General features: G+C 59.9%; 97 protein-coding genes, 1 tRNA gene, 2 rRNA genes, 14 pseudogenes and 1 riboswitch (2 of these 115 cut by a window edge). Of the genes and pseudogenes, 86 read left to right on the forward strand and 28 right to left on the reverse strand.

Annotated elements, in window-relative coordinates:
* The 4 genes from DBIPINDM_RS22285 to DBIPINDM_RS43330 form a co-directional block, all read left to right on the forward strand.
* Positions 1–1,666: ribosomal RNA gene (locus DBIPINDM_RS22285) — 23S ribosomal RNA — on the forward strand; it begins 1,137 nt to the left of the window's first position.
* 280 nt (positions 1,667–1,946) lie between these two features.
* A 5S ribosomal RNA gene (gene rrf / locus DBIPINDM_RS22290) occupies positions 1,947–2,061 on the forward strand.
* Between the two features lie 217 nt (positions 2,062–2,278).
* A tRNA-Met gene (locus DBIPINDM_RS22295) sits at positions 2,279–2,355 on the forward strand.
* A 256-nt stretch (positions 2,356–2,611) separates the two neighbouring features.
* Positions 2,612–2,860, forward strand: a complete 249-nt coding sequence (locus DBIPINDM_RS43330) for a hypothetical protein (RefSeq protein ID WP_318036887.1) — start codon at positions 2,612–2,614, stop codon at positions 2,858–2,860.
* Between the two features lie 84 nt (positions 2,861–2,944).
* On the opposite strand, the pseudogene DBIPINDM_RS43335 reads toward DBIPINDM_RS43330, so the two are convergent.
* Positions 2,945–3,970: pseudogene (locus DBIPINDM_RS43335) on the reverse strand (recombinase family protein); the annotation flags it as partial.
* A gap of 556 nt (positions 3,971–4,526) precedes the next feature.
* On the opposite strand from DBIPINDM_RS43335, the gene DBIPINDM_RS22305 reads away from it, so the two are divergent.
* Genes DBIPINDM_RS22305 through DBIPINDM_RS22330 form a run of 6 tightly spaced genes read left to right on the forward strand, consistent with a single transcriptional unit; the run spans position 4,527 to position 9,020 of the window.
* Positions 4,527–4,829: a hypothetical protein gene (locus DBIPINDM_RS22305; RefSeq protein WP_258581263.1), complete on the forward strand. Its 303-nt coding sequence runs from the start codon at positions 4,527–4,529 to the stop codon at positions 4,827–4,829.
* The gene (locus DBIPINDM_RS22310; RefSeq protein ID WP_258581264.1) at positions 4,826–5,257 is read left to right on the forward strand and encodes a PIN domain-containing protein; all 432 of its coding nucleotides are present in this window, start codon (positions 4,826–4,828) and stop codon (positions 5,255–5,257) included. Before DBIPINDM_RS22305 ends, DBIPINDM_RS22310 begins: the two co-directional genes overlap by 4 nt.
* A 36-nt stretch (positions 5,258–5,293) precedes the next feature.
* On the forward strand, positions 5,294–6,082 hold the full coding sequence (locus DBIPINDM_RS22315; protein WP_258581265.1) for a DUF5131 family protein: 789 nt from the start codon (positions 5,294–5,296) through the stop codon (positions 6,080–6,082).
* A gap of 25 nt (positions 6,083–6,107) precedes the next feature.
* Complete coding sequence (locus DBIPINDM_RS22320; RefSeq protein ID WP_258581266.1) at positions 6,108–7,373, forward strand: three-Cys-motif partner protein TcmP; 1,266 nt, start codon at positions 6,108–6,110, stop codon at positions 7,371–7,373.
* Entirely contained in the window at positions 7,370–8,314 is a 945-nt protein-coding gene (locus DBIPINDM_RS22325) for a restriction endonuclease (protein ID WP_258581267.1), read from the forward strand. The genes DBIPINDM_RS22320 and DBIPINDM_RS22325 overlap by 4 nt, the downstream gene beginning before the upstream one ends.
* A 43-nt stretch (positions 8,315–8,357) precedes the next feature.
* Complete coding sequence (locus DBIPINDM_RS22330; RefSeq protein WP_258581268.1) at positions 8,358–9,020, forward strand: hypothetical protein; 663 nt, start codon at positions 8,358–8,360, stop codon at positions 9,018–9,020.
* Here the strand turns inward: DBIPINDM_RS22330 and DBIPINDM_RS22335 are convergent.
* From DBIPINDM_RS22335 to DBIPINDM_RS22360, 6 genes are all read right to left on the reverse strand, one after another.
* Positions 8,981–10,051: a hypothetical protein gene (locus DBIPINDM_RS22335; RefSeq protein ID WP_258581269.1), complete on the reverse strand. Its 1,071-nt coding sequence runs from the start codon at positions 10,049–10,051 to the stop codon at positions 8,981–8,983. The genes DBIPINDM_RS22330 and DBIPINDM_RS22335 overlap by 40 nt on opposite strands.
* Positions 10,052–10,053: 2 nt before the next feature.
* The gene (locus DBIPINDM_RS22340; RefSeq protein WP_258581270.1) at positions 10,054–10,833 is read right to left on the reverse strand and encodes a hypothetical protein; all 780 of its coding nucleotides are present in this window, start codon (positions 10,831–10,833) and stop codon (positions 10,054–10,056) included.
* An 18-nt stretch (positions 10,834–10,851) separates the two neighbouring features.
* Positions 10,852–11,487, reverse strand: coding sequence for a hypothetical protein (locus tag DBIPINDM_RS22345; protein ID WP_258581271.1), 636 nt, complete (start codon positions 11,485–11,487; stop codon positions 10,852–10,854).
* 122 nt (positions 11,488–11,609) lie between these two features.
* Complete coding sequence (locus DBIPINDM_RS22350) at positions 11,610–12,920, reverse strand: hypothetical protein (protein ID WP_258581272.1); 1,311 nt, start codon at positions 12,918–12,920, stop codon at positions 11,610–11,612.
* Positions 12,921–13,052: 132 nt separating this feature from the next.
* The gene (locus DBIPINDM_RS22355) at positions 13,053–14,321 is read right to left on the reverse strand and encodes an ATP-dependent helicase (RefSeq protein WP_258581273.1); all 1,269 of its coding nucleotides are present in this window, start codon (positions 14,319–14,321) and stop codon (positions 13,053–13,055) included.
* Entirely contained in the window at positions 14,318–16,132 is a 1,815-nt protein-coding gene (locus tag DBIPINDM_RS22360) for an ATP-dependent nuclease (RefSeq protein ID WP_258581274.1), read from the reverse strand. Before DBIPINDM_RS22360 ends, DBIPINDM_RS22355 begins: the two co-directional genes overlap by 4 nt.
* 338 nt (positions 16,133–16,470) lie before the next feature.
* Between DBIPINDM_RS22360 and DBIPINDM_RS22365 the strand changes: the two genes are divergently transcribed.
* From DBIPINDM_RS22365 to DBIPINDM_RS22380, 4 genes are all read left to right on the forward strand, one after another.
* Positions 16,471–16,713, forward strand: a complete 243-nt coding sequence (locus DBIPINDM_RS22365) for a hypothetical protein (protein ID WP_258581275.1) — start codon at positions 16,471–16,473, stop codon at positions 16,711–16,713.
* Positions 16,714–16,891: 178 nt separating this feature from the next.
* Positions 16,892–17,530: a DUF3800 domain-containing protein gene (locus tag DBIPINDM_RS22370; RefSeq protein ID WP_258581276.1), complete on the forward strand. Its 639-nt coding sequence runs from the start codon at positions 16,892–16,894 to the stop codon at positions 17,528–17,530.
* A gap of 458 nt (positions 17,531–17,988) precedes the next feature.
* Positions 17,989–20,058, forward strand: a complete 2,070-nt coding sequence (locus tag DBIPINDM_RS22375; protein ID WP_258589311.1) for a ParB/RepB/Spo0J family partition protein — start codon at positions 17,989–17,991, stop codon at positions 20,056–20,058.
* A 378-nt stretch (positions 20,059–20,436) separates the two neighbouring features.
* Positions 20,437–20,871, forward strand: a complete 435-nt coding sequence (locus DBIPINDM_RS22380; RefSeq protein ID WP_258581277.1) for a hypothetical protein — start codon at positions 20,437–20,439, stop codon at positions 20,869–20,871.
* A 25-nt stretch (positions 20,872–20,896) separates the two neighbouring features.
* On the opposite strand, the gene DBIPINDM_RS22385 is transcribed toward DBIPINDM_RS22380, so the two are convergent.
* Complete coding sequence (locus DBIPINDM_RS22385) at positions 20,897–21,199, reverse strand: DNA -binding domain-containing protein (RefSeq protein ID WP_258589312.1); 303 nt, start codon at positions 21,197–21,199, stop codon at positions 20,897–20,899.
* An 811-nt stretch (positions 21,200–22,010) separates the two neighbouring features.
* On the opposite strand from DBIPINDM_RS22385, the gene DBIPINDM_RS22390 reads away from it, so the two are divergent.
* The 6 genes from DBIPINDM_RS22390 (at position 22,011) to DBIPINDM_RS22415 (ending at position 28,874) form a co-directional block, all read left to right on the forward strand.
* Entirely contained in the window at positions 22,011–22,331 is a 321-nt protein-coding gene (locus DBIPINDM_RS22390) for a DUF736 domain-containing protein (RefSeq protein ID WP_258581278.1), read from the forward strand.
* Between the two features lie 586 nt (positions 22,332–22,917).
* Positions 22,918–23,238: a hypothetical protein gene (locus DBIPINDM_RS22395; protein ID WP_258581279.1), complete on the forward strand. Its 321-nt coding sequence runs from the start codon at positions 22,918–22,920 to the stop codon at positions 23,236–23,238.
* On the forward strand, positions 23,235–26,354 hold the full coding sequence (locus DBIPINDM_RS22400) for a hypothetical protein (RefSeq protein ID WP_258581280.1): 3,120 nt from the start codon (positions 23,235–23,237) through the stop codon (positions 26,352–26,354). Before DBIPINDM_RS22395 ends, DBIPINDM_RS22400 begins: the two co-directional genes overlap by 4 nt.
* Positions 26,355–26,512: 158 nt before the next feature.
* A complete protein-coding gene (locus DBIPINDM_RS22405; RefSeq protein ID WP_258581281.1) occupies positions 26,513–27,160 on the forward strand; it encodes a hypothetical protein in 648 nt (215 codons plus the stop codon).
* On the forward strand, positions 27,157–28,449 hold the full coding sequence (locus DBIPINDM_RS22410) for a hypothetical protein (protein ID WP_258581282.1): 1,293 nt from the start codon (positions 27,157–27,159) through the stop codon (positions 28,447–28,449). The genes DBIPINDM_RS22405 and DBIPINDM_RS22410 overlap by 4 nt, the downstream gene beginning before the upstream one ends.
* Complete coding sequence (locus DBIPINDM_RS22415) at positions 28,449–28,874, forward strand: ASCH domain-containing protein (protein WP_258581283.1); 426 nt, start codon at positions 28,449–28,451, stop codon at positions 28,872–28,874. The genes DBIPINDM_RS22410 and DBIPINDM_RS22415 overlap by 1 nt, the downstream gene beginning before the upstream one ends.
* A 131-nt stretch (positions 28,875–29,005) precedes the next feature.
* Here DBIPINDM_RS22415 and DBIPINDM_RS22420 read toward each other — a convergent pair whose 3' ends face one another.
* Positions 29,006–29,662: an abortive infection system antitoxin AbiGi family protein gene (locus tag DBIPINDM_RS22420; RefSeq protein WP_258581284.1), complete on the reverse strand. Its 657-nt coding sequence runs from the start codon at positions 29,660–29,662 to the stop codon at positions 29,006–29,008.
* A gap of 265 nt (positions 29,663–29,927) precedes the next feature.
* Here DBIPINDM_RS22420 and DBIPINDM_RS22425 point away from each other — a divergent pair, with 265 nt between their 5' ends.
* Positions 29,928–30,770, forward strand: a complete 843-nt coding sequence (locus tag DBIPINDM_RS22425) for a DUF932 domain-containing protein (RefSeq protein WP_258581285.1) — start codon at positions 29,928–29,930, stop codon at positions 30,768–30,770.
* Positions 30,771–30,948: 178 nt separating this feature from the next.
* On the opposite strand, the gene DBIPINDM_RS22430 is transcribed toward DBIPINDM_RS22425, so the two are convergent.
* Positions 30,949–31,185, reverse strand: coding sequence for a helix-turn-helix domain-containing protein (locus tag DBIPINDM_RS22430; protein ID WP_258581286.1), 237 nt, complete (start codon positions 31,183–31,185; stop codon positions 30,949–30,951).
* Between the two features lie 209 nt (positions 31,186–31,394).
* On the opposite strand from DBIPINDM_RS22430, the gene DBIPINDM_RS22435 reads away from it, so the two are divergent.
* From DBIPINDM_RS22435 to DBIPINDM_RS22510, 16 genes are all read left to right on the forward strand, one after another.
* Positions 31,395–31,658, forward strand: a complete 264-nt coding sequence (locus tag DBIPINDM_RS22435) for a DUF2285 domain-containing protein (protein WP_258581287.1) — start codon at positions 31,395–31,397, stop codon at positions 31,656–31,658.
* A gap of 154 nt (positions 31,659–31,812) precedes the next feature.
* Positions 31,813–32,028: a transcriptional regulator domain-containing protein gene (locus tag DBIPINDM_RS22440; protein ID WP_258581288.1), complete on the forward strand. Its 216-nt coding sequence runs from the start codon at positions 31,813–31,815 to the stop codon at positions 32,026–32,028.
* Complete coding sequence (locus tag DBIPINDM_RS22445) at positions 31,970–32,599, forward strand: DUF2285 domain-containing protein (RefSeq protein WP_258581289.1); 630 nt, start codon at positions 31,970–31,972, stop codon at positions 32,597–32,599. The genes DBIPINDM_RS22440 and DBIPINDM_RS22445 overlap by 59 nt, the downstream gene beginning before the upstream one ends.
* A 213-nt stretch (positions 32,600–32,812) precedes the next feature.
* A complete protein-coding gene (locus tag DBIPINDM_RS22450; protein ID WP_258581290.1) occupies positions 32,813–33,097 on the forward strand; it encodes a helix-turn-helix transcriptional regulator in 285 nt (94 codons plus the stop codon).
* 9 nt (positions 33,098–33,106) lie between these two features.
* On the forward strand, positions 33,107–34,279 hold the full coding sequence (locus tag DBIPINDM_RS22455) for a replication initiator protein A (RefSeq protein WP_258581291.1): 1,173 nt from the start codon (positions 33,107–33,109) through the stop codon (positions 34,277–34,279).
* Complete coding sequence (gene parA, locus DBIPINDM_RS22460) at positions 34,276–34,914, forward strand: ParA family partition ATPase (RefSeq protein WP_258581292.1); 639 nt, start codon at positions 34,276–34,278, stop codon at positions 34,912–34,914. Before DBIPINDM_RS22455 ends, parA begins: the two co-directional genes overlap by 4 nt.
* Positions 34,911–35,153 carry a hypothetical protein gene (locus DBIPINDM_RS22465; protein WP_258581293.1) on the forward strand — a complete coding sequence of 81 codons (243 nt, stop codon included), beginning with the start codon at positions 34,911–34,913 and terminating at the stop codon, positions 35,151–35,153. Before parA ends, DBIPINDM_RS22465 begins: the two co-directional genes overlap by 4 nt.
* Positions 35,150–35,671 (forward strand): DUF2840 domain-containing protein, encoded by a 522-nt coding sequence (locus DBIPINDM_RS22470; RefSeq protein ID WP_258581294.1) that lies wholly within the window; start codon positions 35,150–35,152, stop codon positions 35,669–35,671. The genes DBIPINDM_RS22465 and DBIPINDM_RS22470 overlap by 4 nt, the downstream gene beginning before the upstream one ends.
* A complete protein-coding gene (locus DBIPINDM_RS22475) occupies positions 35,668–36,213 on the forward strand; it encodes a S26 family signal peptidase (protein WP_258581295.1) in 546 nt (181 codons plus the stop codon). Before DBIPINDM_RS22470 ends, DBIPINDM_RS22475 begins: the two co-directional genes overlap by 4 nt.
* Positions 36,214–36,282: 69 nt before the next feature.
* A complete protein-coding gene (locus tag DBIPINDM_RS22480; RefSeq protein WP_258581296.1) occupies positions 36,283–36,630 on the forward strand; it encodes a DUF736 domain-containing protein in 348 nt (115 codons plus the stop codon).
* 181 nt (positions 36,631–36,811) lie between these two features.
* Positions 36,812–37,564 carry a lytic transglycosylase domain-containing protein gene (locus tag DBIPINDM_RS22485; protein ID WP_416361701.1) on the forward strand — a complete coding sequence of 251 codons (753 nt, stop codon included), beginning with the start codon at positions 36,812–36,814 and terminating at the stop codon, positions 37,562–37,564.
* Positions 37,561–37,935, forward strand: coding sequence for a hypothetical protein (locus DBIPINDM_RS22490; RefSeq protein WP_258581298.1), 375 nt, complete (start codon positions 37,561–37,563; stop codon positions 37,933–37,935). The genes DBIPINDM_RS22485 and DBIPINDM_RS22490 overlap by 4 nt, the downstream gene beginning before the upstream one ends.
* Positions 37,919–39,658: a relaxase/mobilization nuclease domain-containing protein gene (locus DBIPINDM_RS22495; RefSeq protein ID WP_258581299.1), complete on the forward strand. Its 1,740-nt coding sequence runs from the start codon at positions 37,919–37,921 to the stop codon at positions 39,656–39,658. The genes DBIPINDM_RS22490 and DBIPINDM_RS22495 overlap by 17 nt, the downstream gene beginning before the upstream one ends.
* Positions 39,659–39,698: 40 nt before the next feature.
* Complete coding sequence (locus DBIPINDM_RS22500; protein ID WP_258581300.1) at positions 39,699–41,684, forward strand: conjugal transfer protein TraG; 1,986 nt, start codon at positions 39,699–39,701, stop codon at positions 41,682–41,684.
* Positions 41,685–41,691: 7 nt separating this feature from the next.
* Positions 41,692–42,138: a CopG family transcriptional regulator gene (locus DBIPINDM_RS22505; protein WP_258589313.1), complete on the forward strand. Its 447-nt coding sequence runs from the start codon at positions 41,692–41,694 to the stop codon at positions 42,136–42,138.
* A gap of 196 nt (positions 42,139–42,334) precedes the next feature.
* Complete coding sequence (locus tag DBIPINDM_RS22510; RefSeq protein ID WP_258581301.1) at positions 42,335–43,981, forward strand: DUF4403 family protein; 1,647 nt, start codon at positions 42,335–42,337, stop codon at positions 43,979–43,981.
* 20 nt (positions 43,982–44,001) lie between these two features.
* On the opposite strand, the gene DBIPINDM_RS22515 is transcribed toward DBIPINDM_RS22510, so the two are convergent.
* A complete protein-coding gene (locus DBIPINDM_RS22515; RefSeq protein WP_258581302.1) occupies positions 44,002–44,475 on the reverse strand; it encodes a hypothetical protein in 474 nt (157 codons plus the stop codon).
* Positions 44,476–45,021: 546 nt separating this feature from the next.
* On the opposite strand from DBIPINDM_RS22515, the gene trbB reads away from it, so the two are divergent.
* The 11 genes from trbB to DBIPINDM_RS22570 are packed head-to-tail and all read left to right on the forward strand — an operon-like array spanning position 45,022 to position 54,662.
* Entirely contained in the window at positions 45,022–45,972 is a 951-nt protein-coding gene (gene trbB / locus DBIPINDM_RS22520) for a P-type conjugative transfer ATPase TrbB (protein ID WP_258581303.1), read from the forward strand.
* Entirely contained in the window at positions 45,969–46,301 is a 333-nt protein-coding gene (locus tag DBIPINDM_RS22525; protein WP_258581304.1) for a TrbC/VirB2 family protein, read from the forward strand. Before trbB ends, DBIPINDM_RS22525 begins: the two co-directional genes overlap by 4 nt.
* Entirely contained in the window at positions 46,301–46,576 is a 276-nt protein-coding gene (locus DBIPINDM_RS22530) for a VirB3 family type IV secretion system protein (RefSeq protein WP_258581305.1), read from the forward strand. Before DBIPINDM_RS22525 ends, DBIPINDM_RS22530 begins: the two co-directional genes overlap by 1 nt.
* Positions 46,577–46,583: 7 nt before the next feature.
* Positions 46,584–49,040: a conjugal transfer protein TrbE gene (gene trbE / locus DBIPINDM_RS22535; RefSeq protein ID WP_258581306.1), complete on the forward strand. Its 2,457-nt coding sequence runs from the start codon at positions 46,584–46,586 to the stop codon at positions 49,038–49,040.
* Positions 49,037–49,795 (forward strand): P-type conjugative transfer protein TrbJ, encoded by a 759-nt coding sequence (gene trbJ, locus DBIPINDM_RS22540; RefSeq protein WP_416361702.1) that lies wholly within the window; start codon positions 49,037–49,039, stop codon positions 49,793–49,795. Before trbE ends, trbJ begins: the two co-directional genes overlap by 4 nt.
* An 8-nt stretch (positions 49,796–49,803) precedes the next feature.
* A complete protein-coding gene (gene trbK-alt, locus DBIPINDM_RS22545) occupies positions 49,804–50,139 on the forward strand; it encodes a putative entry exclusion protein TrbK-alt (RefSeq protein ID WP_258581307.1) in 336 nt (111 codons plus the stop codon).
* Complete coding sequence (gene trbL / locus DBIPINDM_RS22550; RefSeq protein ID WP_258581308.1) at positions 50,136–51,446, forward strand: P-type conjugative transfer protein TrbL; 1,311 nt, start codon at positions 50,136–50,138, stop codon at positions 51,444–51,446. The genes trbK-alt and trbL overlap by 4 nt, the downstream gene beginning before the upstream one ends.
* A 3-nt stretch (positions 51,447–51,449) precedes the next feature.
* A complete protein-coding gene (trbF, locus tag DBIPINDM_RS22555; protein ID WP_258581309.1) occupies positions 51,450–52,133 on the forward strand; it encodes a conjugal transfer protein TrbF in 684 nt (227 codons plus the stop codon).
* The gene (gene trbG / locus DBIPINDM_RS22560; protein WP_258581310.1) at positions 52,130–53,203 is read left to right on the forward strand and encodes a P-type conjugative transfer protein TrbG; all 1,074 of its coding nucleotides are present in this window, start codon (positions 52,130–52,132) and stop codon (positions 53,201–53,203) included. The genes trbF and trbG overlap by 4 nt, the downstream gene beginning before the upstream one ends.
* Positions 53,200–54,408: a TrbI/VirB10 family protein gene (locus DBIPINDM_RS22565; protein WP_258581311.1), complete on the forward strand. Its 1,209-nt coding sequence runs from the start codon at positions 53,200–53,202 to the stop codon at positions 54,406–54,408. The genes trbG and DBIPINDM_RS22565 overlap by 4 nt, the downstream gene beginning before the upstream one ends.
* Positions 54,405–54,662 carry a DUF2274 domain-containing protein gene (locus DBIPINDM_RS22570; protein ID WP_258581312.1) on the forward strand — a complete coding sequence of 86 codons (258 nt, stop codon included), beginning with the start codon at positions 54,405–54,407 and terminating at the stop codon, positions 54,660–54,662. Before DBIPINDM_RS22565 ends, DBIPINDM_RS22570 begins: the two co-directional genes overlap by 4 nt.
* Here DBIPINDM_RS22570 and DBIPINDM_RS22575 read toward each other — a convergent pair.
* Positions 54,626–55,555, reverse strand: coding sequence for a LysR family transcriptional regulator (locus DBIPINDM_RS22575; protein WP_258581313.1), 930 nt, complete (start codon positions 55,553–55,555; stop codon positions 54,626–54,628). The two genes, DBIPINDM_RS22570 and DBIPINDM_RS22575, sit on opposite strands and share 37 nt — an antisense overlap.
* A 243-nt stretch (positions 55,556–55,798) precedes the next feature.
* Positions 55,799–56,208, reverse strand: a pseudogene (locus tag DBIPINDM_RS43440) (DUF3422 family protein); the annotation flags it as partial.
* A 909-nt stretch (positions 56,209–57,117) separates the two neighbouring features.
* On the opposite strand from DBIPINDM_RS43440, the gene DBIPINDM_RS22580 reads away from it, so the two are divergent.
* The 3 genes from DBIPINDM_RS22580 to DBIPINDM_RS22590 are packed head-to-tail and all read left to right on the forward strand — an operon-like array spanning position 57,118 to position 61,887.
* Complete coding sequence (locus DBIPINDM_RS22580; RefSeq protein ID WP_258581314.1) at positions 57,118–58,119, forward strand: hypothetical protein; 1,002 nt, start codon at positions 57,118–57,120, stop codon at positions 58,117–58,119.
* Between the two features lie 10 nt (positions 58,120–58,129).
* A complete protein-coding gene (locus tag DBIPINDM_RS22585; RefSeq protein ID WP_258581315.1) occupies positions 58,130–59,188 on the forward strand; it encodes a cysteine synthase family protein in 1,059 nt (352 codons plus the stop codon).
* The gene (locus tag DBIPINDM_RS22590; protein ID WP_258581316.1) at positions 59,185–61,887 is read left to right on the forward strand and encodes a lyase family protein; all 2,703 of its coding nucleotides are present in this window, start codon (positions 59,185–59,187) and stop codon (positions 61,885–61,887) included. Before DBIPINDM_RS22585 ends, DBIPINDM_RS22590 begins: the two co-directional genes overlap by 4 nt.
* A gap of 192 nt (positions 61,888–62,079) precedes the next feature.
* Here the strand turns inward: DBIPINDM_RS22590 and DBIPINDM_RS22595 are convergent.
* Positions 62,080–62,250, reverse strand: a pseudogene (locus tag DBIPINDM_RS22595) (hypothetical protein); the annotation flags it as partial.
* Positions 62,251–62,362: 112 nt separating this feature from the next.
* On the opposite strand from DBIPINDM_RS22595, the gene DBIPINDM_RS22600 reads away from it, so the two are divergent.
* Both DBIPINDM_RS22600 and DBIPINDM_RS22605 read left to right on the forward strand, forming a co-directional pair.
* On the forward strand, positions 62,363–62,827 hold the full coding sequence (locus DBIPINDM_RS22600) for an Lrp/AsnC family transcriptional regulator (RefSeq protein ID WP_258581317.1): 465 nt from the start codon (positions 62,363–62,365) through the stop codon (positions 62,825–62,827).
* 251 nt (positions 62,828–63,078) lie between these two features.
* Complete coding sequence (locus DBIPINDM_RS22605; protein ID WP_258581318.1) at positions 63,079–64,434, forward strand: IS5 family transposase; 1,356 nt, start codon at positions 63,079–63,081, stop codon at positions 64,432–64,434.
* 157 nt (positions 64,435–64,591) lie between these two features.
* Here the strand turns inward: DBIPINDM_RS22605 and DBIPINDM_RS22610 are convergent, their stop codons facing one another.
* The gene (locus DBIPINDM_RS22610) at positions 64,592–65,083 is read right to left on the reverse strand and encodes a GNAT family N-acetyltransferase (protein WP_258581319.1); all 492 of its coding nucleotides are present in this window, start codon (positions 65,081–65,083) and stop codon (positions 64,592–64,594) included.
* 477 nt (positions 65,084–65,560) lie between these two features.
* On the opposite strand from DBIPINDM_RS22610, the pseudogene DBIPINDM_RS22615 reads away from it, so the two are divergent.
* Together DBIPINDM_RS22615 and DBIPINDM_RS22620 are read left to right on the forward strand one after the other, a co-directional pair.
* Positions 65,561–66,597 (forward strand): annotated as a pseudogene (locus DBIPINDM_RS22615) (IS110 family transposase).
* Between the two features lie 384 nt (positions 66,598–66,981).
* Positions 66,982–67,247 (forward strand): annotated as a pseudogene (locus DBIPINDM_RS22620) (transposase); the annotation flags it as partial.
* A 1-nt stretch (position 67,248) separates the two neighbouring features.
* Here the strand turns inward: DBIPINDM_RS22620 and DBIPINDM_RS22625 are convergent.
* Positions 67,249–68,192, reverse strand: a protein-coding gene (locus tag DBIPINDM_RS22625) for an IS630 family transposase (protein ID WP_258580841.1) whose coding sequence is annotated in 2 segments (ribosomal slippage) — positions 67,249–67,856 and positions 67,856–68,192 — 945 coding nt in all. Because the reading frame shifts where the segments join, the coding sequence is not laid out codon by codon here.
* A gap of 81 nt (positions 68,193–68,273) precedes the next feature.
* Between DBIPINDM_RS22625 and DBIPINDM_RS22630 the strand changes: the two are divergent.
* Together DBIPINDM_RS22630 and DBIPINDM_RS43640 are read left to right on the forward strand one after the other, a co-directional pair.
* Positions 68,274–69,470: pseudogene (locus DBIPINDM_RS22630) on the forward strand (IS701 family transposase); the annotation flags it as partial.
* 265 nt (positions 69,471–69,735) lie between these two features.
* Positions 69,736–69,886: pseudogene (locus DBIPINDM_RS43640) on the forward strand (ISNCY family transposase); the annotation flags it as partial.
* 160 nt (positions 69,887–70,046) lie between these two features.
* On the opposite strand, the pseudogene DBIPINDM_RS22635 reads toward DBIPINDM_RS43640, so the two are convergent.
* Positions 70,047–71,223, reverse strand: a pseudogene (locus DBIPINDM_RS22635) (amidohydrolase).
* A gap of 254 nt (positions 71,224–71,477) precedes the next feature.
* On the opposite strand from DBIPINDM_RS22635, the gene DBIPINDM_RS22640 reads away from it, so the two are divergent.
* From DBIPINDM_RS22640 to DBIPINDM_RS22650, 3 genes are all read left to right on the forward strand, one after another.
* Positions 71,478–71,933 carry an Lrp/AsnC family transcriptional regulator gene (locus tag DBIPINDM_RS22640; protein WP_258581320.1) on the forward strand — a complete coding sequence of 152 codons (456 nt, stop codon included), beginning with the start codon at positions 71,478–71,480 and terminating at the stop codon, positions 71,931–71,933.
* Positions 71,934–72,154: 221 nt separating this feature from the next.
* Positions 72,155–73,114, forward strand: coding sequence for an aminotransferase class IV (locus DBIPINDM_RS22645; protein WP_258581321.1), 960 nt, complete (start codon positions 72,155–72,157; stop codon positions 73,112–73,114).
* Between the two features lie 68 nt (positions 73,115–73,182).
* Positions 73,183–74,367, forward strand: a complete 1,185-nt coding sequence (locus tag DBIPINDM_RS22650; protein ID WP_258581322.1) for a glycine C-acetyltransferase — start codon at positions 73,183–73,185, stop codon at positions 74,365–74,367.
* 60 nt (positions 74,368–74,427) lie between these two features.
* Here DBIPINDM_RS22650 and DBIPINDM_RS22655 read toward each other — a convergent pair whose 3' ends face one another.
* From DBIPINDM_RS22655 to DBIPINDM_RS22665, 3 genes and pseudogenes are all read right to left on the reverse strand, one after another.
* Positions 74,428–75,597 carry a M24 family metallopeptidase gene (locus tag DBIPINDM_RS22655; RefSeq protein WP_258581323.1) on the reverse strand — a complete coding sequence of 390 codons (1,170 nt, stop codon included), beginning with the start codon at positions 75,595–75,597 and terminating at the stop codon, positions 74,428–74,430.
* A 164-nt stretch (positions 75,598–75,761) separates the two neighbouring features.
* A pseudogene (locus DBIPINDM_RS22660) lies at positions 75,762–76,193 on the reverse strand (GlcG/HbpS family heme-binding protein).
* Positions 76,194–76,229: 36 nt separating this feature from the next.
* Positions 76,230–77,282, reverse strand: a pseudogene (locus DBIPINDM_RS22665) (D-amino acid dehydrogenase); the annotation flags it as partial.
* A gap of 86 nt (positions 77,283–77,368) precedes the next feature.
* Here DBIPINDM_RS22665 and DBIPINDM_RS22670 point away from each other — a divergent pair.
* Positions 77,369–78,967: an IS66 family transposase gene (locus DBIPINDM_RS22670; RefSeq protein WP_318036888.1), complete on the forward strand. Its 1,599-nt coding sequence runs from the start codon at positions 77,369–77,371 to the stop codon at positions 78,965–78,967.
* 17 nt (positions 78,968–78,984) lie between these two features.
* On the opposite strand, the pseudogene DBIPINDM_RS22675 reads toward DBIPINDM_RS22670, so the two are convergent.
* Positions 78,985–79,200: pseudogene (locus DBIPINDM_RS22675) on the reverse strand (FAD-dependent oxidoreductase); the annotation flags it as partial.
* A 46-nt stretch (positions 79,201–79,246) separates the two neighbouring features.
* A riboswitch (glycine riboswitch) is annotated at positions 79,247–79,343 on the reverse strand.
* Positions 79,344–80,144: 801 nt separating this feature from the next.
* Here DBIPINDM_RS22675 and DBIPINDM_RS22680 point away from each other — a divergent pair.
* Positions 80,145–82,298, forward strand: a complete 2,154-nt coding sequence (locus tag DBIPINDM_RS22680) for a S9 family peptidase (protein ID WP_258581324.1) — start codon at positions 80,145–80,147, stop codon at positions 82,296–82,298.
* Positions 82,299–82,405: 107 nt separating this feature from the next.
* Here the strand turns inward: DBIPINDM_RS22680 and DBIPINDM_RS22685 are convergent, their stop codons facing one another.
* Positions 82,406–83,635, reverse strand: a complete 1,230-nt coding sequence (locus DBIPINDM_RS22685; RefSeq protein ID WP_258581325.1) for an ATP-grasp domain-containing protein — start codon at positions 83,633–83,635, stop codon at positions 82,406–82,408.
* Between the two features lie 651 nt (positions 83,636–84,286).
* Between DBIPINDM_RS22685 and DBIPINDM_RS22690 the strand changes: the two genes are divergently transcribed.
* Genes DBIPINDM_RS22690 through DBIPINDM_RS22710 form a run of 5 tightly spaced genes read left to right on the forward strand, consistent with a single transcriptional unit; the run spans position 84,287 to position 89,895 of the window.
* A complete protein-coding gene (locus DBIPINDM_RS22690) occupies positions 84,287–85,963 on the forward strand; it encodes an ABC transporter substrate-binding protein (protein WP_258581326.1) in 1,677 nt (558 codons plus the stop codon).
* A 27-nt stretch (positions 85,964–85,990) separates the two neighbouring features.
* Positions 85,991–86,965: an ABC transporter permease gene (locus DBIPINDM_RS22695; RefSeq protein ID WP_258581327.1), complete on the forward strand. Its 975-nt coding sequence runs from the start codon at positions 85,991–85,993 to the stop codon at positions 86,963–86,965.
* The gene (locus DBIPINDM_RS22700) at positions 86,962–87,894 is read left to right on the forward strand and encodes an ABC transporter permease (protein WP_258581328.1); all 933 of its coding nucleotides are present in this window, start codon (positions 86,962–86,964) and stop codon (positions 87,892–87,894) included. Before DBIPINDM_RS22695 ends, DBIPINDM_RS22700 begins: the two co-directional genes overlap by 4 nt.
* The gene (locus DBIPINDM_RS22705) at positions 87,891–88,901 is read left to right on the forward strand and encodes an ABC transporter ATP-binding protein (protein ID WP_258581329.1); all 1,011 of its coding nucleotides are present in this window, start codon (positions 87,891–87,893) and stop codon (positions 88,899–88,901) included. The genes DBIPINDM_RS22700 and DBIPINDM_RS22705 overlap by 4 nt, the downstream gene beginning before the upstream one ends.
* On the forward strand, positions 88,894–89,895 hold the full coding sequence (locus DBIPINDM_RS22710) for an ABC transporter ATP-binding protein (RefSeq protein ID WP_258581330.1): 1,002 nt from the start codon (positions 88,894–88,896) through the stop codon (positions 89,893–89,895). The genes DBIPINDM_RS22705 and DBIPINDM_RS22710 overlap by 8 nt, the downstream gene beginning before the upstream one ends.
* Before the next feature lie 950 nt (positions 89,896–90,845).
* Here DBIPINDM_RS22710 and DBIPINDM_RS22715 read toward each other — a convergent pair.
* The gene (locus DBIPINDM_RS22715; RefSeq protein ID WP_258581331.1) at positions 90,846–92,153 is read right to left on the reverse strand and encodes a CapA family protein; all 1,308 of its coding nucleotides are present in this window, start codon (positions 92,151–92,153) and stop codon (positions 90,846–90,848) included.
* Between the two features lie 588 nt (positions 92,154–92,741).
* Between DBIPINDM_RS22715 and DBIPINDM_RS22720 the strand changes: the two genes are divergently transcribed.
* The 3 genes and pseudogenes from DBIPINDM_RS22720 to DBIPINDM_RS22730 form a co-directional block, all read left to right on the forward strand.
* Positions 92,742–92,945 (forward strand): hypothetical protein, encoded by a 204-nt coding sequence (locus DBIPINDM_RS22720; RefSeq protein WP_258581332.1) that lies wholly within the window; start codon positions 92,742–92,744, stop codon positions 92,943–92,945.
* Between the two features lie 62 nt (positions 92,946–93,007).
* Positions 93,008–93,295, forward strand: a complete 288-nt coding sequence (locus DBIPINDM_RS22725) for a hypothetical protein (protein ID WP_318036889.1) — start codon at positions 93,008–93,010, stop codon at positions 93,293–93,295.
* 106 nt (positions 93,296–93,401) lie between these two features.
* Positions 93,402–93,628 (forward strand): annotated as a pseudogene (locus DBIPINDM_RS22730) (hypothetical protein); the annotation flags it as partial.
* 165 nt (positions 93,629–93,793) lie between these two features.
* On the opposite strand, the gene DBIPINDM_RS22735 reads toward DBIPINDM_RS22730, so the two are convergent.
* On the reverse strand, positions 93,794–95,020 hold the full coding sequence (locus DBIPINDM_RS22735; protein ID WP_258581333.1) for an ATP-grasp domain-containing protein: 1,227 nt from the start codon (positions 95,018–95,020) through the stop codon (positions 93,794–93,796).
* On the opposite strand from DBIPINDM_RS22735, the gene DBIPINDM_RS22740 reads away from it, so the two are divergent.
* Together DBIPINDM_RS22740 and DBIPINDM_RS43340 are read left to right on the forward strand one after the other, a co-directional pair.
* Positions 95,014–95,277 carry a hypothetical protein gene (locus tag DBIPINDM_RS22740; RefSeq protein ID WP_258589480.1) on the forward strand — a complete coding sequence of 88 codons (264 nt, stop codon included), beginning with the start codon at positions 95,014–95,016 and terminating at the stop codon, positions 95,275–95,277. The genes DBIPINDM_RS22735 and DBIPINDM_RS22740 overlap by 7 nt on opposite strands.
* Positions 95,278–95,321: 44 nt before the next feature.
* A pseudogene (locus tag DBIPINDM_RS43340) lies at positions 95,322–95,440 on the forward strand (amidase family protein); the annotation flags it as partial.
* A gap of 951 nt (positions 95,441–96,391) precedes the next feature.
* On the opposite strand, the gene DBIPINDM_RS22750 reads toward DBIPINDM_RS43340, so the two are convergent.
* Both DBIPINDM_RS22750 and DBIPINDM_RS22755 read right to left on the reverse strand, forming a co-directional pair.
* Positions 96,392–96,733 carry an oligopeptide/dipeptide ABC transporter ATP-binding protein gene (locus DBIPINDM_RS22750; RefSeq protein ID WP_318036890.1) on the reverse strand — a complete coding sequence of 114 codons (342 nt, stop codon included), beginning with the start codon at positions 96,731–96,733 and terminating at the stop codon, positions 96,392–96,394.
* Complete coding sequence (locus DBIPINDM_RS22755) at positions 96,730–97,983, reverse strand: amidohydrolase (RefSeq protein ID WP_258581336.1); 1,254 nt, start codon at positions 97,981–97,983, stop codon at positions 96,730–96,732. Before DBIPINDM_RS22755 ends, DBIPINDM_RS22750 begins: the two co-directional genes overlap by 4 nt.
* Positions 97,984–98,846: 863 nt before the next feature.
* Between DBIPINDM_RS22755 and DBIPINDM_RS43645 the strand changes: the two genes are divergently transcribed.
* The 9 genes from DBIPINDM_RS43645 to DBIPINDM_RS22795 all read left to right on the forward strand — a co-directional run bounded on the left by DBIPINDM_RS43645 (position 98,847) and on the right by DBIPINDM_RS22795 (position 108,242).
* Positions 98,847–99,092, forward strand: a complete 246-nt coding sequence (locus DBIPINDM_RS43645) for a transposase (RefSeq protein WP_416361787.1) — start codon at positions 98,847–98,849, stop codon at positions 99,090–99,092.
* A 12-nt stretch (positions 99,093–99,104) separates the two neighbouring features.
* Entirely contained in the window at positions 99,105–99,230 is a 126-nt protein-coding gene (locus DBIPINDM_RS22760; RefSeq protein WP_258581337.1) for a hypothetical protein, read from the forward strand.
* A gap of 174 nt (positions 99,231–99,404) precedes the next feature.
* Positions 99,405–100,442 carry a transporter substrate-binding domain-containing protein gene (locus DBIPINDM_RS22765; RefSeq protein WP_258581338.1) on the forward strand — a complete coding sequence of 346 codons (1,038 nt, stop codon included), beginning with the start codon at positions 99,405–99,407 and terminating at the stop codon, positions 100,440–100,442.
* 135 nt (positions 100,443–100,577) lie between these two features.
* Positions 100,578–101,693, forward strand: coding sequence for an ABC transporter permease subunit (locus DBIPINDM_RS22770; RefSeq protein WP_258581339.1), 1,116 nt, complete (start codon positions 100,578–100,580; stop codon positions 101,691–101,693).
* On the forward strand, positions 101,693–102,667 hold the full coding sequence (locus tag DBIPINDM_RS22775) for an amino acid ABC transporter permease (protein ID WP_258581340.1): 975 nt from the start codon (positions 101,693–101,695) through the stop codon (positions 102,665–102,667). The genes DBIPINDM_RS22770 and DBIPINDM_RS22775 overlap by 1 nt, the downstream gene beginning before the upstream one ends.
* Positions 102,667–103,449, forward strand: coding sequence for an amino acid ABC transporter ATP-binding protein (locus tag DBIPINDM_RS22780; RefSeq protein WP_318036891.1), 783 nt, complete (start codon positions 102,667–102,669; stop codon positions 103,447–103,449). The genes DBIPINDM_RS22775 and DBIPINDM_RS22780 overlap by 1 nt, the downstream gene beginning before the upstream one ends.
* A gap of 505 nt (positions 103,450–103,954) precedes the next feature.
* Entirely contained in the window at positions 103,955–105,037 is a 1,083-nt protein-coding gene (locus DBIPINDM_RS22785; RefSeq protein ID WP_258581341.1) for an asparaginase, read from the forward strand.
* Positions 105,038–105,277: 240 nt separating this feature from the next.
* Positions 105,278–106,765: a M20/M25/M40 family metallo-hydrolase gene (locus DBIPINDM_RS22790; RefSeq protein ID WP_258581342.1), complete on the forward strand. Its 1,488-nt coding sequence runs from the start codon at positions 105,278–105,280 to the stop codon at positions 106,763–106,765.
* Between the two features lie 103 nt (positions 106,766–106,868).
* Positions 106,869–108,242, forward strand: coding sequence for an amidohydrolase family protein (locus DBIPINDM_RS22795; protein ID WP_258581343.1), 1,374 nt, complete (start codon positions 106,869–106,871; stop codon positions 108,240–108,242).
* Positions 108,243–108,407: 165 nt separating this feature from the next.
* Here the strand turns inward: DBIPINDM_RS22795 and DBIPINDM_RS22800 are convergent.
* Both DBIPINDM_RS22800 and DBIPINDM_RS22805 read right to left on the reverse strand, forming a co-directional pair.
* A pseudogene (locus tag DBIPINDM_RS22800) lies at positions 108,408–108,601 on the reverse strand (transposase); the annotation flags it as partial.
* A 47-nt stretch (positions 108,602–108,648) separates the two neighbouring features.
* Positions 108,649–109,446 (reverse strand): IclR family transcriptional regulator, encoded by a 798-nt coding sequence (locus tag DBIPINDM_RS22805; RefSeq protein ID WP_258581344.1) that lies wholly within the window; start codon positions 109,444–109,446, stop codon positions 108,649–108,651.
* 782 nt (positions 109,447–110,228) lie between these two features.
* On the opposite strand from DBIPINDM_RS22805, the gene DBIPINDM_RS22810 reads away from it, so the two are divergent.
* The 5 genes from DBIPINDM_RS22810 to DBIPINDM_RS22830 all read left to right on the forward strand — a co-directional run.
* Entirely contained in the window at positions 110,229–111,395 is a 1,167-nt protein-coding gene (locus tag DBIPINDM_RS22810; RefSeq protein ID WP_258581346.1) for an aminotransferase class V-fold PLP-dependent enzyme, read from the forward strand.
* Positions 111,396–111,693: 298 nt separating this feature from the next.
* Positions 111,694–113,118: an aspartate ammonia-lyase gene (locus DBIPINDM_RS22815; RefSeq protein ID WP_258581347.1), complete on the forward strand. Its 1,425-nt coding sequence runs from the start codon at positions 111,694–111,696 to the stop codon at positions 113,116–113,118.
* A gap of 72 nt (positions 113,119–113,190) precedes the next feature.
* Positions 113,191–114,303, forward strand: a complete 1,113-nt coding sequence (locus DBIPINDM_RS22820; RefSeq protein ID WP_258581348.1) for an S-(hydroxymethyl)glutathione dehydrogenase/class III alcohol dehydrogenase — start codon at positions 113,191–113,193, stop codon at positions 114,301–114,303.
* 46 nt (positions 114,304–114,349) lie between these two features.
* Entirely contained in the window at positions 114,350–114,922 is a 573-nt protein-coding gene (gfa, locus tag DBIPINDM_RS22825; protein WP_258581349.1) for an S-(hydroxymethyl)glutathione synthase, read from the forward strand.
* Between the two features lie 262 nt (positions 114,923–115,184).
* Positions 115,185–115,343 carry the start of an ornithine cyclodeaminase gene (locus DBIPINDM_RS22830; RefSeq protein WP_258581350.1) on the forward strand. 918 nt of this gene lie beyond the right edge of the window, so only the first 159 of its 1,077 coding nucleotides appear in the window; it begins with the start codon at positions 115,185–115,187; its stop codon lies off the right edge, out of view.

Here is a 115,343-nt window from a genome sequence, read left to right on the forward strand (position 1 = left end):
AGCTCACTGGTCTAAATAAGGGTCTTTGCGCCGAAAATGTAACGGGGCTAAAGCCATACACCGAAGCTTAGGGTTTGGTCCGCAAGGGCCAAGCGGTAGCGGAGCGTTCTGTAAGCTGATGAAGCCATACCCGTGAGGGGTGGTGGAGGTATCAGAAGTGCGAATGCTGACATGAGTAACGTAAGGGGAGTGAGAGACTCCCCCGCCGAAAGACCAAGGGTTCCTGCTTAAAGCTAATCTGAGCAGGGTTAGCCGGCCCCTAAGACGAGGCGGAAACGCGTAGTCGATGGGAACCACGTTAATATTCGTGGGCTTGGAGGTAGTGACGGATCATTGAGGTAGTCCAATCTTATCGGATTGAACGGGCTGCTGCGTGGTTCCAGGAAATAGCTCCTCCTTATAAACCGTACCCGAAACCGACACTGGTGGTCTGGTAGAGTATACCAAGGCGCTTGAGAGAACTATGCTGAAGGAACTCGGCAAATTGCACGCGTAACTTCGGAAGAAGCGTGACCCTTTTCCACGCAAGTGGAGGAGGGTGGCACAGACCAGGGGGTAGCGACTGTTTATCAAAAACACAGGGCTCTGCGAAGTCGCAAGACGACGTATAGGGTCTGACGCCTGCCCGGTGCTGGAAGGTTAAGAGGAGGGGTGCAAGCTCTGAATCGAAGCCCCAGTAAACGGCGGCCGTAACTATAACGGTCCTAAGGTAGCGAAATTCCTTGTCGGGTAAGTTCCGACCTGCACGAATGGCGTAACGACTTCCCCGCTGTCTCCAGCATAGACTCAGTGAAATTGAATTCCCCGTGAAGATGCGGGGTTCCTGCGGTTAGACGGAAAGACCCCGTGCACCTTTACTATAGCTTTACATTGGCATTCGTAGTGGCATGTGTAGGATAGGTGGTAGGCTTTGAAACCTGGGCGCCAGCTCAGGTGGAGCCACCCTTGAAATACCACCCTTATTACTATGGATGTCTAACCGCGGCCCGTTATCCGGGTCCGGGACAATGTATGGTGGGTAGTTTGACTGGGGCGGTCGCCTCCTAAAGAGTAACGGAGGCGCGCGATGGTGGGCTCAGAACGGTCGGAAATCGTTCGCTGAGTGCAATGGCATAAGCCTGCCTGACTGCGAGACTGACAAGTCGAGCAGAGACGAAAGTCGGTCATAGTGATCCGGTGGTCCCGCGTGGAAGGGCCATCGCTCAACGGATAAAAGGTACGCCGGGGATAACAGGCTGATGACCCCCAAGAGTCCATATCGACGGGGTTGTTTGGCACCTCGATGTCGACTCATCGCATCCTGGGGCTGGAGCAGGTCCCAAGGGTATGGCTGTTCGCCATTTAAAGCGGTACGTGAGTTGGGTTCAGAACGTCGTGAGACAGTTCGGTCCCTATCTGCCGTGGGTGTAGGAATATTGAAAGGATCTGTCCCTAGTACGAGAGGACCGGGATGGACGGATCTCTGGTGGACCTGTTGTGGCGCCAGCCGCATAGCAGGGTAGCTATATCCGGACGGGATAACCGCTGAAGGCATCTAAGCGGGAAACCCACCTTAAAACGAGTATTCCCTGAGAACCGTGGAAGACGACCACGTTGATAGGCCGGGTGTGGAAGAGCGGCAACGCTTGAAGCTTACCGGTACTAATAGTTCGATCGGCTTGATCGTTCTCATTCCTTATGCCCATCTGACAAAGTCAGATGGTCTGTTCTCACTCACGCTTGTTCCGCCCTGCGGGCGACGCTACGTGGGTGCGGCGCATCAGCGCCGACGGTCGGTCGACCTTGCGAAGCTTCGCTTCGAAAGGCGCCAAGACTAGAAGAGCTGTAAAGGCACAACAAGACCAGCGAACAGCTCCGAGAGAGCACCACAATAGGGGCCTCCCTATTCGCTACTCCCTCATCGCTATTCGCTCAAAAAGCTTCTCGAACAACGTGCGTTTTGCCGACCTGGTGGTTATGGCGGAGCGGCTGCACCCGATCCCATTCCGAACTCGGCCGTGAAACGCTCCAGCGCTGATGGTACTTCGTCTCAAGACGCGGGAGAGTAGGTCGCTGCCAGGTCTGCTAAACGCACGTTGAACTCCCATCCAATCGGATGGAGTGAAATCTTCTCTCTACGAACAAGGCCCGCCAACGGGACCACGGGCCGCGTAAGCGGCCCTTTCATTTGGTGAGCCATCTACCTATTTGTAGGCCATCCTATTCGTAGGCATGCGCTTACGTCCAAAGCAAGCAAACGCTTGCTTAGATCAGCAAGCAAGCGCTTGCTGAGAGGTGACGCGGGGTGGAGCAGCCCGGTAGCTCGTCAGGCTCATAACCTGAAGGTCACAGGTTCAAATCCTGTCCCCGCAACCAACGATTCTTGCGAAAGCAAGGCACCCAAAACCCCGGCCTCCGAAAGGACGTCGGGGTTTTTCTTGTTCGCCGCGAACCGCAGGATCGCGGCAAGGTCGCCGCGAAGCACGATCGCCAGCTCGTCTTCGGCGGGCACGAGAGTGACCTGATCGACCAACGTCCGGAAAACCTCCGCTGCCTCGGCCTTGCTGTCCTCGCTCTGTAGGCTCTTATAGAGTGTCGAAATACGCTGGCGGTATATCTCCGCCATGTTCGGATGCAGAAGCAGCGGCGGCTCGTCGGCGTTGGCCAGCAACTCGGTCAGTTCCGCCTTGCGGGCTTCGAGGCCGCCAATCTTGTCCTTGAGCTGAGCCCCGGGCACACCATCCAGTATGGCTTGAATCGCTCGTTCCAAGTCTCGGTGGACGCGTTCCAACTCTTTGCGCTGGCTGATGATGTCCGAGCTACGCTCAATCCGCAGCCGATTCACCTCACGAGTGAATTCCTCGCAGAATTCCTTGAATAGCTCGGGCTCCATCAGATGGGTCCGTAAGCCGCTGAGCACCGAGGCTTCCAGCGCGTCCCGCCGGACATTCAGCCGGTTATCGCAGGTGCCCTTATTCCGTGACGTCGCGCAGCCCAGCAGATCCTTCGATATCATCATGTAACCGCCGCCACAGCAGCCACACTTCACAAGGCCGGCAAACAGGTGCTTCGGACGCCGTCGTTTGTTCAGCGCATTCTCACCGGGCTCAGACGTCTCATAAGCGAGCGTCTGCTGGCGTGCCTTCACATTGTCCCAGACGTCCTGATCCACGATGCGCATGTCCGGCACTTCCTGCATCACCCACTCGGACTCAGGATTGAGACGCGACACGCGCTTTCCCGTATCCGGGTCTTTCAGATAGCGGAGCCGGTTCCAGACGAGGCGGCCGATATAAAGTTCGTTGTTGAGGATGCCGACGCCGCGCTTCGGGTTGCCATGGATCGTTGACGGTCCCCATTCGGTGCCTTTCGGCCCGGAAACGCCTTCCTTGTTCAGCTCAAAGGCGATGGCGCGGGACGATTTGCCCACGAGATAATCCGCGAAGATGCGGCGAACGACAGCAGCCTCGGCCTCGTTGATCGTTCGATCGCCGCGGATCGGTTCGCCGTTCGATGCGAATTGCTTCACCACGTCATAACCAAAGCACAGTCCGCCACCGGACTTGCCGTCCTCGACGCGGCCACGCAATCCGCGTCGCGTCTTGTCGGCCAGGTCTTTCAGAAAGAGGGCGTTCATCGTTCCCTTGAGACCGACATGGAGATGCGTTACGTCGCCTTCGGACAGCGTGACGATACGCACCCCACCGAAGGCCATGCGCTTGAATAGCCCGGCGATGTCCTGCTGATCGCGGCTCAGACGATCCATAGCCTCGGCCAGCACGACGACGAACTTGCCGCGCATCGCATCGGTGATGAGTTCCTGGATGCCGGGACGCAGCAGCGACGCGCCGGAGATCGCGCGGTCGGTATAACTGTCGACGACTGTCCAGCCTTGCTTCTCGGCATGGAGGCGACAGAGCCGCAACTGATCCTCGATCGAGGCGTCTCGCTGATTGTCCGATGAGTAGCGAGCGTAGAGCGCTACCTTCATGAAGCGACCTCCTTATTCCGGGAGGCGGTCTCGCGTCCGGTTGCCTGTTTCGGCTTGAACGAAGTCCCGTGCGGCCTGCCGCGCCAGCAGCCGGACCAGATTGACGAGGCGTGGATCGGGCTTCGACGACAAAGGCACAGCCGGTTCGCGGGCCGCGTCGGCGACCACACGAAGCTTGTCGGCTGTTGTACGTCTCGGTCGCGCCACGATCGCGTCCTCATCCTCGCGCGGAACACCCCGCTTCGCGACAATGATGCCAAATGAAGACGTCTTGGCAAGACGAAAATATATTGTAAATCAATAGCTTGTGCCGCATTTGAGCGGGTGCTGGCGGGTAGCAGCGTAGAGGCGGCGCACGGATCGACCACCGTCGTAGCAATAATATTTTTGTGATCGCCATCCTTGGAAGCGGGGCGTCTCGTCACAATGACAATTCCCGCCACCCTACATGCCTTGGGGAGGTCAGCTTCACTCGCCGGGATGGACAACAATTTCACCAGCCTTGCACCTCAAAGAAAAGACGGCTATATATCTGGATATAGCACGGAGGCAGGCCATGAGCAACAGTGCGCAGAAAAGAGCCCTCGAGAATTATCGGTCCCGGCTGACTGAGCGTGGCATCGCGCGGTTCGAGATCCAGGCGCTCGACGCCGACCGCGATCTGCTTCGATCCCTTGCTCGGAAATTGACGGAGGACGGTCCGGAAGCCGGGAAGCTTCGCCGGACCATGCAGCAGGCAGTGGCGGGTGAGCCTCCGAAAGCGGGCGGTATTCTGGCCGCGCTGCGTCGCTCGCCTCTGGTTGGCGTAGATCTCGACCTCAGCCGTCCACGAGAAGAGGGGCGTAAGGTCGATCTGTGACGCGCTACCTCCTCGATACCAATATTATCAGCAACGTCATAAAGCCGGAACCGTCGGGCTCACTGCTGGCTTGGATGGGCGCGCAGAAGGACGATGACCTCTTCATTGCGTCGCTCACTGTCGCCGAAATCTGTCGAGGTATCTTGGAGAAACCGAAAGGCAAGAAGCGCAGCAGCCTTGAAGCTTGGTTCGCCGGCCCCGAAGGCCCGCAAGCGCTGTTCGCTGGCCGCGTTCTATCATTTGACGAGAAAGCTGGCCTCGTCTGGGCCAGCCTTATGGCTGCCGGTAGGGCGAAGGGACGCCCCCGAAGCGCGCTCGACACCATCATCGCTGCGATTGCTGAGGCCAACGACTGCGTGGTCGTGACGGATAACGAAAAAGACTTTGCCGGACTCCAGGTCGTCAATCCGATACGCGGAGCAGTCTGATGCGGTGGCGGGTCAAGGGATGTTCGGGAGGACAAGATGGCTGAAACTCAGATTGAATGGACTGACTCCACTTGGAATCCCGTCGCAGGGTGTTCGATTATCACTGCGGGCTGCACCAATTGTTACGCGATGGAAATGGCCAAACGCCTTGAGACCATGGGCATCACAAAATATGCGGGACTTACCCGAAAGACAGGAAAGCGCACGGTGTGGAACGGCGTGGTGCGGGAGGACCGTGAGGCGTTGGCCATTCCCTATGGATGGAAGAAACCACGGAAAATCTTCGTAAACTCGATGAGCGACCTCTTTCACGAGGGTGTCAGCGACGAATTCATCGTCAAGGTCTGGAAGGTCATGCGCGAGACCCCGCGCCACAATTATCAAATCCTAACCAAGCGGCCCGAACGAATGGCGGCACTCGTCGCTTCCCGGATGGGCGACGTCCTTCCCAACGTCTGGCTCGGCACCAGCATTGAAAACTCGGATGTCGTGAGCCGTATCGACTATCTCCGCCAAGCGCCTGCGGCCATCAGGTTCATCTCCTTCGAGCCCCTGATCGGATCGGTTGGCATCGTCGACCTCCGCGGCATTCATTGGGCGATCGTCGGCGGCGAAAGCGGCAAATCGGCTCGGCCGATCAAAGAAGAATGGATTGACGAGATCCACGGCCAGTGCCTGACGGCGGGCACCGCCTTCTTCTTCAAACAGTGGGGGACATGGGGCAAGGACAACAAAAAGCGCTCCAAGAAAGCCAACGGACGTGAGTATCGCGGCCGCACTTGGGACGAGATGCCAGTCACCCCAACGGATGCGACTGTAATGTAAAAACAATACTTGTTGGGGGCGCAAGGTGGTCGAGAAAAGATACGAATGGGTCGACGGCGCAAAGCTTGAGGAGCATTCACGCCGCAAACACAAAATTCTACGTGAATATGTCTTCGACTATCTCACCGTCCGCTGCAGGCTCCCTCAGCAGGAGCGGTTTCGCCTCGCAATCATCGACGGCTTCGCCGGTGGGGGGCGATATCAATGTGGCTCGCCCGGATCGCCCCTGATTTTCATTGAAGAATTGAACCGAGCCGTCGATGCGGTGAACACACAACGCGCCGCACAAGGACTAGGCGCTGTCGAAGTCGAATGCCTCCTCATATTCAACGATGCCAGTCGCGATGCGATCGAACTTCTAAAGACGCATGTCGCACCGATGCAAGCAGAGGCCAGCCAGAGCTGCCCCAAGCTGCATCTGCGGGTCGAATATCTGAACGAGTTCTTCGAAGCCGCTTATCCCGATATCAAGCGCCTGTTGGGGCAAGGCCGCTATCGGAGTGTCATCTTCAACCTCGATCAATGCGGTCATAGCCATGTCGAGCGGAACACCATCCTCGACATTATGCACTCTTATCCCGCGGCTGAGATTTTCTACACCTTCGTCATCAGTTCGCTGCTCGCATTCCTTCAAAAGGACCAGCCGGAGCGGCTTCGCGCCCAGCTCGATCATCTCGGACTGACGAGCAACGATATCCAGGCGCTCGATGCGCTAATGAGCCAAAAGGACTGGCTCGGCACAGCCGAGAAAATCGTCTTCGACGCTTTCCGATTGTGCGCCCCCTATGTCAGCCCGTTCTCGATTAATAATCCCGGCGGGTGGCGGTACTGGCTGATCCACTTTGCGAATGCCTATCGGGCAAGGCAGGTCTACAACAACATTCTGCACGACAACGCCAGCTTACAGGCACACTTCGGTCGATCCGGCCTCAACATGCTCTCCTACGATCCAAAGCATGATGAAGGCATGCTCTACCTCTTCGATATCAGCGGTCGAGCGTCGGCGAAGAACCAGCTTCTCGGGGACATTCCGCGCCTGATCATGGAATCCGGAGACGCCATGCCTGTCATGGACTTCTACGAAAGCATATACAACATTACCCCGGCGCACGCCGACGATGTCCATGCAGCGATCATCGAAAACCCAGACCTTGAGGTGATAACCCCCGCCGGCGGGGAGCGACGGAAGGCCAATACGATTGGCGTTGATGACGTCATCAAAATGAAGAAGCAGATTAGCTTCTTCCCAATGTTCCTGAATGCCGGGACAAGAGGCGGTCCAAAGGAATGACCGCGCACCGACGTCGGGATCCCGAATGGCGCGAATTCGAACGCCTGATCGCGCGGATCGAGGCCGACGCGGGCCCCCGAGGGCTGCTCGTTAAGTCACCAGATCGTCTGCGCTGCAAGCTCACAGGTCGGCTGAGGGAAGTGGATGCCAGCATTCGCGCCAAAGCCGGCACGACCGAACTGCTTGTCACGATCGAATGTCGACGCAGATCAAAGCTTCAGGATGTCACCTGGATCGAGCAGCTAACCACGAAGAAGTCGTCGATTGGAGCAGATCGCACCATTGCCGTCAGTGCGTCCGGCTTCTCCGCCGAGGCTCAGATTGCAGCATCTCACGCGGGAATTTCGCTTCGCAAAATCTCCGATCTAACGGTCGCGGACATTAATCCAATCCTTAGCCTCGACCTGATTATGTTCTGGCATAAGGCATGTGCCATCACCGGAGCCGGCGTTCGCGCGTATCGGGCCGGGGACGATACAGTTCCCGAGCCCGATGACGTGGAGTACATACTTCCGCCTGATACAGACTTGTTTGCCCCGATCTTTCACAACACCGAAGACGGCTCGAGTTGGTCGCTGAATGACGTCTGGCGAAAGGTCCAGGAGACCTTAAACCCCTACGCCGAAATTGCGAAGGGCGAGCCTCCCATCACGCGGACTGCCCGTATTCCCTACCCCGGAACGGTCTCCATCGACACTCCGCACGGGCCGTGGAAGCTGGGCCATGTCTTCTTGAGCATGGCGATGTGGATCGAGCCAGAGATGGTCCCGATCGAGGAGGCGCTTAAGGTGTCGTACTCGGATCCTGGTGGTAGCTCTGTTCACCGGGTAGAGTTTTCCTCTCAGCGGACGCAAGACTGGCGCATATCTTTGCAAGCACAGTCCGACGCCCAAGACGTTAATGAGATTCGGGTTGACGGGAATTTGCCTAGCAATAAATAATAATAAGAATTACTGTGACACGCCAAAAAGGAATGCTGAACTCTTGTTTGGAAGACTGATTGCCGTGGTTTGCTTTAGTCACTTTAGAACGCTCGATCCGGAGACAGCGGATCTTGCGCGCGAACTCATTGACGCCTCCGACGCCCAACGATCAGCCTTCTCCTCTTTCGTAAATCTATGGATGGGCTTCAACGGGTGGATGGAATGTGTGACGGATGCCGCGACCGACGCGGAGATGATCACAGCACTGGCCAACCACCAGCGTCTCACGGAGGCCTATAACGAGCTGATGAGGAATTCCCCTGACTTTCGCGAGAGGGTCGAGGTTTTCACGACGATGTGGCCGGTTCTCAATGTTCGCGATGTGCGCCGAAAACTCGGGCGCGACGCGTTCTGGCGATTTTCTCGTGAAGAGCTTATGGCCGAAGTCTTACGTCAGGGTGTCAAGCTTCAGCCAGTCGGTTGGGCAGCCGGCGACACTCCGACATGGCCTCGGCTCCTTCGAACCATTTATACCATCCGATGCAATCTCTTTCACGGTTCCAAATCGCCGGAGAATTTCCGCGACCATGAACTTGTCGTAGCCAGCGATCACATCCTTCGGATGTTTATTGCGCGCAGCGCCTGCTTCGAGTGGACTGATTGTTGTGTTGAGATGGACGGGCCTCAATCACCAGTGGAAGCCTTCACGTCGTCCGAAGGCTGAATGCGGCCGAGAAAAAGTGGTAGCTTGCTGTTCTTGAAGTCCCAGCTCGCAAGAGGGGCAAACCAATCCGGTGCCGGTTCGCCATCGAGCTGGATAACCTGGTCGCCGTCGATCGTCTGGTCGGCGTAGAAGCTGCTGAAAATCCGGCTAGCCGTGCCGATACCCTCCCAACCCTGGTTTGTCGGCTCGACAGGCTTTGCGACGAATTCGACACCGGCGATCTGATCGCCGTCTATGAGCGCAAAGGGCCCCTCCACGGCCCACTCGCCGTGGAATAGAAACACCTGGGCGAGTTTTCGGTCCTTCGGGTCGGTCAGCTCGACGTCGCGGCTGTAGAGCTTCGCCGATCCGATCATAAAATTGGCAAGCCCCTCGTCGCTGAGCGACCGCGGCATGTCCGTCGCGGCGGCGAGCACAAGGCGCAACGGTGGCTTCGTCATGATCAGAACCTCGCCCAGACGCTCAAATTCGCTGGCGAGCATTGCCTCCTGCATCGAAACGCGGAGCGAGCCGTTGCGGCTTCGAAAGCGCTCAGGCGAGATCACCGACCAGAACCTCCAGAGCGACCAATAGATCGCCAGCTTCAGCGGCGTGCCGACGGCGTCCGCATAGGATTGGAGTGTGGAGAGATACGCCCGGGACATGCGCAGCTCCTGCTTGAAGGGCTCCTTGCTCCGGACGTTCTTGACCTCCACCAGCCATTGATCGCCATCATTGAGGACGACGCGGAAGTCCGGCGCACGGAAGGTCTCCGCCGCGTGGACGCGTCCGACATCTTCCGCCTTCAGGAGCCTGAAGTGCCCGAGGCTCAGCACTGTCGCCTCGAACAGGCGCTCGATCCGGGAACCGTGGATCAACGCCGGATCAGACAATGCTTCCCGCAAACGCGGCTCGGCGTCCCCCATGAAACGCTCGACCAGAGCCGGATCGTTGAGCGCGATGCCATTCTTGCGCGCAAAGACCGCCACCGACGCCAAAAGCTCGAAGGCCTTCTGTCTCTTGGGCTGTTCGGACCCGTCCTCTTCGCTCATGGTCAACCCTTTGCAAATGGATCGATGTCGGGCGGATTCATGTAGGCCCGGAATCCAGCCAGGTCCTCATCTCTCGGATTCTCGGCTTGCGGAATGAACCTGATCGTCTCGGCGATGTCGCGGCGCGTGACAGTCCCTATGATCGCGCCGCCGTTGCTCATCTCATACTCCATCGAGCCGCAATGCCGGTTCGGGCGCGCCATGCCCGGAGCGAAAGCGATCGGCTTCTTGCTACCCTTCTTGCTTACCTCATGCTTGGCCAGTGCGACCCGGATGAATTCCAGAGTGGTGTAGCCCATTTCCGTCCGCCGCAGATCGATGCGCATCTGCACGACCAGTTCCGACCTCTGCTGCGCGTTCCGAAGCTGCTCAGCCCGCAGTTCGCGGTCGTAATGCCGATAGCCAATATCACGCTCAAGATGGACCGCCTTGAAATCCAGTCCGCCACTCTCGGCGAGCTTGATCACCTCTTCACAGCGCTGGCGCCAAGTCCGCTGAAGCTCATAGGCCGCGTAGATCCACATCGGAGACAGCGCACCGAGCAAGGCCACCTTGTCATGCGGCGGATCGTCATCGGCCTGCCGCCGCATGACCTCGTCTTCCAGCGTGTTCAGCAGATTGTCGATCATGCAAAGCTGGCCGGCCTGCATCACCAGGAACGGGTTCTCGGCAAACCCTGCCAGGCTCTTCAGCGCTTCGACCAGATCGCTCGGGCCGATCTCCGCGACAGAGCGATAGCGGGGCTGATCATAATAGTCTTCATCGATATGGTCGTCGTCCAAGCATTCGCCCCCGCTCGTTCAAGACAGCCAGTATGGCGGATCGGTCACCGCCATCGGCAAAGGGTCCACCCGGCCCCAGAATCGCGTCGTTGCCCTGATGTAGCGGACGAGGTCGTTCCTTCCGATCCTGAGTGTCTCGCTCGGCCTCCGGGGGCCGGGCACCAGGTCGATATAGTCCGCGGCAGTGTCGGACCATAGCGCCGGCGCCATCGCGCGAAGCCGCTCGCAGGACGGTCCTTCGCCATGGCGCACGACATTGGCGACCGTGAACATCTCGTTGAGCTCGGCGCCGAGATCGTCGATCGCCAGATCGATGCTCGCGTGCTGCGCACCGGCAAGCAACTGCTCCTGAAAGCCGCGCAGCTTCGCCAGGTCTGTCGGCCCCGTCGCAGTTGTCCATATGCTGAGCTGCCGTTCGAAGACGCCGGCCAGCGTCAGCACGAAGGATTTGGCAGCCTCGTTTGCGGTGTAATTGTCGACCTGGGCCGCGGCGCGGTCCAGAAACTCGTTCATCGACGCCGCCTCGCCCTGTTCTAGGACGGGATGGAGCACCAGCGCGTCCATCGTGGGCTGGATGACGCGCACGAACAGCCGGTCGAGGTTCGCCTGAAATATCCGAGGGAATTGCCCACCCATGACCGTCATGGCGTTCACCACCTCCAGAGCCCGAGCTGATCATCCGCGCCGTCTCCTTCGGCGTCGCCGGCAAGGCGTAGCCCTTCACCGTGCTCCATATATCTCTGCCGCAGGTGGCATAGCGGTCCGAAAATGTACCGTCATCTCTCATTTTCCCAGCGATACCCGCCTTCCGGTGACCAAAGCACCATATCGCGTGGGCGACCGCGAAACGGGTCGCCCAACAACGCTAGACCGTCGCGAAACTGCGCGTAGTCGTAAGAGCGATCACCTTCATCTCGGATGTCTGGCACGGCTCGGTCGCCGTCCACGAATCCGAATCCGACAGGATCGAAGGTCGGCAACAGAAACGAGGGAGGCATTTGCCGCCGACCGCCGCGGATAACAGCGCTTAGCCCGTTCAAGAATTCGGCGCCTCCCTTCTCTTCGATCGCGAACCATGCGAGCCCGGAAGCCAGTCGCTGCGATGCTGGCAGTTGCGCGTGTCGAGCCATTCGCCGCCAATAGGGATGATCGAAAAATTCCTCGATCCACCATGGCTGCAAACCGGAGCGCTGAACCCAAGGCACCGAAGTAAGGTAAGTCCGGCCGGCATATTGGAGACGCAGGAGCGGGACTGGCTCCTGCTCCGGCACCGCTCCATCGACCGCACGGAGCCAGTCGATCCAGTCGACGACTTCCGGCACGCCCATCAGCATGAAGTTGGATCGGTGCGTCGCTAGGACGATTGGCGCAGGCGTTCCTGCTGGCCGCCCCTCTTCCGGTAGCGACGGAGGCGCAGTGCCGGATTTCTTCCTAGGTTTCGAGATCCGCGTTTCTGACACGCTCAAGAAGCTGCCCGCCGCCGTGGGCTTAGAGCCAAAGGCGATGGAATAGCCGTGGATGACCTCGCCGAAGGGTGACGTCGCTGTGATGTAGGGCTTGACCTGTTTCTTATACTTCCGCTTGGCCGCGCTGGTTATCTTCCCAGCAGTTACATCCTTGGCGAACGAACCGTGCGCCTCGGCCAAGACCACGCCATGACCTGCGGCATTTCCCCCGTCGTAGATAAAATCCGCATGAGGATCGAGCGACGACGAGAGGCACACGGCGTTGGCTCGCCATTCGTAGCCAAGGGCCTCCATATAGAGATGCGTCATGCCGGTACCGACCTTCGCTGCGAACTGCGATCCGGCCGTATCCGCGAGAAACTCAAAGTACGACCTCAGAGCAAACGTGCTTCCATCCTCGAGAAGCGTCTCCAGTTCGACCAAGGCGCTTTGTTGCAAGCCATCCAGGAGTTCCTTCGGGGCGTCGTCCCAGGTGGTCGCGGTGCGAGCAACGGCAGCTGCCAGCGCCATCGGCTGAAATGAGAGGTTGGTGCAGACGGGAGGCGCGATAAAATTCGGAACGATTGGACTGGGGACGTGCAGATGCTTCGTGTGTTTGGTCAAGCCGACCAGCTTGCTCAACACTCCCACGCCTGACGTTGAAATAATCCCGCTCATAACATCCCCCGCGCGTTCTCCCCTCAATTTTATATCTTATCAATCAATACTTTCTCCAACCTGTTGCTTCCGATTCCCTCATGAGCCGATTCGGATCTAAACGAACGGCGCCGCAGCGAGGATGTTTTGACCCTGGACGATGACGTTGCACCATTGCTTGGCCCGCGTCACGGCGTTGTAGAGCAGCCGTCGCTTGTGCTCGACATCGCCGCCTACCTGATACGGCCATACAATTACGACGCCGTCGAACTCGCGATTCTTGGCTTGCTGTACCGTCAATGCAGTGAACAGGTGCGCGAAATTACCGCCATGCTGTCGGCGAAGCGCCACGTTTCGAGCGATCACAGCCTCGATGTCCGCTCGGGCGAATTCTACCCTCCCTAGCGCATGGATTTGGTTCTCAACCCACATGATCGACGCACGCACCGGCCCGGAGGGCGGCAGCGCACGAAGCGCGGCGAGCGCAACCATGGCGGGCGAGGTTGCACCGAGTTGGAGGTCGTCGATGATGACCTGCGTCTCCTCGCGATCCGTGCCCTCCCAATGAATCGAATACGGGCCGCTACCCTGCTGCCCGCACGGACCTTGGCCGACACGAGCCACAACATTCTGAGTAAATCCGCCTTGTAAGGCGGGTGTGATCACCGCGACATTGCCGCCCTGGCGCCAAGCGACGGCGTTGGCGAGCAACGTCGCGGCAAGCGGGACGCTCACGCCTGGCTGTAAAATTCGGAATCCTTGGCCATTGATCGGTGCCTGTCCACCTCGGATAGCCGCCGCAGCCGCGAGAAGGCCGCCCATGTTGGTCCGGCGAACTTGAACCAGCGTTTCAGGCTCCGCTGCGCCTTGCATCCACGCCACGAGCGGGTTTGGCCGAAGCGATTGGTCGAGACATTGAAACTCGTCGGCAGCGATCAGCGTGCGCGTCGCGGTCGAGAGCGCGACCAACATGCGCATTCGCTGAGGCCTGAGATCTTGGCCTTCATCGACCAACACAATCGGAAAGCTCGCAGCTGTCCAATTTCGGACCTGCACCTGCTCAAGAAGCATCCCTGCGGCGTCACAGACTGCGTCGAATTCACCCTCGGTCCTTGCGGGTACCCCGAGCGCGGCTGCTAGTCCACGCCAGCGCCGGGAGATCCGCCAGGCAAAGCTATCGACCGTGCAGCATTCTACCCGCCCAACGAGTCCAGGCACGGTGCGAAGCCGATCGGCTAACCGACGACGAGCCCCATGCATGAAGGTCAATGCGAGAACGCGTTGCCCCTTCGTCAACGGATGCGCGGCCAGCGTCTCGGCCAGCATTTCCATCAACCGAAACGTCTTGCCACACCCCGCCGCACCTTCCACCGCACGTACTGTCACGGCTGGAACACCTTTATGGCCGGGTTCGCTACATCGGCGGAAAACAGTGGGTTGGCGACACCCTTCGCGACATCGGTGATGGCATTGAGCAGCGAGCGCGCGCGCGCGCAGCAGGCGTCGTTCGCTCCGATCGCGCCTGCGATAATCTCGTAGGAGGATGTGTCCTTCTTCAGACCTTGAGCCGCTCGAACGTCGCTTTTCAGCCGTGTCACTAGCTCGACGACGGTGGCTGCAGGTTGATCGAGATGGATCGCTGAGAGACAAGCATTCGCATCCGCCTCGACAATCCAGCCGACGATGTCTTCGAGCATTTGCCCATTCGCCCACCGGAAGATAATGCCCGAATTCGGCGCGCCGGCACCGACGAGTTCGGCAGCATACCCCACGCCCTCCGCATCCCCGTCGACCATCGCGAGCACACGAGGGTGTAGTGCCGCGATGGCGTCGACCGTTCTGACCACCGCACCATCGTGCGTCGGGATGACACCGATGAAGGAGTCGAACCGGCACTCATCCGCCGCCGCCCAGGTTTGATGAAGATCGACCGCGCGGACCAGGAGGCCCAGCCACTCGAAATCAGTACGCCCTTCGGGAACCAAGACGAACTCATGCATCACAGCCGCGATGGTCTCGACGCGGTTGACCTGAAACAGCTTCCGCACGCTGTTCGGCGTCGCAGCGGGCAAAGTTGACGAAAGCAACGGGACCGACGTCAGCGCTCCATTATCGTTGCGCAGCACCGCTACACCCTTGGGATCAGCGAGAGTCGCGACCATGGGCGAATGCGTCGAGACGAATGTCTGTCGCGAAAGAGCTTGGATGCGGTGAACGAGGCGGCGCTGCAATGGCGGCGGTACATGCAATTCCGGCTCCTCAAGCGCCATCCAGAAACCTTCGTTGGTCTCGGCTCGCATACGTCCGAACTGCAGGAGCAAAAGAAGGTGTTGGAGCGAAAGGAGGCCACTCCCGTGTCGCCTCGCAGGCAGAGGAAGATTGCCACCTTCGTGGGCGTAGTGCGAGACGACCGACTCCAGAAGCCCGTCGCTGTCTGTTGCGGTCACCCGAAGATGAAGGGTCGGAGCGGTCCGGAAGAAACCGCGCAATTCCTGATTCAGCCGATTGACAATGGGCGCGAGACGTTCGTCCTGCTCAAGGCTCGCCTGTGGTGCTCGCAGCCTATCCCGCTCGGCGAGAACCGATTCCGAGGGCTGCCCTTCGCCAGCGGCGATAACCCTACGGAAAAGCTCCGATCCGAAGGACACCGTTCGGTCCCACGTTCTTGCGGCTGGCACGAGGAAGAATCCGATGTCGCGTATCAGCCGCGCCGAGAAGGTTGTAGCGCTCTCCTCCGCGAAAACGTCGCCCACGGCGTCGTCGTCATGGAAATAGCGAAGCGTCTCGACTTCGAGCGACGGTCGGTGAAATCGAGCCGCGAAGGCGATCTGGCATGCAAGTCGCCACGCCGCGTCGTTGCGCGCCGGCATCACTGTGCCATCCGCTGGATTCCACCATTTGACGATCCCGCGGTCCTCGCGAAACCAGTCCATATGCTGCGCCGGATCGTCGCCCTCGAAGCCGATTACCGTCGCGACTAGCCGTATGCGATCAGCAGGCTGGGGATTGCTGCCGTAGAAATCATGCTCGGTAAGCTGGCGGATCATCCGATCCCGATCGAACAACAACGCCAGCGCTTCGATAACCGTAGTCTTACCGCAATTGTTTGGGCCAACGAGAACTGTATGGGGTGAGAAACGAACTACACCTTCGCGGATACCGCGAAAATTCTCGATTTCTAGTTTCGCAATCTGCACGATACCACCCGGACAAACTATTTATGAATTAATCTCATCTCGTCGGACAGGTATGGACTTGTGCCATCCGATCTTGAGCCAAGCGCTCGCCCGCCAACATTAGGAGTAACACATGGCGGTCAATCGGCGCTGATATTCGTCCGCCAATTATTCGACTTAGCGGCCCGTCGTGCGCGAAGCGCGCCCTCCTCTCTGGCGGCCAGCTCATCATCCAGCTCGACAAGATGTTCGGCCAACTCTATCGCTTCCGATAGTTCAAATAGCGTATTTAGAGAAAGAAGCAAAACACGCCTCTGAACCACAGCAAGGCGGGGCCGATATTGTCACAGAGTATAAAAATGGAGTGCTTTCGCATCGACGAGAGCGGCTATACGGGGTTCGACCTTCTAAGTCCCGATCAGCATTTCCAAGGCGCTTCAGCGATCGCGATCAGCGATAAGGATGCCGCACGTCTCATCAAGGAACATTTCCCGAGGCTACAAGGACCGGAACTCAAGTACCGCTCGCTGTCGCGCCGGGAGGCAATCACCAGCGACTGCTATCGCTGCAGCGCGATCTTCTCACTCAATACAAGAGCGTGACCTAGATCTGCGATAAGCGTTTTCTGCTGGTGCTGATGTTCGTCGACTACGCCGTCGAACCTTTCTACTACGAGAGGGGCATGGATTTTTATGCAAACGGTCAGAACTACGCGATGGCATCGCTGCTTACCCTCGTAGGCCTACTCTCCTCGGACAGCCAGCCTTCGACAATTTGCTCATGGCCTTCCAGAATGCCGTCAAGGAAAAGACCCCGGCGGCGATGAAGACGCTAGTCGCCGCCGCCGCCGCAACGCGATGGCGGCAGCTTCCGGAGGCCTTGGACCCGTTGGCTCAGTTCGCGGCCCCCGAATGCCTCAATGCAATAGCAAACCCCTGCGTGGACACGGACGCCGCCTTGGTCGTGCTCCAGTCACTGATCAGCCGAATGGAAGTGATGGCCGATGGGGCCTACCGAGTCGAACATGACCAGTCCAAGAACCTCCTGCGGTATTACCAGCTGCTGCAGCGCTTCATCAATCACGATCAGGATGTCGAGTTTCACCAAACCCAGATTGCCTCCATCAAATTTCCGCTCAAGCTCACCGAAGTGACCCAGGTCGACTCGAAGGCCAGTCCCGCTGTGCAATTGGCAGACGTCATGATTGGCGCCGCGACCGAGGCGGCAAACAACATGACAGGGCTGCGATCGGGTGGATTAGATCCCGAGGCGGTGATCTCCCTCTATGCCGAGAACCAATTTATCCACCTAACGCCCTTTATCGACTTCGAAGAGCAGCGATGGTTCGGGGAAGGAACTCAGGCAGCCGAAGTTATCGACTACTTCGCCGCCAACTTCTTTGGGCCGGCCGAAGTCTGACTCGCAACGAAAAGCGGCCTGGCCACCCCCGGAGGGGGAGAGCCTTCCCTCCTGCGTCCGAGCCTGTTGTCTCGGCCGACCCCTTCTGTGGGGACACCCCCCGTAACGCCCTGACCGTGGCGGAGATCAGGGACACTCGACCGGCCCCCAAGGCGCACATCCCTGATCGCACTATTGCCCGGCTCCCGCTGGCGCTCACGCCGGCCGATTTCGCTCAGGGCTCCGCCCTCGCGCGGGCAAGGGTAAAGCGCCGGCGGGCCGGCGCCGTCCGGGGCGGTCTCCCCGACCTTCCGCGCAGATGCGTCTTTCAGCACTTCCGTAATCCCAGAAATCCGCTTGTGCAGGCCGGGAGATACCCCTCCGCCCCGGCCGCCCTTGCCCTTGCTACCCCGGTCTCGCCGACGGGCAGGGTTGCAGCGCAGCGCTGCGCTTCAACCCAAGCCCATAGGAGAAAGACGATGACCACAAATGCGAAGACCGAGACGACCACGCAAAGCGGCACCGAGATTTTTGTGCCACTGAACAAGCTCAAGAAGTCACCCCGCAACGCCCGGAAGACCCCGCACAGCGAGGCCCACATCGAGGCGTTGGCAGGCAGTATCGGTGCCAAGGGGATGCTGCAAAATCTTGTGATTGAGCCGGAGGCGAACGCGGACGGTGAAGCAACCGGCTTCTACCTCGTCACCATCGGCGAGGGCCGGCGGCTGGCGCAATTGCTGCGCGTGAAGCGCAAGGAGATCAGGAAGACGGAAAACATCCGCTGCGTCCTGGATACCGAGAACGACCCGCAGGAAATCAGTCTGGACGAAAACGTCACGCGCGAGGCTATGTCGGTTCCCGATCAGGTCGAGCGATTCCGGGAGCTTTCAGAACGCAAGGGCTGGGGAGCCGAAGAGATCGCCGCCCGGTTCGGCGTGAGCGCCCATGTCGTTCGCCAGCGGCTTCGCTTGGGTGCGGTCAGCCCGAAGCTGATGCAGGTGTATCGCGATGGCGATTTGACCTTGGACCAGCTGATGGCTTTCGCCATCACCGAGGACCATGCCCGACAGGAACAGGTTTACGAAAGCCTGTCGTATAACCGCGAGCCGTGGATCATCCGCCGCGACCTGACCAAGACCAACATAGAGGCGACGGATCGACGCGCGATCTTCGTCGGGCCGGAAGCTTATGCGGAAGCGGGCGGCACCATCATACGTGATCTGTTCACCGAGGATCAAGGCGGTTTCTATGAAGACCCGGCATTGCTGGACCGGCTTGTCATCGAGAGACTGGAAGGCATCGCCGACGAGGTTCGGCAAACGGAAGGCTGGAAGTGGACGAGCGTCCATATCGACTTCCCGCACGCGCACGGCATGCGCCGCGCTTATCCGCATGCTGTGGAGCTTTCGGAGGAAGACACCGCCGCCGCCGAGGCCGCGCAGGCGCAATATGACGCGCTGACCGAGCAATATGACAGCGCCGAGGAACTGCCCGACGATGTGGATCAGCGGTTCGGGGAGTTGGAAGCCGAGATCGAGCGCATCGACGCCCTGCACCATGCCTATGATGCGGACGAGATCGCGCGCGGCGGCGTGTTCGTGGTGCTGAACCATGACGGGACGGCCCGGATCGATCGGGGGTTCATCCGGGCGGAGGACCAGAAGCCGGAACCGGAGGACGCCGAAGACGGTTGCACCGAGGTCGAAGGCCACCGCGTCAGCGCCGATGGCGAGATCATCGAGGACGGCGAAAGCGGCGAGGAAGGAAATCATGTTTCCGCACTCGACGCCGAGGATGATGATGCAGGCGACGACGGCAAGCCGCTGTCGGACCTTCTCATCCGCGACCTGACGGCGCGCCGGACGCTTGGCCTTCGCTTGGTATTGGGCGAGCAGCCGGACATGGCGCTGATCGCCGTCACCCATGCGCTCGCTGTGCAGACCTTCTATCGTGGCGTGGATGCGTCCTGCCTCGGAATCCGGTCGACGAGCAGCACCCTCGCCAGCCACGCGGACGGCATCGAGGATACGGCAGCAGCAAAGGCGCTAACGGATCGTCATGAAGGATGGGCGGCGGACATGACACGGGATGTGGCGGACCTGTGGGGCTTCATCGCTGGCCTCGACCATGCTAGCGTCATGGCCTTGCTCGCGCATTGCGCCTCGCTCACCGTCAATGCGGTGAAACAGCCTGCGGAGCGCAAGCCTTACGCCCAGCAAACCGCTGACAGTCTGGCGACGGCGGTTACTCTCGATATGACGGCGCACTGGTTGCCCACGGTGCGGACCTATCTCGGTCGCGTCACCAAGGCCCACATCCTCGCTGCCGTGCGCGAGGCTGTCGGCGATGAGGCGGCGGATCGAATGGCGGGGATGAAGAAGGAGGCAATGGCGCAAGCCGCCGAGCAGCTTCTGGCCGGAACCGGCTGGCTTCCCAGCCTCTTGCGCACGACGCAGCCCGCATGGCTGCGGAAGCAGCCGGAGACCGCGCCGATACCGGACGGCATGCCCGGAACGGAAGAGGAAAGCTTCCCCGTCGCCGCCGAGTAAGAGCCGGGCCGGGGCGGCGTTGGGCCGCCCCGGCCTTCTCTTCGCTACAGAGGAATTTTTCCGGCCGCGCGTTACCCGCGCGGCCGGAAACCTCGACAGCCTGACTATCGGAACAACGATCATGAGGGATCACGTCGATCGCAGGTGCGCGCCATCGCGGAGCATCATCTTGCCATCCTGGAAACACAGATCGTTGCGAGCGCCGCGTTGAACTCGATCCGAGTCCTCCAGCTCGATGCCGATCAACCGCGAGGATCAAACCATGGCGCGATGGAAAGGGTCGACAGAGCCGCGCGACTTGCGGACAATAGGCAGGCCAATTCAGGAGAGCCCCCATCCGAGCGAGAGGACGGTCGGCAGACGTCAAGGAGACAGATCATGATCATCGCGATCATCGCATGCGTCGTGCTGATCGGCATGCTGTGCATGCTTGCCTTCACGCTCGCGACCTATGCGCTGCCCTTGCTGCTGGGGCTAGAGGTTGCCCGCTTCGCATTTCATTCCGGCGCAGGTTTCCTCGGCGCCGTCCTCGTCGGCATCGTTGTCGGAATGCTGGTCTTCGGATTGGCATTCTCGCTGCTGGGCATTGTGCGCTCGCCCATACTTCAGATCGCCGTGGCGCTCGTCTACACCGCGCCCGCCGTGATCGCAGGATATGCGCTCGTCTACGGCGTCACGCGCGAATACGTGCCCCCGGACATCTGGCGGCAATTGTTCTGTATCGTGGGCGGCCTGTTCGTCGGGTTCTCGGCTTTGTTGCGGTTGATGGCAGCCGCTGGACCCGATCCAGCCCGAAGGCCGGTTCAGCCGTAAGAGAGCGGAGCCCGGTCGGGTCCGATCAGGAATCGCGGTGTTTCATTTCCCCGACCGCTTGCGCCAGAATCCGCCGATAGCCGCGCTTCGTCATCCAGTGCGCTCGCGCCAGATGACTTTCCCAGCATCGCCGGGTTCGTTTCTCGTCGGTGGCGGGATCGCGATGCAGGACGATGCGGGCAACCTCGGCCCGATCCGCGCCGTCCTTCTCCGCGTCGAGTAGCCGGAGATAGGTCACGTAATGCACTTCGTCATAGGGCGTGATGAGGTTAAAACCCGTCGGAGCTTCGTCATCGACATCAGGATCAAGCTCGGGTTTCACACGCATGAGAAGCGCTCCTTTCTCGATTTCCGCTCTAAGAACATCCAGCAAACGTTCGTAGATTTTGATTTTGGCCTGATAGGATTGCGTCTTCAAGAGCGACATGGCGTTGCCCTTCGGGCCGCCCTCTCGGCTGCGCCGGAACCACGCCTGCGGCCCGTTTCCGCCATTCGGCGTCGATCGCTAACGCAAGGGCGGCGCTCACGGCCCTCTCGCATGAAGCGCCGAACAAGGATAGCCCCCGGTCCAGGCCTCGCGCGCCAGCGGCAGGACCATGGGCTGCGCACGCTGTCACCTTCGGCACGACGACCGCGTGGTGTGGGACGGAACCGATCATCCATTGTGACGCCGAAAATCGCTGAGCGTCGCGCGGGGACCTGCCTCGGCCTCACCGTCACGACACCGCGAAGAGGATGAAGGGTTCAGGAGCCGTGTGGCTATCCGTGGCTGCGTGCCAGCCTGGCCGATGAAAGTCAGGCGGAGTAGGACCGGCCGGAGCATCACCGTCATTTTCACCCCTGGCGACGGGGAGCCAATCACCATCATGTTTCTCCCAACAGTTCTGCCAGCCACGCCCACGGCGTCCTCGAATGGATTGGGTCTGACCGAAGATCGGCTTTGCCTCGATCGTCATCCCGCAACGTCCGCCGCCAACTTTTTTCCGCCGCCTGCGGCTTTGCATCGCGAAGCAAAAAAGCTGGCGGCGGCCGCCTTCCACTGCGTTCCAGCCCTGCGGGTGCGGGTCGATCGTCTCCGGTCCCACGACCCCCATCGAGGTCGCGATAGGCGCGGCCCGAGGAACAGAAGGAAGAGCACAATGGCGACTATCGGAAGCTTCACCAAGGGCGAGAATAACTCGGGCTTCACTGGCTCGGTCAAAACCCTGACCCTCAACGTCAAGGCCAAGTTCGTCCCCACCGAGGGCGAAAGCGAACGCGGCCCTGACTACCGGATCATCGCTGGCCCCTCGGTCGAGTTCGGCGCGGCCTGGAAGAAAACCGCCCGCGAGACCGGCCGCGAGTATCTCTCTGTCAAGCTGGACGATCCGAGCTTCCCCGCCCCGATCTACGCCAGCCTGGTCGAGGCCGAGGACGGCGGCGAGCACAATCTCATCTGGTCCCGCCGCAACGGCGACTGAGACCGGGACACAAAGGAGCCCCACCTTCGCGGGTGGGGCTTCGTCATGCTCATGGCCGCCACCGCCGTTCAGGGCATACGGAGATCAGGGAGATCTGAAATCTGGGTTTCCGATTTTGCACGTCCTGATCGGTTTCCCCTGGTGGTCGCTGAACCTCCGGTTGGGCTTTCGGAATCGCAAAACCACCGCCGACCGCTGCTGGTTCGGATGGAAAGGTGAATTTTCGCCAAGGACCCGACTCAGGGCCACTTCGTGCCCTGACAGGCGCGTCGCTAAAGACTGACATCTGACCAAGCGACCGCGTTCTCGACGCGGATGGATCGCACCAAGCTGATGACGAGCGCCGTGCTTGCGGGCGAGATCGGGGTGGACCAGTAAAAGTTCGTGAACGCGACTGATCGCTTTATCTATTTGGGTCAGCCGATAGCAGCTCCCTTCGCGCGCGAGCCCGGGCAGGCGACGGCCAATAGCCAAGCCATGAGCGAAGGACAGAGCATCGGCTCCACGAGGTATGGATCGGGCCAGTGTGCGTCCAATAGTCAACGCGCCTTTGCTATAGTATAAGAACATATCTGCGGGGGATCATATGGACATTTTGTGGGCAGCACTGCTGGGTGCCCTTGGGGGCGTTCTCCCAGATTTCATCAAGGTAATTCGCAAGCGATTCGAGAAAATGCCGACTTATCTCGGCCGCCGGTTTTATTGGTTGAACGTGGCGTCCCTGGCGGTCATGGGTGCGATCGCTTCGGCGATAGGTCATCCCAGCAGCATTCACGAAGCCCTAGCCTATGGCGCTGGCGCGCTCGCGCTGCTCACCCAGGCCTTCGGCCAGAACGACGAACAGCATCTCGGCGACGCGGAGCAGGTGAACCCGATTCGGCAGATTCGGGCCTGGTGGGGTTCTTGAAAGTTGCCGAGGTTTCCTGTTCATCCCGTTGGCTTCGTCCCGTCGTTCAGCTGAAGGGCGCGGGACAGGATCGGGAGATCGCGCTTGGCGGATTGCGGCTTCCATTTTTCGATCGCCCGTTCGACCTGTGGTCCCGCGATTCGAGAACGTCATTCCGATCCGCGTTCAGAACGGATGCTATCGCTGCCGCGCTCGACGAACGAATGTTTGAGGATCGCGAACCTCTGGTGCTGCGGATCGGATCAGGCGACGAGGCCAGGGTGCCATGGGAGGCCTTTCAGGCCGAGATCAATCCGCTTAACCGCCACAAGCTGGCACCTCTGCGCACCGTCGATCAGGACCGGAATTTCAGTTTCAGTGCAGTACCCTCTCGGATGCGGGTTCTGGCACTTGTCGGACATCCTGGGGCCGAACGCGCCTTTGATCCTCAGGCAGCTCAGGATTTTCTTGCCGGGACACTGAGTGCCGCGCGAGCGGCGAGCGGTCGGATCGAGCGCTTCGAATTGGCGCAGCTTCGCGGTGACAGTCTCGACGTCGTCGTTGCCCGCGCCGAAGCACTGCAACCCAACGTCGTGATCTATTTCGGACATGGACGCCGCGTGGCCGGGCCCGAGGTGCGGACAGCGGCGGCTGAGAATGGCTGGCTGGCCGTTTCCGCGCTTGCGCAGACGTTGTTCGCAGTTCCGGAAACCGCGCCGCCGTTCTGGATTTTCTGGGCGTGCTCGCTTGGCGAGGATGAAAACCAGCCGTCGCAGCAGGTTGATGGAAGTGCCGCGCTAAGCACGCTGAGCCAAAGTGGCGGCATTGCCGTCCTCGCGATGCGATCGCGAATCCGAGTGCGCGCAGCTCGCCCGATGCTCGAGGCACTTCTCGGCTCCTTCGCGTCAGGAGAGCCGCTGGAAGTCGCTGCAGCGGTTTGTCGCGCGGCCGCGCTCAATACCGATGTAATCAGCGATGGCCGAATGGACTACGCAGCGCCGGCCGTCTGGTCGTTGAGCGAACCCGTTGACGCCATCAGCTGGGGCGACGAGCCAGCATTTCCGGCATCCTGGGTGGCTGTCCGTCTGTTGTCCGATGGCAATGAACTTCCCGCACTGGGGAACGGGCTGGCTCCGGTCGATGAAGCTTCATCCGCGCTTGCACAGACGTGGAACCGTCCTGGCCGATATTTTGCAACGACCGGCAGCATTGGAATTGACGCGGGGTCCCGCTCTCGGTTGCTCTCGGTCGGCGCGGCTATCCGTCGCGACACGGGCCGGCCGGTCGTCCCGATCCTCCCGCGCGCCGGGGCAACCTTCGATCAACGGCTACGACTGTGGGCTGAGGATGCCGTCCGGCAGCTTGATCCACGGCACCATGATTGCGAAATCGCGTATGCCATCGGTGCTGTGCGCGACACGGGCTTGAATGGGCTTGTCCGGCTTCTCGCAATTCCGGATATTGTCCTGCTGCTGGGAGACGTTCCCGACACGCCGATCGCCTGGGACGTGCTTGTGGGCGCAGCGCCGGGCAGCTCGATCGTCGTTGCCGGATCGGCTCCACCCGACGCGGCCAGGGGATGGGCGATGGATCAGCTGATGTCGAACTCGGCGCGTGACCAAGTCGAAGCCATTGCCCGCGCTGAACCGCTGGGGTCCGCGATCCTGAGCGTATCCGAGCGTGCGCTGGCGATGCACAAAGTGGCGCAAGTGGCCGGTGTCGACGCAGGTCGCATCGATCAGCTCGATCCGTTCTGCGTCCGTGTCGCTGGCCAACGCGTGCTGACCGAAACGGCGCGACGCCGCATGCTTGAGTGCCTGCCGCCCGAGACGATCGCGGCAGGCCGCCGATCCTGCATCACGCTGCTGCTGGACCAGCCGGTCGCGCACGATTTCGGTGCGCTGATAGAAGTGGTTCGCCATTATGTCGCGCTCGATGAGGGGATCGCAGGCGCCGAAGCGGTAAACGCCGCATGGCTCGTCGCTGGTGCCGGCTGGACCGTCTCAGATCGCTCAAGGCTGTTCGACGCTGCGGCGCGAAGCCGGATACTGCTGGACAGCCTGCATGATGCACCCCTCCTCGCTATCGTCGAGGCGGCCATCCTCCTGCAGAACCTCGGGCTCGCGCGTACGATCCTCGATCGCCGCCATTTTCGCGAGCCCGGAGATCGGGCGCGCAAACATGCGATGCTGTCGGAATGCTTCAAGGCAGATGTGGCCCGCCCCGGAGCGCAGGCGGAGATGCGGCGCCAGGCCGAGGCAGCGGTGACCAATGCGCAGGCGGCCGTCGATGGGGGTGTTCCCGGCGCGGTGGTTGAGTTGCTGCAATACCGGCTCAACCTTGCGCGCATTTCCCAGTATTTCGACCATAACTACGAAGGCGCACTGGCGAACTACGAGGCGATCCGCGACGAAATCCGGCCCTCGGCTTATGAGGACCCGGTGCGCGCTCATCTCTTCGCCGCCGCCTGCCGAAATGCCGCCGAATGCATTCTCGATCCCGCACCGCGCCCCATCGATGGTGCCACGCGTGACCGCGCCGAGGCGCTTGTTCAAGAGGGGCTTGAAGCAGCCAGAGCTCGCGGCCTGACCGAGGTCGAGATGGAGCTCAGCTACACCCGCACCCGCATCGCGGAAGCTGCCGGCGACGATCAAACGGCTGCGGGCTTACTCACCGACCTCTCGAACGGTCGGGCCGTCCGCCGCTATCCGCTGCTAGCGGCCATCGCTGCCGAAAGGCTTGCTTGGAATGCCGTGCGCACCGGTCGCCGCAACTTCACCTGGGAAGATCAGCGCGCGCGTCTGCGGTCGCTCAGCCTGTTCGACCACGCATGGGCGCAGCGTGTTGTGATGAACGGTCGTATCCGCGGCGCTCGATGCCTTGCGGCAAGAAGCGCTGCGGATCGAAAAGTCGCTTTGGCTCTACTCGAAGAGAATTGGGCCGACATTCAACGATTGCCGGGGCTGACGGGCTACGACGATGCATGCCGCGTGGCGGAAACCGCCGCAGGCCTCGATGTCCTGGCCGGAGCGGATGAGAAGACATGGGCCGCCTTCCTGGCGTCCCCGCAGGCCGCAAGGGTGCCCGATCCATGGAAACGGCAAGGCGCGGCGGAGATATGGGAGGGAAGAGGTTAAATGGGAACCGGGGGTTTGGCGGAGGGAGCGGTTCGCTCGGCGGGGGGAGCGCGGGATCGTCCGGTTCGGGCCCTTCGCGAGGCACGGGAGGCGAAGGATCGTCCGGTTCGGGCGGATCTCTGCTGCGGGCGATCACGCATCTGCGCGACATCGCGCGGATGCTGACCGCGGATGGTGACCAGGCTCGACTGACGCGCGAAATCAATGCGCTGCTGCGCGAGAGAGGGCGCGCCAGCTTCATGGCGGGGCTACTCGCCGACCCCTTTGCGACCACGCTGCTCGACCGCCTGCTTCAACTCAGCGGCAGGGTTCAAACGGAAAGCTGGTCGGATATTCTCGACAGTGCCGACGTCGCGAAGGGTCCGGGATCGATTACGGCCTATTGCGACATGGTGATCGAGGAAGCGCTACAGGAGCACGGCGACGCCGTTGATGAAAGGCACATCGACCGCGCGGGGCTGGCGCTGCGCTCCTTTCTGGCAACGTCCCTGGCGGGTGATGACCTAGTCGTCGCCGAGCAAGGAGATGCTGCGGCCGTCGACGCAGCCATGGATCGGACCCGCCTCGCAAACGAGGGCGCCATTCGCCGCGGTTTCCTCGGACAAGTCATCGCCAAGAGCATCGCCGGCGAGTCCTGCATCGATCTCGGAGCATCGGCACCTTCGGTCGAGCGCGCCGCCGATACGATCGCTGCCGCCATCCAACAGCGCTTTGATGAGAAATTCGTCCGCAAAGGCAAGGCCGATGTCTCCGACTTCCTTCGGACGGTTGGCGCCAACTACGCAAAACTGGTGACCGGCCAATGAGCGCGCCCGCAGCCATTCCCGCTCGCGTCGAGATCACGAAGGCGCCGCGGCCGGAGACACATGTGCTCGACCTGGATTTGGCCGACATCGAATGGCACGACGCGGCAGGTCTCGGACCAAACGGCCTTGACCGCCGCGCGCTCGACCTCCTCGAGATCGCGCGCCTCGTCGGGGAGGTCGAACGCTACATTCCCAAGCGCATCTCCAGCCAGCGCGTGCGATCCGTCAAAGTGCAGATGTCGGTGCGCGAGCCCTCTGCATGGACGCCGAAAAGCCTCGCCGCGCTCAAGGCAATCTTGCGGCTGCTGGGCAACGCGGAGTGGACGTTCGGATTCTCGGAGCGAAAAAGGGACAGCGCGCTCGACCGTCTTTCCATGGATGGGGCGCAGCCGGACCACGTTTCGAACGTCGCCTTGTTCTCGGCCGGCCTGGACAGCACCAGCGGCCTCGATTGGCTGGTCCGCAACGGGACCGACGCGGCGCTTGCGTCCTTCTACGGGTCGAAGGCGAAGCAGACCCAATTGGCGGGCCAGTTCGAATTCAAGCGCCATGTCCAGATGGGGTGCACCTGGGCCAACGGACGGCGCCGAATCGGCGGGCAGTTTCAATATCGCTCTTTCCTGTTCCTCGCGCTTGGCGCGATGGTCGCGCGATCCTACAGAGCCTCGACTCTGCTGCAATTTGAAAATGGCCCGCTGGCGATCGCGATGCCGCCGGCAGCGACCTACCGGATGACCCGGCATGCCCATCCAATGCTGCAAACGCTGGCGAGCGAGTTGTTCTCGAACCTGTTCGGCGAGCCTTTGTCAGTTCAAAATCCGTTTCTCTCGCTGACCAAGCGCGAAGCCGCTAATGCCATGAAGTCACATCTCGGCGCCGAACGGTTCGAGAAAACAATTCTGGGTACGGAGACCTGCTGGAACCTCGCATCGCGTCAGGTGCTTGGTGCAATCACCAAGCGCATCGGTCAACCCTGTGGACTTTGCATTCCTTGCGTCGTTCGCCGGACCGCGTTGCCGGGGTCTGACGTCGCCCATGCGGTCGACCTCACATCGAGAAAGGACCCGCACTTTGCCGATGCTGATGCGCGCATCCATGTCGACGCCTATCTGGCATGGGCACGCAAGCTCACGGCATCCTCCTATGGACCCGAGCGCTTCGCATTCGAGGCGCCGCAGATCGTGCGCGAAGCGGTTGCGCATTCGGATGGTAAGCTGACGATGAGCGCGATTTTTGAGATCGAGCGGCGATTTGCCCATGAGCTGATCCAGACGTTCCCGGTGCCGTGATGACGAACACCATTCTTCCGCACTCGCTTGTCGCTCTCAGCATCAAACAGCCCTGGGCGGAACTGATCCTCCTCGGGCGCAAGACGATTGAAGTGCGAAGTTGGTCGACCGACTTCCGCGGGTTGCTTGCCTTGCATACCGGCAAGAAACCCGCACCGGAGGCGTCGGCCCGCTTCCCTGACATCGACGCGAGTTACCTGGGAGGGTTCGTCGGCGTGGCCGAACTCGTGAACGTTGAACCCTTCACACAGGTGAGCTGGAGCCGCCTCCGAACGGCGCATCTGGTCCCAGGCCCGATGCCCGGCGAGGCGTTTGGCTGGCATTTCCGGAACGCCCGTCGGTTGACAAGGTCGATCAGCGCGAGTGGAAGTCTTGGGCTATTTCCTGTTCCAGCGGGAATAAAGCAATCCATGGAAATTTCGTAACCGGCTATTTCTTGGACGGGGAGCCTGCGACACAATGAAGGCCTGAGTAGCGAGACATTTGCCGAATGTCTTCGACGAGATGGGCGCTGCTTCTCCATATGCATGCGTGGCAACATTCCTTCCCGAATCGTCTACGGCATCAGAATGCTCTTGATCTTGTCCAGACCCCAGTATGGATCGATGAATGGGCACTTGTAATTCGGGCCAAGATTCTCCCGTTCGGCATCGTCGAAGAAGCTCCGGGCTGCTCCATGCAAATTTTCAGGGATGATTAGAAAGGCTGGATCGGCCGCCTTGAAATCGAGATCGCCGACATGCCGCCATTCTCGCTCCCACTCGAAGAAGTAAGACGATTTCCCATACACGCCGGGCTGATCTACAAACGGTGCAATTTGCCAGATGGGATCGTCTGGCTTTCCAGCTGCGCCGTCAGCCAGATTGCGCAGGACTGTGGCATGCGTCGTGCCCTGATAGGCGTACATGATGGGCCCGCCATTCTGCTCGACGATGAACTCCTTCTTGAAAACTATCCCATACGGGCCACGCTTGTCGGCGAGACGCCTTATCTGGTGAAGCGGGATCTCACTGAAACACACGCATCTAGGCGCTGCGAGGTACTTCTTGCCGATGCCAAAGGGATTCCGTGCTTCCAGTCTGCGGCTGGAGAGAATCGACATTGAGTTTTGGTATTCAGACTTTCCGTTTGCAGCCTTTGTGAAGTGGACCACGAACGGCGACATGTCGTCCCAGGCGGGCTGCGTTTCTCCAACCAGTTTTTGCGCCACCATTTTCCCCCCGGCTTAGGCGACCGTAACGTCGCAAGTTTCAGCAATCTATCGATCACGGCATCTAAGGGCTCTGCCCCCGCGCGGCGCAAGGGTTCGCTGACGCTCGCCCGGGGCGGTTTCCCCAACCTTCCGCGGCTTCGCCTTGTGCAGGCCGGGAGATACCCCTCCGCCCCGATCGCCCTTGCCCCTTGCTACCCCGGTCTCGCCGACGGGCAGGGTTGCAGCGCAGCGCTGCGCTCCAACCCAAGCCAAAAGGATCAGGACCATGCATTACACTCTCGCCACTCGGTTCGGCCGCAATTCTCACCAGATCGGTGGGCGCGAAGCCCTCGACAACGAAGCCCTTTGCCGTCACGTCCCGTCGATCTTCGCCCGCGAGGCGCATGGCAGCCGTTCCGAGCGCTACGTCTATGTCCCCACCATCGAGATCGTGGAGGGATTACGCCGGGAGGGATGGTTCCCATTCTTTGCCGTGCAGGCGGTCCCGCGCGACGGCAGCCGCCACGGCCACGCCAAGCACATGCTGCGCCTGCGTCGGGACGATGGTATTGGCAAGCCGGAGGCGGCGGAAGTCATCATCGTGAACAGCCATGACGGAAGCTCGGCTTACCAGATGTTTGCCGGCGTCCTGCGTTTCGTCTGCACCAACAGCATGATTGCGGGCGAGCGGTTCGAGGAAGTCCGCGTTCCCCACAAGGGCGGCATTCAGGATCAGATCATCGAGGGGGTCTATACGGTCGCGGAGGATTTTCCACGCCTGATCGAAGCCACCGAGACGATGAAGGACACCCGGCTTTCGGAAGGCGAACAGCGCGTCTTGGCCGAGGCGAGCCTTGTCGCCCGCTATGGCGAGGAGGAAAGCCCGGTTCGCCCGGACCAGATCATCGCGCCGCGCCGCCGCGAGGATGTCGGGCAAAGCCTCTGGCAGACCTTCAACGTCATTCAGGAAAATCTCATTCGCGGCGGTCTTTCCGGACGGCGCCAGACCGCCGATGGCCGTATCCGCCGCAGCCAGACCCGCGCCATCAACGGCATCGACCAGAATGTCGGTCTCAATCGCGCCCTGTGGACGCTGGCAGAGGGCATGCAGCGCCTGAAAGCGGCCTGATCCTCGCAAAGCCGTGGAGCCGACAATCCGGCTCTACGGCTTTGCGCTTTTCAGCAGGGCCACATTTCAGATTTCGCGCCGATCCGCATTTGCGGATCGGCGGGCTTCTGCCGTACAGAAATACGGCCGCTCGCCGGGCGCCGCCCGGCTCGCGAAAGCACGTCATTCACAATTGGATTTACGACGATTCGGACGGTGCCCTCGGTGCCGACTGCTGGATCAGATCAGCCGCATCAACATGGAGCGCCTCCGCGATCCGTCCTAGCACCGACACGCTCGCCGACACATCGGCACGTTCGATCGCGCCGACATAACGGGCGCTCAATCCTGCGCTCTCGGCCAACTCTTCCTGCGTCAGTTTTTTTGCATGACGGACCCGACGCAGGTTGATCGCCATGACATCCTTGAGATCCATGGCGGCAGAGGAGCCCCCATCGGAACCATCGTTCCAGGAACGATGGTTCCGATTCGTACAAGCCCATGATATAGGTGGACCTCGCCAGTCTCCGTCTTATTCCTGCCGGCAGCATGCGCGATGCGCCCGGCGCATCAGCGGATCGCGTGAAATCGGTCCAAATATTGCGGTGGACTAAACGCATTCGTTAGACTTGGTCGGGGCCAAAGATGACCATGCCCGCCTTCCAGGACCGCCCGCCGCTGACCGAGCGGGTGAACGCCTATGACGAGCGTCACCTGCCGACCTATGTTCGGCTGCTGATGGCCGAGGAGGAGGGCGCGGACTGGCGCGAAGTGGTTTTGGTCCTCTTCGGGCTCGACCCGACGCGCGAGCCCGACCGCGCCAAAATCGTCCATGACAGCCATCTGGCCCGTGCCCACTGGATGACCGAGACCGGTTATCGCCATTTGCTCGAACCGCGGATGCATTAGCGGTCCGGCGCCGGCCTAGCATATCAAATCGATCCAGCCTGTCGCACGGGTAGCTGTCGCGCGTGATGCAACCTGAAGGTCTAGGCACAACCGGAGATTTCAGGATCGTGGGCGCTTTCCCCTGCCGAACGAGGGGAACAGCCCAGGAGGCACAATGCCTATATCAGACTGGCAGTCGCTGGACACGATCGAACAACTGAAGCGTCTCGACCGTCCTGGCTTCGCTGCCGAGCTTCTTCGCCGGAACGCCGCCTATCGCCGCGACTATGCCCACACGCTGCGCAAGATTGCCCAAGGCGGAATCGATCCGGATGAAGCCCGGTCGAACCTCGCCCACCGCTGGGGGTTGCGATTTTTTCTACGATCCTGACACCCCGGCCGCCCACGAACCCGTCTTCTGGCTTCCCGAGCATTCGCCGGGCACGCTGATCTTGACGTCGGCCCCGGCCGGGTTCGATCTCGGCGTCGCATTCGATCCCGCGGCCCTCGGTCCGGTCCTGGCCGAACGCGCGGACGCCAACGGCCGTGAGCTGGTGATCCGCGACACCTCAGGCGAAGTGCACATCTGGCTGTTGGATGAAGGTGCTGCCCGTCATCCGTCCGTGATCCTGCCGCGCGATGGCGCCTTCAGGCTGCGCCTTGATCTCGCCTCGCGATTCGTCCGCCGCCTTCTTGGCCAGCGGGTCGGCCTGTTGCCGCCCAAGCTGCGGCTCACCGATTTCCAGAGACATCGCTATATCCAGCTCTTGCGGGCCGCCGATCTTGCCGAGGAAGGCGGCGGGCCTCGCGACGTTGCCGCCCAAATATTCAGGTCCCAACAGGCCGAGCTGCCGGCGATAGAATTCAAGGACTCGGCCGCTCGCAAACAGGCTGAGCGCCTGATCAAGCAGGCGCTCGTACTGGTAGACCGTGGATATTTGAAGCTCCTGCGCGGCGGTTGACACGCCCTCCATCCCCAACTGACGCGCCCCCTTACTGCGTCTCGCCTTGCTATCCCCCTCCAGCACCCGCCCGCCCACGCCCGCCCACGCCAACGGGTGGACACGCATTCGCGAAAATCTTTGTCCACCCCCTGCGCCTGGTTTCTCCGCCACGGTGATCTCGACACGCCGCGCTTTCCCCAGCGGCGCCCTCAACGGACACGGAGGACTACCATGCGCGACAGACTGGCGGAGCTTGCCGCTCGCTATCTCAGAACCCACGAGGCGGCTCGTCTTCTCGGCATCTCGCCGCGCACGCTCGAAAAATATCGCTGCCATGGCACCGGCCCGACTTTCCGCAAGCTCGGCGGTCGCGTCGTCTATGCAATTGACGATCTCGAGGCCTGGGCCGATCAGGCGGCCTGCCGTTCGACCTCCGATCCGCACTACAACGAGGCCCGCGCTGCCGGGCGTACTGAGGCCGGTGGCCGTGTCGCCACCGCCCACCTGCATCGCTGAGGCAGCGCCATGTCGCGTCGTCGCCTCATCACGCCCAGCGAGCGCAGCAAGCTCGATCCGTTCGTCGTTGCGACTGGCGACGCATCCCCGCGCGATCAACGCGATCTCATGGAACGGCCGTTCTTCTCGCTGGCCAAGGCCAAGCGCACCACGCCGATCCTTTACGAAGCCGGCGGCACGCGCGTCGAGGTCTTCGCTGTTGCCGAGCATGGCATGGCGACCATCTGGGACGCCGACGTGCTGATCTGGGCCGCGAGCCAGATCGTCGAAGCCGAGAATCTCGGCCTTCGAACATCCCGTTTCCTGCGCTTCACGCCATATCAGCTCCTGATGGCTGTCGGACGCCAGACTGGCGCCCGCGACTACAAGCTCTTGAAGGGTGCGCTGACGCGCCTGCAATCGACCGCCATCCGCACCACCATCCGCAACGGCGAGCATTGGCGCCGCCAACAGTTCTCCTGGATCAACGAATGGGAGGAATGCACGACGCTCGACGGCCGCGTCGAGGGCATGGAATTCGTGCTGCCCGACTGGTTCTATCGCGGCGTCATTGATCGCTCGCTGGTTCTGACCATCGACCCCGCCTATTTCCGGCTGACGGGCGGGATCGAGCGCTGGCTCTACCGCGTCGCTCGCAAGCATGCCGGTCGCCAGAAGCGGGGCTGGCTCTTCGACATCCCGCATCTGCACGAGAAGTCCGGCAGCCTGGTCCGCGTTTCGGATTTCGCGCTCCAGATCAGGCGCATTGCCGCCCGCCAGCCGCTGCCGGGCTATCGCCTCCAGATCGAGTACGAGGGGCGCCGCGAGTTCCTGCGCATCCTGCCCGCAAACTTTTCCACAGCCCCTGTGGATCGTGCTGTGGAAACACTCGGGATTTCGCACGCAAACCATATCGGGATTTCGCACGCAGCCCTATCGGGACTTCGCACGCACGGATCGCAACTAACCCTTTGGCCGGAGACGGTAATTCCGGCTCTTAACTTAGAGTCTAATAGAGAATCTAACTTTTGTAGTGGCGCGCGCGATGTGGAAAATCTTGCCGAAATGCGTCAACGCGAGGCCGCAGCCAACAAAGAGGACGGTACACCCGATACGTCTTTCCGTAAATCCGGGTTTACGGCTGACAATACTGCCCGAGCACCGCACCTGCCCTTCGGCAAAAAGCCAGGAGGGGCGAAGTGATCGTCGCGCTCCTCAATCAAAAAGGTGGTGTCGGCAAGACGACGCTCGCCTTGCATCTCGCCGGTGAATGGGCGGTGCAGGGATGCCGCGTCTCCCTGATCGACGCGGATCCGCAAGGTTCTGCGCTCGATTGGTCGCAGCAGCGCGCGCGGGAGGGGCTGCCAAGGCGCTTCGGTGTCATCGGCCTGGCGCGAGACACGCTCCACCGCGAGGCCCCGGAGCTGGCCCGCGATCGCGATCATGTCGTCATCGACGGGCCGCCGCGCGTCGCCGGCCTGATGCGCTCGGCTCTGCTCGCCGCCGACCTTGTGCTGATCCCGGTGCAGCCATCGCCGTTCGACGGCTGGGCCTCGGCCGAGATCCTGTCGCTCCTTCAGGAGGCGCGCATCTATCGCCCGCAACTTGTCGCTCGCTTCGTGTTGAACCGCTGTGCCGCGCGCACCGTCATCGCCCGCGCGACGGCCGAGACGCTTGCCGATCACGATCCGCCGGTGCTCAGCGCCACCATCGGCCAGCGCGTCGCTTTCGCGGACGCCGCGCAATCCGGCCGCCTGGTTTCCGAACTCGACGATGGCAGTCCCGCCGCCAGGGAGATCACCGCACTCTGCACCGAGGTCGGGAGGATCGCGCCATGAACAAGCGCGGTTTCGCCTCGCGTCCCGTCGACCCCGAACGCTGGATCAAGGCGCCCGACAGGCGGTCCACAGGCGCCGACGATACCGCTGCCTTCACCGCCCGACTGACCATCGACATCACGCCGGAGCTGCGCAGCCGCATCAAGATCGTGGCGTTCCGGCGCGGTGTCACCGTCGCCGACATGCTGCGCGACCTGTTCGCCCGCGAATTCCCCACCGATCCCGGAGACCCGTCATGAACAACAGCGAGCCGCAAACCCCGTTGCCCGTCGTGCCGCCCACCCATCGGGGCACCATGACCCTGACCCATGTCGAGCTGACCTGGATCGAGAAGAAGATCGAGTTCTGGTTGCGTTTCGGCCGCCGCGCCGAGGAGACGATTCTCGATCGTCGGCGCAGCATCGCCAGTTTTGTGCCGAACAGCATCTTCGCCTTCGTGCGCTGGGCGTCGAACGATTTCGGCACCGTGATTTCGCGCATGGACATCGTGCGCGCCGTCACCCCAGGCGAACGCCATCAAACGCTGCCCTTCGTGCGCCCCGGCGGCGAGATCCTGCTGCGGGTCGATGGCTGGCCCAAGGTCGAGCGGGTGTTGCAGTTCATCGACGCGATCGAGGCCCTCGGCGTCGATCCCGCCGACGCCGCGCCGGAATATTGGCGTCACCTCCACAACCGTCTCGCCGCCGGCCATGAACCCCGCACCTATACGCGCGAACAGCATGACGCCTGGCTGAAGCGCCGGAGGGTCGCGCCATGAGCCGCTTCGGCTACATCATGACGACGTACTTCGTCTTGCTCACGATAGGCGGCCTGGCCTTCGTCCATCCCGCACCACGGCTGATCTGGAACGCCACGGCCAGCACGCCGACCGGCCTCTATGCGCTGCGTCCGGTCGACCGGCTCCAGGCGATGGAGCTGGTCGCGTTCAAGCCGCCCGAGCCGGTCGCGAGTTTTCTGGCTGACGGCGGATTCCTGCCCAGGGACGTGCCGCTGTTGAAGCACGTCATGGCGCTGCCCGGACAGACCGTTTGCCGGACCGGCGACGCTGTCATGGTCGACGGTATCGCGGTGGGCGAGGCGCGCGACCGCGATCATCTCGGCCGCCCGCTGCCAAGCTGGAGCGGCTGCCGGACGCTTCGCCCAAGCGAAATCTTCCTGATGAACCCGAGCGTGCCGGACAGCCTCGATGGCCGCTATTTCGGCCCGCTTCCGACCAGCTCGATCCTCGCCCGCGCTATCCCGCTGCTCACCGATGAGGACGGCGACGGGCGCTTCACCTGGCGCGCCCGAACGCGATGACGGACGCGGCCTGCGTCGTGCGGAACGCACGTCGTCCCCATCCATCGCATCACATGAGGAGTTTTTGTCATGACACAAATCGGTCAATTCACACGCGGCAAGTCCGGCTATTCCGGCCGCATCCAGACGCTCTCGTTCGACGCCGAGTTGATGCTTATTCCTGCGGAGCACAGCGACGCCGAAAACGCGCCGGACTATCGCGTCCATCTCGGTGGCGGGGACGGACCGGCGATTGGCCCAGAGATCGGAGCTGCGTGGAAGCGCACAGGCGAGAAGGCCGGCGACTATGTCTCCCTCCAGCTTGACGATCCGGCGCTGACGCAGCCGATCCGTGCCAACCTGTTCCAGTCCAGCGACGACGAATTCGCCTGGGTGCTGAACTGGAACCGGCCGCCCAAGCGCAGCGAGCGGGACTGATGCGATGCAGGGTCCCGTCACGCGCGCTGGCGACAAGGCGTACAAAAGCTCCCCTTTGTTCGCGGGAAAGCCGTCTCATCCCTCCGTCCCGCTCGATGTTCCATCGGCCGTCGCGCGCAGCGGCGGTCAAGGGCGGCCGCAGGGCGGCGCACCGCGCGCACCCTTGACGGACGCGAGCACGATGGCTCGCTCGCGTCCTGGCGGAGACACAGCGAGCCCCCGTTTCGCCACTCTTCTGCTTGCGAGCCTGCTTGCGGTCGGCGCGCCATCGCCGGCGATGCCCGCCCAGGCCGGGCCTGCGCAACGCCAGCCGGCGAGCGATCCCTATGCGCCCCATGTGGCGGAAGCCGCGCGGCGCTTCGGCATCCCGTCCGCCTGGATTCGCGCTGTCATGCGCGCCGAGAGCCGCGGCGACCGGCGCGCGGTCTCGCGCAAAGGCGCGATGGGGCTGATGCAGATCATGCCCGAGACCTGGGCGGAGCTACGCACTCGCTATGGCCTCGCCCGCGATCCCTTCGATGCGCACGACAACATCCTGGCGGGTGCCGCATATCTGCGCGACATGCACGACCGCTACGGCTTTCCTGGCTGCCTTGCGGCCTACAATGCCGGTCCTGGCCGCTACGAGGAGTATCGCGACCGGCATCGACCGCTGCCGGCGGAAACCATTGCCTATGTGGCGGCAATTGCCCCTTTTGTTGGTGGCGGGCCGGCCATTGGACCTGTCCTCGTGGCAACGTCCAATCGCTCATCCTGGACGCAGGCGCCGCTCTTCGCCGCGCGCGCTGACGGCCCGCCGACTGTCGATCATGCGCGGTTCGATCGTGCGCCGCGCGACGCGTCGACGGCAGCTTCGGTGCGCGACCTGTCCGCCATCGCGCCGCAATCCGACGGCCTGTTCGTCGCCCGCTGGGCATCGGGACGGTCGCAATGAGCGCGCGCCGTCTCCTTCAGTGTGAAGCCGATTGCCGTGCTGCTGTCGGCATCAATGCGCCCGAAATCTCGACCTTCGTCGCGCAATGGCTGCTCGCCAACGCATTCCGGCGGGAATTCGTGCTCAGGCGTGCATTGGCGCAGATCAGCGAAGCAGAGACTGCGGACAGGGGAGACGAGCAGGCACCGACCGAAGGAGGGCCAGATAAAAGGCCGCAATGTGCGGCTCGGGCGGTCGGTTGTTTTTGCTTCTGTTTTTCACTGATCCGGCAATGTGCGGCATCGGCGCGCAATGTGCGCCTCCCCATCATCCTATTGCCCAGACTTCTCTTTTCCAACATTTCCGAGGCCGGTGATGGCCGAGGAGAATGACTTTCAGCCTCGCCCGGGCCGCATCCGCTCCGCCCGCGCCCAGCGCGCAAAACCCTTCATCGCCCAGGCGCTCGCAGCCGCCCAGCGGGCCGGCGGCGGCATCTCGCGACAGGGCATGCTCAGAAGCGGGAAGCGCTCGACGTTCGGGCGCGGCCGCGTCGCCAGCGTGCGGGCCAACCGCCTGCTGACTGGCCGCTCGCGTCTGGTCACGATCAAGACGCGCGTCGTCCGGCACACAGCACGCTTGGCGCCGCTTGCCGCCCATCTCGGTTATCTCCGCCGCGAGGGCGTCACGAGGGATGGGGAGAAGGCGCGCCTGTTCGGCCCCGAGACCGAGGACGCAGATCCCAAGGCGTTAGCGGAGCGATGCCAGGGCGACCGGCATCATTTCCGCTTCATCGTCTCACCCGAGGATGCCGCCGAGCTGTCCGACATCAAGGGCTACGCCCGCGAACTGGTCGGGCAAATGGAGAAGGACCTCGGGACGAAACTCGACTGGGTCGCCGTCGACCATTGGAATACCCAGCATCCGCACGTCCACATCATCGTCCGCGGCATCGCCGGGGACGGTCAGGACCTCGTCATCGCGCGCGACTATATCAAGGAGGGGATGCGCGCCCGCGCTCAGGAGCTGGTTACGCAGGAGTTGGGGCCACGCACCGATCTCCAAATCCGCCAAGCCCTTGAACGCCAGGTCGAGCAGGAACGTTGGACCCAGCTCGATCGTCAGCTTTCCCGCGATGCTGATAGGCACGGCATCATCGACATGGCGCCGCATGCAGATCGCCAACCCGACGAATTCCACACCCTGAAGGTCGGGCGGCTGCGCCGGTTGGAGGCGCTCGGCCTCGCGCATCAGCTTGGGCCTGGCCAATGGATAATGGACGACGCGGCCGAGACCACGCTGCGCGAGCTCGGCGAGCGCGGCGACATCATCAAGCGCATCCACCGGGGCTTGAAGGAGCGGGGGATCGAGCGCGGCACTGCGTCCTATGTGCTCGCCAGCGAGAGCCTCGACGATCCCGTCATCGGCCGCCTGGTCGATCGCGGCCTCGATGACGAGCTCAAGGGCACGGCCTATGCCGTGGTCGACGGCGTCGACGGCCGCACGCATCACATCAAGCTGCCTGACATTGATGCCGCAGGCGACAGCACGCCGGGCTCGATCGTCGAGCTGCGCAAGTTCGATGATGCACGGGGTCAGCGGCGCGTGGCGATGGCGGTGCGTTCCGATCTCGACATCTCCGCCCAGGTCACCGCGACGGGCGCCACCTGGCTCGACCGGCAAGCGATCGCGCGGGAACCGGCGGCGATCGGCCAAGGCGGCTTCGGCGCGGAGGTACGCGATGCGATGGACCGTCGCGCCGAGGAACTGATCCGGCAGGGCCTCGCCGCACGGCAGGCGCGTGGCATCACCTTCGCGCGCAACCTCATCACCACGCTCCGCGACCGCGAAGTGGCGGCACTCGGCGAGCGGCTGGCGGCCGAGACGGGGCGTTCCTTCAACCGATCCGCCCCCGGCGAATATGTCGCCGGCACCTATCAGCGACGCGTGACGCTCGCCTCCGGCCGCTTCGCCATGCTCGACGACGGCCTCGGCTTCCAGCTCGTGCCCTGGTCGCCCTCGCTGGAAAAACAACTCGGCCGCCATGTCTCCGGCATCGCCCGCGATGACGGCGGTATCGACTGGAGCTTTGGCCGCAAGCGGGGCCTCGGCCTGTGAACCAATCCGATCCCTCACATCTATCCAGAAAGGACCTGTTATGTCCGCCACCAAAATCCTCTGGGGCCAGCTCATCACCGTCTTGCTGGTCGTGCTCATGACGATGTGGACGGCAACCGAATGGACGGCCTGGCGCCTCGGCTTCCAGCCCGAGCTTGGGCGTCCCTGGTTCGAGATCTTCCATTTCCCGATCTATCTGCCGCCGGCTTTCTTTGCCTGGTGGTACGGCTACGACGCCTACGCCCCACACATCTTCGTCGAAGGCGGCTATATCGCCGCCTCCGGCGGCCTGATCTCCGTCGCCGTCGCGATCGGCATGTCGGTCTGGCGGGCGCGTGAGGCCAAGAACGTCGAGACCTATGGCTCTGCCCGCTGGGCGCAGCCCCGGGAGGTCAGGGCGGCCGGTCTGCTCGGACCCGATGGCGTCGTGCTTGGCCGACTCGACCGCGAGTATCTGCGCCATGACGGACCGGAACATGTGCTGTGCTTCGCCCCGACGCGGAGCGGCAAGGGCGTCGGATTGGTCGTGCCGTCACTGCTGACCTGGCCGGGTTCGGCGATCGTGCATGACATCAAGGGGGAGAACTGGCAGCTCACCGCTGGCTTGCGCGCAACGCATGGCCGGGTGCTGCTGTTTGATCCGACCAATGCGAAATCATCCGCCTACAATCCGCTGCTCGAGGTCCGCCGCGGCGAATGGGAAGTCCGCGACGTCCAGAACATCGCCGACATCCTTGTCGATCCTGAAGGAAGCTTGGACAAGCGAAACCATTGGGAGAAGACCAGCCACGCGCTGCTGGTCGGCGCCATCCTGCACGTCCTCTATGCGGAGGCGGACAAAACGCTGGCCGGTGTCGCCGCCTTCCTCTCCGATCCAAAACGGCCAATCGAGTCGACTCTCGCTGCCATGATGAAGACGGCGCATTTGGGCGAAGCCGGCGTTCATCCTGTCGTCGCCTCAGCTGCGCGCGAACTGCTCAACAAATCCGACAATGAGCGATCCGGCGTGCTCTCCACCGCCATGTCGTTTCTCGGGCTCTATCGCGATCCGGTCGTGGCGGAAGTCACGCGGCGCTGCGACTGGCGGATCGCCGATATTGTTGGCGGCAAGCAGCCGGCGACGCTCTACCTCGTAGTGCCGCCCTCCGACATCAACCGGACAAAACCGCTCATCCGGCTGATCCTCAACCAGATCGGCCGACGCCTGACGGAGGACCTGCAGGCGAGGGGAGGGCGCCATCGGCTGCTCCTGATGCTCGACGAGTTTCCCGCGCTCGGCCGCCTCGACTTCTTCGAGAGCGCGCTCGCCTTCATGGCCGGCTATGGGCTCAAGAGCTTCCTGATCGCACAGAGCCTCAATCAGATCGAGAAGGCCTACGGCCCGAACAACTCGATCCTCGACAACTGCCATGTGCGCGTCAGCTTTGCGACCAACGATGAGCGCACCGCCAAACGTGTCTCCGATGCGCTCGGCACTGCGACCGAGATGAAGGCAATGAAGAACTATGCCGGGCACCGGCTCTCGCCCTGGCTTGGTCATCTGATGGTTTCGCGTTCGGAGACGGCGCGGCCGCTGCTCACCCCCGGCGAGATCATGCAGCTCCCGCCCACGGATGAGATCGTCATGGTCGCGGGCACCCCGCCGATCCGGGCGAAGAAGGCGCGCTATTACGAGGACGTGCGGTTTCAGGAGCGTGTGTTGCAGCCGCCGGCGCTGACCAGACCCGAGACCTCGCAGCCAGACGACTGGAGCGCCCGGCCACTGCCAGCGCGTCAACCGATCGCCGAGACGCCGCCGGCCGAACAGGCGCAAGACGACGATCCGACCGAGTCCGAGCGACGACGGCAGCCGGAACTCAGCAGGGCGAAGCCGATCGAGAAGAAGGAGCCGATCGACAACGAGTTCGCGCCCGATGCCGGCGACGACGCGGAGGACGATGCGGCCAGCATAGGTCGGATGAACCGCCTCGTACAAGGCGTCGCGCGGCAAGTCTCGCTCGACCCCGACGACGGCATGGAGCTGTGAGGCGATGATGACCACATCGAAGAAAAAATCGGCCGTCTCCGTCTATCTCGATCCCGATGTCATGAGGCGGTTGTCAGCCTATGCCGCCCGGCGCGAGCAACCGATGTCCCTGATCGCGGAAGCGGCCATCGCGTCCTTCCTGTCGCCCGATGCCGACGAGCGGCGCGAGGCCGCCATCGCCAAGCGCCTCGACCAGCAGGATCGGCGCCTGGCGCGTCTCGAGCGCGATGTCGGCATCGCCGTCGAGACGCTGGCGCTGTTCATCCGCTTCTGGCTCACCACAACGCCGCCGTTGCCCGAGCCCGCCGCCCAAGCGGCGCGGGCGAAGGCCGGCGCGCGGTATGACAATTTCATCGCGGCGCTCGGCCGCCGACTCAGTGAGGGGCCGAAGCTTCGGCAGGAGATTCCTGAGGACGTGCAGGGGTCGTCAACAGCGGACGATGAACCAAGGTGAACCACGTCGTAAGCCGCATCCGATTCAATTCCAATTTCGACGGGTGCGATAGTGCCCGTATCGAGGATTGTCATCACCTCGTCATTGTATCCCTCGACGATCGACGTCGACGGCCACATTCGTCGCTTCAAACGCTTGCCGGTCCGCCTGATTGCAAACACCAGGAATCGTATCCAATAAGTATGAGGGGTATGTCGTGCTCAAAGCCATTCGACCTTGTTTGCTAATCTGTGCCGCATGCTTTTCCCTGGCCGGCTGCAATGACGCGGCGCTCTTTCAAGCACCGCCACGCGGCGGAGATCCGGCGCCGCCACCTGCTGTATCGGACAGCGTCATCACGCTCGTCGCATCGCTCCCGTATGCTGCGCTTGCCCAGATTGCGGAAGCCAAAATTCCCCAGAACGTTCCTTTGGAAGGCGATGGCCATGTCGCCTGTATGGACGTGCCATACCTCAATGCCGGCCACGTCGGCTCGCATCAGGAGTGCGTTAATAAGCCCTACGTCGATTTTCGGGGTGTCGGAACAGAGAGAGTCTGTGTGAACGTTCCCGACATTACTGGCCCAAGCGTCGGCATGAAAAATCAATGTGCCGACTACCATTGGAATGCCGACGTCAGCAAAGACGGCCCCGTTCGGATCGGGAAGTCGGGAGCGGATATCCAGGTCGCGCAAAATATCCATATTACAGGCAAGGCCGGACTGGGTGGTGATCTCGCTGGAGCTCTGTCTCTGTCTGGCAAGAACTTCGACGCGCGGGTCGCGTCGGCCATGAACCTCAATGTCGGGCTCGACAATCGCTGGTGTCCGCTTGTCAAGGTCGCTCCCGTCGGACGATGGGTCGACAGTGCTTCCGTCGAAGTGGTCGGTCGAAACTGCGTCGGGATCGACCTTGGCCCACTTGGCCATCCGCAGATTTGCGCCGGCCCCGTCAATCTGGGCTTGGCCGATGTCCTGAACAGCGAGTTTGACAAGCATCGGGACGATATCCAACGCGCCGCGCAAGGCGCTCTATCCTGCGACATGGTCCGTGCGAAGGTCGGAGAGCAGTGGCACCCGTTCTCGATCAAGATCGACCGATCGGGACAGGCCCCCCTCTTTTTGAATATCGAACCGAAGACGGCCGGTTTCTCTGGACTCGTTGCCGGAGACAGCGCGAGCAAGATCGTCGTGCGTGTCGGCGTGAAGACAGTTCTGTCGCCGTCCGAAATGGCGAGCACGGCCGGGACCCTCCCCGAGCTCGACCCGGCCGCCGCCAATCAGGGCGGTCTCGACATCAATCTTCAGGCCGTCGCTCCTTATGATTTCCTGAAGAACGAGCTGGCGACCGCCATGAAAGGAAAGACCTTCAAGAAGGATACCGCGGCCGGCGTAATTGTAGTCCGCATCGACGATGTCGACCTCTATCCGAGCCAGGGTTCTCTCGCCGTTGGCCTGAAAATCGATGCGAAGCTGCCGGGACGATGGTTCGACACGACCGGATGGGTCTACTTGTCCGGAAAGCCGACGCCAGTTCAAAATGGCAAGGCGATTGCGATCGAAGACATCGGCTTCGCGACGGTCCTCGACAACGCATTCTGGTCGGCCGTCCAGAGTCTTTTCGAGACGGAAATTCTTTCGACTTTGAAAGGACACGCTCAGTTCGATCTCACCAACGAGATCGATCAAGCGGCTGCTCAAATCACGTCGGCCATTGCCAAAGCCGATGTGCCGGGACTCAAGATCACCGCTGGGCCGCCAGCGATCCAACTGAGGGGCGTCAATATCGCTAGCGACACATTGATCGTGACCACGAAGCTGAGCATGACTCTCGATACGGAGCTGACCGCTGCATTGGTCAAGTGACCGACACGGCAGGCGTCTAGCTACGTCGTCTCATTCGATGCGGTCGACGGTTTAGGCTTGCGCGATGAAAAAATGAAGAAGACCGCCCACGTCGCCATCCCGGTCGCTGCGAGCGGCAAGCAATAGAAGGCCAGTGGCGTCAAGGATCTCGGAAACAGTTCGACGCCGGACGTACAGGGAGCCTCACCGGCACCGGTCTTGCGAAGGCGCATTTGTTTGCCCTCCTTGGCGGTGGGTGCCCACAAAAGGGTCGTTTCTGAACCCTTGTAGAAATTCTGGGTATTCTGTTCGCAGATGTCGCCGGACTCTGCCTCGGCCATGCAGCGGACGATGCCTGCAAACGGCATGGCGACGAAGATCAACAGAACGCAGACCTGAAAGATTTTCGCTTCCCACGCAGCAGTGTCCAGCCCTTCGAGCCAGATGACCGGGATGCGCGAGTGCCATTGATTGCCATAGCGCCTCGCGTGCAAAAGCAGGGCAATCGTCGCCACGAGGAGCAATCCGCTCCCGACGATCGTCCCGAAATAACCGATGGCCGGATTGTTGTCGGCAGCGTTGCCACCCTTGTCGCCGAAGACGCGGCCCAGGAACTCCGAGCCACCCTGAAGCGCGATAATGCTCGTCGCCAGAAAGAGAACGCAGGCGACCGACAGCCACTTGCCACAGTTGGGTAAAATGCGTTTTGTTCATCCTTCACCTCCGATCGTTGCAATACACACGGCGTAAGACGCCCGTGTGATCGCTGCTTGGGCATTGCGAATCGCGATCTTTACGTGCTTGGAGCCTCATGGCTCGAGCGGCAAAATGTATCGACAGAACGCCCAGGCGAAACGTAAAGCCCGCCACCATTCCGCACCCAGCAAGTCTTTTTTCTCCGCGCTACGCCGGCCCCCTACGACGCCTAAAACCTTGTTGATCTGCCCCATTTATTGCCCTTTCTAATCATCCCTGTCGCCAATCGCATCGATTGGCCTTCGACGGGGACGATCGTGGCGGTTGCTCTTGCTTCTTCTGAAGCCTTTTCCCGCGGAGCGCGTATGTTGCGCACCGCGCTCGGACCGGCGATCGCGACCTTCCTCGAAGACCCTTCCATCGTCGAGGTGATGCTCAACCCCGACGGCCGACTTTGGATCGATCGGCTGTCGGGTGGCCTGGAGGATAGCGGCCGCGCCATGTCCGCTGCCGACGGCGAGCGGATCGTGCGCCTGGTCGCCCACCATGTCGGCGCTGAGGTGCATGCCGGTGCGCCGCGCGTCTCGGCCGAACTGCCCGAGACCGGAGAGCGGTTCGAAGGGCTTCTGCCGCCGGTGGTCGCGGCTCCGACTTTCGCGATCCGCAAGCCTGCCGTCGCGGTGTTCACGCTTGACGACTATGTCGCCGCCGGCGTCATGACCGCGGGCCAAGCGGCTGTGCTGCGCAATGCCGTCACCTCGCGCAAAAACATCCTGGTCGCCGGCGGCACCTCTACCGGCAAAACGACGCTGACCAACGCGCTGCTCGCCGAAATCGCCGAAAGCACCGACCGCGTGGTACTGATCGAGGATACGCGCGAGCTGCAATGCCGGGCGCCGAACCTGGTGGCGCTGCGCACCAAGGACGGCGTCGCCTCGCTGTCCGATCTCGTCCGCTCGTCGCTACGCCTGCGGCCCGATCGCATCCCGATTGGCGAGGTTCGAGGCGCAGAGGCTCTTGATCTGCTGAAGGCCTGGGGCACCGGCCATCCCGGCGGCATCGGCACCATCCATGCCGGCACCGCGCTCGGGGCCATCCGTCGCCTTGAGCAGCTCATCCAGGAAGCGGTCATCACCGTCCCGCGCGCGCTGATCGCCGAGACCATCGATTGCGTCGCCGTGCTCTCCGGCCGTGGGTCGGAGCGCCGCCTCGCTGAACTCGCCCTTGTCGCCGGGCTCGATCCCGCCACGGGCGACTACCGCGTTATCCCAGCCGCGGCGAGCGGCGAAACCATTCCCCAAGGAGACAGAGCATGATCCGATTCGCGCTGCGCATCCGTCGCCATATCGCGACGTTTTCCACCATCACCTTCGTCAGCATGACGCTGGCCTCGGCGGCTTACGCCTCGGGCTCCTCGATGCCCTGGGAGACGCCGCTCAACCAGATCCTGGAATCGGTGCAGGGCCCGGTCGCCAAGATTATTTCGGTCATCATCATCACCGTGACCGGCCTGACGCTCGCCTTCGGCGATACGTCAGGCGGCTTCCGCCGGCTGATCCAGATCGTCTTCGGCCTCTCGATCGCCTTCGCCGCATCGAGCTTCTTCCTGTCCTTCTTCAGCTTCTCGGGCGGGGCGTTGGTCTGATGGCGGGGATCATCGATCCGGATGTCCCGGGCTTCTTCGCCCCGGTCCATCGTGCACTGACGGACCCGATCCTGATGGGTGGGGCGCCACGCGCGGTCGCGATCGCGAATGGCACGCTCGCCGCCGCCATCGCCCTGGGGCTCCGGCTCTGGATACCCGGCGCGCTGATCTGGGCCGTCGGCCACGCCGCCGCCGTCTGGGCCGCAAAACGCGACCCGCAGTTCGTCGACGTGGTGCGCCGGCATCTGCGCTACCCGCCCTATCTCGGCGTGTGAGGCTCCCATGCTGAACCTCGCCGAATATCGCAACCGTCCCGCCGGCCTGGCCGATTTCCTGCCCTGGGCGGCACTGGTCGGGCAGGGTGTCGTGCTCAACAAGGACGGCTCGTTCCAGCGCACGGCGCGTTTTCGCGGCCCGGATCTAGACAGCGCTACGCCGGCCGAGCTGGTCGGCGTGACCGCTCGCCTCAACAACGCGCTGCGCCGCCTCGGCTCGGGATGGGCGATCTTCGTCGAGGCACAACGGGTTGCCGCGCAGGCCTATCCGCACGGCACCTTCCCGGATGCGGCGTCAGCGCTCGTCGATCTGGAACGGCAGTATGCGTTCGAAGAGGCCGGCGCGCATTTCGAAAGCCGCTATTTCCTGACCTTCGTCTGGCTGCCGCCGGCCGAAGACGCCTCGCGCATCGAGGGCTGGCTCTACGAGGGCCGCGCCCAGACCGGCGTCGATCCGTGGGAGCTGCTGCGCGGCTTCGTCGACCGCACCGACCGCGTGCTGCAGCTGGTCGAGGGCTTCATGCCCGAGGTCGGCTGGCTCGATGACGGCGAGACGCTGACCTATCTTCATTCTACCGTCTCGACCCGCCAGCAGCGCGTCCGCGTGCCCGAGACGCCCATGTATCTTGACGCGATGCTTGCCGATGAGCCGCTCAGCGGAGGCTTGGAGCCACGGCTTGGTCTTCACCATCTGCGCACGCTCACCGTCGTCGGATTTCCGACCACCACCCACCCCGGCATTCTCGACGAGCTGAACCGCCTCGCTTTCCCGTACCGCTGGTCGACCCGCGCCATCCTGCTCGACAAGACCGAAGCCGTAAAACTCCTGACCAAGATCCGGCGGCAGTGGTTCGCCAAGCGCAAGTCGATCGCCGCCATCGTCAAGGAGGTGATGACCAACGAGGCCTCGACGCTGGTTGACTCCGACGCCGCCAACAAAGCGGTCGACGCGGACATGGCGCTGCAGGAGCTGGGCTCTGACGATGTCGGCCAGGCCTATGTCACCGCCACCATCACGGTTTGGGACGAAGACCCCAACATTGCGGCCGAGAAGTTGCGCCTTGTGGAGAAGGTGGTCCAGGGCCGCGACTTCACCTGCATGCCCGAGGGGGTGAATGCCCTTGAAGCGTGGCTGGGTTCATTGCCGGGGCACGCCTACGCCAACGTCCGTCAGCCGCCGGTCTCGACGCTGAACCTGGCCCACATGATCCCGCTCTCTGCAGTCTGGGCAGGCCCAGCGCGGGACGAGCATTTCGAGGCGCCGCCGCTCTTCATGGGCAAGACCGAAGGATCGACGCCGTTTCGCTTTTCGCTCCATGTTGGCGATGTCGGTCACACGCTGATCGTCGGGCCGACCGGTGCCGGCAAATCCGTCCTGTTGTCGCTGATGGCTATGCAATTCCGGCGGTATCCAAACCGCCAGATCTTCGCCTTCGATTTCGGCGGCTCGATCAGGACGTCGGCGCTTGCGATGGGCGGCGACTGGCATGATCTCGGCGGCAGCCTGTCGACCGGATCGGAGGATAGCGTTTCGCTCCAGCCGCTGGCTGGTATCGATGACGCGGCCGAGCGCGCCTGGGCGGCCGAATGGGTGGCGGCGATCCTTGCCAAGGAAGGCGTCACGATCGATCCGACCGTCAAGGAGCATGTCTGGTCGGCGCTGACCTCGCTTGCCTCATCGCCGGTGCAGGAGCGCACAATCACTGGCCTGGCGGTCCTGCTGCAATCGACGGCGCTAAAGCAGGCGTTGCAACCATATTGCGTTGGCGGCACGTTTGGGCGGCTGCTCGACGCCGAGACCGAGCATCTGGGATCGGCATCGGTGCAGGCCTTCGAGACCGAGGGCCTGATCGGTGCCGGCGCCGCGCCTGCTGTGCTGACCTACCTGTTCCATCGCATCGAGGGCCGGCTCGACGGCCGCCCAACGCTTCTCATCATCGACGAAGGGTGGCTTGTCCTCGACGATCCGGCCTTCGCGCAGCAGCTCCGCGAATGGCTAAAGACTTTGAGGAAGAAAAACGCCTCCGTCGTCTTTGCCACGCAATCGTTGTCTGACATCGACGGCAGCTCGATCGCGCCAGCGATCGTCGAGAGCTGTCCGACCCGCGTGTTCCTGCCGAACGAGCGCGCGATCGAACCACAGATCACCGCCATCTATCGCCGTTTCGGATTGAACGACCGGCAGATCGATATCCTCGCCCGGGCCACGCCCAAGCGCGATTATTACTGCCAATCGCGGCGCGGCAATCGCCTGTTCGAGCTGGGCCTCGGCCCGGTCGCGCTCGCCTTCTGCGCTGCCTCCTCCAAAGCCGATCACGCCGCGATCGAGCGCGTGCTCGCCGAACACGGCCGCGACGCCTTCACGCCCGCATGGCTCGCCGACCGCAAGCTGCTCTGGGCCGCCGACCTCATTCCCGACCTCACCAACCTCTTCCCGCATGAAGCCCAGGAGATACGTCCATGACCTATACCCTTTTCCCTCTGCGCGCTGGCCTGCTGGCAAGCGCCATGCTGGCCGCGCCTGTCGTCATGTCGGCCTTCCTTGCCACGCCTGCCCGGGCGCTCATTGTCTTCGATCCCAGCAACTATGCTGAGAACGTGCTCCAGGCGGCCCGAGCGCTGCAGCAGATCAACAATCAGATCCAGAGCCTGACCAACCAGGCGCAGATGCTGGTCAACCAGGCACGCAATCTCGCCAGCCTGCCGATGTCGACGCTGGCCCAGCTCCAGTCCTCGGTTCAGCAGACCCAGCAGCTTCTCGGCCAGGCCCAGAATATCGCTTTCAACGTCCAGCAGATCCAGACGGCTTTTGCTTCGACCTATGGCAAAGCGCCGACCTCGTCATCGAATGCGTCGTTGATCGCCGATGCGCAGACGCGCTGGCAGAACTCTGTTGGCGCCTTCCAGGATTCCCTGAAGGTGCAGGCGGGCGTCGTCGGCAATATCCCGAGCAACTCGAGCGCCATGACCTCGTTGGTCTCGGCCAGCCAGTCGGCGACCGGCGCGCTGCAGGCCGCCCAGGCCGGCAACCAGCTCCTCGCTCTGCAGTCCCAGCAGCTTTCCGATCTGGTCGCAGTCCTGGCAGCCAAAGGACGCGCGGATGCGCTGGAGCAGGCACGCGTGACCGCGACTGAGGCGCAGGGCCAGCAGCAGTACAAGATCTTCTCGACGCGCAGCGGCTACCAGCCCGTCAACGTCACCATGTTCAGCGGCAATTGAGGCGGACGATGGGGCGATCGGACATCTTCCGTGCACTGGCGATCGTTGTGCTGATCGGCGTGTTCATCGCGACTGTGGCGGCGATCAACCGACGGCCTGTCACGCCGGCCGTGCCCGATGTCGCGGCCACTTCCGCGCCCGACGACCTTTCGGCCGAACTGCGCCGGTGCAGCGCGCTCGGTCCCCAAGATGCCGAAGATCCGCGCTGCCAGGTGGTTTGGGAGGAGAACCGCAATCGCTTCTTCGGCAGGCCGGCGCGGTCGCTGCCGCCCCCACCAATGCCAGACAGCGCCACTCCGGCCAACGCCGTGCCGAGGCATCAGACGCCGGGAGATGCGCGATGAACAATGTCGGCGTCATCGATACCTTCCTCAACACCTTCACGACCTACATCGATTCCGGCTTCGGGCTGATCAAGGGCGACGTCACCTATCTGTCCTCGACGCTGATCGTGATCGACATCACGCTCGCCGGCCTGTTCTGGGCCTGGGGCGTCGACGAGGACGTGCTGCAGCGGGTGGTGAAGAAGACGCTCTATATCGGCTTCTTCGCCTTCATCATCACCAACTTCAACAATCTCTCGGCCATCGTGTTCAACAGCTTCGCCGGGCTTGGATTGAAGGCGGGCGGTTCGTCGATCGGCACTGCCGATTTCCTGCGGCCCGGCCGCCTTGCCCAGGTCGGTCTCGACGCCGGTCAGCCGCTGCTCGACGCGGCGAGCCAGATGATGGGCTTCACCTCATTCTTCGCCAATTTCGTCCAGATCGCCGTGCTGATGGTGTCGTGGCTGCTGGTGCTGATCGCCTTCTTCATTCTGGCGGTGCAGCTCTTCGTCACGCTGATCGAGTTCAAGCTGACGACACTCGCGGGCTTCATCCTCATTCCCTTTGCGCTGTTCAACAAGACTGCCTTCCTTGCCGAGAAGGTGCTCGGCAACATCGTGGCGTCCGGCGTCAAGGTGATGGTGCTGGCAGTCATCGTCGGCATCGGCACAGGGCTCTTCTCGCAGTTCACCACCACCTATGTCGACGGCCAGCCAACGATCGAGCAGGCCCTCTCTGTCGTCCTCGCGGCTCTCGCCATGCTCGGGCTTGGCATCTTCGGCCCCGGTATTGCGACGGGCCTCGTCTCCGGAGCGCCGCAGCTCGGTGCGGGCGCTGCCGTCGGCACGAGCTTGGCCGTGGGTGGAGCGGCCCTCGCGGGAGGCGCTGGAATCGGTCTGGCAGCCAGGGGAGGTGCGGCAACGCTCTCCGGCGCCGCGGCGGCAGCGCGGGGTGCATCCTATGGCGCTGGCGCCGCATCCGCGGCCTACAGTCTCGGCTCGGCTGGACAGACCGGCGCCTCCGGTGTCGCATCCGGCCTGGGCGGCGTCGGTCGAACTGCCGGCAGCGCGGCGATCGCCTCGTTCGGACGTGCAACCTCCCGCGCCGTCAGCGGTCTGAAGGAGAGCTACCAGTCCGGCGGGCAGGCGGTTGCAGGCATGACAGACAACGTCGCCGCGACCGATGCAGGCACATCTGGCGCCGCCAATTCATCATCACCCGCCTGGGCGCAACGCATGAAGCGTGGCGCCTCAACCACCGCCGACGCTGTGAAGTCGGGCGACAGCCGTGGCGGCGGCCATTCCGTCAATCTGTCCGAGAGGGAGTAGCCCATGTTCCGCCGATCCTCGGTGCGCTATGGGCGCACCCCCGAACCCGAGACGCCCTATCAAAAGGCCGCGCAGGTCTGGGATGAGCGCATCGGCTCGGCCCGCGTCCAGGCCAGGAACTGGCGCCTGATGGCCTTCGGCTCGCTCATCCTATCCTGTGGCCTGGCCGGCGGCCTCGTCTGGCAGTCGACGCACGGCACGGCGGTTCCGTGGGTGGTGCAAGTCGACAAACTCGGACAGGCGCAGGCCGTCGCGCCGGCAACGGCGGATTATACGCCGTCCGATCCGCAGATCGCCTGGTATCTCGCCCACTTCATTGAGATGGTCCGTTCGCTGCCGGCCGATCCCATCATCGTTCGGCAGAACTGGCTCTCGGCCTACGACTTCACCACCACGGCCGGCGCCATGGCGCTCAACGACTATGCCCGCGCCAACGATCCGTTCGGCAAGCTGGGCAAGCAGCAGGTCGCGCTCGACGTCTCCAGCGTCATCCGCGCTTCCCCGGATTCGTTTCGCGTCGCCTGGGTCGAGCGCCGCTACCAGGATGGCGCGCTCGCCGACACCACCCGCTGGACTGCCATCCTCACCATCGCGATCCAGCCGCCCACCGATGCCGACCGGCTGCGCATGAACCCGCTCGGCATCTTCGTCAACGCCATCAACTGGTCAAAGGAGCTGGGACAATGACCCCACCGATTTCTCTGGACGCCGGCGGTCCGGCTTTACGGATCACCGCAAATCGGCAGAGCCACAAAGGAGGTCTTGCGGTTTTCCGTAAAGCCGGATTGGCGGCTTTGTTGTTTTCCGTTTCCGCGCTCGGCGGCTGCGCATCAAAATTCATTCCGCCGGACATCGACTATGACAACGCAGCACCAGCGAAGCTCACCGCTGATCCGCCAGCGCCGGTCAAGGTCGTCGAGTTGCCCAGGCCCTTGCCGCTGCCCGGGCAGTTGAAGTCGCTGGCGGGTGGCAAACCCACCCCTGAAGCCGCCAATCCAACCGTGCGTGTCAACCGGGCCAATGCCGCGGCCCGCATCCAGCCGGTGCGCGCCGGCTTCATCAACGCCGTGCAAATCTATCCCTATTCGAGCGGTGCGCTCTATCAGGTCTATACCGCGCCTGGCCAGATCACCGACGTCGCACTACAGGAGGGCGAACAGCTTGTTGGCTCCGGACCGGTCGCCGCCGGCGACACGGTGCGCTGGATCATCGGCGATACCGAGAGCGGCGCGGGCGCGACGAAAAAGATCCATATTCTGGTCAAGCCGACCCGGCCGGAGCTGGTGACAAACCTCGTCATCAACACGGACAAGCGCACCTACCTCCTCGAACTCCGCTCGACCGAGAAGACCTACATGGCCTCGGTATCCTGGCAATATCCGGAGGACCAGCTCATCGCGCTGCGCCGGCAGAACGTGGTTGCGGAAGCAGCCGCACCGATCGCCACCGGCGTCGATCTTGCCTCTACTAATTTCCGCTATGCGATCCAGGGCGACAACCCGGCCTGGCGGCCGCTGCGCGCCTTCGACGATGGCGAGAAGGTCTATATCGAGTTTCCGACCGGCATCCGCCAGGGTGAGATGCCGCCACTCTTCGTCATCGGCCCCGCCGGTGCCTCCGAACTGGTCAACTACCGGGTCCGCCGCAACTATTACATCGTCGACCGCCTGTTTGGCGCTGCCGAGCTGCGCCTTGGTGACAAGGACAGTGAACGCCGTGTCCGCATCGTGCGCACCGATGGAAGACCTCGGTCATGACGGACGCGCCGAACGAAGAAGGAAGCGCCGCGCCTGCGTCCCCTGTGCCGCCGAATCTGCGATTGCGGGCGGGGCGACCGCGCGTCACGCGCCTTTCGCGCAAGGTGCTGATCGGCATGGGCTGCGTTTCGGCGCTCGCTGTCGCTGGCGCGCTCGGCTATGCGCTCCAGACCCGCAACAAGGCCGAAACGGGGCAAGAGTTATTGAATACGCAGAACCGGCCATCCGCAGATGGTCTCGCCGGTCTGCCGAAAGACTATACCGGTCTGCCACGCCAAGCCCCACCACTTGGGCCGCCACTGCCCGGCGATCTCGGCCGCCCGATCCTCAATGCCGGCGTAGCGCCCAACACGGTCATTTCCGGGGCAGGTTCTGATCCCGAGGCGCAGAGGCTGGCACAGGAGACGGAGGCTGCGCGCATTAGCCGGCTCTTTGCCCAGACCACCCAGCAGCCACAAAGCATCGCTCCCCCGGCGCCGACAATCATGGCTGGGACCGACACCGGCGCCAATGCGACGCCACCGGTCGATGCTGGCTCGGCTCAGAACATGCAGGACCGCAAGACCGCCTTCCTGACTGCCTCGACCGACACGCGCACCATCAGCCCCGATCGCCTCCAGGCCAAGGCCTCGCCTTATGTCGTGCAGGCGGGCTCCGTCATTCCGGCCGCCCTCCTCACCGGCATACGATCCGATCTCCCTGGTCAGATTACCGCCCAAGTGACCGAGGCGGTCTATGATAGCCCAACGGGGAGGTTCCTTCTGATCCCGCAAGGCGCCAAGCTGATTGGCCAGTACGACAGCTCCGTCGCCTTCGGGCAATCGCGCATCCTGTTGGTCTGGAGCCGCCTCATCATGCCGGACGGCACGTCGATCGTGCTGGAACGCGAGCCCGGTGCCGATACCGGCGGCTATGCCGGACTGGAGGACGAGGTCGATAACCATTGGGGCATGCTGTTCAAGGCAGCTGTCCTTTCGACGCTGCTCAGCGTCGGGGCTGAAGCCGGCACCAGCCAGGACGAGAACAATCTGGTGCAAGCGATCCGCTCTGGCGCCTCCAACTCGATCAGCCAGACAGGCCAACAAATCATCCAGCGTCAGCTCAACATCCAGCCGACTCTGACGGTTCGGCCGGGTTTCCCGGTGCGCGTCATCGTCACGCGTGACCTCGTGCTGGCGCCCTACGGTCAGGGAGGAACACCGTGACGAAACTGAAACTTGGACCGCTCGCCGACGACAAGCCGGTTAAGCTGGCCATCGAGATTCCGGCGGCATTGTTTCGAGATCTAAAAAGCTACGCTGAGATACTGACGCATACCGGTGGCGCGACAATGCCGATTGAGCCTGCCAAGTTGATCGTGCCGATGATCGAGCGCTTCATGGCGACCGACCGAGCCTTTGCGAAAGCACGCCGAAATGCTGCTCAGTCCGCACCCGGGTCAGTTAAGAGGTCCGGATAGCGCTCACGAAGCAGGTCGAGGAACGGACGCAGCGACGGATTGCAGTTGGCCTCCCGCCAATAGGCGCGGAAGCTCAGCCGCGTCGGACCTTCGGCATCATGCACCTCGCGGAAGGTGACACCCGGATAGGCAGCGCCAGTCGCACTTTCCAATACCAGTAGGACACCCCAGCCCGCGCCGACCAGGCTAAGGAGCCGGTCGAGCCCCACATCATGGCGGAGCAGCTGACAAGGATCGGAACATCCCATCTTGCTGATGAGGAGCTTGAGGAGTTCCGGTCCCGGTCCACGCTGTGACGACAAAAGCGGTTCGTGCCTCAGTTCGCCCCAGTGAACCACATCGCGGCCGGTCAGCGGATGGTTCTCGGGGAGAGCGGCGACGACACGTTCGTTCCAGATCAATAGTGACCTGTCTCTCCACCTCGAATTGGGCTCAGCCACGAAGGCGACGTCAATGGCGGAACTGTCGAGGTCGGAGATCAGATAGTCGCTCGATCCGTCGACCAGATGCGTCTCGACATCGGGAAAGTGGCGCCGGTGATCGAGGAGAGTGGCCCGGAGATTGCCGGCTGAGAGTGAGGAATGGACGCCGATGGTCAATCGACCGCTCTCGCCACGCGAGCGGGTCTTGAGGCGCGCAGCAATTGCTTCCGTTTCGTCCACGATGCGCCGGGCGGCATCGAGGAATTCTAAGCCTGCTTCGGTCGGCCGGGTGCCACCATTGGTACGATCGAAGAGTATGGCACCAAATTGATGTTCAAGATCACGCAAGCTGCGGCTGAGTGTGGATTGGCGAGTGTTCAGGATTTCCGCAGCCTGCCGTAGACTGCGGTGCTGCGCGGCCACGATCGCCCATCTCAGATTCCGAAGCTCGATAGTCACCGCCTGGTCCATTCTGCTCGATGTCCGCGCCAAAACTGGGGCAACCTTGATGTTCCGACGAGTGACACCGCTCGGTTTCCCACAGAACTCAGCCATTCTACTCTGAGCGGACTGGGCCGCCGGACGTCGCCTGGAAGGGACGACACGGAGTCTGGCGCCTGCCGAAGGCGGCTGTGCACGAAGATGGCCACCAAGCTGGACGACGATGGGTACTGCCGAAGCCATCGCCCGGTCAGCGTCGATCGAGACGCCGACCTGGGGGACAGCGGCATAAGCGTGTCCGAACAGGCCGACGACGTAGTAGCTAATCGCTGCGATCGGCCCTCGACGGTTTGCTGAAGTCGCAGCTGCATCTGGGCGCGTTCGCTCAGCGCAGATAGCATTTCCCGATTTTGCGCCTCCATCTCAATATCGACCTTGGCACGCAGCGGCTGCATGGTGCAGGCCAGCTTTCGGGAAAGATTTATCTGACGCTCCTCGAGTGAAGCGCAGGTCGGAAGGGTTGGCGCCATTCGTCGGAAAGCGGGGAATGTTTCGCGCTCCGCGATCGGCTGGAACCGGATCGAGGTGAGCCGTACTTGCCCGATGTTCTGATACGCGCGGCTGGCGCCGCACGGACGGGGCGAGGCGATAAGTATCTGGCAACCGGCACCCCCGACAAACATGTCCAGCAGGAGTAGAGAAACAGTTGGTTGGCTTCAAAGCCTACCCTAGAAGTCTCCAATCATTTGAAAATCCAAGTAGTAAAAGCTTGCATTGCAGAGTCCCGGAAAAATTTCAACACTGCGCATATCTCCTCCCAACACGATAGGGCCTGTGAGAAGTCTATCGCCCTCGTGAGGATGACGCCTGGGAAGGAGAGGTTGGCGCCAAAATGCGTCAGCTGCTGAAACGCCGACTGCACAAAGCGATGTGGTTTGAAATGTCGTCGGCCTCTGCGAGCCCAGCGGACCTACTTGGACAGGTCTGGAAATCGGGCGGAATTTCATCACCTGCGGCCCTGGAGTGCTTTGTTTGTTTCAATTACCAGGGCGAATTGCAATTAAAGTTGCGTCGACGCGTACGATGCTGAAAACCGCTTGTCAAGCGAAGTGAGGATTTGACCCCCCTATTGCCTCGAGGAATGTTACCGAGCGCGATTAGCCGACATGGCCGCTATCTCGCTCTATCCCCGATGATCCGCAATGTACGTCAGGGCCAACGAACGCCAAGCGGCCAGGCATCAGCGCGCAAAAAGGAACATCATTGCCTGCGCGAAAATGGCCCCTTGAACGTCGCACCCACCGTCATCATGCGCCCCAGTCGTCAAACAGTGTAACAGATCCTACAAGTAACTTCACAGAATCTTTGCACACGCTAATCGTGACAAATGGTACGTTCACCCCAATGTCCGAGGTCGGGCACCTGGCGCCCTAGGTACCTGAAAGTATCCAAACTGAAACCCGAGCCCTGTTGCGATGATCCAGGTCTCGTCCTGTAGCTGCAAATCACACTTCAATCTACCTGACAGGGGAAGTGATATGGCGATCCAAAATTCTACGCATCCTATCGGCCCCCCAGGCGGCGGGGCGAGCATGTTGACTAGAGAACTTCTCGACGCGGTCGCCGATGAAGTTTGGAGGCCATATATGTGTCACCAGACGTTCGAGGGCGCGGATGCGGCCCAAATTATCGCCGAGGACGGCCAGCAGCCAAGGGTTCATTCTGGCGACGCTCTTTGTTGCGGCACATTCGGCGAGTTGCTGCAAGGCCAGTTGCCGGTCGGCTCCATTCCCCGTGACCCCCACTTCTTGGTCACGATGCCCATCGCGCTCTTTGCGCGAGCCCACTTCATGCCGATTGCAGGCACACGAACCGTAAGCGTTTATCCGTCACATAAAGTTAAAGCAAAACGACTGGCTGAGAATCTCGTGATTGCGCTCGGCGCCTCGGGAGGAATCCTCCTTTTGCAATCTGAGCTCCCGGAAGGCAAAGGGCTGGCGAGTTCGTCCGCGGATCTTGTTGCGACGGCACGGTCAATCGCCTGCTGCTTCAAGAGTAGAGTCCGGACATCATTGATCGAGAAGCTAATGGCAGAGATCGAGCCATCCGACGGGGTGATGTACCCAGGCGTGGTCGCATATCAACAGCGAACATGCGGCCTTCTCTCCTTCCTTGGGCAAATGCCGCCGCTTGCAATCGTCGGTATCGATGAAGGAGGGATCGTCGAAACCGTCGACTATGATCAACGGCGAGGGGAAATCTCCACCAGCCACAGAGCAGAATATCACCAATTACTCGACCGCGCACGGATAGCAATTCCGCGCGGTGACACGGCGACGATAGGCAGAATAGCTACGGCCAGCGCGCTCCTGCATCAGGAGCGGGCGCCAAAGCAGCATCTGAACTCGATGCTAGCAGCATCCAAGGCCACTGGCGCTCTCGGGGTCATCGTCGCGCACAGCGGCACAATGATAGGAATTCTGCTTGATCGAATGGCGGCTGACTTTCCACGGAAGCTTCGGTCCGTGCTTGCCCATGTATCGCCGCTCGACAACTCGCCAAAAATATATCTAACCCTGACTGGCTGCCGGTGAGGTAAGCAATATGGACGCTGTTCGCAAAGGCCTGCCATTCTCCGGCTATTCCGATGCCTATGCTCTCCCCAGCATTATTAGGTGTGAGACAAACCTCTATCTAGCGCAGTTCGCGTTCATGAAGCTTCTGCCTGCGAAGTACATCATTGAGCAAGCGCTGGCTCGAGGGGCTTTGACGCACGGCATGAAAGTTCTCGAGACCTCGAGCGGAACCTTCGCGCTCGGTTTGGCCGTAGTTTGCCGGGAACGTGGATTCCAGCTCGAAATCTTTACAGACCCAGTGATGGACAAAGGCCTCGAAAACAGGTTGACCTCCTTGGGGGCCAAAGTCTTCATAATAACTGAAAAGGCGAAGCATGGTGGCTATCAAAGAAGCCGCCTCGACGCATTACATGCCAGGATGAGACAGTTGGGCCACTCCTGTTTCTGGCCCCGGCAATACGAAACACCGGACAACCCCGCAGCCTATAAGCGCTTCGCCGATCAGATATCGGGGATATTGGACGCCGACGTAACTTTGGTCGGTTCTGTGGGGTCAGGCGGCTCTACCTGCGGAACGATAGAGCGCCTCCGCCAAAAAGCCCCTGGCGCGCGCCTGATTGGAGTGGACACGTTTAACAGCGTCATTTTTGGCCAACAGGATGGCGAACGGAAACTGCGGGGGCTGGGAAACAGTCTTGTCCCCAAGAACGTGAAGCATGAACTGTATGACGAGGTGCATCTCATCTCGGCTCCGCTCGCATTTGCTGCAACGCGATCCCTCCACGAACGGCACGCCGTTTTCGCCGGTCCGACATCCGGAGCGAGCTACATCGTTGGGCGTTGGCGCGCTCGGCAATATCCAAGAGAAAGCGTAGTCGTCATATGTCCTGATGAAGGCCACCGCTACGTCGAAGCTGTTTACGACAACGAGTGGCTCAAGCAGAACGGATGTCTAAACGAAGGTGTTCTGCTGGAGGCGCCGACAACCGAAAATCACCCTTCGACTGCCCTCCCACCGTGGAACCGATATCTCTGGAATCGGAGAAGCAGGGAAGCTGTCCTAAACGTTTCGGAGGACCCGTCATGATGAACCGAGGTAGCTTCCTTTTCGTGGAAAGCAACACAACGGGCACTGGCGAACTGTTGATGAAGCGGGCCCGAGCCTTGGGTTTTGAGCCCTATCTTGTTACGCGCAATCCTGCGCGCTATCCGTTCCTCAAAGACTCGGTCGCTCAAGTGATTGAAGCTGAAACGCGCAGTCCGGACGAACTCGTCGGGGTCGCTGCCAAATTAGGAGGCCTGGCAGGTATATACTCGTCGTCGGATTATTTTGTGGAAGCAGCGTCAAGTGTCGCGATGGCGATGGGGCTACCGGCAGCGAATTCGGAGGCTATAGCCACATGCCGGCACAAATGGAAGCAAGCTGCCGAGTTACAGAGACAATCAATCACGATCCCTGAAACACGGCTGGCCAATTCCGTCAGAGACGTCGAGAATATTCTTGCCCAAGCCACTCTGCCGGTGGTCGTCAAGCCGGTGTCCGGAAGTGGTAGTAGCGGCGTGAGGTTGTGCGATAGTGCCGCCGCCGCCATCAAGGCGTTTGAGAGTGCAAGGGGCGCACTGCTCGATCAAGTGGATCTGCCCAGTCCCGACATCCTCATCCAGCAATATGTCGAGGGCAAGGAATATTCTGCAGAGATAATTGCGTACGATGGGACGCTGCACTGCCTAGGAATTCTTGCCAAGCACAAAGGGCCGGCTCCCTGCTTCGTCGAGGTGGGACACGACTTCCCGGCCCCGCTACCGGAGCCATCTCTACGGGAACTGACCTCTTTTGCCGCGGGCGCGGTGTCGGCTCTGGGCCTGAATTTCGGACCGGCTCATGTAGAGTTCGTGATAGCGGAGTCGGGCCCCGTCATCATCGAGGTCAACCCCAGGCTGGCTGGAGGGATGATTCCAGTCATGCTCTCCCACGCCTTGGGAACGTCAATCCTTGACATGGTGATTAAACTTTACGCGGGAGAAGGGTTCACGCCCCCACGCGCGAGTGCAAAGGCGGGAGCTATCCGTTTCCAACTCGCTCACAAATCCGGCAAGCTCAAACGCCTGGAATTCTCTCGAAAACCAGACCCGACAGTGCCCGAGGCGGGGCTACTGAAATCTGAGGGGGAGGAAGTTAAAATAAATGGCGACTTCAGAGACCGAGTAGCCTACTCCGTAGGCGTTGCTGATGAACTGAATGTCGCCGTCGCGGCAGCGCAACGGGTGATCGATTCCATTGTAATCGAAATCGAGACGGCTGCTGACAAAACGGCCAACACGCAAGTCGCTGGGTCAAGTGAGGGCGGGTGGAACCTACATCCCGAAGCGATGAAATTGCTCGCCCCGCCTATAGAACTTTCGCGCGATGGCCGCCTTCTGCAGCACCAAGCGGCCATAGACGAAGCACATCTGGTGATGCTTGCGGACCAGGGCTTGGTCAGCAAGGCGGTCGCTGCCGATCTCCTCAAGCACATCTGGGATCTCCAGGACGAGGGCTTTCAGTCTTTGGAGGGCCGCGATGCCCCGCGTGGCGTCTATCTTGCTTATGAGGCCGAACTTGCCGCCAGAGCTGGCACGGAAAAGGCCGGCTGGCTGCACCTCGCTAGGTCCCGCAACGACTTGAACGCGACCATTTCTCTCCTGACTCTCCGGGAGGCCGCGTGTTCCATCTCCCAACAGATTGGAATTGCACAAGATGCCCTGCTTCAGCGAGCGGAAGAGGCATCGAGCCTTGTGGCTCCGTTGTACAGTCAGTACCAGATCGCACTCCCTGGGTCGCCAGGGCACTACTTGCTTGGCGTCTTCTTCGCTCTGGGACGCGAGCGCCAGCGCCTCCATAGTCTGCTGGAAGACATCAGGAACTGCCCTATGGGAGCTGGTGCCGGCGGAGGCACCAGTATGCAGATTGATCCTTTGAAAACCGCAAGTCTTCTAGGATTTGAAGAGCCGTCGTTCAACTCACTTGATGCGGTCGCGAGCCGAGACCATCACCTGCACGGGCTTTCTATCTTTGCTAGCACCTCAACCTTGCTCAGTCGTGTGGCCCAGGATCTGCAGGTCTGGACGACTCGTGAACTCGCTCTTATCGACATTCCTCGAAATCTTGCCGGGGGCTCGTCCATGCTGCCGCAAAAGAAGAACCCGTTCCTACTTGAACACATCAAGGGGTCGGCTAGCACCGTAATTGGCGCATACGTTTCTGCGGCAACGGCTACCTCCAAAGCACCCTTCAGCAACTCGATTGAAGCAAGCAACTACGGCTGCTCTCCTCTCAGGCTTTCAGAGGAGGCCCTGACGAGGGCCATCATCCTTACATCGCTTATCGTGAAGTACATGTCGTTCAACATCAGGTCGATGCGCGAACATCTGGAAGACGGGTCATCAATGACGGCCATCGCCGCCGAACGGATGGCGTCGCGAGGCATCCCTTTCAGGGAGGCCCACACTCAAATTGGGGAGATCGCGCAGCGACTGTCTCAGGTTAGCTGCGCCACACAACGCCGAAGCGAGCTTGCCAGCCAACTCGCTGGCGTGTTCCCGGCGAGTCTTGAAGAGTGCAGGGATGCTCTGCAGTTCGGAGGAGGACCCGGAAAACGATCAACCGACGACCAGCTTTCCGTTGCAAAGACGCTTTTTCGGGACATGCAGCTGAAATGCGCCGAGATATCGGAACGCCGGGCGCACGCTGAGGTGCACCGCAAAGGGAGGGTGAAAGAACTCATCGATAAACACGCATCCACTTGAAGGAGTGGAGTCTGTGGACAAAGTCTGGCGGGTGTCTGGGACCGGACAGGGATTGCGGTCCGGAGCGCGAACCGACCTGTTCGTATCGGGATTGAACGACGCCTGCTGACTTGGCGTGAAGAGTGGGTCGCGTATCCGTTGTCGGTTCGTAGACAGGTTTGTGGGGTTCTGGGTCCCCTCCCATGTTCCAAGTCAATGGTTCTCGGGACTGTCAGGAAATCTATGCGCGGGGCCGGTTTCGTCATGGCCGACGAACCTTTCGCCGAAAACCACGGCGAACTGGGTCCTGGCCTCGAACCATTCGCGCGGTGGTCGTTTCCACTCTTCGGCCGAGTGGTTCAGAACCAGAGATAGCAGCCTCATGTCGTTAGAGACTCCAAATTCGTGCGCTCCTTACCCTTCAGACGTTCCGACGCGACTACTATCATGGCGCAGAATTTGCAGTGAGAGCCACGTACATCAGGAGAATGCCTATATGATGCGGGCTGGTAAAACGCGACTCGACGATTTCGACATTAAAATCGTGCAACTAAACCTCATGCCGCGGCGCGAAATTTCGGACCGCGTTGGCCTCTCGGCAGCGGCGGTAGCGAGACGTCTAAAACGGCTTCGTTCCACCGGAATAATCAGAAAGGACATTTCCATCCTAAACGAGAGAGCGGTAGGGCGTCCTCAGACGGTCTTCGTCGAGGTGACCGCTAAAAACGGAAAACTGGAACTTCTCGACGGGATGAAAAGACGGTTCCTGAACTGCCCTCAGGTGCAGCAATGCTACCACGTTACCGGAGAGGCAGACTTCCTCCTTATCATTACTACCATAGACATGGACGAGTATACGTCTCTTACACGGCAATTGTTTTTCAAGAAAGGAAACGTGAAGAGCTTCCGAACTTGCGTCATGATGGAAGAGGTTAAGTCCGTGGGTCCAATCCCGCTTTAGCCATCGCTATTCCGCGGCCTCGACTTCAGCTTCGCTGCTTCACGCTCGGGGGTACTGGTCAGTTGGAGAGTGTGAACGGGTATAGTCGTCCGTGAAGAACTCGGAACGCTTTGATTCATTTTGCTTTTTCGTTCCATAACGGGGCTGGATTTTGCCGAATTTCGTGGCTTTGAGCGGCGATTTCCGGCAATTTGAAAGCGTGCCTGTACGCGTGATTCGACTGTTGTGGCGAAGCTGCGAGGGAGCGAGCGATGCGGCCGAAGGAACGGCGCGAGAGCGGCCAGACCGACCTGTTGCGATCCCGGCTCGACCAGATCCTCAATATGGATCATGCGCTTGTGCAACTGGCCAAGGCGATCGACTGGCGCTTTTTGGAAGAACGGCTTGGCGCGGTCTATGACGACGATCCCGGCCGGCCGCCGCTGCCGACACGGCTGATGGCGGGCCTGGCCATCCTCAAGTCGATGCACAACCTGTCCGACGAGGCGCTGTGCGAGCGCTGGCTGGAGAACCCCTATTACCAGCAGTTCTGCGGGGAAGAGTTCTTCCAGCACCGCCTGCCCTTCGACCGCACCTCGCTGACGCGCTGGCGTCTGCGCATGGGCGAGGAGCGGCTGATGGCCTTGCTCCAGGAGAGCCTTGCGGCAGCGACCCGGTTGGGCGCGGCCAAACCGGCGGACTTCCGTGCGGTGATCGTCGACACCACCGTGCAGGAGAAGGCCATCACTTTCCCGACCGACGCCAAGCTGATGCATCGCGCCCGCGAGCGGCTGGTGAAGCTGGCCAGGAAACATGGCATCGGCCTGCGCCAGTCCTATGCGCGGGTCGGCAAGTTCGCGCTGATCAAGCATCAGCGTTATGCCCACGCCAAGCAGTTCAAGCGGGCCAACCGGGCGCTCAAGCGACTGCGCACCATGCTCGGTGCGGTGATCCGCGACATCACCCGCAAGCTCGCCGGGCGGCCGGAACTGTCGCAGCCCTTCGCCCTGCCGCTGTCGCTGGCCCGACGTGTCAGGGACCAGCGCCAGCGCGAGCGGGGCAAGAAGCTCTACTCCCTGCATGCTCCCGAGGTGGAGTGCATCGGCAAGGGCAAGGCCCACAAGCCCTATGAGTTCGGCGTCAAGGTCTCGGTCGCCACCACGCTGCAGCGCAGCCGCGGCGGCCAGTTCGTCGCCCACGTCAAGGCGCTGCCCGGCAATCCCTATGATGGCCACACGCTGGCCACCGTCATCCCCGCCATCGAGACCGCGGTCGGCGTCACCCTCGGCAAGATCGTCACCGATGCCGGCTATCGCGGCCACAACGCGCCGAAGGACAAGATGTTCAAGGTTCATGTCGCCGGCTACAGGCGCGGCCTCACCAAGACCATCAAGCGGGCACTGCGACGCCGGGCCGCCGTCGAACCGGTCATCGGCCATCTCAAGAACGACCATCGCATGGGCCGCAACTTCCTGGCCTTCGCCGAAGGCGATGCCAACAACGCAGTGCTCGCCGCCGTCGGCTACAACTTCAGCCTCTTGCTCAACTGGCTGAGGCTTTTGTGTGCCTTCTTCCTGGCGCTGTTCGCAGCCGCCGCAACGCTGCCGCTCCAGTCACGATCAGCCTAACCGACGTGCCGATTGCTAGCCCCATCCGACCGAGCCCTGCTCGCAGCTCACCATCGGCGAATTGGGCCTTCTTCACGGACGACGGTATAGCATGAACGATTTGACCGCTACGATGATCGGGCAACAGCCGACAGAGGAAGCCACAATGGTCACAAATTCAGACGGAATCTATCTCCCGTTCAAGGACATTTTGCAAGCCCAACTTTTTGTCGTAGTAAGTAGCACCAGTGTCAAAAAACCCTGCCGTTAGATAAAAATGTCTAGCTCTTGCATTATCTTCTTCAACGGCAAGCATGAGGCGCTTGGCAGATGGGCGGTTTGCCGAAATCCAATGAGAGACAAGTCCAGTCGCCGCTTTTCCATATCCGTTACCTTGGTATCCTCGGCCTACGCGGAAGCTGTGCATGGTAATCACGCCTGGCGGGGCCCATTCAGGCAAGGCCGCTTTTTCACGCAGGACAAAGAAGCCAACGATCTGATGGTGGACAACGACTGCAAATGGATGCTCCAGGTCGGGGCGCGCGTTCCCTTGAAGCTCGGAGAACACAAAATCCAACGGGTCGACAAACTGTTCTTGCTCGGGCTCGAGCTTTAATTTGGCGACGCGAGCTCGATCAAAACGAGATAAAGTTTTCAGCGTCGCATGCATGCCAGGTCCCTTCGGCGTCAGTTGTAAGCCTCTGATGAAGCACGAATGAACGTCTCACCCACCCCCTGAATGTGGTGGGTAGTTCCTTCCGGCTCGAAAACGGATGGCGCAAAAGTCATGCCACCTGAGCAGAAATAACTTCAAAGGATATTTATGTCTAATTCAAGAGTATGAGAGTGAAGTTGGAGGACGAACATCGAACATCGTGTCGCGGACGCGACAAACGCGATACAGTTAGAGACTGTTTCGAAATTCGCTCTGGCGAGTCATATGATGGTGGTTTCGAGAACCGGAGCGGACATTTGGGTCCGTGAGCACCGGAAGCGCAGAAAACGCCATCAGATGGCCGCCAGAGTAGAATTTCAAAACAGATGGGGTGATTGGGGTCTCGGCCGAGCCAGATGATGGCGGCTGCTCCTGTCGAAATGTGAAAACGTGGTCGATGTGAGTCGCCACAAACATTTGGAAGGAGCAGCCATGAAGTACTTTGCCGGACTGGACGTGTCTTTGGAAGAGACCTCTATTTGCATTGTCGACGAGACTGGCCGAATCGTGAAGGAGGCGAGAGCGTTGAGCGATCCGCAGGCGTTGTGTGAAGCGCTGAAGGGGACCGGCTTGCCGCTTGAGCGGATCGGCCTGGAAGCGTGCTCGCTGGCGGCCTGGCTTCACGATGGACTGCACGCCGAAGGCTTGCCGGCGACCTGCATCGAGACGCGGCAGGCCAATGCGGCGATGAAGACCATGCCCAACAAGACCGATCGCAATGACGCCCGCGCGCTGGCGCAGATCATGCGCACCGGCTGGTATCAGCAGGTGCACGTCAAGAGCCGGCAGTGCCGGCTCTGGCGCTCGCTGCTGGTTGCCCGCCGCACGGTGCTGAACGAGATGCGTTCGATCGAGAACGTGGTGCGGGCGATGCTGCGCGAGGCCGGCGTCAAACTGGGCTTGCCGTCGCGCAGCGCTTTGCCGGCCGCGTGCGGGAACTGGCCGGCGCCGACGCCCAGATGATGGCGATGGTCGAGCCGCTGCTTGCGATCCTCGCCGTCATGCTGGGAGAGTTCGCCCGCCTGACCAAGCAGGTTCTCGATATCGTGCGCAAGGAGGAAGTCTGCCGGCGGCTGATGAGCGCGCCGGGCGTCGGGCCGATCACCGCGCTTGCCTTCCGCGCCACGATCGACCGGCCGGAGCGGTTCGGCTCGTCGCGGGCGGTAGGGGCGCATCTGGGGCTGACGCCGGCGCGCTACCAGTCCGGCGAGACCGACATCCAGGGAAGGGTCAGCCGCTGCGGCGATGAACTCGCCCGCACCGCCCTCTACGAGGCAGCGCATTCGCTGCTCGTGCGATCGAAGAAGTGGTCGAGCCTCAGGGCCTGGGGCATGACCATCGCCAGGCGCCGGGGCATGGCGCGGGCGCGGGTGGCGGTGGCCCGCAAGCTGGCGGTCATCCTGCATCGCATGTGGGCCGAGGCAACCGAATTCCGCTTTGGAAAGGAGCCTGCCGCGGTGGCGGCGTGAACCGAGGCCAATCAAAGGAACACGCAACACGAACAAAGCCTTCGCCCGAAAGGGCGATGCCCGGATCGTTCCGTGGGGACGATGGGCGAGGCGATCTCGTTGAGAGTCCCGAACCTGCCGGCCAAGACTCGGCAAGGTCGTGAAACAGATTGAGACGCCTCGCTCTCCTGACCCCATCATGCGGCGGCCAGAGCGCCGACCGCGAAGAGAAGCGAGTGACCCACGGAACGGTCCAGAAAAAAGTGCAGGAGCATCTTGACCTCAACGACCCCAATCAGAGAAGGCTCTTAGTCTTACTGAGTCAGAAAGTCGCGGCTGCGGGGGGATTCGCGCTGGTCGGGGATTTGTTAGGGTGCTGCTTCGTGATCAGGGAAGCGCCCCGCCATGCCCGACTGGACAGCCGAGAGTGAAGCCGCATTCGACGCCTATGTCGATGCTTTGATCGGGGTGATCGGCCACGCCGACCGCGCTGAGCCGCTGAAGGATTGAAGGATTACTGCCTGGGACTCCTGATGCCGATCGAGCGCAAGAGCGTGGAACCGTTGGCGGCTGTCACGGCGCCGTCGCGGGTAGCGGCCAAGCATCAGTCTCTGTTGCATTTCGTGGGACAGGCGCCGTGGTCGGACGCGGCCTTGCTAGAGCACGTCCGGTTTAATCCGGGTCATAGCCTGCGGCCTTGAAGTAGTTCCGGCATTCGGCTGGGGTGAAGAGGTCAACGAGCGATCCGACGGCGTTCCACAGGGCTGTGATTGTCCTCTCGGCTTTGGCGCGCATAAGAGCCTTGAGTTTTGAGAAGGCGTTTTCGATCGGATTGAAGTCGGGGCTGTAGGGCGGCAGGAACATGAGCCTCGAGCCGGTCGTCTCGATCGCGTCGCGCACGCCGGCCGCCTTGTGCGCCGGCAAATTGTCCATGATGACGACGTCGCCCTCCGACAGGGTCGGAACCAGAACCTGCTCAACATAAGCCAGGAACACGTTGCCGTTCATGGCGCCGTCGTAGACGAACGGAGCGGTCATTCCTGTCAGCCGTAACGCGCCGGTGAAGGTGGTGGTCTTCCAATGGCCGTGCGGCACGCCGGCCCGGCAGCGCTCACCGCGCGGCGCACGTCCCCGCAGACGGGCCATCTTGGTCGACAGCCCGGTCTCATCAATGAAGACGAGCTTCGCTGGATCGAGATCGAGCTGGCCGTCGAACCAGGCGCGACGGCGCTTCAGGATGTCGGGGCGGTCCTGCTCCAGTGCGTGTGCGGACTTTTTTTGAACGTCCACCCGTGGCCGCGAAGCCATGCGCTCAAGGCGCTGCGGCTGATCCGCACCGACCGCTCGTCCCCCAGCCGTTCCACCATTTCGTTCAGCGTGATGTCCTTGCGCTCATCGATCAGCCCGACGATGAAGGCTTCGTGGGCATCAAGGCTGGACGCGCGTCGGCGGCCTTGCGGGCGAGGCATCCGCTCGCCGATCTTCGCCCGTGCGATCCACCGGATCGCACTCGATATGCCGACGCCGAACCGCGCCGCCGCCTGCCGTGCGGACATGCCCGCGTCCGAAGCCTTCAAGACCCGGGATCGAAGATCGCCGCTCAGTGCTCTTGTCATCATCCACCTCATCAAAGGGGATGTTGAATCACCCATGCAGCCCGACGTCACATCACAATCGATTCATCGATCGCGGGACGTGCTCTAGCACGGGTTCGCGACTGGGTTCTTCCACGGATCGAGCAGCGTGGACCGATCCGGGCGTGGATCGTCGACGACACGGGCTTTCCCAAGAAGGGCAAGCACTCGGTGGGCGTAGCGCGCCAGTATTGCGGCCAGTTGGGCAAGCAGGACAACTGTCAGATTGCGGTTAGCCTATCGATCGCAAATGACGCAGCCTCGCTTCCGATCGCCTACGAATTGTATCTCCCGCACAGCTGGGCGGAGGATCCCGAACAACGCAAGAAGGCCAAGATTCCGGCGGAGATCACGTTCCGGACCAAGCCGCAGATCGCGCTCGAGCAGATCAGGACGGCCAAGGCCGAAGGCGTCGCGCCCGGCGTGGTTCTGGCCGACGCCGGATATGGCGCCGACGGCGGTTTCCGCGCGGGCCTGTCCGAGCTCGGTCTGACCTATGTTGTCGGCGTTCAGCCCACACTCAGCGTCTGGCGCCCAGGCGAGAGCCCGCTGCCGCCCAAGCCCTGGAGCGGAAGAGGCCGGCCGCCGTCTCGAGTCGGCCGAACCGACAATCACAAGCCGATCTCGGCCAAGGCCCTGGCCGAGGAGTTCGACGCCGAGACTTGGCGCACGATCGCCTGGCGTGAAGGAACCAACACCGAGCTCAATTCCCGCTTCGCCGCCGTGCGCTTGCGGCCGGCATCCAGGGACTACAATCGGCCCGAGGCTCACGCCGAAGAGTGGCTCCTGATCGAGTGGCCTGAAGGCGAGGTCGAGCCGAGCAAGTATTGGCTCTCCACCTTGCCGGCCGACGCTACGATCACCCAGTTGGTCGATGCCGCCAAGCTGCGTTGGCGGATCGAGCGAGACTATCAGGAACTCAAGCAGGAGTTGGGACTGGGCCACTACGAAGGCCGAGGGTGGCGGGGCTTCCACCACCACGCCAGCCTCTGTATCGCCGCCTATGGCTTCTTGGTCTCTCTGAGGGAGACGATTCCCCCCTCAACTCCAACTCGCGCCCAAGGCCGCCAAACACCTGGTCTTCCCGACGGTCATCGACCCCGCGGATCCTCCGATCCGACCAGAGCGGCACGTCCCGACCTCGATCCCAACCCTCAGGCGACGCCTGACTGTGGCCCTGGCCAACCGTCTGCAACGATGTCCGTGCTGCATAAGGCCAATGGACAGTCCGCGTCACGTTCGCACTTTATGACGCAGTAGTATTAGCGCATCTCCGCGTTTCAAAAAACGGCGGCCTTAGTCTTGGTGGATGTCCATTCCAATCACGCGTCACATACGCGCCTCCCTGTCAGAGCGAAACGACGGGAGCGGCGCGCGACACGACAACTACGGATTCGCGCTCACTGCGCAACCGGGCAGAGTCGCGAGGCGACCAGCTACTAACACACTGTTGGCTCATCGTGTGGGATCGGCCTGCCCGCACCTTCGTGCTCCCGGTGCCTCCGTCCCGGAAAGCTCGCACGGCGCCGGTATCGAGGGCAGCATCTCCTGCCAAAAAGCGCGCCTATGGCTTGGCCCGCTGCACTTGGCGCGGCTTCAATCACTTCAAAAAGGCTTACGTCTGGTCCTCGGTGGTCGCTACAATCTCCCCCCTCTTCGCCCGCCTCAGGCCGACCTGCCCCCCAGTCATCGGGCTGCGTTCAGGAGCATGCCGGCGAGCGCCGGCCGATACCCCTGGGCTCTCATTGCCGCTTGATCGACCCATTGCATTCCGCCAAAAATGCCGGATGTGTGAAACGTCTCAACACAAATCCGAGCGATTTGAAATGTTGCCTGCTAATCCGTGCCAGTCCCAAGGGCAGCCTCCACGACATTCGCCCAATAGGCCACTCCGTATGGGATTGCCCCATCGTCGAAGTCGTAGGCGGCATTGTGCAACGCGGCTGACGGGCCATTGCCAATGAAAATGAGTGCTCCTGGCCGCGCCTGCAGCATGTAAGCGAAATCCTCGGCACCCATAACCGGCCTCAACTTCTCGTCTACCGCTGCCGCGCCGGTGCCTCCCGCCGCCCGAACGGCAAGAGCAGTGGCGGCGATATCGTTCACGGCCGCTGGTACCGATCGGCGGTAGCGGTAGGAAATGTCGCCCCCGAAAGCTTGCGCGATTTTCCGTGCAGTCGTCTCCAACTGGGTCTCAGCGAAGTCGCGGAGGGCAGGGGCCAACGCGCGGACTGTTCCTGCCAGTTCGACTTCGTCGGCAATCACATTGTAAGCATTCGAGGCGCGGAGTTTCGTGACGGAAATTACCAGCGACTCGACCGGGTCAGTGCTGCGCGACACCAACGCCTGCAGGCCTGTAATGACTTGAGCGGCGATAACGACCGGATCAACGGTCAAGTGCGGGGCTGCAGCGTGCCCACCGCGACCTTTTACAACGATGTCGAAATCATCCTGGCAGGCCATCATCGGGCCGGCGCAGATGGCAAACCTGCCGATATCGATCCCTGGCCAATTGTGCATGCCGAACACTTGCGAGATGCCAAAACGGTCCAAGAAGCCGTCTTCGACCATCTTGAACCCGCCCGAGGGCAATTCGACCTCCTCGGCCGGCTGGAAGATAAGCGCGACGGTACCCCTGAAATTCCGTCTCTTAGCAAGGTACTTCGCAGCACCAAGCAGCATCGCCGTGTGGCCGTCATGACCGCAGGCGTGCATCTTCCCCGGAATCTTCGAGGCCCATGTTTTTCCCGGTGCCTCCTGAATTGGTAAGGCGTCCATATCGGCCCGGAGCCCTATCGTCGGCCCTTCGCCGCTCTCTCCCTGAATGAAAGCGACTATGCCGGTTCCGGCTATACCTGTTTCAATGTGGTTGATTACCAAAGGACGCCAGCTTGTCTGCAACAAACCGTGCCGTCGCGTGCACGGAAAAGTCGAGTTCGGGGTTTTGATGAAGATGCCGGCGCCAGGCCGTGACCTCGTCGGCCAAGGGATGAAATTTCGCGACTGAATGCATGCTGACTCCGTTCATAAACGCCTGGCGGAAGTCGGAGGGCCATGTGTTTCGCCATTATGTGGATAATTTGCCGGAAGCGTTTGGAATAGTCTTGGCAAAATTCCGGCCCAAGTGAAAAGAAGCCGTCGCGTATCGGCTACGATTGCAACAATAGCACCTTTTGAATGGCTTAGCGTTTCATTGGGCGTTCGATCTTGCAACGAGCGTTTCGGATCGCTAATGCCACATAGTGGTTTCGTATCTAGGGTGTAGGTATGATAGATGATCTTGACCGGCGGATACTCGGCGCCCTTCAAAAGAACAACAGGCTGTCGTTCTCCGAGCTTGCGGACCTCGTGGGTTCGTCTGCTGCCTCATGCATGCGCCGTGTCAATAAGTTACGCGGCGACGGGGTTATCACCGCTGACATCTCCCTAGTCGACCCCAAGGCGCTGGGGAAGTCGCTGACTGTGGTCGTTACAGTGGAGCTCGATCGCGAGCGTTTAGACCTCGTTGACGACTTCAAGCGAGCGATGAGGACGGCAAAAGAAGTCACTCAATGCTATATGGTGACAGGTGATGCTGACTTCGTTCTTATTGTAGCAGTAGAGGACGTTGAGGCCTTTGACGTATTTGTAAAGACCAAACTGTACACAAATCAGAATGTCCGCAAGTTCAAGAGCATGATTGCGCTGGACCGCGTGAAGTTTGAGCCCCGAGTGCTCGTGTAGCCGTTGTGCGGCTGAACGTTTCCGCCACTCCTATCCCGTTTTTGAAGCGTGCATTGCGGCCGGGGCGCCACTTTGATCGCAATCAGCGCATCGAAGTCTGCGATTTAATTGGAACACCGGGCGACCGGCGGCCGGCCAAAAAAAGGGCTTGTGGCCCCGCTCAAGCGGTAATCGATCGCGCTGACGACATCTGGTACGCGCAAGATTTGGAGGACCCAGGAATGACACTTGCTGCGGCCGAACCGGCAACGACTCTCCCAGCCATAGAGCAACGGCACCGCGATCAACGGCATTATCCTCACGGCGTAGCCTTCATGGATGGTCAGTACCTGCCGATGTCCGAAGCCAAGGTGTCCGTTCTCGACTGGGGCTTTCTGCATTCCGACGCCACCTACGACACCGTTCATGTTTGGGACGGGAGGTTCTTCAGGCTGGACCTGCACCTGGACCGGTTCTGCCGCGGGATGGAAAAACTCCGCATGAAGCTTCCCTACAACCGCAGCGAGATCGAAAAGATCCTGTCGACCTGTGTGGCGCTATCCGGGCACAAGTCGGCCTATGTCGAGATGATCTGCACGCGAGGAGGCTCGCCCACCTTCAGTCGTGACCCGCGCCAGTCGGAGAATAGGTTCATCGCATTCGCGGTGCCTTTTGGGTCGGTCGCAAACAAGGAGCAACTTGAGCGCGGCCTGCATGTCGCTATCAGCAACACCGTCCGGATCCCGCCCGAGTCGATCGATCCGACCATCAAGAACTATCACTGGCTCGATCTGGTGAAGGGCCTGTTCGATGCGTACGACTACGGTGCCGAAACAGCATTGATCGTCGACATCAACGGCAACATTGCCGAGGGACCTGGCTTCAACGTTTTCACCGTGAAGGACGGCCGCTTGAAGACCCCGGCTTATGGCGTCCTTGCCGGCATTACCCGCCGGACCGTATTTGATCTATGCGGCGAACTGAGCCTATCCGTCAGCGCCGGCGACATCGATCGCGACGAGCTGAAGGGCTCCGATGAGGTTTTCATCACGTCTACAGCGGGCGGGATCATGCCGGTGTCCAAGATTGACGAAACCGTTGTAGGCGACGGCAAGGTTGGCGCTCTAACCCGCCAGCTGACAGACCTGTATTGGGAGAAGCATGCCGATCCGGCATGGTCGACCCCGGTAAATTACGCGTAGTACCGCGATGTATTGTCGAGAGGGTCCTCCCTAGTGCGGGGAGGGCTGTGCTGCCGTGAGTTTTGCCGATGACCGACGCTTTCATCTCTCATCTCTCCAACGAACTCGCCGGCCTGAAATCGGCTGGCCTCTATAAATCCGAGCGGGTGATCTCTTCGACCCAGTCGGCTGAGATCGAGGTCGGCGGGCAGAAGATGCTCAACTTCTGCGCCAACAACTATCTCGGCCTTGCCGACAGCGCCGATCTGCGCGCGGCGGCCAGCCAGGCGCTCGACCGCTATGGCTACGGCATGGCGTCGGTGCGCTTCATCTCCGGCACGCAAGAGGAGCACAAACAGCTCGAGGCGACGATTTCATCCTTCCTCGGCCTGGAGGACACCATCCTCTATGGCTCCTGCTTCGACGCCAATGGCGGCCTGTTCGAGACGCTGCTTGGTGAGGAGGATGCGATCATCTCCGATGCGCTCAACCACGCCTCGATCATCGACGGCGTGCGGCTGTCGAAGGCCAAACGCTTCCGCTACGCCAACAACGACATGGCCGATCTGGAAGCGCGGCTGAAGGAGGCGAAGGACTGCCGCTTCCGGCTGATCGCCACTGACGGCGTGTTTTCCATGGACGGTATCATCGCCAACCTGAAAGGCGTCTGCGATCTCGCCGAGAAATACGGTGCGATGGTGATGGTCGACGACAGCCACGCGGTTGGCTTCGTCGGCAGACACGGCCGCGGCTCGGCCGAACATTGCGGCGTCGAGGGCAGGGTGGACATCATCACCGGCACGCTCGGCAAGGCGCTGGGCGGCGCGTCCGGCGGCTACACCTCGGGCAAGAAGCAGGTGGTCGACTGGCTGCGCCAGCGCTCGCGCCCCTATCTGTTTTCCAACACGCTGATGCCGGCGATCGCCGGCGCTTCGATCAAGGTCTTCGAACTGATCAAGGACGGCGACGGTTTGCGCAAGCGGCTCTACGACAATGCCGCGCGCTTCCGGACAGAGATGGGCAAGCTCGGCTTCACGCTGGCCGGCGCCGACCATCCGATCATCCCGGTGATGCTGGGCGATGCGACGTTGGCGCAGGAGATGGCGGCGCGCATGCTGAAGCGCGGCATCTATGTCATCGGCTTCTCCTTCCCGGTGGTGCCGAAGGGTCAGGCGCGCATCCGCACGCAAATGTCGGCGGCGCACTCAAGCGCCGACATCGACCGCGCTGTCGAGGCGTTTGCGGAGGTAGCAGGGGGACTGTCGATCATATAACCGGCGGTCTCTAACTGCCTCGCCGCCAAACAGAGCTTCCGGCGAAATTCTAGAGTCTCATCAGAGTATGTGCGTTAGCTGCTTCGGCGCCCGAATCGTGAGCAGCTCGGCCTTTCCTTCAGTAACTACAACTGTTTCCTCGTGCAAAACGATTTTACCGGGCTCGTATTCCAAGGCAGGCTCAATGCAGAGCACCATGCCTGGCTGCAACACCGTATTGTCCTCCAGTCGAATTGACGGCGGTTCGGTCAGCCGCAAACCAAGTCCATGCCCCATGCGCCCGTTGCTATTGAGGTCCGCCCCACCCGAAGAGAGTGCCTTGGCCATCTGCTCAAAGACAAATCCGGCCGTAACCCCTGCTGTTGCCGCTTGAAGCCCAATCTCGTGCGCTTCCCAAACCTTGTCTTGAGCATACCGTAGGGCATCTGTAGCCCTGCCAACCTGGTAGTTACGATCGTAATCGCAGAAGTACCCGTCGAAGGTCGTACCCGTGTCGATGAAGAGCAGGTCGCCATCAGCGATCGGCCGATCCCTTGGGCCGCCCGTAATCTCGAAAGGCCCGCCGACGTCGGATCTGCAAATGAGAGTCGGGATAGCGCTGGCGCCTCCCATATTAAGGCGACCGCGGAATTCGCGAAGGATAGTGCGTTCAGTATCGCCGATTTTAACGAAACCGGGGACTTGGGCGTATACGGCACCCGCGATGTCGACAGCCTTTTTGATTTTACTGACCTCGGCCGCGCTCTTGATCATGCGGAGCTGCCAAATGAGGCTTGCGCCATCAACAATCTCAACGCTTTTCAGATCACCGATGATCGCATTCAATTGCGTTACCGGCATCCCCAGTCGCAGTTCGAAACCAAGCTCGGCGCCGACCCGTCCGTGTCGTCGGGACAGGTCGGATATCGCAGCGACAACAAGAGATGTGCCTTCGTCCTCGGGCCGAGGCGAAGGCCAGGATCGGATTTCCTTGATCCACGTCTTCTCGATGATAGCCCTGCCGATCTCTGGAATGATCGCAAGGGGCGCCCCGGTAGCAGGCACCAACACGAACCAAGGTCGCGTGTAGCTCTCCCAGAACGTGGAATCGACACCGATGAAATACCGGATATTGTCCATCGAAGTGAGCAACAAACCGTCCAGGCGATGTTGACCCATTAACAGCTGAGCCCGACTGACACGCTCTTCGAACTCAGTCGGCGCAAAGCCGTAGGAGGCTTCCTGATCCATTCTGTAACCCTGTCTATCCAAACGTTCTCGGCCGTGGCGGCTGCATCTACCCACCATCCTAAAGGCGCTCAGTGCACGAAAGATGCCAAAATGGCGCCGGCGGCACAGACGCTGTTTCAATTGTGCCTAATCGGTCGACGGATCTGTTTCTCTCACCCACAGAGTCAGGCCGCCTGAGCTTCCAACCCGCCCCCCCCTCGATTGCCTCCACGGCCACTGCTTCATCGTTGTCTGATGTATCTCCAGTAATGCCTACCGCACCAAGCAACCGACCGGTCTGGTCTCGCACCAGGACACCCCCGGGAACGGGGACTATTTTGCCGCCTGATATGGCGGTTAGGCCAGCTACAAAATGAGGGCGGTCGGCTGATGCTTTGTCGAGCCAGCGTGAACCAAAGCCGACAGCCAAAGCACCGTAAGCCTTGCCGAATGCAAGTTCAAAGCGGAGCATTGAAGCCCCGTCCTGCTTCTGGAACGCGACCAAGTGGCCGCCAGCATCCAGAACCGCAACGCTCAAGGGCTTGAGACCCTTTCCGCCCTGTGGAGCACGCCCTATTAATGATGTAATTGGCGACTTCCAATTTCAGATTAGTCATGTTCGACTTCCTTGGGCTTTATAGCAGGGACGTCTACTACGCTGCCAAACGAGCATCGACCGGAAGATCCGTAGCCACAACCGTGGCCAGCATGGCCGAAGTTGCCGCAGAAAGCGTCCACCCGAGATGCCCATGACCCGTATTATAGAAGACTCCAGGAACCCGGCCTTTGCCGACGCGTGGCATCATGTTCGGCATCATCGGTCGAAGCCCTGCCCACGGCACAACGTGTTCAGTTGCCACTTTCGGGAACATCATCCGCGTCCAGTCGACCAACGGTCTGATGCGATCTTCACGGATGTCGAAATTGACACCATTGAACTCTGCGGTCCCTGCCACCCGCAGACGCGCAGCGCCGAGGCGGCTGGTCACGATTTTCGCCCGGTCGTCCAGAATGCTCACCCAAGGCGCCGAGGAATCCGCCGCAGACCCGTCCAACTCCACCGTAATGGAATACCCTTTCACCGGATAAATATTGATGCGATCCCCGAACATCGCAGCGATATCGCGACTGTTTGTTCCCGCACACACTACAATCCCGTCGGCTTCTAGCGTCTGATCGGTGCCACCAGTTGTGCAAATGAGGTTAAAGCGATCTCCACGTTCAACCCGGGTCACCTCAGCGTCATAGATGAAATGGGCACCTAGCTTTATGCAGGCCTTTTCCAAACCCGCGCAATATTTGTGGATGTCGCCGGTAGAATCCGACGGGGTGTAAAATCCTCCATAAAAATTACCATGCAGTGCAGGTTCAATCCCGGCAAGTTCGCTGGGCGTCACCGGACGCCGGTCGAGGCCACCCTCATTCAGCATCCCGTTCACCTTTAACGCGTGGTCGAAGCCAGCTTTGTCCCAGCAAACATGCAGGATACCGCGATGGACGTGATCAAAGTCGATGCCTTCGCGGTCAGCGATCTCGAAGAGGTGCTTACGGGCCGCGATAGCCAGGCGGGTCGTTTCAATCGTGTTCTCGCGATATCGCGAAATATTGGACACGAATTCAAGCAGCCAGCTGTACTTGTGCCACGACGGAGTAGGATTCATGAGGAGCGGGGCATCCCGCCGAAGCATCCACTGTAACCGGGGCAGATTACCGGGCGGTGGGGGTTTGCAGGCGCGTGCGTTCGTGATTCACCCTTTGCGTGATGTTACCACCGACTGATTCGCTTGAAGGCTTGTCGCTCGCGGAACTCCGCGGGCTGGTTTCTGCGCTGATCGGCGAAGTGCGCGGTCTTCAAGGCCGGGTCGAGAGCCTTGAGATCGAGAACCAGGCGCTACGCGCCGAGAACCAGACCCTAAAGGATGAGATCGCCCGGCTGAAGGACCTGCCGCCGCGTCCCCCGGTCAAGCCGACCAAGCCATCGGGCATGGAGAAGGCGACGCAGCCGACATCTGGCAAGGGCAAGCGCCGCCGGCGCGGCGCCAAGCGCGACGGCGGTCGCGTGAGCCGCGAGGTGACGGTTGCGGTGAGCGCTCCTGCGGGCTCTCGCTTCAAGGGGTATGAGACGATCCTGGTGCGCGATCTGGCGTTGTCGGCCGAGGTGGTGCGCTATCGCCGCGAGCGCTGGGTGACACCGACCGGCGAAACGATGGTGGCGCCCTTGCCGGCGGGGATCATCGGCGGCTGGGGCGCGAACCTGCGCCGCTTCATTCTGGCCTGTCACATTCAAGGCCAGGTGACGACGGAGCGGTTGACGGCGTTGTTGACCGGGATCGGGGTCGACATTTCGAAGCGCCAGGTGGTGCGGCTGATTTCGGAGGGCCTGGAGGCCTTCGCGGCGGAGGACCGTGACGTGCTGCGCGCCGGGCTGGCTACGGCGCCCTGGATCACCGTCGATGATACGTCGGCGCGCCACGCCCACCAGGACGGCTACACCACCCAGATCGGCGACCGCCGCTTCACCGCGTTCCGCACCGGGCGATCGAAGTCACGGGAGGCGTTCCTGGCGACGCTGCGTGCCGGGCACAGCGATTACTTCATCAATGAAGAGGCCCTGGCCTATATGCGCGGCCGCAACCTCGCCGGTCCGGTGATCGCGCGGCTGGCGGCTGCGCCGCACAAGGCATTTGCCGACAGCGCCGCATGGCAGGCGCATCTGGCCGCACTCGGCCTCGACCAGCTCGCGGTTGAGCCCAACCCAGTCAGGATCGCCACCGAAGGGGCGATGTGGGGAGCGATCCGCCACCACGGCTTTCTTGGCGATACCGTGGTCGTGTCCGATGATGCCGGCCAGTTCCGCATCGGCGACCATGCTCTGTGCTGGGTCCACGCCGAGCGGCTCGTCCATAAATTGATACCCGTGACCCCGGATCAACGTCAGGCCGTCGACATCATGCGCCAGTTGATCTGGTGGTTCTATCGCGACCTCCAGAGCTACCAGCGTGCTCCTTGTCCGCGCCGCGCGGCGGCCCTGCGCGCCCGCTTCGAGCGCCTGTTCAAACGACGAACCGGCTACGTCATGCTCGACCGGCTTCTTGCCAGGCTGCATCGCCGCAAGCATGAACTCCTGCGCGTTCTCGATCGTCCCGAGATCCCGCTCCACACCAATGGCTCGGAAAACGACATCCGCACCTTCGTCACCAAGCGCAAGATCTCCGGCGGAACCGTCAGCGAGGCAGGCAAGAACGCCCGCGACGTCCTGCTCGGCCTGATGAAGACCTGCATCAAGCTCGACGTCTCATTCTTCCGCTATCTCGGCGACCGCCTCGGCATACCAACACAAGAGTCGATTCCGCCGCTCCCGGATCTCGTTAGGCAAGCCGCTCAAGCCTGACTGCCCGGTAATCTGCCCCGGTTACGCATCCACTTGATTCCCTTAAGCACGGTCGACCAATGATTCCAGACTTCGGCATTGCTTGCGGACAACTGGCCACCGTTGGCAAACGAGGTTTCCATCGCGGTGTAACGACGCCGCTCGACCACGGTCACGTCGTAGCCTTGCTCCAACAGCGCATAAGCCGTCGACACGCCGGCAATTCCGGCGCCAATTACAATGATTTTAGGCATGTCAAACTCCGAACAGTGCAATGGGTGCGAGGTTGGCCCGCGGCGAATCCCCAAATCTGTCTCGGGTACCTGAGAGCTTAACCGGACCTGCCGGCTTTCCCCTTCGGTGGACGCTCGTGGCGTCTCTCTCCAGATCGTTCGGCGGTGCGGTCACTTTTGCCTGAGAGTTTCCTTGGGGGGTTGCTCCGTCGGCGTCGGCAGTTGCCGATCTCTCCTGTCCAGCCTTTGAACGGCGCACCTATACGCCGATAGGTCACGCCATTGATCGCCATTTTCTCTGCGGGGCTGAAATGTACGGACCAATCTTTCGGGCTTTCTGGCGATATGAGCTCAAGCGTGCCCAAGGGGCGCGGCCGATTAGCTCAGCCATAGGCTTTCGCCCTCACAGATCCGGGCGGGCGGGTTCTCCGCATCAAATGTAGCCGGCCACATTTTGCAGAGCGTTCTTAGCTTGGCGTCGCACAAAAAGGCGAGTGGCGAAAGCGGAGCGGTTCCTTTCAGAGCGTATCCCCGTATGGCCTAACGGGCCCGAGGCTGCGATTTTGGCCAATTTTGCGGAATTATCAGAGAACTTCACGGCATCCTTCGGTAGCCCCAAGTGCATCTCGCATCCCAAACCACATCGGTTTGTGTGATCCACATTTCATCAGTCACCGTAGTTTGGCGCAAAGCCTTCGCTCTCACATGTCATCCTTTCGAGGTCGTGGAGCAATAATTCTAACCCGCGATTGAAGTTTCAAGATGCGACAAGACCGGGGAAATCGACGCGCTAACCTTCGCCGCGAAGAACGGACGCGTGCCCCGTTCGGAATGGTGTCTTCCCATGTTCAACAAGCGAGTTACTCGTGCCGGCCGAGAGGTCAGCCGAGATGAACGAAGGCTTTCGCATACACCCGTCTATGAAGGTCGCCAGATCTGCATAAGAAGAACAAAGAGGAGCAATGATGAACAAAGACGAGCCAATGATGGGTCTCGTGTCCGTGCCGGCCGGCCACGTGCTGGGAGCCGAACGCATGCCGCCGCCGCTTCCCCGCGTCGAACCACGAATCCGGATCCTCCATGACGACGTCACAATAGACCAATACGGCTGGCTTCGCGATCGGACAAATCCGGATGTCCGCGCGTATCTGGAAGCAGAGAACAGCTACGCGGACCAAGTGACAGCTCACTTGACAGACCTCAAGGCGGAGCTCGTCGCCGAGATTGAAGGCCGTCGGCCTTGCGAGGGCGCCCCACCAGCGTTCCAGGTTGGCCCTTTCGAGTACTTCCAAAGACCCGAGCCGGGCCTTCTACATTCGCGATGGTGGCGGCGGCCGCTAGGCGCAGATTCGGCCGAGCTCGTTGTGGATCCGAACGCGCTCGAAGGGGCCGAGGTCTTTTACCGGCTCGGTGTCTTCGAGCCGAGTGACGACGGGCGTTACGTGGCCTTCAGCTTCGATGTCATCGGTGCCGAGAACTACGAGCTTAGGGTGCGGGACATGGAGACCGGCCGTGACGTCTGGCAGGGCTCGAGGCAGGCTGTGACGGCAGCTTGGGCCGCAGATGGTTATACCCTGTTTTTCACGCGGGAGCGGCCGGACTTGCGGCGACAATGCCATGAGCTTATCCGCCTGGACGTTGCAGCGGGGAGTTCTGAGGTCGTGTTCGAGGAGGCGGACGAGCGACTGAACGTGGGGATAAGGCGCTCCGATAGCGGCGCCTGGCTGTTCCTGGATGTAAAGGGCGTTCGTCGGGGGCCAGTGGAAGTGTGGTGCCTTCCCGCCGACAAGCTGGGCGTTGGGTGGCGCCGTTTAGTGACGCGGGAACTGGGTCACCAGGTGTTTGCCGAGCACTGGCAGGACAAGTTCCTGTTCCACGTTGATGACACCGGACCGTATTGGCGGCTCGTGCGTACGCCGATTGACGACCCGTCACCCTCGGGTTGGGAAGAGGTGGTGCCGCATCGGGACGGTGTGATGCTCGAGGAGGTGCACGTACTCGAACACCAGCTGGTACTCCTGGAGCGAGTCGGCCTCCGTCCCCGTCTGGTCTCGCGCGACGAAAGTGGTCGGATTGGAGCCACGATCGTTCCTGATGAGCCGAGCTGTAGCTTAACGGTCGGCTTGTCGGCGGGGGGGCACTATTCGGTCGCAAGGCATCCGTTCCGAGGCTCGAGGCTGATGTATAGAATCAGTTCGTTCGTGACGCCGGACTTGATCATTGAGCATAATCTCACCGAGGGCACATCAGCAGTCCGCTACCAAGCCAGCATTCCGGGGTTTGACGCGGCTCAATATGTGGCGACGGTTGTCATGGTGGAGGCGGAAGACGGGGTGCAGGTGCCTGTCTCGTTGGTCGCGCGGCGCGATCGAACGAGCCCTGGGCCGGTGTTATTGAACGTGTACGGTTGCTACGGGGTAACGAGATGGCCCTCGTTCTTCGCGTGGCCTTCGTACATGACCGAGCGCTTGAGCCTGCTCGATCGAGGGGTTGCTTTCGGCATCGTGCACGCACGCGGGGGTGGCGAGCTTGGATACCCATGGCACGAAGCGGCCACCGGCGATCGAAAGCGCACAACCTTCACAGATTTGATCGCCGCTGCAGAGGGGCTCGTTGAGCAGGGGTTCGCCACCCTCGACGGTATCGTGATCGACGGAAAGAGCGGCGGTGGGGGTGTTGTGCTTGCTACCGCCGCCTTGCGGCCCGACTTGTTCTGCGCCGTGCTCGCCGAAGTTCCACTAGCTGACATCCTGGATACCGAGCTGGATTTCACAATGCCGTACGCGCGAGTTGAAACGGCGGAATACGGAGACCCCCACATCGTCCACGAGTATCGGTACCTCCGTAGCTACGATCCGTACTACAATCTCAGCGCCGATCGTCCGCTTCCGCCGACCTACGTCGATGCTGCGCTCAACGATGGCCAGGTGCTCTACTACCAGCCCGCCCGCTACGTAGCGCAGCGCCGGTTCTGCGCAGCCGATCACGACCCCAATCTTGTCTTCCGCATGCGGACGGTGGGCGGTCACAGCAGCGGTTCACACGGACCTAGCGTAGCCGAGGAAGCAGCTTTTCGGATGGCCTGGGTGCTCGATCATCTCCGACGCCCGAGCAGCTGAGCGGATTCAGTCCGCATATCCTGACAGACTGTGGTCAGACGGGAAGTTATGTGAGTGGCGGCTCTGATGACAAAGACGTCAGACTGCTCAGAGGCCGCTGATCGCTGTTATTCGCCAGGCGCCGGAAATGGCGTGATCGACCAACTGATTAGTTCGACGGCGCGCTGAAGTGCGACTTCGGTCTCTGGAAGACTGGGTGAAGCGGCCATGACATGGCCGATCCAGTCTCGGGAATCGCCTGTCCTGACAATCGGCGTCTTGGATTCTATATAGAATTTGACCTCTGCGACACCTGATACAGCGGCCGCCCGACTCTCGCAAGCGATCGAATCGATGGTGCCATCGCGATCCGCAATCAGGATTCGTGCGGCTGCAGTGTGCGAATGCCTTTTGCGCAAGTCCCATCCGTCACCGATGGCAAGTTTGATGTGCTCGGTGATAAGATCGAGCCCGTAAGCCAGCTGAACCAGTTGAGGATCAGGTGTACCAGCGAGACGCGGATTGACTTCTATGACGACTGGGCCGCGCTTCGTCCACCGGAGTTCAATATTCGTTGGCCCCCAGCCAAGGCCGAGAGCTTGCAAACAGGTCAACGAGACGTCTGCGATATGTTTTTGCTCGTCATCGGTCAGCGGGGCCGGAAAGGTGAATTCACGATAGACGAAATGGGGCGGGGGCCCGAAGTCAGCGGCACCAATCGCAATTACCTCATTTCCCATTATCTCAGCGATATATTGGAGGCCTTGCGCGAATTCTTCGACCAGTATCCTCGGCGAAGACTGCCATACATGCTTGCCTTCCAATAGATAGGCCGCATGTTCGGCTACCTCTGCGACGTCGCGGCACAATCGGACACCTTTGCTGCCGGCGCCGACGGCTGGCTTAAGAACCACCGGCAGGCCGATCTCCGTAGCATAGCTTTCTACGTCCCTCGCATTTGAGGCCACGCGAAAAGCAGGTACCGGAACGCCCGCCTCCGCAAGGAGCCGACGTTGAATGAATTTGTCGCAGCATCGCTCAATCGATGCAGGGTTCGGTCCTGGCAGACCAAAATGCCGGCAGAGCCTGCCGACTGTCGCATAGGCGCAATCCTCAGTGCTCACAATGCCAGCAATATCATTGCTTACTGTAAGTTTAGAACATTCGCGAACCAGCGCATCGAGATTGCGTGTATCGACCCGGATTACCTCCACCCTTTCCGCCGCGATGTATTCGTAACAATCTGGATCAGACGCCAGTATAATTGGATGAAGACCAAGATTCTTTGCCGATTGAATATATAGAAGACCAGTACATCTATTATGGCCCTCAAGGAGTATGAGTGCTCTTCTTGCCATTGACTGTTAACCCCCTACGTTGCGAGCTGTGCGGCGGTCCGAGGGAAACTCGATATCAGTTCCTTAGCTGTTCCTGACCTCAGACTTGGTGGCGAACCTACCACTGTCTGCTCTTTGCGGTTGCAAAGATTTTGTTAAATTTTAGGTATTGGGTTCGGGGCACCGTTTAGTCACCTGCCAAGCAGAGAGGCGCTTGGGCGACACGCATCTACCCCCTCAGTTGCACGCGCGTATGCATTCCGATCAAACACAAACGAATTATGGCTCGTCTGTTTCAATTAGCCTTGTTTTTTGATGTGCTAATACACGGGCGGGATCGCTAGCTTTCGAAGCGGCCATTTAATGCTTGGGCGCCAAAAAAGGGGAACAATATGAACCAATATCGCTTGCAACGAAATCGCGCTTCCGAGCTTCCCGCTCCAGCGGGGAGATCCTCTAACGCGCCGCGGGCTTTGCTTTACGGGGCAGGGGTCAACGAGATCACCGGCCTCTTGCAGGCATCGGTGATAGGGCGCCTTTGGAACCCATTTTTGCAGGTCTGTAGCCTTTAAACGGCGTCGCGCGTCTCTACGCGGTCAACCGACGCACGTCTAGGCTGCTTCGTATCAGGGGGCGATCGAACGGAATTTTAAGCTGTTAAGGGAGAGAAGAATGGATAAGTGGCCACTCAGCCGTCGCTCGGCTTTGAAGGCAATGCTGGCGTTCTCGACAGTACCTTGGGTCATGAACGTAAGAGCATTCGCCGCATCGTCATGCGACGATCACATCGTGCGCATGAGCGCAACCGTTGCCCCCGACACGATGAACCCCTTTGCCACATGGAGCTCGTTCTGGCCGCTGGCCTTCACCTATGACCCCCTGGTCGGCGTGGACGCCCAGCGCCACGGGGATCGGAAAGGATTTGCCAAAGAGTGGTCCGTTGCCGACGACAACCTTACCTGGACGTTCAAGATCTGGCCTGGCATGAAGTGGTCAGACGGCCAACCTGCCACCGCAAGGGACGCCGCATTCACTTATAACTATCTGCGCGGTTCCATGGGCAAGCCCGACGAGCTGAGCATCGGCTGGAACAATACTGGCGGCCTGGAGCAAGTCGCATCCATTTCAGCCCTCGACGATGAGACTTTGCAAATCGTGACCAAGGCTCCTACCCGTTGGCCAGTAGACAACTTTAATATGATAGTCCCAGAGCACATTTGGAAGGACATCAGCTATGCGGATGCGCGCGCCAACTTCCGCAATTCCTCGCCGCTGGTGGGCACGGGGCCTATGATCGTCTCGGAGTTTCAACAGGGGCAGTTCGCCCGCCTCATGCCGAACAAGTACTTCCGGGCGGGGCCGCCTGCGGCGGCCGGCATGGTCTTCCACTTCTTCGATACGGCCGATCCGATCGCGCAGAGTCTGAAGAGCGGAGACATCGATTATGGTGTGTACCTGACGGCCGCCCAATGGGCCGACCTCTCGCAGGATCCCGCCATCGTGGTCGGTCAACAGCGCACAGAGCAACGCATTTTCCTGGCCTTCAACACCGCGTCCGGAAATGGGGCCGGCAGCTCCAAGGCGCTGCAGGATCCGGCGTTTCGCGATGCGATCGGCTACGCGATCGACCAGAAGGCCATGGTGGATCGGGCCTTCCGCGGGCACGCCGATCCTGGCATTGGTCTGGCGATGCCGGTGGCGACCGAATACTATTCGGACTTGAGCGACATCAGGCGTCACTTCGATCTCGCCGAGGCTAATCGTCGCCTCGATGCTGCCGGCTATCGGGACATCAACGGCGACGGCGTTCGGGAGGACAAGGACGGAAACCGCTTCCAGCTCGAGCTGATTACCGGGTCAGGTGGGAACTCGGTCGGGATACCGCCTTCGGCTGTCCAGCTCGTCGTTGGCTGGCTCGGACAAATTGGCATTCCCGTGTCGGTCAACCAGTTCGACTCCGGTGCGCTCGCCGCCCACACCGCGGCGCCGGCGAAGGGTGGCGGGGCTTGGGATCTGCTCGTCGGTTCGACTTGGGTGTCAGCCTCGCCCCAAGATATACTCGGCGTGGGTAGCAGCAACCTCATTGGCTCCCCGAACAACACATCGTACTGGAAAAATGACAAATTCGACAAGCTTCTGTCCGAGATCAATGTCACCCTTGACCCCAAAAAGAGCCGGGAGCTGGTCGATCAAGCGGTTCGTCTTATCTACACCGAAGCGCCCTATATTGTTCTTTGTTATCCCTTCGTCCTCGACGCCCATCGGAAAGACTGTTTCAAGGGTTGGGGAACGGAGGACGCCTTATCCATGTGGAGCTACTTCCCACTCGATCGTCTGGGCCCGGTCTAAAATTGTCCTGATGGAAAGCGAGACGAGATGAGCCGGCGCCTTGGGCGGATCCTTCTCAGGGCGGTCGTGACGCTTCTGATGGTAGCGATCCTGAATTTCATCTTGTTCAGGGTCATTCCTGGCGACCCTGCAGCACTTCTGCTTGGCGGGGCGCGCACCAGCGTCACCGCTGAGCAGATGGAGGCGCAGCGCCAGAACTGGGGCCTCGATCGGCCGCTGTTTCCAGACCAGATGGTCGACTACTTGTCGGCAACTCTCCATGGCGATTTCGGCTACAGCTTCAAATTCAGGGGCAGGCATGTCGCTGATCTGATCTTGGAGCGCTTGCCGGCCACCATTGCCCTTGTCGGTCTGGCCCAATTCATCGCCATCCTATGCGGTGTCATGCTTGGCCTTTATGCCGGTTGGCGTAGAGGAGGAGCCGTCGACCATATCGCTACGGGAGCTTCCCTGGCGCTCTATTCCACGCCGTCTTTCTGGCTCGGCATGATCCTGGTTGTGATCTTCAGCACGGCGTTGGGTTGGTTTCCGGGCTACGGTGCACATTCGCCTGGCGCTATCAGCGGCTCCCTTAATGGGTTGCTCGATTACTTGCGGCATCTCGCGCTTCCGGTCACGGCGGTGGCCCTTGGACTAATCGGCCAATACGTCGTGGTCGCTCGTGCTGCGATGAGCGACGTTGTCACCGAGGACTACATGGTCACCGCCCGGGCCAAGGGACTCTCCAGTGGTCAGATGTTGATACGTCATGCATTTCGCAATGCCATGCTGCCGGTCGTAACGCTGATTACTCTCAATATTGGCTACGTGGTTGCCGGTGCTATCACCGTCGAAGCCGTGTTCGCCTGGCCAGGGATCGGCGGACTGACGGTGGACGCGCTTAATGCGCGGGACTACCCAGTCCTTCAAGGCATATTCCTGTTGCTTGGTGCGTCGATCGTTGTTGCGAACCTCGTCGCTGATCTTGCCTACGGCCTTCTTGATCCGCGAGTCCGACAATGAGCGAAAGTATCACTCAATACTCTCCGCGAACCCGGGCGCGGGCCGTCAAAGATTTTCTGCGCCAATTTCTTGGCTATGGTGGGGCTCGGCTTGGCCTGTTTTGTCTGGTGTTCTTCCTTGTGGTGGCGTCGGTGCCCAATATCCTCGTGGGACCGCTTGAGACCGTAGCCACCGCGACTGGTGACTTCCTCGCGCCGCCATCAAGCCAGCATCTGCTGGGGACAGACGAAGTCGGGCGGGACGTGCTTAATCTGGTCGGCCATGGTGCCAGGATCTCGCTTACGATCGCGCTGCTGGCGACCGTGATTAGCCTTATTGTCGGGGCTACGGTCGGAATGACCGCAGGTTACTTTGGCGGTTGGGTCGACGTCTGGCTGATGCGCTTGACCGATTTCTTTTTCGTAGTTCCGTCCTTCGTGCTGGCGCTGGTTATCACACCCGTGCTTGTAGAGGTGATGGGGCGGGGCGGCGAAATCGTCGGGTTCCGTCCTTCTATTTTTGTAATCATTGTCGTTATCGGCATGACAAGCTGGGCGTTCGTGGCACGCATCGTTCGCAGCCAGACACTGTCGCTTAAGGAGCGAACATTCGTTGATCGCGCGCGCGTTGCGGGCAGTAGCAACCTTAGCATCATGGTGCGGCACATCCTCCCCAATCTCGTGCCGCAAATCGCAGCCAATGGTGCTCTGGTCGTCGCAGGCGCAATTTATGTTGAGACATCGCTTTCGTTCCTGGGGCTTGGCGATCCGTTGCAACCTTCATGGGGAACTTTGCTTTCGCTCGCGCAGCGCGCCGGTGCGGCTAGTGCTGGAGCCTGGTGGTATCTCGGCGCCCCCGGGATTTGCGCGCTCACGGTTTCGCTTAGCTTCGTCCTGATTGGCAATGCCCTCGATGACACCTTCAATCCACGCCGCAGGGTGATTCCATGACAAGCCCCTCCCAGGACAGGGTATCGCTGCTTCTGGAAGTCGACAGTCTCGCTGTCGACTATGGGCTCAAGGGCGTTTCATTGCGAGCGATCGACAATGTGACCTTTGCGCTCCGCGCCGGCGAAGCCGTAGCGCTGGTCGGTGAATCAGGCAGTGGCAAGACCACGACCGCAATGGCGATCGCCGGTCTGCTTTCTCCCAACGCACGGGTCAGCAAGGGCGAGGTGCGCTATCGCGGAAAGCGACTGCCGATCGACGACGGCGCTGCGATGCGGCCGCATCGCTGGAGCCAAACGTCCGTGGTCTTCCAGGGCGCAATGAATGCGCTCAATCCCGTTCACCGCGTCATGAAGCAGATCGCCGAGCCATGTATCCTGAAGCTCGGCATGTCGCGCGGCGCGGCGATCGCGAGGGCAAGAGAACTGCTCGAACTCGTCGGCATCCCGGCCGATCGCGGTTCCGCCTATCCTCACGAATTGTCGGGCGGAATGCGACAAAGGGTGATGATCGCCATGGCGCTCGCGTGTCGCCCCTCAATCATCATCGGTGACGAGCCGACGACAGCCCTGGATGTTATTACACAGGCTCAAATCCTCAAATTGCTGGGTGACTTGCGATCCCGGCTTAACCTTGCCCTCATTTTGATCACCCACGATCTTTCTGTTGTTAGCGAGACCTGTGATCGCGTGATGATCATGTACGCGGGTCGGATCGTCGAGGATGGCACGGTCGCCGAGATCTTCGCCGAGCCCAAGCACCCCTACACCCGACTGCTGATCGACTCGATCCCGAACCCGGCGAACGGCAAGAAGATCATTCGGCCAATACCCGGTGATCCCCCCAACTTGATGAATCGGCCGGCGGGCTGCGCCTTCCACCCGCGTTGCCCGTCGGCCATGGCGGTTTGCGCGACCGAAGTCCCCAGCCTCGATAAGTTAGAGAGGGGACGCGTGGCCTGTCACCTCCACCGGTCCTCGCAAGAAGACAAGGTTGCAGTCCATGCCTGATACCGCCGACATCCTGCGTCTGGAGAACCTGCAGGTCCACTTCCCGATCCAAGGCGGACTGTTCGACCGTGTCTTGGGCCGACCTGCCGGCGCTGTGCGCGCGGTGGACGGGATCGATCTCACCGTCGGGCGCGGCGAGATCGTCGCCCTGGTGGGGGAATCGGGAAGTGGCAAGACGACGGTGGGCCGCGTGATCACCAAGCTTGCCCAGCCTACAGGCGGTAGGCTGCTGTTCGAAGGCCGCGACATAACATCGGTTCAAGGCCTCTCGGCTTTACGTCCTTACCGGCATCGCGTGCAAATGATCTTTCAGGATGCTTATCAGGCGCTCAATCCGCGACACACCGTGTTCGATATCGTGGCGGAGCCGCTCCGTTCACTGCGGCTGGTCGAGAATAGCAAACAACTCGCGGAGCGGGTGGGCGAAGCTCTTGCATCCGCCGGCCTCAATCCTCCCAATGATTTCTTCGCCCGCTTCCCACATGAACTATCCGGCGGGCAGCGCCAGCGGGTTGTGATCGCCGGAGCTCTTGCAGTTAGGCCGGAGCTCATCGTCGCCGACGAGCCTGTGTCGATGCTCGATGTCTCGATACGCGCCCAGATTCTTCAGGTCCTGATTGGCTTGCGCGACAAACACAACATGGCGCTGCTGTTCATAACGCATGACCTGCCGCTCGCGTGGTTGATCGCCGACCGGATTGCCGTTTTATATCTCGGACGATTGGTGGAGATTGGCAGCGCCGACGAGATCACATTCAACCCCCGCCATCCGTATACCGTCGCCTTGCGCAACGCCACCCCGCAGATTGGGGGGAACGCAGGTCGCGCCGAGCTTCCGGCCCTGCAAGGCGAGGTTCCAAGCGCCGCTCGTGTGCCGAAGGGCTGTCGGTTTCATCCGCGTTGCCCACTCGCCTTCGACCGCTGCAAGGAGGAGGAGCCGCCGGCCATCGAAGTGGGACCGCAGCACATGTCCGCCTGCTGGCTGGCGAAGTGAAACCCGGCCTGGCGCTGCTTTGGCCATCGCATCGTTTGGGGCTTTCGGTGCCGGCTGATCACGGACAGAGCGGGAAGTTTATTTGAGCATGTCGAAGGTTTGCGAGTTCAAGTGAACTTGTACCTCGCCTTTCAATCGTGGCCGAATCTGGAAGTTTCAGGGTGTTTTCTACGCGGCGCGATGTTGCGTCGCGCGGCTGCTCGAAGAAGAGGGCGCGTGTTTCTGTTCGAGCAAGCTCTGGATGATACTCAAGATCGCGCGGCATATCGCTGACAGCGACAAGATGCGGGTTTCACAAAGTTCGGGACACAGATTTCAGTAAGTCGCGGCCAAGGATTTCAGTAAGTACGGGACATCCGTTTCAGTAAGTCGCGGACAAGCTGATGACGGGTTTAGAGATCGATTTTCGTAAGCGCCAATCTGGCATTTTGCCCTCGCATTTTAAGCGAGGACATAATGCCGAGACGGAAGCAAGCGAGACATACGAGCGTGAAGGACATCCGATCGATATTGCGGCTGACGTTTGAGCAGGAGCTTCCTGTGCGCGCCGTTTCGGACCCTGGCGCACCAAGCAACCGACCGGCCTGGTCTCGAACCAGGCCGCCTCGGGAACGGAACCGACGATGAGCAAGCGCAGGACGGGCTTGCGCTTCACGACATCGGTGGTGCAGCCGCAACTTCTCGTTCCCGTTCAGCCTCGAGGGCGTTGGCGACGAGACGGTTGTGGGGATCGACTTTGGGCGAGTTCGGCGTCGTAACGCGTTCGTTCGATATGTTGACGACAGCGCGCTGACGGCACGCAATCGACAAGGCTACGAAATGAACTTCGTCTGAAATAGGCAGCGCAAGCAGGCGCGCAGCACACCGCACATCGCCTTGCCGCTATCAGCGAGTAAGGGCATGCTGCTCTCGATAGGGCGCATTCTGTCAAAATTGATCCTTTATTCTCTTCAGCCTCCCAAGACTAGGTCGGCGTACTCTTTCATTTGTCTTATGGAGCGAGACTTATTACCAGCAACGTGCTCGTCTAACTTTTCAAGACGCATTAAATGCCGGTGTCCGTCACAAAAGGAATGCCTGAACACCGGTATCGCATTTGCGGCGGAAATATAAGTGTGCCTGCTACCGTTCATAGAACCCATACATAGCTCAAGATTTAATATTAAACTCAAAGGCAAATGCGGCGCAGTAAACCAACCAAAGGCAGTGCTACCTAGTGAATAGGCAATAACTGCAATCCGATTTGGGTCGCGTCTTGTGCGATAATATTCAACAGGTTGAATAACATGAGGATGATGCCCCAATATTAGATCTACCCCAGCCTCGACCAAAGTGTGCGCGGTCTCAATTTGGCTTTGCCGAGGGAAGAATTCAAATTCCCAACCCCAGTGAAGCGAAGCAACCATGAAATCACAGCCCTGAGCCTTGCAGTCCGCAATTTGGCTTATGAGCAATTCGAGATCAGGCTCAACGTGCTTGGAATTAAGTTTGGCTACATGAATACGATGCTTATCATCAGGTAGCAGCTTAAATTTTCTAATGCCAAATGTTGCTGAAACGAAGCCTATTTTAATTCCCTTAGATACAAGTATGCTCGCCCTGCCGTATTCCTCCAAGTTTCGAGGCGTGCCTACATTCATTATTCCATTTTGCTCAAGCAGCCTTTGGGTGTTCTCCAGACCATCCAGACCGAGATCCAAGGCGTGATTGTTTGCCGTGTTGAGGACCGTAAAATATTTTCCCCTATGTTGAACCATGGCTAAATATTGGTCAGATGTAGAACATACCGTAAACGAACCTGTATCGGCAATAGCCTTCTTAACTACGTCTTCGTGGCCGACTACGGATTCATAGTTAGCAAATGATATTTCCTTGTCGAACAGTATGTCTCTTACATTTGAAAATAGGATATCTTTAGAATGTTCAATTCCTTCCGTTTGGATCAAATCACCCGCAGCCCCAAGTGTGAGCGCTGACTTAATTGCGAAGCCGCTGGGCAATTTAACAATAGACCTGTCCCGCCTGGCCAGGAATTCAGAAGCATTTTTTTCTGGTTTTGTGATCGGCCGCACGCTTTTGTACCACCAGTATACGTCATCAAAAAATTCAATTTCTGCAGCATCTGTGGCGGCGTCCGCATACGGACGATCCCAATAGTTAACGAGCAAAGCGCATTTTGCTGCTACCCCTATCAACGGCGATTCGGGTTTAAACGCGTCGAACATGCTAACGGGCAGGTGTCGTCGCATAACGCTCATTTTAGTCTCCATTCAGCCTCGCCATAGGGCAAGATTTTCTAATGTCGTAGAGCCAGATTTGTGCCAGCCAACGCCCATATTTGAGACCGCCTGATGCTAATCGCTCTAGGTCGGGGAGAATACAGGACAACCTTCTGACGCGATCTGCATTTTACCGATGGATAACTTTTTTGTTCCGAAAATTGATAGACTCTCCGAGTGTCGCGACACGGGACCCGCCGATGCCGACGGCAAGGCCCCAGGGCGCTTCGTCCAGACCGCGCTCAGGAAATTGACCGATGCCGGATGGTTCTTGGATCGTACCCATGAGCCTGCATTGGTTAGACTTGCCCAGGAAACCCGCAAATCGACGCGGTCCCTGAAAGATATCGGACCACAAAGCCTTTCGGAACGTCTATATCTGTTGTTATACACCAGATGCCGGCAGAGCATACTGGCAGTATAGCAGACACAAGTGTCGATATAGCAGCCGGCGCTGACGACGGGTGTTAAATGATATTACAATATATTGCAAAAATAAATAACACGGGGTTCACATAAATTACTTTGATCCCAGCGAAACATCGGATTATATGATCCCAACGGTTGATGCTCACGGTTGACGGCGGCGATGATGTGGTTGGGATCGGTCTTCCAGAGGAAGGTGGAGGCGCCGCCGCCCGTTCGCCCTCATCAGGCGAACAATTCGTTGTATCCGGTCATCTCAGCCGGCTGGCAGGTCATGAGGCTCATCGCCATCTCTCCGTGACCCTTTGTGTCTTGTCGATCGTGGCGGAAAATACCATCGTCTGAAATGGGTATTGACGCCGCCCCCGGCGCATTTGGAAACCCAGCCGTCGTGCATCCACTGCCCTATGATCGGCATCGTGCAAACTGTTAAGCAGGGCCAGAACGGGTATATATTTGACAAGCAGATCGAGGGCATGGATATGGGAAATTGCGGCAGCGTCGTTGAGGGATGGCAGGGATTAACTGACGACGAGGCGATAGACGCAGCGACCGAAAAGCATGGCAAGGACCTTGCGACGTCGGTCGCTTATTGCGCCTTCGAAGCGTCTGGCAACCGTAACGATCCGGAATACCGATTCTGGGTCGATCTGTTTCTGAAACTTTCAAAGAAAGATCATGTCGGGTGGGCTTAGCCAACGGACGACCCTGTCGGACGGGCGCGTATGACATTCAGAGTCTCCTGACCGAGGAGAGAGGCGGTACTGTAAAAACGTCGGGCCTTTATTCTGGGCCGTGAAGGTTGCCCAGCTGACAGGTATCCATCGAAATATGCTACGCAATCCCTCGTTGGAGCGCCTGCAGGGCGCATGAATGCCCGAGATGGTGAAGGTGATTTCGGCAGCGACGGAACTCACCGGCGATGTTGATAAGGCCATCTATTGGTATCGCACGAACCGATCGCCGATTATGGACATCGCACGGCGGCCATACTTGTCGCCGACGGCGAAGTCGAGACGGTTCTCGCGTTGGAATCCACAGGGTTGGGGTGCTATAACGAGGCTTTGGGGGAACAAACCTATCCCACATGCCTCAGCTTGGCATCTCGGATTCAGACAATTGCACCAATGTTCGGCCACGATCAACTCTTGCCTTAAGCCACCAGCGCTGGGAGGTGCAGCAGCAGATTGTTCCTATTCGCCAAGGGTCGGAAATGGCGTGATTGACCAATCGACCAAGTCGACCGCGCGCTGCAGTGTTGCCTGGGTCTGAGCATGGCTGGCTGAAGCGACGATGACATGTCCTATCCAGTCTCGGTAATCGCCTTTCCTGACGACCGGCGTCTTGGGTTTAACATACAATTCGACCTCAGCGACACCCGGTATGGCAGCCGCCCGGCTGTCGCCACCAATCCAATCGAGGGTGCCATCGCGATCAGCAACCAGGAATCGCGCGGCGGCAGTGTGCGAATGCCTCCTACACAAATCCCATGGGTCTCCGATGACGAGCTTGATGTGTTCGGTGATTAGATCGACACCGTAAGCCAGCCGAACCAGTTGGGGATCGGGCGTGCCAGCCATACGCGGATTGACTTCAATGACGACTGGGCCACCCCTCGTGCACCGGAATTCAATGTTCGTTGGCCCCCAGCCAAGGCCGAGAGTTCGCAAACAGCTCGACGAAACGTCGGCGATTCGGTTATGCTCCTCATCGGTCAGAAGGGCCGGATAGGTGAACTGACGAAAGACAAAATGCGGCGGAGGGCCGAAGTCGCCGGCGCCAATCCCAATAACCTCATTTCCCATTATGTCAGCGGCGTAGTAGGGGCCTTGTATGAATTCTTCGACCAGTATCCTCGGCGAAGAAGACCGCCATATGTGCTTGCCGCCCAACAGATAAGCCGTATGTTTGATTAACTCATCGACATTGTGGCACAATCGGACACCAATGCTGCCGATGCCTACGGCCGGCTTAAGTACAACCGGCAAGCCGATCTCCGCAGCACAGCTTTCTACGTCTGCCGCATTCACGGCCAAGCAATAAGCCGGTATTGCAATGCCGGCCTCCGCAAGGAGTTGACGTTGAGTGAATTTATCACAGCATCGTTCAATGGATGCAGGATTCGGTCCCGGCAGATCGAAATGCCGGCAAAGCTTGCCAACTGTCGCATAGAAAGACTCCGTGGCGGACGTAATGCCAGCAATGCCATAGGTCGCACGTAACCGGGAACATTCGCCGATCAGCGCATCGAGATTGTCTGTATCGGCACGGATTGCCTCAATTCCTTCCGCCGCAAGATAGTCGTACCGAACTGGATCAGCCGACAGGATAATTGGATGGAGGCCAAGACGCTGTGCTGCTTGGACGTATAGCAGCATATTACTTGCGCCTTCAACTAGGATGAGTGCTTTTCTTGCCATTTGCTGTTAACTCCGACGCTGCGCGCTGTGTTGTGGTCGAGGTAAAACGGCATCAGCTTTTTCAGCCCCTGCCTGCCTCAGATCTTGTACTGAACGTATCATTGTCAGTGATTTGCGGCCGCAAAGATTCTGTAAATTTATTTGAAGGATTTGTTGCGATGTTTTGGTCGCTGGCAGGCAGCGCTGGAGAGCCCATCGTCAGCCATGATATGAGGGGGCGGATGCCCAAGACTTGGGTCGGTCTCGATGCGGACTGACCACCAATGCGCTCGGGCTACCAGTTCGTCTGATCGCCAGCCTCGGCGGCGACGGTGGCGGATCTATTCGGCAGCCGGCCGCTTGGTGCGGCCTTGTCGGGCTGAACCCCTCTCGCGGTCGCATTCTGGTGGCCCGAACGGTCAAGATCCATGGTTCGGTCTAGCTAGTTTCCGTCCACAAACACTTCTTTTTGCGAGCATTTGCAATGGCTTGTTGGCCTTTGGTGTGCGTTGAGTGGTATGGACACGATCGAGGGCCGGCTATCGAGCAGAAAAGGGCGTTGTGGGCGCGATCGCGCGCACGCCACGAGGCCGGCTCTGGCCGCTGCTGCGCAATTCCGATGGGTCAGTGTCAGGTGGACTTGAGGCGCGTGAAGACGACGAGATTGTAAGCCACGACCGAGGACCAGACGTAGCTCTTGAAGTGATCAAGGCCGCGCCAGGTGCAGCAAACTCCGGCGTTGCTGTTCTTCCGACAGTCCGAAGCCCCGCCTCCCGGGCTCGTCGGAAGAAATGGCTTTCGGTAATGGAGCGGTAGCCTTTAAACAGCCGACTTTCCTTTTTCCTGGAGACGCCCAGCTTCCGTGGGCCCGACATCCTTCCGAAGAAATGGAACGCCGGCAAATCGTCCCTCATCCGCGCCGACGGTCTCGCCGTCTTCGTAAAACTCGATGACAGCATTGATGCGCGGATTGACTGCGTTATAAGCCTGCCTCGCTAACCGTGTTAGCTCCCCTGAAGTTACTTCCCCCGCTCTTACCAGAGAGGCCAAACCGGTAGCATCATAGTTGACGTATTCATTTAACCTCATCGCGGAGTTCCTTTCTTCTCTTGCCGCTGTTGGTGACATGCGGCGCGATCTTGAGTATCAGCCAGGGCTTATTCCAACAGAAACACCCGCCCTTCTTCTAGCAGCAGGGCGACGCAATATCGCGACGCGTTAGAGGACACTAAAACTTCCAGATTCGGCTACGATTGAGAGGCGAGGTGCAAGTTCACTTGAACGCGCCAACCTTGGACAAACTCAGATCAACTTCCCGCTCTCTCCCTGATTAGCCGATACCGAAAGCCCGAACTATGTGAATTCGATGGCCAAAGCAGCGCCAGGCCGGGCTCACTTCGCCAGCCAGCACGCGGACATGTGCTGCAGCCCGACTTCGACTAACGGCGGCTCCACTGATTTGCAGCGGTCAAAGGCGAGCGGGCGACACGGATGGAAACGGCAGCCCTTCCGGACACGGGTGGCGGTTGGAACCTCGCCCTGCAGGGCGGGCAGCTCGGCGCGACCTGCGTTGCCGCCAATCTGCGGGGTCGCGTCGCGTAGCGCGACGAAGTGGCAGGCAGTCGGAGCCGCCGCCATGCCGGCGGCTCGCGGCGCCATACTGGCGAATTGATGTCGATAACCTCGAGCTAGGTCCTGGTCCAGCCGTTCTATACCTGCGTAGAACCTTGTCATCGCCCGTTTCGAAAGAAGCGAAGCGCGTTGCCGCGCATGATTCTCTCGATCAAGTCACGAGTTTCTTCGAGTGCGATCCAGCCTTCAGCGACGAGTTGCGATAGCGCCTCCGCAATTCCACGGCGGGCGATGTAGGCGTGGCCATAGATTGGCTCGATAGATACATAATCACCCCCAAAGGTAAAGATTTTTTCAGATGGCACAGATACCAGAAATTCCTTCAGAAACCGAACACTCGCCACTGGATTAATTATCCACGCCCAGCACATATCGATCGTCACGTTCGGATAATGTTTGGCCAGTGCAATGAATTCATGCTCGTATGGGTATCCGATGTGCATTAGGACGAATCTTGTATCGGGAAAATCTTGAAGCAGACGGCACAGATCGGCGGCATTGCTGCGAGTGCGGGCGAGTTGCATCACGCCGTAGCCAGCCACATAGCCGGTGTGCAACTTGATTGGCAGATCGCACTCGCTGGCCTTGCCGACGCAATAGCGAAATAAATAATCTTGCATTGCCTTGAGGTCCTCAGGGCCGAGGGGATGCAAGGCGCCGACCTTATCCACATGGTGACGAAATAGTCTCGACGCATGCGCTTGGGTGACAGGCGCGAAATCAAGAGCACGCGAGTAGGCAATTTGAGATTTTACTGCCACGGCTCTGGGGCCGTATGTCGCGAAGTAGAAGTCGATAATCTCGAGCCACTCGTCAAGCGTCGTCGGCCGTTTTCCTGTTTCGGCCTCCACTCGCGCAAAGTCAGCAGCGCTGCAACGACCAAATTGGAGGATACTTAGATCCTGGCCGAGAAGCTCAGGCTGCTCTGTTTCCATAAATATGCGCTGCAGCGAATTCACATGGCACCCTTCAATGTTAGCACGACGCAGGATATTGGCGTAAAAGCCAGGCTGTACAGTCTCGCGGTATTTCTCGGCGATGCGAGGCAGGCTCTCTGCGGTTAGGTCTTCTTCACCGTAAAGACCCCGAAAGGTGTAGCGGAGAGCCTGGGCGTAACCGGTGTGGCGAATTCGCTCCCAGTAAGGAGCGATCAGCTGATATTTCGCGTCGCTTGATAGATCTGGTCCAAGGAACTTCCGCAATTCGGCTGGCTGCAGACCTGCGACAACCAAATCCTCGGCAGCGTAGGATCGAAACAGATAGGCCCAGTCGTCACACGGGAGGCAGCGCGGATCAAGCGTGCCGGAGACGCGCTGACTTTCTTCAATCAAATGCTCATGGGTGTCAAACAATGGCGTCTCTTCGACCCATTGTGCGATTTGTCGGTGGGGGTTAATCACTGTTCTACTACCTTAGTTGTAAATTCACAGCCGCAGCGCGGCTTGCTGTGAAGCGGAAGCTCACCCCCATCTACAACCAATCAGAGGGCGACAGCAACCAAGTCCGCCGCTGGTATCTAGCGCAGGCGTTGAGAATACGCGCGAGAATGTACTTTCCTGTTGGAACTTAACAGGTGAGATATTCTGGGGTGTCGAGACGTTGGTGCGCCAACACGATCGGCTTTTCTTAAGTTTACCTCAATAGTGCCTTAAACCGAGCGAGGTAGCTGATAAGACATATCATTTGACCACGTCCCAGATGGCTCCCCTTTTTCGAGGTGTTCATGAGCTCTTAAAATGGGGTGCCACATAGGCATCATGATGTCTATAGACGTATCATATATTCGCTCGGTTTATTCCGAAAAATGAGAAACTCAGGGCGTGCGTTACGGGCATTCGTACCGTTGAAAACACGAGAAGGGGATAAGATTGCACAACTTTGTCCGGCGCTCATGAAGACGAGCACCTCGGCAGCCGTCACCTCGGCCGGAAGGCCTCCTCGATCAAACGCGCGGGAACTGCAGTCTGGATAGCTGCGCGCTCGGCGCGCCGCTAGGCTGACCTGCCGGAGCGCGACGGCCCCCCAACGACGACCTACAACCGCTTCAACCGATAGTGCAAGGGGGGTGGGGCCTACGCAATCACAAAGGCTTACGACGGCCAGGTCCAGATGATTGGCACCTCCATTCGTGCGTATCCACTAACAGGGGGGCGATGGCAAAAAGGGGGATCGAGATCAATGTCTGGGTCGGTCCCGAGGCGGGCTCACCACCAAGATCCACGCGCTCGTCGATGCGCAAGGGCGACCGATCCGAGGTGTCGTGAGGCTCACCCGCCGACTGCCCGACATCGCCTCGGCTCCCGAAATGCTCGCCAGCCTTAGGGAAGGAGCGACGCTGCTTACGGACAAAGGATATGAAGCAGACGCGCTGCGGAGAGCCGCCTGCGCACGCAAGACCTGGGCCAACATACCTCCAAAAGCCAACCGCAAGGACCCGATCTGCTTCAGTCCTCACCTCTAGGCGCGCAATCTTGTGGCGCGTTTCTTCAACAAGATCAAGGAGTTCGGGCGTATCACCGCCCGCTATGACAGGCTCGCAGAGAACGATGTCGCCGCCCTCAAGCTTGTCGCATTCCGCACCCGGCTCCGCAATAATTAGGCTAATCGGCCGCATATTATTATCATATATCGGAATATACAGTCCTACTTTTCGATAAATATGTGGACACTCCCGAAAGGTCGTGCTTTCCTGACCGCGGTCTTTGGCGTCTCCTCAAAGCGCAGGGCGCCAAGACCTTGGGCCGCTAACAACAATCAAGGGGAGTTAAAGAAAATGCGTGTACCATCGACCATTGGCTATTTCTGCGCCGGGCTTTCTCTTGCATTCGCGGCGATGCCATCAGCCCGCGCCTCGGTACTTGATGATGTCAAGCAGCGCGGCGTGCTCAACTGCGGCACCCAAAACACGACCCCGGGCTTCGGCTATCTCAATCCCAAAACGGCAAAGTTGGAAGGATTAGATATTGATTTGTGTCGCGCCATGGCAGCCGCAGTTTTGGGCAGTCCGGACAAAATTAACTTCGTGATCCTCACCACCAAGAGCCGTTTTAACGCCGTGAAAACTGGCCAAGTTGACGTAGCGTTTGCGACCACGACCGTTTATCCGGTGCGTGAATCGGCTGTCGCAATCGATTTTCTACCGATCTATTTTTACGACACCGGTGGAATCATGGTGAAAGCGGCATCGGGCGTGAAGACGGTCAGCGATCTTTCCGGTGCAACGATTTGCACGACACAGGGGTCTGGTACTGAAGCCGCCTTGAGTAACCTGGTTAAGGCTCAGAAGCTGGAGAACACTAAGACTCTAACCTTCGATGGTGACGACAAACTATTTGCTGCTCTGGCCAGCGGCCGGTGCAATGCGATGGCAGGAGACAAAACCTCTCTGGCCGCCTGGCGCGGTAATTCACCGAATCCCGCCGACTACGAGATCCTGCCGGTATCGACGGGTAAAGGGCCATTTGCCGGCTTCGTAGCTGAAAACGACTCGCAATGGCGCAACCTATTGAGGTGGAGTATTTTCGCGTTATTTCAGGCGGAAGAGTGGGGTGTCACCACCGCTAACCTGGAGGAAATGGAAAAATCAGGCGATCCGGACATCCAAAAGTTCCTTGGCGTGAACGGTGGATTCGGCACGGACTTCCACGTGTCCAACAGTTTCGTGGCTGACATGATCAAGGCCGTCGGCAACTATGGCGAAATCTACGACCGCAACTTGGGTCCGAAGACACCTTATTACCTCCCCCGCGATCACACAGCCAATGCGCTCTGGCTGAACGGTGGTCTGTTATTCTCTCCGCTCTGGCTGTGATGTGACCTGTGGTCGAGACGGTAAATATGCCTGGTCATGCTACGGATCCTGATCCGATGGCAGATCTAACCCGGCGGCGGCTCATGCCGCCGCCTACTCGGCGGTACGCCGCTCGTGTGCGGCACACAGTCATCCATGCCGGCGTTTGTATCGGTAGCAATCGGGCTAGTTGTCCTTGGGGCTATTACAATCCAGCGGACCTTGGCAAGTCGAGGTATCGAATTCGGCTTCGGTTATCTTTCAAAAGCGTCGGGCTTTAATATAGCCGAGGGCCTCTCTCCCACTTGGAATGGATGGTGGCCAACCTTCGAAGGTGCGAGTTCTGCGTCGACGAACGCTGCGATGATGGCCGCAGGCCTTTTTAATTCTATCAAAGTGGCGCTTCTGGCCATTATCTTCAGCACAATTATTGGAGTCGGGTTTGGAGTTGCTCGTCTGTCGAGTAACTGGCTAATTCGCAACCTGGCCTTTACGATAGGCGAGTTCATTCGCAACACGCCGCTATTGATCCAACTTATGTTCTGGTATTTCGCGGTCATGCTCCGGATATCGCCGGTTACAGCTATCACGAATGTCCACAAGTGGTTCGTCGCAGGGCAATCCGGCGTGTTTCTGCCTCTGCCGCAACTATCAGAGAGTGTAGGGCCAGTGTCGGCCGCTTTGGTCGCGGTCGGAGCGATCCTCTTGGTCGCGGCTTGTCTGCGACGCTTCCCTGCGCGGCGGCGTTTGGCGCTATTGAGTGCCGGACTATGTGCTGTTGGTGCGAGCTACGCGACTGGCTTCCGCATCGATCTGGATTTGCCGGTACTCGGACGCTTCGGCGCGACGGGCGGTATTCAGCTTACGGCCGAGATGTCAGCCATCTTGCTTGCCATCGTGATAAACAGCGCAGCGTACATCGCGGAGATCGTCAGAGGTGCGATTGAAGGCTTGCCCAAAGGACAGTGGGAGGCGGCGGCGGCACTAGGTCTATCGCGGCGTGATACGATTCGAGATGTAATCCTCCCACAAGTATTTCGGATTATTCTTCCTTCGCTCGGCAACCGCTATATCAGTCTCACAAAGGATACGTCGATCGGTATAGCCATCGGCTTCCCGGACTTGTTCAATGTTAGTGGCACGGTGGCCAACCAAACGGGCCGCGATCTGGAGACGGTGTTGATCGTCATGGTGATGTATCTGCTGCTGAGCTGGGTGATCAGTGCCTTCATAAATACCTTGAATAGACGCATCCTGACGGGAGCGCGATAATGGCGACCAGTTTGCATAGATGGACTCGCCGTAATCTATTCTCGACCCCATTCGATTCGGTGCTATCGATACTGGTCCTCGGGCTATGCGCCTGGCTGGCAGCAACGTTGCTGCAATGGGTAATCTGGCGCGCGCACTGGCAGGGAATTTACGAGAGTCTGCGGTTGCTCCTGACCGGCTTGTACCCACCGGAGGAGATATGGCGTGCCTGGTTGACGCTGGCCATTCTGTGCACAGCGATCGGTGCCTTGCTACTGCCTCGGCTGCATCGGTTTGCTGCGGCCATCTGGCTGACTGCCTGCGGGGCCGCTGTATTTGTTCTGGCACCGCCCGGGCTCGACCGATGGGGCGGGCTTCTGCTCAGCATTATGCTGACGGTGGTCGTGTCAGCGGCGTCCCTGCCGCTCGGTATCTTACTCGCGTTGGGCCGCTCCAGCCGCAACCCGAGTCTGCGAGCCTGTTGTGCCGGATATATCGAGGTGATGCGGTCGGTGCCGTTGATACTCGTTGTCTATTGGATTTGGATCACAGTACCGCTGTTCATGCCGGAGGCCTCGATATCCTCTCTCGCGCGCGGTATGGTCGGGTTCACTATCTTCAATGCCGCTTATGTGGCCGAGTATGTACGCAGTGGTCTTCAAGCTGTGCCGCGCGGACAGCGGGAAGCAGCGCGCTCGCTCGGCATGTCGGACTGGACAGTTGCAATTGAGATAGTCCTGCCGCAGGCGATCCGGGTAGTGCAGCCGGCGCTGGTCAGCAACGTGCTCGACATCTTCAACGGCGCAACGCTTGTGTTTATCATCGGTCTAACGGACTTCCTGCGCGCCGGGCAGATGGTTCTGGCGGATCCGGCTGCGAGCAATCAGACAAGCGAAATCTACTTGTTCATGTTCGCTGTATACTTCGTTATCGGCTCGGCGATCACTTTCGGAGCGCGGCGAATTGAGACCCATATGCAGCGGAGTACACGTTGATGACAATACGGTCTGACGGTTCCAGTCCGGCGATGGTGGCCTTTGCCAACGTCAACAAATTTTTCGGAAAGTACCAGGCTTTGCGCGACGTGACGTTGTCGGTGGCGGCGGGTGAGGTGGTGGTGGTTATTGGCGCTAGCGGCTCCGGCAAGTCCACTCTGATCCGCTGCGTCAATGGCCTGGAAACGCATCAGACCGGTTCCTTGGTGGTTGACGGATTTTCGATGCCGACGACAGAGGACCTGCAATTCGGGGGCGAGAAGACGCTGCATCGAATCCGGCGCGGCGTGGGAATGGTTTTCCAGCAGTTTAACCTGTTTCCCCACAAGACGGTACTCGAGAACATTGCTCTTGCCCCGATGCGCGTCCGCCGCAAGTCGCGCGACGAGGCGGAGGCTGTCGCATGGGGTTTGCTCGACCGTGTCGGCCTGCGAGACCAGGGGCAAAAATACCCCGGCCAGCTGTCGGGCGGCCAGCAGCAGCGCGTGGCCATTGCACGTTCGCTCGCGATGGAGCCGCACGTTATGTTGTTCGATGAACCCACGTCGGCGCTCGATCCGGAATTGGTGGGTGAGGTGCTGGACGTCATGCGCGAACTCCGCACCGATGGCATGACAATGATGATTGTCACGCATGAAATGGGTTTTGCCCGCGAGGTAGCCGACCGCGTCATCTATATGGATCGCGGTGCCATCGTGGAGGCGGGACAGCCCGCGCAGATTTTTGACGCGCCGAGTAATGAACGTACCCGAACCTTTTTGTCTCGTGTGCTGAAGCACTAAAATCAAGAGCATAATGCGGCGATGCCAGCGCCGGGTGGGCGGATGTGGTTTCTAACGCCCTCCCGCTTGAAATAGATGCTCGCTGCCGCCCACTCACTTCTCCGAGCGCTGGCTCAAATGAAGCTAGTGCCGGTATTGCTCTCGATTATCGGAATAAATAAAGTCATAATTTGAATTTTTTGTGGACCTCAGTAAGCCGCCCGTGAATGATGACATAATTGCAAATTTCATACGGAGGACGCGTGTCAGGTAACTTCGATGTCTCCAACATCCGCCGCGAGTCCCCGGTAGCCAGTCCGATTATCTAGTTCGATCTCGGCTCCAGGCACCCCTGTCGCGGCTGATGAAGGAGAGGCGTTCGAAGCCTTTCTGTACGAGAGCTATCAGGCAGCTGGACCGAAGACTGTGTGGCTTGAGTACGTAGAAGCGACCCGCCCGAAAGTCGCGCAGCTATTCAATGCCGCGCCGGAGGAGATTGCCTTCACCAAGAATACGCCGGAAAATCATGAACATCGCAGTCAGGCGCTACCCTTCCGGTTTTCGGCCGCCTGACCGCAGGCTCGAACATAAGAAGCTAGATATTCAAGCTCAGCGCAAATTCCCAAGGGAGAACAAAATGGAGTCATACGCTGGAAAAATCCTTGTTCTTGCCACCGGGGGCTCAATAGCACAGACATCGCCAAAGGATCCGACCTTGCTTGGCGACGCTTTGGTTGGTGCCGTGCCGCAGCTCAGGGATATTGCCAACATCTCGGTGGAGCAGATCACTCAGGTATCAAGTCCCGACATCTCTATCGAGAATTGGCTGGAACTGGCACGCCGCATTAATGAGGCCCTGGCGGAAGATGACGTCCAAGGCGTGGTCGTTACGCATGGCACGGACACATTGGAAGAAACAGCATACTTGCTAAATCTTGTCGTCAAAAGTGACAAGCCGGTCATTGTGGTGGGAGCCATGCGCCGCCCCTATTCGCTGGGCGCGGACGGCCCCGCGAATCTTTACAATGCTGTCGCCATCGCTATTGACCCCGAGGCGAAGGGAAAGGGTGTGCTGGTGACCCTGAACGCTGAAATTCATTCAGCGCGTGATGTCACAAAGACCACTTTCAATTTGGACGCGTTCAAGGCGCCGGATTTTGGCCCCCTTGGCTACGTCAGGAATGGAAAACCGCATTTTTATCGTTCGCCGAAACGCAGGCACACAATAGCGAGCGAGTTCGACGCCAATGCTGAAAGCTTACCTCGTGTTGCAATCCTGTACAGTTACGTCGGCGTGACGCCTGATATACTCGAAGCCGTCGCGGCATCCGGCTACAGAGGTGTCGTTTGGGCCGGCACCGGCAACGGCAATCTTCCGAAGGTGATCCGGCCTGCAGCTAGCGAAGCTGTGAAGAGGGGATTGGTGTTTGTCCGCTCCTCGCGCGCCAACTCCGGCATTGTCGCGCGAAACGACGAGCTTGATGATGACGCACTGGGCTTCGTCACCGCTGACTCGCTCAATCCACAAAAAGCTCGCATCCTGCTGATGCTGGCGCTTACCCAAACCTGTGATCCAACGAAAATCCAGGAATTGTTTGACAGCCACTGATCTGACACTCGTCACCCTCCAGGCTCGAGGCGATATCACTTGGGAGGTCAACCATCTTGAGGTCAAAGGCACTGCGGCATTGGCCATTCCGCAGCGCACCATCTCGCCATCGAGCTGGGTGATCCGAAGCGGTTCAACTCTACATCGGCAGCGGATGTAACTGATTGCACTTCGAAGTAACCAAAAAGATATGGCAGGCATCGTCACGCTCAAGCCTTCCACCCATGAAAGGAAGATAATATGTCATTGGAGGAAAACCCAGACGTGGGGGTTAGCCACGGAGTGCCCCAGGAACTTGTCGAAAAGGTCTTAGGACACGCGGACGCCAATCTGAACGCTAGCCTTGATCGGCTTTTCCAATTCCTACGAATACCTTCTATTTCATGCGACGCATCGTACGCACCACAGTGTCGCCAGGCCGCTTCCTGGATTGCAGATGAGCTGTCAGGCATAGGCTTTGCGGCGTCCGTTAGATCCACTATCGGAAATCCGATAGTGGTTGCGCACAACAAGGAAGCGAACGGCCCACACGTCTTGTTCTACGGGCACTACGACGTTCAACCGGTGGAGCCTCTCGAGGCGTGGGATTCCGATCCGTTTGAGCCGAGCCTCAAGGAGCAGCCCGATGGCGAAACCCATATCGTTGCTCGTGGTGCATCGGACGATAAAGGGCAGCTTCTAACCTTCATTGAAGCGTGCCGCTCGTGGAAGGCGGTGACAGGACATCTACCGATAAATGTGTCCATGTTCTTCGAAGGAGAGGAAGAAAGCGGCAGTCCAAGTATGGAGACATTCTTGGACGAGGCCGGCGAGGAACTGACCGCTGACGTGATGCTGCTATGCGATACCTATCTTTGGAGAGATAAGGTCCCCGCAATCACCATAATGTTTCGAGGCATTTTGGAAGAAGAGATCGAAATAAGCTGTGCTAGCCGTGACTTGCATTCAGGTGCGTACGGCAACGCTGCACGCAACCCAATCCAAGTTCTCGCCGAGCTTATCGCCAGCCTGAGAGGCGCGAATGGTGAAGTAACAATCGATGGGTTCTACGACAATATACAGGAGCTAGACGAAGAAACGAGAGAAGCCATATTAAAACTTGATTTCGATACGGATGCATTTCTGCGGAATGCCGGGCTCTCCCAATCTGCCGGCGATACAGCTTATTCTGTGTTAGAGCAGATTTGGACGCGGCCTTCCTGCGAAATTAACGGAATTGCGGGCGGGCATTACGGAGATGGTTTCAAAACCATCATTCCGTCCACAGCTCTTGCGAAGATCTCCTTCAGGTTGGTCTCCGGTCAATGTCCGGAACGGATGCAGTCGAAGTTTCGTGATCACATTCGTGCCAGAACGCCTGCCGACTGCAAAGTGAAATTTACCAGTTTCGGTGGCAGCTCTGCATCCGTTATCTCGTCGAGAAGCGAATATCTTGCCCGTGCCCGTGCTGCTCTCAAACAGGAATGGAACTGTGAACCTGTACTGATTGGAAGTGGCGGATCAATTCCAGTTGTTGGAGTGGTCAAGAGTCGGCTGGGCCTGGATTCTCTGCCCATCGGCTTCGCCCGATCTGATAATCGGCACCACAGCCCGAACGAAAAGTACGATCAGTCCAGCTTCCACAAGGGAATTCGCTCGTGGATCCGGATCCTCGCTGAGTTATCTCGGAGTACCACCGGCCAGCCATCACTATTGGATGGGAATATTACGGGGACGGATCAGGCGTGACGGGCCAGTGAAACGATTGATGAGTCTGTGGACGTGGATATTCCCAAGAAGGCACGAACGGCGCTAGGTCGCAACCTCAATAGTTTCTCCGGGTGACAAGAACATGGAACGCAAAGCCTCAATTCATTTTCACCATCTTCCGCTGTTTCTGTCGAAACAGCATCCAGAGTTCTTGTCTATTTTCGAGGCGGTTAACGATCTTCCTATCGATGATACCCATTGCCACATCGTCACCGATCGAGATGCGTTCACGACCCCGCAGCGGTTCTTGGAACGAATGTCCTTGGCCGCTATGGACACACTTCCGGCATATTTTCCTGCTGGCATTTACGATCTATGGCTAAAAGGCAATGAACCTACACGGCATGATCTCAACAAGCAATTCGGTATTCAGAACAAGGTAGACGGCGTTATTGGCGACATCGCTCAAAGCATCTTTGTGAAATTTCTCGTGAAGGAGCTTGCGCAATTCTTGGGCTGTGAGCCGAAGCTGGAAGCGGTCATTGAAGCCAGGAACGAGCGTGGTAAAAACTACTGGGCCTATGTCAGCAGCCTTCTGCGAGACGTGAACTACGAAAACGTCATGGTGGACACGGGCTACGCGGAAGGTTGCGGCGCAGCAGAGATCGAACGCTATGAAGAAGGCATACTGCCCTGCCGTACGAACCGGCTTGCTCGAATAGAGATGATCCAAAAGGAGCTTTTTCCTCTCGATATCACATTCGATGAGTACGAGCAGCGATATATGGCGCGGCTACTGAACCTGCTAGACGGTAATGGGAATTACGGAAAGAAATCCTATGGGATGAAGTCCTATCTTCTTCCGTACATCGGACTTATCGAACCTCTATATGAAAGGGGGCCTGCCCAAGCGTCATGGCAGGCTCTAAGGGAATCGTTCCACAAGATTCCGAGCATGGACCGCCAGTCCGAGTACAATCTCTCGAAGGATCTCCGCCGTTACAATTTCACCCTTGCTCTCGAAGAATGCCTCAAGCGTGACATCCCGATGCAGATCCATACGGGTGACGGGGAAGCCCCGTCTGTAATACTTCGCAACCAGGATCCCTTTTACCTTGAGGAAGTTTGTCGATTTGACCGTGATAACGTAATGCGGATGCCCAAAATCATCCCGCTACATGCAGGTTATCCCTCAGTCGGAAAAGCCGCATGGCTCAGCCATCTGTATCCTAACTGCTACTTTGAACTATCGATCATGACGCCGTTCGTGCATCAGAGTCTGTTTCAGCGATACATGCAAGTGATGGAAGTCGTTCCTTTATCAAAGATATTATACGCAAGTGACGCATTTCATATTCCTGAGCTGTACTGGTTAAGCGGCCGCTGGGGTAAGCGATACCTCGCAAAGGCGCTCACCGAACATGTCGTTGGAGGAAGCCTTGGGTTTGAGGAGGCAATTGAGGCCGCCAAAATGATCCTGTATAAAAATAACAGGTCGCTATATAAACTGGATTAGCGCAGCCTGGGTATTTCGCTGGCCCTTAATAGTTGGCAGGAGAGCCAGCTACGAACACTGCCGGCCTTCTTGCGGTATTTCGAGACTAGATCAATCAGAAGCAGGGCATTACCGGTGGTGCGCGAATGTCTGAAGTGTGCGGATCGTTAGAGCAATACGCAGGTGGTTCGTGAGCCAGTTGTCGCGCATGTGAACTGCCAAACGTTCTCCACGGGGTTCAGTTCCGGTGAGCGCGGTGGCAGGAACAGCAGGGCGATGTTGCCCGGCACTTGAGTTAGGATAAGGACGGCATGCGCGCTGTCATCGACGGCCTGACTGATTTGATTTCGGCGAGGTGCCGCTGCATCGCACCAGGGCAAACACCTCCGAAAGCTAATGTGATGGACACGGGTTGCAGCTTGTCGCCTTAGCCGATGTCTTCTTCGGAAAAGTCGCTGCTACTCTGCAGTATCGTCTCAGATAGCAACTTCGCTGCTCGGCCCAAGGGCTCACGGAAGCTTTGAAGCTCTTCAAAGGTGACGCGGGCAACTGGAACGGACACACCAAGACAAGCAATCAAAGTTCCCCCCGGGGCGAGAATTGGAACAGCGCATCCAACCACACCTTTGACGAACTCTTCGTTGGTCCGAGCCCACCCCTCCCTGCGAGTTTCCTCTAGAACAGCGAGAAGGGAATCAGGATCGGTTATCGTCCTGTCGGTATGCTGCTCCATCTTCAGACACCGAACCAGCTTTTCACGCGGCTTCATAGGAAGCATGCTCATGTAAATTTTGCCCGTGGACGTACAATAGAGGGGCGCACTATGCCCAGGATCAAATTGTAGCCCTTGGGGGGGCTTAACTCGTACGCTGTCGACATAGACCACAGCATTGTTCCGCACGATACCAATCTCGCATTGCTCGCCGATTTCTGCTGAGACATTCTGAAGAACTGCGTGGCGTCGTGCCGTTCGAAAGGCTGAGCCAATCGTCTTACCGGCAAGCACGACTAGGTTATTGCCGACAACGAATCGTTTTGTGCCCGCCGCGCGCTGGAGCAGTCCGCGGGACTCGAGGTTGCTGATCAATCTGTGGGCTGTTGGCAAGGGCAGGTCGAGATTCTTGGCAATGTCCGCCGCAGTAACCGCTTTGAGTTGAGTGGCCACAAAATCAAGGATTGCAAAAGCGCGATCCAATGGACCATCCGAATTGACGTTTAAACTCATTAATGACTCGTGTTGGGGTGAGAGGGTCCAAAATATGAGAAGAGAATTCCCGAAATTTGATTATAGCAGCGATCCTCAGATTTGAGAATGTCTGACAGGAACCTGAAACGCATCCGCTATCGAGCCGTCAATCCCGCCTGATGCGCGAATTTCGCCGCAGGTGGGTAGATTGCCGATTGTCTTGGCGATCAGTTCAGTTGAATTGAATAGTAGATGCCTCTGTTGGGGAACTGGATCGTACTACGGCGTACGCTTTGCCCTTTTAAAGCCACAGGCCAGCGGGTTTTGCTCGACGCCAACGCTCGTTTTTTTGCCCGCCACCCGGTCGCCCGCGAGAACGCCTTGAGCGCAAAACGCCCTTTCGGCTTGTGCCGGTGAAAGCCGGTTAGAGACTTTGCACTCCATCAATCCCTTTCCATTGACCTACGGGGCGCGGACGGCGCAACCCTCAATGCTGTGTTTTACATGCTGGCCGCAACGCATGCGCTCGCCATAACGTGCTGGTGCGCTCTTCGCTACGGCATCTTGACCTGCGAGTTAGAAGCACAACCAGAGTGCGCCTTCGAACAGGCGAGATTGCATAACTTATCATTTTTTGGAATAAAAAAGCCCGATAAAAGATATATTGGTGGACCGACGGTTCTTTTTACATATGCTTTTAGTCACTGCTGCTCGCAGGCGAACACTGTGCGGCGCAAAAAAACAGGGTGTGCCGAATACGCCTGTATGTCGGGACGGGAAGGACGTGGCTCACCCCGCGGCGAGCCGAATCGGAGAGATAGATGATGCAGCATTACGACGTTGAGGCGGTGAGGAAGCTATTTCCTATCGTCGAGAAAATGACCTACCTCGACTCCGGCTTCCAGACGCCGATGTCAACGCCCGTCAAGCAGGCCTTTGAAGCATTCATAAAGGAAAGCTACGAGACAGCTGGTCCGAAATCCGTGTGGATTGACCGCATGGAGGAAACTCGGGGCAAGGTCGCGGCTTTATTGAACGCGGCCACCGAAGAAATCGCATTCACGAAAAATACGTCCGAAGCGATGAACATTGCCGCGAACGCTCTTCCGCTGAAGGCGGGCGACAATGTTCTCATGATCCACGGCGACCATCCCAACAACACCTACGCATTTCTGAACCTGAAGAAGAAGGGCGTCCAGGTCCGCTTCATTCCCATGACGGAAATCGTCAATGCCGATAGCTTCCGCCCGCACCTCGACGCCAATACCAAAGCAATCTCGATATCGCATGTGGCCTTCCACGCAGGCCATCGCTTCGATATCGAAAGCGTAGGCGCGCTATGCAAGGAAAAGAACCTCTACTTTGTCCTTGATATCATGCAGGCGGTCGGCGTCGTGCCAATCGATGCAAAGAAAGTCGGCGCCACCTTTATCGGCTCCGGTACGCACAAGGGACTCCTGGTCCCCCAAGGCTTGGGCCTGCTCTATTGGGATCGCACCCGCACGGAATTGGAGCCAGCGTATCTGGCGGCTATCAGCCTTGAAAATCCGCCTGCGGACTTCATCGCCCGCCCTGACGACATGGCACCGGCTGCCACGGCTGGCCGCTTCGAACTTGGCAACTTCAACCTGCCGGCAATTCATGGGCTCGGCGCGGCTCTCGATCTGATCAACGAAATCGGCATCGACAAGATTGAGGCCCATTGCTTTGATTTGGGCGATAGGCTCATAGCGGGGCTTGATGCGCTCAACATCAAGCTGGTTGGCCCCCGCGACCGCTCCAACCGTGCACCGCATATCTACGTGGCCGCGCTGCCAGCCGATGAATGGATCGACTATTTCGCCTCCAAGGATGTGCGCGTCTCGCCCGAGCGCGATGGCGTTCGCATCTCGCTTGCCATGTTCAACACTGGTTCCGATATCGATCGCGTCCTGGATGTCATCAAGGAACGCGGCAATACGACTGGCCGCTCCTCAAAGGCCGCCTGATTCCTTGCGGGCCACGCGGCAATCGTTGCACGGCTCCGACAATGATAGGACGTGAACCAGGGCCACAGTCATGATCGTAACCAGCCGTATTCCTAATCCGCATGCAATTCTGTCCGCAACAGCATGATTGCCCTTTGCGTCGCCGCCTCATCTGCCGGTCCGATGCTTAACCACATGAACATCTTCTTTCAGCGCCGGACCGCAACCGAGCCTGCAAACTCCTTAAGGCCGATCGCCCACTGAACGACCAGCGCTTTGTAAAAGTGCCGGTTTCCGCAAATCACGCGAGGTATTTATCGTGACGAACGCTCCACAAATCGAGCGAATTGAGAAAGACCCGCTTGGCCCTGTGAGCATCCCGGTCGATGCCTATTACGGTCCTCAGACGGCGCGGGGTATCGCCAACTTCCCAATTTCGGGAATAAGGATCAGCCATTTTCCGAACTTCATCAAGGCGCTTGCCTGCGTGAAAATGGCAGCGGCACGCGCCAACGCCGCGCTCGGCGATCTCGACGAACAAAAAGCCCATGTCATCTGCCAAGTTTGCGAGGAGATCGCGGCGGGCAGGCACCTTGGCGAATTCCCGCTCGATGTGTTTCAAGGCGGCGCCGGCACCTCGACCAACATGAACATCAACGAGGTTATCGCTAACCGCGGCTTGGAAATCATGGGCCAGCCACGGGGGAAATACGACAAGCTACACCCCAACAACGACGTGAACTTCGCTCAGTCGACAAACGACGTTTATCCGACGGCGATCCGCCTCGCGATCCTACTTTCACGCGGGGCGTTGCAGCGAGCTTTGGAGCAGCTCGCGGACGAGTTGGAGGCCAAGGCCGAAAATTTTTCGGACGTGATCAAGCTTGGCCGAACGCAGTTGCAGGACGCTGTGCCGATGACGCTGGGCCAGGAGTTTCTGGCTTTCGCGACGACGCTGCGGGAAGATGTCGCCCGTATAGGTGAGATTGCCGCCTTCTTCCATGAAATCAACCTCGGCGGTACGGCTATTGGCACGGGCATCAATACGAACCCCGACTATCAGGCGGCAGCTGTCGCGGAGTTGCGCGCGATATCCGGCCTGCCCGTCGTCTCCGCCGGAAATCTGATCGAAGCCTGCTGGGATACCGGCGCCTTCGTGCTCTTCTCGGGAATGCTAAAGCGGACGGCCACGAAACTCTCGAAGATCTGCAACGATCTGCGGCTGCTGTCCAGCGGCCCTCGTGGCGGCCTGAACGAAATCAATTTGCCAGCACTTCAGCCCGGCTCCTCGATTATGCCGGGAAAGGTCAATCCAGTGGTGCCGGAGGTGGTCAACCAGGTTGCCTTTCAGATCATTGGTTACGATCTCACGATCACTCTTGCCTCCGAAGCAGGGCAGCTGCAGTTGAACGTGATGGAGCCGGTTATCGCGTACAACATACTGCACTCGCTGGAGCTTCTGACCAATGCCGTCGACGTGCTGCGCACGAAATGCGTCGTGGGTATTACTGCCAATGCAGAGACTTGCCGCAAACATCTTGAAGCGAGTACCGCGGTCGCAACAGCACTGACGCCGACGATCGGCTACGAGCGGGCAGCGGAGCTTGCGAAGGACGTCTTGGCCTCCGGCAAAACCATCCGCGAAGTCTTGGCCGAACAGCCGGACCTTTCGGAGGATCTAATTGCGCAAACCGCCGATCCACACCTTTTTATCCGTCCAACGCGATCACGATTGGCATCGTGACATCGGGCTGAAGATCTACCTGTTTGCGCGGCAGTGAAGCAGCCGCCCAACTCACATCAAGAAGGAGCCAACTTGAAAAGCATAGCTGCGGTCGCCTGGGAGGCAAATAAACCCCTATCCATCGAAACCGTTGAAATAGGCGGCCCGAAGGCCGGCGAAGTGCTGGTAGAGGTCATGGCGACAGGCGTCTGCCACACCGATGCCTACACCCTTTCGGGTCTCGATTCCGAGGGCAAGTTCCCGGCGATCCTCGGTCATGAGGGTGCGGGCATCGTTCGTGAAGCGGGTTCTGGCGTCACGGCCCTGAGGCCGGGCGATCACGTCATTCCTCTCTACACTCCGGAATGCCGCCAGTGCAAAACTTGCCTCTCGCAGCGTTCCAACCTCTGCACGTCAATCCGGGCCACGCAAGGGCTTGGGGTTATGCCCGATAAAACGACACGCTTTTCCTGCGATAGTGGCGAGATCTTCCACTACATGGGATGCTCGACCTTCTCCAACTTCACCGTCCTGCCGGAAATCGCACTTGCCAAGGTTCGCGAAGACGCGCCTTTCGACAAGATTTGCTACATCGGCTGCGGCGTCACAACGGGGATCGGCGCGGTGATCTACACCGCAAAGGTTCGCCCTGGTTCGAACGTTGTTGTCTTCGGTCTCGGCGGGATTGGCCTCAACGTCATTCAGGGCGCGCGCATGGTCGGCGCTGACAAGATCATCGGAGTCGATATTAACCCTGCCAAGGCCGAAATGGCACGCAAGTTCGGCCTGACCGATTTCATTAATCCCAAAGAAATCGGCAACGAAAAGGTTGTCCAGGCTATCCAGGACCTGACCGACGGCGGCGCGGATTATTCTTTCGACGCAACTGGCAACGTCAACGTGATGCGCCAGGCACTCGAATGCTGCCATCGCGGATGGGGAGAATCCATCATCATCGGCGTGGCGGAAGCCGGCAAGGAAATCTCCACCCGTCCGTTCCAACTTGTTACCGGTCGCGTCTGGAAAGGTACGGCCTTCGGCGGCGCCCGTGGGCGTACGGATGTACCGAGGATCGTGGACTGGTACATGGAAGGCAAGATCAACATCGATGACCTGATCACGCACAAGATGCCGCTTGATGAGATCAACACGGCATTCGATCTGATGCACGAAGGCAAGTCGATCCGTTCGGTGATCGTCTATTGATCACTGATAAGAACCCGTATGTCGCGGGAAAACCCAGGAGGAAACCATGAGCGTACGACTTCTTCATCCTTTGATCCAGAACGGGCTTCACACGGGTGACGGCAACCATGCAGGCGGCATTCTTGCCTGCAAATGCACCGACCGACCTGTTAAGATGAAGGTCTCGACCGGGATCGCCCACAACCATGCTTGCGGCTGCACAAAGTGCTGGAAGCCAGATGGCGCGGCGTTCTCCGTCGTGGCCGTGGCACCGAGCGAAAGCGTTTCGGTCGTCGAAAACGGCGACAAGCTCACTGTCGTCGATTCTTCTGCCCTCATCCAGCGCCACGCATGCAAGGAATGCGGCACGCATATGCACGGCCCGGTGGAACGCGACCATGCTTTCAAGGGCTTGTCCTTCATCCACCCAGAACTGTTCGACAACGGCAATTGGCCTGAGCCTGGCTTTGCCGCTTTCGTGTCTTCGGTGATCGAAGGCGGTGTCGATCCCTTGGAGATGGGCGGCATCCGCAACAAGTTGAAGGAAGTCGGCCTCGAGCCTTATGATTGCCTTTCGCCGGCGCTCATGGACTACCTCGCTACATGGACCGCAAAGAATAACGGCGTTCTGCGCAGATAAGCACCGACGGCAGCCACTTTTGCCAGACCAGTTCACTGGACCCTGCAATCGCTCAGGCGGCCGACACCACCGTCCCAAGTGCCTCCTTCCGGTAACCAGTGGAACTCTTGAGATGCTGCACAAACCTGGACCTACGGCAGCCTTGATCTAGGCGAGTTTAACCTCTCCCTCGACGAGAGCCGTCGCACCGCCGTCCTCATGGTCGATGTTGCGGGCCCATGGGCCCGCAACATCGACCGTTGCACAAGGAGCTATCAAAAACATGCATGAAAGACTAAATGTCGTCCCCTTCGTCAGCGTCGATCATATGATGAAGCTGGTGCTGGCGACCGGAGTGGAACGCTTCCTCATCGAGCTTGCCGCCTACATCGAAGACGATTTCCAGCGCTGGGAGTGCTTCGACAAGACGCCGCGTGTTGCC

This window comes from Mesorhizobium sp. AR02 (assembly GCF_024746835.1).
Lineage (GTDB): Bacteria > Pseudomonadota > Alphaproteobacteria > Rhizobiales > Rhizobiaceae > Mesorhizobium.

Coding starts and splice junctions, on each gene's coding strand:
- DBIPINDM_RS22410 (WP_258581282.1), top strand. CDS start 27,157: ATGAGCGCGCCCGCAGCCATTCCCGCTCGCGTCGAGATCACGAAGGCG.
- DBIPINDM_RS22465 (WP_258581293.1), top strand. CDS start 34,911: ATGAACAAGCGCGGTTTCGCCTCGCGTCCCGTCGACCCCGAACGCTGG.
- DBIPINDM_RS22655 (WP_258581323.1), bottom strand. CDS start 75,597: ATGGATCAGGAAGCCTCCTACGGCTTTGCGCCGACTGAGTTCGAAGAG.
- DBIPINDM_RS22420 (WP_258581284.1), bottom strand. CDS start 29,662: ATGGTGGCGCAAAAACTGGTTGGAGAAACGCAGCCCGCCTGGGACGAC.
- DBIPINDM_RS22750 (WP_318036890.1), bottom strand. CDS start 96,733: ATGACAAGGTTCTACGCAGGTATAGAACGGCTGGACCAGGACCTAGCT.
- DBIPINDM_RS22720 (WP_258581332.1), top strand. CDS start 92,742: ATGCTCACGGTTGACGGCGGCGATGATGTGGTTGGGATCGGTCTTCCA.
- DBIPINDM_RS22770 (WP_258581339.1), top strand. CDS start 100,578: ATGCCGGCGTTTGTATCGGTAGCAATCGGGCTAGTTGTCCTTGGGGCT.
- DBIPINDM_RS22710 (WP_258581330.1), top strand. CDS start 88,894: ATGCCTGATACCGCCGACATCCTGCGTCTGGAGAACCTGCAGGTCCAC.
- DBIPINDM_RS22640 (WP_258581320.1), top strand. CDS start 71,478: ATGATAGATGATCTTGACCGGCGGATACTCGGCGCCCTTCAAAAGAAC.
- DBIPINDM_RS22580 (WP_258581314.1), top strand. CDS start 57,118: ATGTTGACTAGAGAACTTCTCGACGCGGTCGCCGATGAAGTTTGGAGG.
- DBIPINDM_RS22395 (WP_258581279.1), top strand. CDS start 22,918: ATGGACATTTTGTGGGCAGCACTGCTGGGTGCCCTTGGGGGCGTTCTC.
- DBIPINDM_RS22490 (WP_258581298.1), top strand. CDS start 37,561: ATGAGCGCGCGCCGTCTCCTTCAGTGTGAAGCCGATTGCCGTGCTGCT.
- DBIPINDM_RS22445 (WP_258581289.1), top strand. CDS start 31,970: ATGAAGCCCGGTCGAACCTCGCCCACCGCTGGGGGTTGCGATTTTTTC.
- DBIPINDM_RS22495 (WP_258581299.1), top strand. CDS start 37,919: ATGGCCGAGGAGAATGACTTTCAGCCTCGCCCGGGCCGCATCCGCTCC.
- DBIPINDM_RS22685 (WP_258581325.1), bottom strand. CDS start 83,635: ATGGCAAGAAGAGCACTCATACTCCTTGAGGGCCATAATAGATGTACT.
- DBIPINDM_RS22765 (WP_258581338.1), top strand. CDS start 99,405: ATGCGTGTACCATCGACCATTGGCTATTTCTGCGCCGGGCTTTCTCTT.
- trbJ (WP_416361702.1), top strand. CDS start 49,037: ATGACCTATACCCTTTTCCCTCTGCGCGCTGGCCTGCTGGCAAGCGCC.
- DBIPINDM_RS22425 (WP_258581285.1), top strand. CDS start 29,928: ATGCATTACACTCTCGCCACTCGGTTCGGCCGCAATTCTCACCAGATC.
- DBIPINDM_RS22415 (WP_258581283.1), top strand. CDS start 28,449: ATGACGAACACCATTCTTCCGCACTCGCTTGTCGCTCTCAGCATCAAA.
- DBIPINDM_RS22780 (WP_318036891.1), top strand. CDS start 102,667: ATGACAATACGGTCTGACGGTTCCAGTCCGGCGATGGTGGCCTTTGCC.
- DBIPINDM_RS22795 (WP_258581343.1), top strand. CDS start 106,869: ATGGAACGCAAAGCCTCAATTCATTTTCACCATCTTCCGCTGTTTCTG.
- DBIPINDM_RS22735 (WP_258581333.1), bottom strand. CDS start 95,020: ATGGCAAGAAAAGCACTCATCCTAGTTGAAGGCGCAAGTAATATGCTG.
- trbF (WP_258581309.1), top strand. CDS start 51,450: ATGTTCCGCCGATCCTCGGTGCGCTATGGGCGCACCCCCGAACCCGAG.
- DBIPINDM_RS22715 (WP_258581331.1), bottom strand. CDS start 92,153: ATGAGCGTTATGCGACGACACCTGCCCGTTAGCATGTTCGACGCGTTT.
- DBIPINDM_RS22475 (WP_258581295.1), top strand. CDS start 35,668: ATGAGCCGCTTCGGCTACATCATGACGACGTACTTCGTCTTGCTCACG.
- DBIPINDM_RS22575 (WP_258581313.1), bottom strand. CDS start 55,555: ATGGACCAGGCGGTGACTATCGAGCTTCGGAATCTGAGATGGGCGATC.
- DBIPINDM_RS22775 (WP_258581340.1), top strand. CDS start 101,693: ATGGCGACCAGTTTGCATAGATGGACTCGCCGTAATCTATTCTCGACC.
- DBIPINDM_RS22605 (WP_258581318.1), top strand. CDS start 63,079: ATGCGGCCGAAGGAACGGCGCGAGAGCGGCCAGACCGACCTGTTGCGA.
- DBIPINDM_RS22470 (WP_258581294.1), top strand. CDS start 35,150: ATGAACAACAGCGAGCCGCAAACCCCGTTGCCCGTCGTGCCGCCCACC.
- DBIPINDM_RS22455 (WP_258581291.1), top strand. CDS start 33,107: ATGTCGCGTCGTCGCCTCATCACGCCCAGCGAGCGCAGCAAGCTCGAT.
- DBIPINDM_RS22305 (WP_258581263.1), top strand. CDS start 4,527: ATGAGCAACAGTGCGCAGAAAAGAGCCCTCGAGAATTATCGGTCCCGG.
- DBIPINDM_RS22695 (WP_258581327.1), top strand. CDS start 85,991: ATGAGCCGGCGCCTTGGGCGGATCCTTCTCAGGGCGGTCGTGACGCTT.
- DBIPINDM_RS22530 (WP_258581305.1), top strand. CDS start 46,301: ATGGCGGGGATCATCGATCCGGATGTCCCGGGCTTCTTCGCCCCGGTC.
- DBIPINDM_RS22700 (WP_258581328.1), top strand. CDS start 86,962: ATGAGCGAAAGTATCACTCAATACTCTCCGCGAACCCGGGCGCGGGCC.
- DBIPINDM_RS22610 (WP_258581319.1), bottom strand. CDS start 65,083: ATGCATGCGACGCTGAAAACTTTATCTCGTTTTGATCGAGCTCGCGTC.
- DBIPINDM_RS22585 (WP_258581315.1), top strand. CDS start 58,130: ATGGACGCTGTTCGCAAAGGCCTGCCATTCTCCGGCTATTCCGATGCC.
- DBIPINDM_RS22680 (WP_258581324.1), top strand. CDS start 80,145: ATGAACAAAGACGAGCCAATGATGGGTCTCGTGTCCGTGCCGGCCGGC.
- DBIPINDM_RS22365 (WP_258581275.1), top strand. CDS start 16,471: ATGGAGTGCTTTCGCATCGACGAGAGCGGCTATACGGGGTTCGACCTT.
- trbE (WP_258581306.1), top strand. CDS start 46,584: ATGCTGAACCTCGCCGAATATCGCAACCGTCCCGCCGGCCTGGCCGAT.
- DBIPINDM_RS22600 (WP_258581317.1), top strand. CDS start 62,363: ATGATGCGGGCTGGTAAAACGCGACTCGACGATTTCGACATTAAAATC.
- DBIPINDM_RS22385 (WP_258589312.1), bottom strand. CDS start 21,199: ATGCGTGTGAAACCCGAGCTTGATCCTGATGTCGATGACGAAGCTCCG.
- trbL (WP_258581308.1), top strand. CDS start 50,136: ATGAACAATGTCGGCGTCATCGATACCTTCCTCAACACCTTCACGACC.
- DBIPINDM_RS22645 (WP_258581321.1), top strand. CDS start 72,155: ATGACACTTGCTGCGGCCGAACCGGCAACGACTCTCCCAGCCATAGAG.
- DBIPINDM_RS22785 (WP_258581341.1), top strand. CDS start 103,955: ATGAACATCGCAGTCAGGCGCTACCCTTCCGGTTTTCGGCCGCCTGAC.
- DBIPINDM_RS22690 (WP_258581326.1), top strand. CDS start 84,287: ATGGATAAGTGGCCACTCAGCCGTCGCTCGGCTTTGAAGGCAATGCTG.
- DBIPINDM_RS22440 (WP_258581288.1), top strand. CDS start 31,813: ATGCCTATATCAGACTGGCAGTCGCTGGACACGATCGAACAACTGAAG.
- DBIPINDM_RS22435 (WP_258581287.1), top strand. CDS start 31,395: ATGACCATGCCCGCCTTCCAGGACCGCCCGCCGCTGACCGAGCGGGTG.
- DBIPINDM_RS22485 (WP_416361701.1), top strand. CDS start 36,812: ATGGCTCGCTCGCGTCCTGGCGGAGACACAGCGAGCCCCCGTTTCGCC.
- DBIPINDM_RS22705 (WP_258581329.1), top strand. CDS start 87,891: ATGACAAGCCCCTCCCAGGACAGGGTATCGCTGCTTCTGGAAGTCGAC.
- DBIPINDM_RS22810 (WP_258581346.1), top strand. CDS start 110,229: ATGATGCAGCATTACGACGTTGAGGCGGTGAGGAAGCTATTTCCTATC.
- DBIPINDM_RS22450 (WP_258581290.1), top strand. CDS start 32,813: ATGCGCGACAGACTGGCGGAGCTTGCCGCTCGCTATCTCAGAACCCAC.
- DBIPINDM_RS22590 (WP_258581316.1), top strand. CDS start 59,185: ATGATGAACCGAGGTAGCTTCCTTTTCGTGGAAAGCAACACAACGGGC.
- DBIPINDM_RS22505 (WP_258589313.1), top strand. CDS start 41,692: ATGACCACATCGAAGAAAAAATCGGCCGTCTCCGTCTATCTCGATCCC.
- DBIPINDM_RS22565 (WP_258581311.1), top strand. CDS start 53,200: ATGACGGACGCGCCGAACGAAGAAGGAAGCGCCGCGCCTGCGTCCCCT.
- DBIPINDM_RS22370 (WP_258581276.1), top strand. CDS start 16,892: ATGGCCTTCCAGAATGCCGTCAAGGAAAAGACCCCGGCGGCGATGAAG.
- DBIPINDM_RS22375 (WP_258589311.1), top strand. CDS start 17,989: ATGACCACAAATGCGAAGACCGAGACGACCACGCAAAGCGGCACCGAG.
- DBIPINDM_RS22480 (WP_258581296.1), top strand. CDS start 36,283: ATGACACAAATCGGTCAATTCACACGCGGCAAGTCCGGCTATTCCGGC.
- DBIPINDM_RS22335 (WP_258581269.1), bottom strand. CDS start 10,051: ATGAGCGAAGAGGACGGGTCCGAACAGCCCAAGAGACAGAAGGCCTTC.
- trbB (WP_258581303.1), top strand. CDS start 45,022: ATGTTGCGCACCGCGCTCGGACCGGCGATCGCGACCTTCCTCGAAGAC.
- gfa (WP_258581349.1), top strand. CDS start 114,350: ATGAGCGTACGACTTCTTCATCCTTTGATCCAGAACGGGCTTCACACG.
- DBIPINDM_RS22790 (WP_258581342.1), top strand. CDS start 105,278: ATGTCATTGGAGGAAAACCCAGACGTGGGGGTTAGCCACGGAGTGCCC.
- DBIPINDM_RS22805 (WP_258581344.1), bottom strand. CDS start 109,446: ATGAGTTTAAACGTCAATTCGGATGGTCCATTGGATCGCGCTTTTGCA.
- trbK-alt (WP_258581307.1), top strand. CDS start 49,804: ATGGGGCGATCGGACATCTTCCGTGCACTGGCGATCGTTGTGCTGATC.
- DBIPINDM_RS43330 (WP_318036887.1), top strand. CDS start 2,612: ATGCAGAAGCAGCGGCGGCTCGTCGGCGTTGGCCAGCAACTCGGTCAG.
- DBIPINDM_RS22325 (WP_258581267.1), top strand. CDS start 7,370: ATGACCGCGCACCGACGTCGGGATCCCGAATGGCGCGAATTCGAACGC.
- DBIPINDM_RS22525 (WP_258581304.1), top strand. CDS start 45,969: ATGATCCGATTCGCGCTGCGCATCCGTCGCCATATCGCGACGTTTTCC.
- trbG (WP_258581310.1), top strand. CDS start 52,130: ATGACCCCACCGATTTCTCTGGACGCCGGCGGTCCGGCTTTACGGATC.
- DBIPINDM_RS22725 (WP_318036889.1), top strand. CDS start 93,008: ATGATCGGCATCGTGCAAACTGTTAAGCAGGGCCAGAACGGGTATATA.
- DBIPINDM_RS22650 (WP_258581322.1), top strand. CDS start 73,183: ATGACCGACGCTTTCATCTCTCATCTCTCCAACGAACTCGCCGGCCTG.
- DBIPINDM_RS22380 (WP_258581277.1), top strand. CDS start 20,437: ATGATCATCGCGATCATCGCATGCGTCGTGCTGATCGGCATGCTGTGC.
- DBIPINDM_RS22315 (WP_258581265.1), top strand. CDS start 5,294: ATGGCTGAAACTCAGATTGAATGGACTGACTCCACTTGGAATCCCGTC.
- DBIPINDM_RS22500 (WP_258581300.1), top strand. CDS start 39,699: ATGTCCGCCACCAAAATCCTCTGGGGCCAGCTCATCACCGTCTTGCTG.
- DBIPINDM_RS22405 (WP_258581281.1), top strand. CDS start 26,513: ATGCTGACCGCGGATGGTGACCAGGCTCGACTGACGCGCGAAATCAAT.
- DBIPINDM_RS22430 (WP_258581286.1), bottom strand. CDS start 31,185: ATGGATCTCAAGGATGTCATGGCGATCAACCTGCGTCGGGTCCGTCAT.
- DBIPINDM_RS22390 (WP_258581278.1), top strand. CDS start 22,011: ATGGCGACTATCGGAAGCTTCACCAAGGGCGAGAATAACTCGGGCTTC.